Source organism: Pseudomonas sp. AC229, from assembly GCF_979254655.1.
The window spans coordinates 1-115,343 of record NZ_CEEDHK010000008.1 but is presented as its reverse complement, the minus strand read 5'-3'; the positions used below and the strand labels follow the sequence as shown (position 1 = coordinate 115,343).

Sequence of the window (115,343 nt, the reverse complement as noted above, 5' to 3'; positions counted from 1 at the left end):
TGGTCTTTACCTGACCGGGATAACGTGGCGCTGGTTGGGGTGATGTGGGTAAGCGTCCACCCACCTTCCAGCGTGACGCCTAACTTTGCTCTTATGGGCTTGCCACCGGCTGCACGTAACCATGCCCATTGGCCCTGGCTTGTGATGACCACGCCGCCTAAAGAGAAAGTCGTGGCGGGAACACCAACGGGCTCGCCCGTTGGATCAGGACGACGCTTTGGGCTGAACAACGGCTGCTCCCATGACACGGCTCGGTACTGCTCCGATAGGTCCGGCAACATTGCGATGGGTGCGCGGGAAACCGCGAGCGGAGATTTGGTCGCCATCGGTTGCCAACGAGGATGTGGGGTGGCTTGCAGTTGCCAAATCAAATTTGCAAGCAGCAAGGCAGCGAGTGCCGAGGGTGCTAATACACTGAGTCGCAAGGTCATGGTGTTGTCACCTCGCCAGCGCCGTTGTGCAGATAAGCCCGGAGCAGCAGCTGGACCTTGAGCCGGCCGGGCCCTGGCCCAGACGAATTGGCGTTCTCGCGACGTATGTTGAGATAGTCAACGAATACGCTCGGTTGGCCATATTCAATACTGTGGAGCAGGTTAGCCAACGGCTGCGTCCCACAGTCCAGCGTTACGCTCACGTTCACCTGTTGGTAGGGCTCGGGCGTCAGCGCCGCCGGGACAATGGGGCTGCGCTGAGCTACTTCACACCCTGGGCCCTCTGAGGAGACAGTGCTCACCTGATCGACCACGTATTGCATGAAGTCTGCGGCAACTGCGTTGGGGTCTTCTCCAGGAAACAGACTCGCGAGGCTTGACGCGTCTGCTTGCGTGGTCGAGAGGGCTGCTTGCAAATCATCTTTCTGAGCGATCGAGAGGGCGTACCTGTGCTGCTGGTCGGCCAGGGTTTCTGCTTGGTCGCTCAGCGCGCGCAGTGGTTGCAGAAACCAACTCTCTACAGCGATGTACCAGATGCCTGTGAGTACCGCTGCCAACAAGGCGAGCGCGACTATTTTGCGTTCAATACGCGTCAATGAACGACTCATGGCAGTGCACCCTGTTTCACGCGAGAAACAATGGAAAAGCGTTCATTCCCGCTTTGCGCTTCCGGCTGGATAACTCCCTGAAACTGCACTCCTTCGAGGCTCGGACACGCTTTGAGTTGGCCAATAAGACTGCTGGCTTTCTTGCTAAGCCCTGAAAAAGAAACCTGGTCGTTTTGGGCTATTTCCAGGTTCTCGATCCAGCTGTCCGAATCCAGACAGTGGGACAGCTCAGCGATCAACGCGCTACGCGTCGGACGCATCGTTTTCAACGTGCTCAAGTAACGAGCAGCGCCTTGCGTGCTGTTTAAAGCCCGTCGCAAGTCGTCAAGTTCGGCGGCCTCGGTCCGCTGTAACGCGACCTGAGATTCCATATCCGCTACAAGCCGTTCGTGCTTGTGCAAGACAGCAATCATGGTTCCCAGGAGCAACGCAAACACCGTCAGCCAAAGGGACAGATGAATTCGGGACAGCGCCGGGCGCGCGATAGCGTGATCGGCAGGGAGCAGGTCAACACCCATACGCTCGTTCTGGCGGTCGACAGCATCGATACGGCGCAGCTTGACCTTGTGCGCGGCACACGCCGCGATGATGGTGTTCAGGCGGTCGCGCTGTACGGCAACCAACAGCACCTGCGCATGGGTCGCGGTTTTACGTTGAATACGCGCCGTGAAATACACCTGATCGGCAGGAAAGGGCGTGTACTTGTCGATTTCAAAGCCCAACACGCTGTCCAGATCGCGTGTGGCCGCCAGCGGCAACGTCAGCTGTTGCGCCATCGTCTGTGACACGGGTAGCAGCAGTACGCTGGGCCGCAAAGGGTCAAAGTCATCCGGTAGCGGCCAGCTGAGCACTTGCGTACGCACCGTGGTTCGCAGCTTTGCTCTGACGTTTGCCGGTAACAGCTCTTCAAGTTCAATAAGCCACAGGAGCAGAAGGCTGCGCAGACGTCCCCTTTCCCAGGAGCGTTTGAGGCGATAAGCGTGAGCGTTGAGGCTTGCTAGGTTAAGAAATAGTTTCGCAGTCATTCTTGCCAACGCAGGACGCGGTATGGTTTGGCGCCCTCCTTAGGGGTTGATAGAACCAGCGTCACCCGCAATGTGGTGCGGTGACCGTTGAGCAGTGTCGAGCGGCTGGTAACCGTCAGGATTTCGCCCGGATTACTGGCAGCTGTTTTCACCCGGGGTAAGCCGAGTGCGTTCCGAACGGTGGGCGAAGCCAGTGCGGGATCCGGCCTCGCTTCCCCTGACCAGACGGTGAGTGAGGGCAGCAGACGTCGGTAGAGCTGATACGACATGCCGGGAAGTTCACGAAACTCTTCGAGCAGTTTTAATGGCGTGTCGTTTTTGCGTTTTTCCACCAGCGCGCCGATCAGTTGCTGCGTTTCCAAAGCGCCGGCACCACTGGCTGCGATGAGCTTTTGTATGTCCTCAAGAGACGCCGCGTTCAGGTCGACTTTTGCGCGCTCGCTACGAACACTGACCTGTACTGTCGCCGTATCGACTGTGTGAATGTGCAGGGCACCGTCAGTGGGCCATCTGGCGTTCACATTCCTGGCACTTAGTGCCTGCACAGCAATCGCGAGTCCCGCTTGTGCGGCTAGCTGTCCCGTCGCCTCATTGCGCTGCCATAAGGATTGGCGCAACTGGGTTTGTACGGTCGTGGCCAGGCCCGTAAGCAGCGTGCTCAACAAGACAATCATCCACAGCACGACCAACAGTGCGGTTCCGCGCTGGCTGCTCATAGCCCACTACCATCGGTCGAGAGATCCAGGCGCAGCGAAACCTCTTGCGTTGTCCACGGAACAGAACCGTCCAGATCCATGGTGATACGCACGGCCTGCGGAAGATGATTCGGCCATGGCCACTGCGTTAGCCATCCGGTGTTTTTGCGATCGGGAGACAAGCCACGGTAGCCAAAACTGAACTTGCGTATGTTGCTCAGGAGGGTTTGCGGCTCGCCATGGCTAGACGGCGAAGCAATGTCCGCGTTGAAAAAAGTCACCCTGAGACGATGGTTTTCCAGTTCCACGGTTTGCTTGAAAATTCCCCCTCCCAACGAGTTTGGGAGGGGAGCGACCACGCTCAGGCGCTGCGCTTCACCGAGAAATATCTGCCCTGCATTTTTAGGTTCGATCACCGCCGGCAGAGGCAGCGCTTGGCCAATGGCATGACGCAAAAATGTGTGGGTTGCTCGCACTTCGTCGAGCCTGGCGCTGAAGCGGTCAGCGCTGGCCAAGGCTCGAGTCGCGTTGGTAAGGGCACTTGCTAAAAGCGTTAAAAGAACGCCGAGCAGGCTGAGCACCACTAGCATCTCGAGCAAGGTAAAACCTTTGACTCGCCTCATTGAACGCGGCCTTGAACAGCGCGGAGCGTACTGAGCTCGACGGGTGACCCGCTATCGGAAATGGTGAGGTCAAGACGCAGGAGCGTGACCGGTTCCTGTGGGGAAACCGCGCTCACGTCCAGCGTCCAGCGAAGGCCATCCCACTCACCGTGTTGGCGGCCGATGGCCAAGCGATCGTTCTCGACGCTCTCTAAAATCGAAAGACCTGCGACGTAACTGCGGTCGCTCGTTCGCACCTGCTTCAGCGACTTCAGGCTTTGCCCGAATGCGGCCATAAAAATGCTTAGGCTTAGGGCAAGAATAACCAGGGCAGCGAGCATCTCTATCAAGGTGAAACCGCGGTGCGTCTTCATTTGAGAGGTTTCAACTCAGTGCTACCGGTTAGCCAGCCGACGTCGATTCGCCAGCTCTTCTGACCATTTTCGACCAGCACATTGCCGCCGCTAGACGCGCCGTCCGGATAAAACTCGATAGCAGAGCCAAGCCCGCGCGCTGTTGTCAACTGGATGGTCATTCCGGCAGGCCACACAACTGGTTTACGCCCAGCGGCCCGAATCGTCCGTTTCTGCAGATCGAAAACCGCCTGAACGGGGCTGCCGCTGGTAATGGCAAGCGTTCGGGCCGCACGGATTGTGGTAACCAACTGCGTTAGCGCACTGCGATCGGCGGACGCCGTCAGCACTTTGCTCAGGCCAACGCCCATGATGCCCAGAGCCAAAGCAGCCAGTGCGATCACAACGAGCAGTTCGAAGAGGGTGAATCCTCGACTATGGGCGCGGGCGTGCACGCTTAGTCCCAATTGCCCAGGTCCGCGTTGAACCCGTCGCCGCCTGGCACGCCATCGTGACCGTAAAAAGTCAAATCAAAGGGGCCGTGCTCGCCAGGGTAGCGATAACCGAAACTGTGTCCGAACGGGTCTTTGATATCAGAAGGCTTCGCATACGGACCTGCCCATTGGGGAGTGTTGGCAGGTCGGCGAACCAGCTGCTCCAGGCTCGGTGGGGGAGCGCCCATATCCAACGCGTAACTTTCAATTTTCATCCCCAAACTGGCCAGTTGCGCCTTGCCCGCACCGTATTTCCCTTTCTCGACATTGCCGCCCACTTGCCTGACCACAATAGTCGCCACGATTCCGAGAAGAACAATGACGGCGAGCATCTCCAACAGGGTGAAACCTTGTTGGCGTTTTCGCTGGGTTGAAGCTGAGTTGCACATTGGCATAGTTCCTAAATATTGCTGGTGAGGCTCATCAGCGGAAGCATGATTGCGAGCATGATCACTGCCACAAGCACGGCCATGACGACGGTAAGGGCGGGGACGAGCGCGGCAAGCATTCGATCAATGACCCGCTTGGCTTCGATGTCAAAGGTGTCCGCGACCTTGATGAGCAGCACGCCGAGCTTTCCGGACTGCTCGCCGACTTCGATCATTTGCACAGCGAGCTCGGGCACGATGGAATCTGCCGCCAACGCGTCGGCCAAGCTGCTGCCGCCTTTGACGCCTTCGGTCACTTCTTCGATATGCACCCGCACGGCCTGATTGGCGTTGATGTTTCGGGCGATTAACAAAGCGGGGAGCAACGCGACCCCGTTGCAAAGGAGTGTTCCCAGAGTTCTGGCCAGGCGTGCGGTTTCAACCCGCTGTATCAACGGTCCGAGCAGGGCCATACGTAGGAGCCAGCGGTCTCTCGAGAGTCTCCTGGCGGGGCTACGCAAGCTCAGGGCATACAGCCAGATCGAGGCGGCCACCCCCATCGCAACCAGCAAACCGGAGTCGCTTGCGAACTGTCCTAGCGCGAGGATCACCTCTGTGATCCAGGGGAGGGCGACTCCCAGATCGGAGAAAATAGGGACGAACTGAGGAATCACATAGGCCAGCAGAAGTACGACAGCCCCTACAACACCAGCAACTAAAAAGGCCGGATAGATAAGGGCGTTAAGGACCTCGTTGCGCAGCTTATCGCTGCGTTCCAGATAGTCGCTCAACTGGCCCAAGGTGACATCCAGAGCGCCACTCGACTCGCCGGCCTGCACCATGCTGGTATAGAACGGTGAAAAATTGGGCTGCTCGTCGTCCAGGGCCTGGAAGAACGTTTTGCCGCCCAGAATGCTCTTGTGCACACGCTCCAATAGAGCCCGTTTACGGCCTTCTTTGGCTTGCCGCACAAGAATGCCAAGCGACTTCTCCAACGGCTGCCCAGCACCGATCAGGGTACTTAGCTGCTGGGTGATGATCATCAGGTCAGTCTGTCTAAGCGTTTTCGGAGCCCGTACTCGTCTGGACCATCCAGAGGCTGGCGCGAGGTGAATAATCCACAGATTCCGGCTGGCCAATTGCTGCGCTGCAGCTGCGGCGTTTGCAGCTTCGAGTGTGCCGCTTTGCTTCACCCCTTCTGCATCGACGACGCGATAGGTGAAAGACGTCATCGTTGATCCTCTCCCGTAACGCGCAACACTTCTTCAAGCGAAGTGATGCCCGCGACCACTTGGCGTAGCCCGTCTTCATAAAGGGAAGTGAACCCCCGTTGTCTGGCCAGCCGCTCCAGCTCCACGGAGTCCGGCTGACGCATCAGGGCTTCACGTAGTTGATCGTCAAGGATGAGCAGTTCGGTAATCGCGCTTCGGCCTGAATAACCACCGCCGGCCTCACTGATATCGGGTCGGTAAAGACGGATAGGGCGCTGGTCGGTGTAACGGTCAAGGTGATGGCGCTCGATCAGCTCAACCGGGGCCTCAAACATGATCCGCGTAGCTGGATCCAGTTTTCGCACCAAGCGTTGCGCGAGAATTCCTTGGAGTGCTGAAGCGATCAGGTAGCCCTCAACGCCCATATCCAACAGGCGGGTAATGCTCGCCGCAGCGCTGTTTGTATGCAGGGTGGAGAGCACCAAGTGGCCGGTTAGCGAGGATTGAATGGCAATACGGCAGGTCTCAAGGTCCCGCATCTCACCAATCATGATCACGTCAGGGTCTTGGCGAACGATCGAGCGTAGCGCCGTGCTGAAATTCAAACCGATGTCTGGCTTTACCTGAATCTGATTGATGCCTGAAAGCAGGTACTCAACCGGGTCTTCGACGGTGATGATTTTGCGCTCCGCCGTATTGAGCCCTGATAGCGCCGTGTACAGCGTTGTGGTCTTGCCTGAACCGGTAGGCCCGGTTACCAGGAACATACCGTGTGGCTTAGCGATTAGCTGCTCGATTCCCCTTAGCACTTCACCGGCTATGCCCAAGCTGGAGAAATCGAAGCGTACCGTTTCGCGGTCCAGAAGACGCATTACCACGGACTCGCCAAAGCTAGTGGGCACGGTTGAGACGCGCAAATCCAGTTCACGGCCTTGGACCTTGAGCATGATCCGGCCGTCTTGAGGCAGCCGGCGCTCTGCGATATCCAGTCGCGCCATGATTTTCAGGCGTGAGATCACGGCAGGGGCATAGCCGGCTGAAGGGCCTTCGCCTTCCACCAGTTGACCGTCGATGCGATAGCGAATCTTCAGTTCGGTTTCGAACGGCTCGACGTGTATGTCCGACGCTCGGCTCTCAACGGCTTTCTGCAAGATCAGATTGACCAGCCGGATTACCGGGGCTTCGGACGCAAGGTCTTTGAGATGTTCGATGTCATCAAGCGACGAAGCTGTTTCCTCCAGGGTTTCCACCAAGGCCCCCATGGACGAGCGTCCTTCACCGTAGGTGCGCTCAATCAGCGCCTCGATTTCTCTGGGTGTGGCGATCACAAGGGAAATCGGTTTGCCCGCGACGTACGTGAGCGCATTCAGGCCAGCTTCAACCACGGGAACGCGGCTGGCGACCGTGAGCACACTGTCGTCTTCGTCCAGCTTTACCAGTCCGAAATGACGACAGAACCGCTCGGTATAGGTGGCTTGGGCATTCAAAGGCTGCTCTGCAGATAACCTGGAAGCGCCAAGCAGGTTCACATAGGCCTCTACCATCGATTCTTCGGTGACTGAACCTAACCGAAGCAATGTGTTTAGCAACTCGGGATCATTTACTCCCAGCGGTAAGTTAATTTTTTTAGCACGCGTCAATTCACCGGGCTTTAACTCTCCGGACTGTATTAGCCAGTCGCATACTTCGTTAGCCGCAATTTGAAGGCTACTCAATTTTTGCAGCACTTAAAAAACCTTCGCAGTAAAACTTCTGCGCTGAAGAAAATAACAGTCATGCATTTAGCGTGAGCAGCAGCATTAAAATAACCGGCTCAGTAATCGACACTTTAGTTGATAAACATAGTGCAACTTAAGCAGGTATGGATGAAGTCGGAGAAAGCTTACCAGCCACCTAAACAGAATACCAGTTAGGTTTTAAAGAACGATTATAGATCAGGCTTAAACGCCTTTCGGCAGTGATATTCACTGCCGAAAGGCGTACAAAGTAGCGCTTTACCCTGCTTTCAGCCTATTTAATAGATGGCAGACTCTTGGTGTGATGGCGAAATGGCAAAGCTGCACAATGCGCGGCAGTGCGCATTTTATTTTCCATTTTCTTGTTGAACTTTTTTCTGTTGAGTCCAGACTTACGTCCCGGCCGAAGTTGATTCGTGCCTTTTTCTGCCCAACTAAAACTTAACGATTCGAGACTATATCGATGAATAGACTCTTGCTGGCTGTCGCCTGCCTAACGCTCTTTAGTTCTGCAGTTATCCCGGTACACGCAGACTCTTCTGACCCTAAATTAGCTCCGGCTACTGAGTTGCAACGGGTTCAAATCGAGAAGAAGCGTGACGAAATCTCCGGTGCAGACCGGGTTGCCGAACCCGTTGTCGAGGGTGCGAGCGAACTATTGGATGTGCCCGTCGAGACAAGCGATGCGCCTGGACAGTCGCAGCAACCCTGAGGAGGAGGCTGCCGCCTCCTTGAATAGCTAATCGATAACGAAAGGAAAGTATCTGTGATACATCTCAAGCACACACTGGGCATCAGCCTCCTTGCACTGGGCGTGATGCAAGCCACCTGCGCGTTGGCCGCCGGACCGGTTTCGGGTAACGAAGTGGAAGCACGCGTCGGTGCAATCCTGGACAACATGAATCAGTCCGAGAAGATCAATTTCACTCGCGTCGACGACGGCCGGATGATTCCGCGCCTGGCGAAATGGGGGATTGAGGGCACCGTCGCGTATGATTCGGCAATGGGCATTCACGTCAATGGCGTGACATTTGGCGCTCAATTCCCGGCTCAGTCTGCGCTGGCGGCCACCTGGAGTATCAATCGGGCTAAAGAGCTTGGCTTGGCGTTGGGCTACGAAACGCGCATTTCCGGAGGTCAGCAAATGCTATCTCCCGGCATGAACTTGTATCGCACGCCACTAGGCGGTCGTTCTGCAGAATACGTGAGTGGGGAAGACCCCTTCCTTGGCGCGGTGCTCGGCCCGGCAGTCACCAACGGTATCCAGGCTCAAGGCGTTCAGGCCAACGGCAAGCATTACATTGCCAATGAGCAGGAAGCCAATCGGCACTACGTAAACATCATCGCCGACGAGCGAACCCTCCGCGAAATTTACATGCCGGGTTTCGAGTCTCTGGTCAAGAACGCGAACATCGCTTCGATCATGTGCGGCTATAACTTGATCAACGGCGACTACGCGTGCGAGAACCATCACCTGCTCACCGAGGTGTTGAAAGGGGAGTGGGGCTTCCAGGGCTTCGTAGTGAGCGATTTCAACTCGGTCCAGGACCCATTCAAAGGTGCCTGGGCAGGCACGGACATCGATATGCCGTCCGGGCTGCAATTCACTGAAGCCAAGCTGATGCCGTACGTATGGAGCGGACAGCTGCACCAAAGCGTTATTGACGACAAGGTGCGTCGTAATCTCAGAGGTGTGGTGAGCTACGGCTTCGATAAGAAAGTGAACACTGCGCAAAAGCTGGAGCATCCGGAATTTGGCGCACGCGCCGCGCTTAATGTGGCTCGCGAGTCCATCGTTCTGCTACGCAACGAAAAAGTTTCGGGAGGCAAACCGTTACTCCCGCTCGCCAAGAACGCCAAAATCGCTGTGATCGGTGACCTTGCTTTTGAGCCGCCAGCTTCGCCATTCGGCACCGCTAACTCGACGCCCAATAGCTACGTCACGGAGCTGAGTGGCTTGCAGCAACTGGCCTCGAGCAGCTCAAAAGTCACCTTCCTGAGCGAGCTTAGCCTCAATCCGAAAACGTCCGTTTGGTATCAGCCTGCGACCGGCAAGGGCGGGGTTAGCAATAGCGGCGTCAAGGCGGAGTACTTTTCCAACACCGAGCTTGCGGGCTCTCCGGTGCTGACCCGTGTTGAACCTGGCGTGAATTTGGACTGGACGGCGAAAAGCAATATTACCAATGCAGGCACGACCACAGTGGCAGGGTTCGATCCCGCAGCAGGCGCTTTTTCGGCACGCTTCACCTCGAAAATCCGACCTACCGTCGCCGGTGAGCATGTGTTCAAGGTGCGTGCCGACGGTGCGTACAAGCTTTGGGTAAACGATGAGCTCGTGGCGCAGAACGACGGTGTACAGCGTTCTTTTGACCTGATCAACGCGCTGACGACCTCAGGTAAAACTGCCAAGTTGAAAGCGGGTAAAGACTACACCGTCAGACTCGAGTACCGACGTCTGCAGGGCAACTTTACTACTGTGCTAGGCGGGTTGGCTGGCGTGCAAATGAGCTGGGCATCGCTGGCGCCTACAGACGACATGTCCAAATACGATGCGGTTGTAATCGCTGCTGGCACCAACCATGAGTACGAAGGCGAATCGGTCGATCGCAACTACGAGCTGCCGGAATTCCAGGCGGAACTCATCAAAAACGTAGCTAAGGTCAACCCGAAAACCGTGGTGGTACTACATGGTGGCGGCGCGTCGGACATGCTGCCTTGGGACAAAAAGGTAGGCGCAACATTGCACGCCTGGTTCCCTGGCCAGCAAGGTGGTCAAGCGATTGCCGAAGTCTTGTACGGTAAGGTCAACCCGTCGGGCAAGCTGCCGATCACAATCGACAAGAAGCTCGAAGACAACCCGACATACGCCTCTTACTCCAATCCGGATCTGTACATCGGCGACAATGCGCTCACCGAGATGAAGTACAGCGAAGGCATCTATGTCGGTTATCGCGGGTACGACAAGAAGGGCGCCAAACCGTTGTATCCATTCGGTTTCGGTCTCTCGTACACAAACTTCAAGTACTCCGACCTGAAGCTGTCGAGCAACGTGATGGCGCCCGGTAGTACGGTGGACGTGAAATTCACGCTGACCAATACCGGTGAGAAGGCTGGGTTTGAGGTTGCTCAGCTCTACGTGCAGCCGGTCAAGCCGAAGGTTGACCGCCCTGAGAAAGAACTGAAGGGCTTTACCAAGGTTTATCTGCAAGCTGGCGAAAGCAAGACAGTGACTATCCCGATCGACTCTCGTGCGTTGGCTTACTACGTGCAGAGTACTGATAGCTGGGATGTTGACGCTGGCAAGTTCAAGATTTTGGTCGGCACTGACTCTGAAAATCTGAGCGCCCAGCAGACACTGACCACCTTGTTGCCTCAGCAGTTGACTACCCGCGACAGCAACCCACTTCCACTGCCAGTACAGAAAGCAGTGCAGGTAAGCGCCTCGCAGGCCTACTGATAGAGAAATGCAGCAGGTTCAAGGACGAACCTGCTTCTCTGGCAGAAGATTGGCCTCGAGTCGTTGCAGGTAGCGAGCGAAAACACTGATGACATCTACAGTGTCCGGGCTACGAAGCCACTGGATCTGCAATCCGTCCATCACGGAAAAAATTTCGAAGGCCAGGGACTCGACATCGACGTCCGACCGGATCTCATTCTTTTGCACAAGCGATTGCAGGTGTGCTCGCGCATGCACATGAGTGAGCTCAAATTTCTCTTTGTACCAAGGCCATGCCGGGTGCTTTGAGGACAGACTTTCAGTCGTGATCATGATCGAGGCTTGGCAGTCGTTACGATCCTCGATGCTGAACCGCATCCCCATCATAAGAAACGCCAAAAAACCCTTCAATGTAGGCTCATCAGCCAGCGCACCAAATCGTTCGATTACACGCTGGTCTCGTCGATCAAGGACGGCGCGTAACAACGTCACTTTGTTTGGGAAGTGATGCAGAAGACCCACCGTAGTGATTCCAGCGATGTCCGCGATATCACGCATCGAGGCCCCCACGTAGCCATCGCGAGCGAACACCTCTGTTGCGGCATCAAGGAGCGCAGTTCTGCGCATTTCGCCCTTTGGCGCCCGGCGTTTTTTGACTTGTGGTGTGTCCTGCGAATCAGTTTCTTGATCTGGTGATGACATGGGTTTGCGTAATCAATGAGGAGAGGAACCGAGCCACTTAACGCAAGCTCGCTTGGATCTGCGGAGAAGCATCGCGCGGTAGCGGAATTTTTGCAAAGTCGCGGCGGGCAACCACAAACGCGGTAGTAAGCGAGGCAACACCAACCAGGGCATTCCCGGACCACATCCCGAGCAGGGCACCTGGTGCACCAAACATTTCACTGCCGATCATCACAAAAGGCCAAGTACCGGCAGTAGCGCGCAACCAAGCGTAGAACGCGACCCACCAAGGGCGGCCAATCGAGATAAACACTGAAAGCGCCACGAAATCCAGCCCCATCAGGATCCAGAGTCCAGCCCCATAGCGACAAGCACTGAGCAGAACCGATGCTCCGTTATCGCCTAAGCCAAAGAACGTCACGAGATAAGGGCTCAATAACGCCAAGACCACCCAGATTCCGAGGCCATAGATAATGACGAGCTTCGCCGCAAGCGTGATGGTGGCGCGTGCGCGCGCATCTTTTAATGCGCCTAAATTTTGCCCAATAATCGGGGCTAACGCTGCGGGCAACGCAAAGTACAGGCAATAACTAATCTGCAATACGCGATCAACCACGGACATTCCCGCTAAAGCAGAGAGTCCAAACGGAGCGAGATAGGTGTACAGAATCGCTACTGACGCAGGGGTTGCCAGACTGCCAATCGTGGTTGGCAGGGCGAGTCGTAGCACCTGCCGTGTGTGCAGGAGAAAGAGCCTTCGCTTGATAGTCCGACGGAAACCTAGATGGCGGCTCGCCAGGTAAAGGCCAACGGCCGCTGATGTAAGCGCAGCTAGCAGATAAGCTAAACCGGCGCCCATTAAGCCCAGGCGTAAATAGAGGATGAATAGGGGGTCAGCAACAGCAAGCACTGCAGCGCCAGAAAGCGCCACGCCGAGGGCTCTGCGACTGAATCCCAACGCCCTGAGCAACTGAGCGAAGAGCTGACCAAGAGTCAGGAAAACGCACGCTCCCATCGACACCACGATGAAACTGGTTATCCCAACCTGACCTAACGCATCCCCACCAGGATTCCAGCCAATAGCCGGAGCGAGCAGTGCTATCTCGACCGAGGCGACGGCCGCCGACGCCGTGACGGTTATGATCACGCAGTGTGTTGTAAGCGCGGGCAGACTGCGCAGCACGCCGTGTCCCACTCGCTGGGACATCAGCGCGCCGGACGCCAGAACGATGCCAGACGTGGCGCTGACGTTGATAAAGATCAGCAGCTTTGAAACACCGATAGCAGCTAAAAGCGCTTGATCGTGAAGCATCGACACATAGGTAAGCGTCAGAATGTCGGTCAAGAAAACCGCCATCAATCCCAGCGCACTGGTGCTCGACATTACCAACAGATGTCTGAGGATGGACCCTTGAGTAAATCGCGCTGCGCTGATGGTCATGCGTTGGGTCTGAGGATCTACATGGAGGTCGGGGAAAGTGAGGAGGGCGCATAGCATAGAGACGAAGAGCCGCAGCTTTCAAATCCCAGCGCGGTGCATGATTGGCTCGGGACCTTCACACGTTTACGTCGAGCGTTTTTGGCCTCGATGCCCTGGGGCCGCGGTGGTGAAACTATCTTAGCGCGCCAGGAGGCGGGCTCCCACAAACGTGTAAGGTTTTTGGGGATTCGCAGGAGACTAACCGTGCTTCGAAGAAAATCGGGCCTTGGGGTTAGCTCTTTGCGGCGGCGCAACCATCCTATTTGACGTTACGATTAACGAGGGCCGCATCTCAACTTAAAACACTCATTTTTATTCAATAAATTTGGCATGTCTGCCCGCAGAAGCTCTCACCGTCGGCAATCAACAGAGGCGCAAACCAGGAAAAGCAGACAATCTGCGGAAACGTTGCCAGTCGTAGGATTAGAACTAAAAAAGTGACAGGTGTGCGAATGATCTGTTTCCACCATTTACTTCTCGATTTACCTGCATGTTTAGTTCGGAGCGCTACGAGCGCGCTGGAAAAGTCTGTAGTCGCGTTCGCAGATCCGTATAGGCATATTCGCATAATGTATATTATGTTAAATCCGCTATTTACATCGAAGCTTTACCAGCCCTTCATTTTCGACGACTACTGCCGGCGCAGGCTCAGCCTAATCTGGTGGGCTCGCTCACCGTCAGGCTTAAGCACAACAGAAATGTGCCGATAGCCCAATATCGCCTGCATAAGCGGCCTCTAGCGTGAGGTCGTCACTTACCTTGGGGACACCGGCAATGAACATTAAGCAAAAGCTGACTTGGGCCTTCGGCGCCATCGCCAGTGTCCCCATTCTGTTGGTGGCCGCCGTGGTGATTTTCAATCTGCGCTCTCAGGCGCAGGCCGATTTCATCGAAGGCAGCGGGCGCGAAATTCGCCAGATAGACAACGCCATGAACATGTTTTTCCGCGGCATCAGTGAGAACGTCGAGTATGTCGCCTCGCTACCGCTGGTGGCGTCGGCTACCGAGCTGAGCAATTACACCGATAGCGATGCGAGCAACACGCCGCTGACACCTTCCAGTAAAGAACTGGAGGTCGAGTTTGGCCGCTTCGCCAAGGCGCACCCCACTACGGCGTATCTCTCTTACGGGCGTATCGACGGTGGCTATGCCACCTGGCCCGCCGATACGACACTGAGCAAGTACGATCCGCGCGTACGTCCCTGGTACAAAACGGCTGTGGCCAATCCGGGCAAAACGGTGCGCACCGCCGCTTACTACTGGGCCCCTGACGACGCGGTGCTTATTGGCACCGTGCGCACGGTGAACGATGAGCAAGGCGCTCTAGCGGGCGTCGTTGGCCTGGATGTTTCGGTCAAGCAACTGACCGACCTCATTAAGCAGATTCGCCTTGGCGAAACCGGTTACCTCATGCTCGTCGAGGAAAGCGGCAACGTGCTGGTCGATCCGAAAGATGCCAGCCATAACTTCAAGTCCTTGGCCGACCTGGGCGACGGTTATTCGAAACTGGCTGGGGTCAAGGGCTTCGTTCAGGTTGAGCTCAACGGCAAGCACTACATGGCTCATGTCTGGCCCTCCCCTACGCTTGGCTGGAACTTCATCGGGCTTATCGAGAATGACGAAGTCATGGCTAAAGCCAACGCGCTTGCCTTGCAGATCGGCATCATCGTGGCGGTGTTGGCCACCGTGTTCGCGTTGCTGGGCGCGGTGTTCGCCAACGTGATCGTCAACCCGATTCATGGGGTGGCAAGCGGGCTGCAAGATATCGCCCAAGGTGACGGCGATCTCACGCGCAACCTGGCGGTAACTGGCAACGACGAGACGGCGTCGCTGGCGAGGTGGTTCAATCAGTTCCTCGGTGCCATCCGCCAACTGGTGCAACGGATTATCGAGGCCTCCACCGCGTTGCGTCACACCTCTGACGGATCTACGCGGGTGGCGCAAGAAATGAACGATGTTGCCGAGCGCCAGCGAAGTGCTGTCGAGATGGTTTCCACCGCGTTCAATGAAATGGTCGCCACCGCCAACGAAGTCGCTCGCTCGTGCAGCGCCGCCGCCAACTCCGCCGATGACGGTCAGCGCCAAGTGCACACCGGACAAACACAGATTGAAGGCGCTACACAAAGTGTTCAGCGTCTAAGCGAAAACCTCAGGCAGTCGGCTGACTCGCTGAAAGAGCTGGAGCAGGACAGCCACAACATCAACAAAATTCTCGACACCATTCGCTCCATTGCCGAGCAAACCAATCTACTGGCGCTGAACGCTGCCATCGAGGCCGCACGCGCCGGCGAACAAGGTTGAGGCTTTGCAGTGGTTGCCGATGAAGTACGCGCTCTGGCGCAGCGCACTGCGGTGTCTACCGGCGAGATCGACACGCTGCTCGGCGGCTTGGCGCGTCGCACTCAAGAAGTGACCAAGCAAATGCAAAGCAGCTTGGAGATGTCGCGCAATAGCGTGGAAAGAATTGGCGAGGCCAGCGTCAGCTTCGAACACATTCGCGGCGCGGTGGACCACATACGTGACCAGAACACCCAAATCGCCACAGCCGCCGAAGAGCAGCACCACGTCGCCGAAGACATCAACCAACACATCGCACAAATCCAGCATGACGCGTTGCTGGTAGAGAAGCTGGCGCAGTCTGCGCACAGCGACTCGCAAGAATTGGCCGGGCTTTCAGAGCAACTACAAGGCTTGGTTGGACGGTTCAAAGCGTAACTACGGGCCTCGGCCTTAACGGTTTTCGCCACCCCCAAAAAAAATGCGTTCGGCCCGTCAACAACCCAGGCCGAACGCATTCATTGCTCAGTTACCCCAGCCAACCACGCCTTTGATTTCCAGAAAGTCGTGAATGCCCCAGCTGGCATATTCACGCCCGTTGCCGGATTGTTTGTAGCCGCCGAACGGGGCGAAGGTGTCCCAGTCCGGGTAGTTGAGGTACACGGAACCAGCGCGCATGCGCCCCGCTACCTTGCGGGCATGTTCGATGTCGCCGGATTGGATATAAGCGGCCAGCCCGTAAACGGTGTCGTTGGCCATTTCAATGGCCTGCTCTTCGGTTTCGTACGGAAGGATCGACAGCACCGGGCCGAAGATTTCTTCGCGTGAGATGGTCATCTGCGGTGTGACGTTGCCGAATACGGTTGGCCGCACGTAGTAACCACTGCTCAGGCCTTCGGGTCGGCCCAGGCCGCCGGTTACCAGGGTGGCGCCCTCCTCTATGCCTGCAGAAATCAGGCCCTGAATCTTGTTGAATTGCGCTTCGCTGATCACCGGGCCGAGGGTGGTGGTTTCCTCGTTCGGGCTGCCGGTAACCATGGCTTCAGCGGTGGCTTTGGCAATTTCCAGGGCGCGGGCGTGGTGGGCGGCGGGCACCAACATGCGGGTCGGTGCGTCGCAGCTCTGGCCTGAGTTGGAGAAGCAGCCTTGCACGCCTTTGCTCACGGCCACGTCCAGATCAGCATCGGCGAGCACGATATTGGCCGATTTGCCGCCCAGTTCTTGCGCGACGCGTTTCACCGTATCGGCGGCGGCTTTGGCCACCAGAATGCCGGCGCGGGTTGAGCCGGTGAACGACACCATGTCCACTTTCGGGTGCGCCGTCAGCGGCGCGCCAACATCCGGGCCGTTGCCGTTGACCAGGTTGAAAACGCCGGCTGGAACGCCCGCTTGGTGCAGAATTTCGGCGAAGATAATGCCGGTCAACGGCGCGATTTCACTGGGCTTGAGCACCACGGTGCAACCGGCGGCAATGGCCGGCGCCACCTTGCAGACGATCTGGTTCAGCGGCCAGTTCCACGGGGTGATCAACGCGCACACGCCAATAGCTTCGCGCACTACGCGGGTGCTGCCGTGCTGCTCGCTGAATTCAAATTTTTCCAATGCGCTGATGGTGCTTTCCAGGTGCGCGCGACCGCTCCAGATTTGCGCGTCACGGGCAAAGTGCAGCGGTGCGCCCATCTCTTGGCTGACGGCGGTGACCAAGTCTTCGTAGCGCAGGTTGTAGACGCGCAAAATCTCTTTCAGCAGTGCCAGGCGCTGTTCGACGCTGGTGTTCGAAAACGCTGGAAAGGCTTTGGCAGCGGCGTTCACGGCCTTGTCGACGTCGGCGGCGTTGCCCACGGCAATCTTGATAAAGGCCTGTTCGGTGGCCGGATTGATGACGTCGAGCGTCTGGCCGGATTCAGCGGCAACCCACTGGCCGTCGATGTAAAACTGTTGTGCGTTGTTCATGGTGCCCTCGCTTGAGAATTGGCCGACTTAGCTGTTGCTTGGGAAAGCGAACTGCGCCGCTTCGTGACTGGCACGGCGCGGCCAGCGCTGGGTGATGGCTTTCTTGCGGGTGTAGAACCTCACACCGTCAGGACCATACGCATGCAGGTCGCCGAATAGCGAGCGCTTCCAGCCGCCGAAGCTGTGGTAGCTCACGGGCACCGGCAGCGGCACGTTGACGCCGACCATGCCCACCTCGATTTCATCGCAGAACAGCCGCGCGGCTTCCCCGTCGCGGGTAAAGATGCAGGTGCCGTTGCCATACTCGTGATCGTTGATCAGTTGCATGGCCTCCTCCAGGCTGCCGACCCTCACCACGCACAGCACCGGGCCGAAGATTTCGTCGGTGTAGATGCTCATGTCGCGGGTCACGCGGTCAAACAAGGTGCCGCCGACGAAGAAGCCGTTTTCATTGCCGGCCACCTGCAAGTCGCGGCCGTCCACCACCAGTTCTGCACCCTGGGCAACGCCGGCATCGATGTAGCCTTTGACCTTGTCGCGCGCGGCGCCGGTAACCAGTGGGCCCATGTCCAGGCCGCAGCTCGTGCCGGCACCGATCTTCAAGGCACGCACTTGCGGCACCAGTTTGGCGATCAGGGCATCGGCAATCTGCTCGCCCACGCACACCGCCACCGACAACGCCATGCAGCGTTCGCCGCAGGAGCCGTAGGCCGCGCCCATCAGTGCGCCGACGGCGTTATCCAGGTCGGCGTCGGGCATCAGCACGGCGTGGTTTTTCGCCCCGCCAAGGGCCTGCACGCGTTTGCCGCGCTTGGTGCCTTCGCTGTAGATGTATTCGGCAATTGGCGTAGAGCCGACAAAGCTCAGGGCTTTCACATCCGGCGACTCAATCAGGCCGTCAACGGCTTCCTTGTCGCCGTGCACCACGCTCATTACGCCTTTGGGCAGCCCGGCTTCGATAAGCAGTTCGGCGATATACAGGGTCGAGCTGGGGTCGCGTTCCGACGGTTTGAGAATGAAGCAATTGCCGCAAACAATGGCGATCGGGTACATCCACAGCGGCACCATGGCCGGGAAGTTGAACGGTGTGATGCCGGCCACCACGCCTACCGGTTGCAGGTCGGTCCAGGCGTCGATATGCGGACCGACATTGCGGCTGTAGTCACCCTTGAGCAACTGCGGCGCGCCACAGGCGAATTCGACGTTTTCGATGCCGCGTTTCAGTTCGCCCGCCGCGTCTTCCAGGGTTTTGCCGTGCTCTTCGCTGATCATCTGGGCGATGGTCGCTTCGTGCTGTTCCAGCAATTGTTTGAAGCGAAACATCACCTGCGCGCGTTTGGCAGGTGGCGTGTTGCGCCAGGCCGGGAAGGCCGCTTTGGCGACGTCGATGGCCTGTTGCAAGATGGCGCGGTCGGCCAGCGCCACCTGGCGAATCACTGCGCCGGTAGACGGGTTGTAAACGTCCGCGGTGCGGCCGGTGCCGGGCACAAGCGCGCCGTTGATAAGGTGTGGAACAGTGCTGCTCATAACGCTCTCCAGGGCCGCAGCGCTGAGTGCGCCGGGCCTGTCATAAAGGGGTCAGGCCTTGACGGCAGCCTGCAGGGCGATTTCCACCAGAATGTTGTCGGCGGCCATATTGGCTTCCACGGTGGCACGCGCGGGCAGCGCGTCCTGCGGCACCCACTGGCGCCAGACCGCGTTCATCGCGGCGAAGTCCTGCACGGCATGCTTGAGCCAGATTTGTGCGAACAGAATGTGCGACTTGTCAGAGCCGGCCTCGGCCAGCAGCGCATCGATTCGCGCCAGCACCTGGGCGGTTTGCCCGGCCACATCCTGGGTGCGGTCGGCGGGCACCTGGCCGGTGATGTAAACGATGCCGTTGTGCACCAGTGCGTGACTGAGAAGACCGGGGTTGGGTTGCAGACGGGTAATGGTCATGGACGAGGCTCCGTAGTGGATGGGTCAGGAAATTTTCAGCACGGTGCGGCCAACCAGTTGGCCTTTGCGCATGCGGTCGAAGATGTCGTTGATGTCGTCGAGGCGTTCCAGGCTGATCTGCGCTTTCACTTGCCCACGGGCGGCAAACGCGACGGCTTCGTGCAGGTCCTGGCGGGTGCCGATGTTGGAGCCGGTGATGGTCAGCTCCCAGCCGCTGATGCTGGAGATCGAGGCGCGCACGGCGTCGGCGTCGCCGCCGGGCAAGCCGATAAACACCGCTGTGCCGCCTGGGCGCAGCATTTTTACCGACTGTTCGAAGGCTGCATTGGCGGTGGCCGTTACCAGCACTGCATGCACGCCGCCGGGAATTTTGTCCTTGAGGGTTTGCACCGGGTTATCGAGGGCGTTGACCAGCACCTCGGCGCCATAGCTGCGCGCCAGTTCCAGCTTGTCGGCGCCGACGTCGATGGCCGCAACCCGCAGGCCCATGGCGATGGCGTATTGCACGGCCACATGGCCAAGCCCGCCGATGCCCATCACCGCCACCCACTGCCCGGGCCGTGCGCCAGAGCGCATCAGGCCACGGTAGGTGGTCACGCCGGCGCACAGTATCGGCGCCAGCGCATACAGGTCGGTGCCTGCCGGAATGCTGGCGACAAAGGCCGCCGGCGCGATCATGTATTCGGCATAGCCGCCCTGCTTGCTGTAGCCGGTCGACTCGCGCCGCGCACAGATGGTTTCCATGCCGCCCAGGCAGAATTCGCAGGTGCCGCAGGCGCTGTACATCCACGGCATGCCGACGGCGGTGCCGATGGCCGGCTCGGTTACCCCAGCGCCGAGGGCGGCAACGTGGCCGGTAATTTCATGGCCAGGAATCAGCGGCAGCGTGGGCAGGTCGGACCAGTCACCGTCCATGGCGTGCAAGTCGCTGTGGCACACGCCGCACGCGACGATGCGGATCAGAATCTCGCCGGGGCCGGGTTGCGGAATCGGCACCTGCTCGATGCGCAGCGGCTCGCCAACGGCATGCAAAACGGCGGCTTTCATGGTTTGGCTCATTGCGTTGTCCTCAATGTTCCGCCCGCAGATTCGGGCAATTCGGCGCCTATACCGCGGGCCGGAGCCCGCAGCAGGAGTAGCTGTGAAAGGGAGCCTGCGCGTTAGCCCACGGGACGCAAACTGCGCGATGCGCTGGCGATGGTGCGCGCGGCGTTGATCACTTTTGGCGCCAGTTGCTTGCGCGCATCGTCGAGGGTCCAGCGGCTGAACGGCACGGAAATACCCACGGCGCCCAGGGGATAACCATCGGCGTTGACCACCGCAGCCGCCACGCTGATGTCACCGGCGAAATACTCTTCCTGCGCGAAGGCGTAACCCTCGCTGCGCGATTCGGCAACGATGGCGCGCAGTTGCTCCAGGTCGGTCACGGTGGTGGCCGTGTAGCTCTGGCGGTCCGAGGCCTGAAGAATGGCGTCGGCTTCGGCGGCCGGCAGCGCGGCCAGGTAGGCGCGCCCCGCTGCCGTGCAGTACATCGGCAAATGCCGGCCCAGCGGCATATGAATGGAAATCTGCTTGTGGCTGGGAAAGCGCGCCACGTAGAGCATGTCCAGCCCGCACGGTTCGAGCAGGTTGCAGCTTTCTTCCACGTCGCGGTTGAGCTCATGCAGGTAGGGATTGGCGCGCTCGATCAGCTCGCTGGTTTGCAAATATCCGGTGCCCAGATCGAGGGATTTCGGCGCCAGGCGAAAGCGCTTGGTCACCGGTTCCTTGTACAGATACCCCAGTGCTTCGAGGGTAAATGCCGAACGCTGCACGGTGCTCTTGTTCAGCCCGGTGGCTTCGGCCAGCTCGACCAGGCTCATGCTCGGGCGCCCGGCGCGAAAGGCAGTCAGCAGTGCCAAGCCTTTCGACAAGGCAGTGATGAACAGTGGCGAGTCTTCCAGAGAGCTCATGGGTTTTATCCTTGTTTTGCCGATAACGGCACATCAATCACGGTGCGTTTCAATTATTCAAAATGGCTCAACACAATGCCCGGCTCCACCACCGGCTGATTGCGTTCAAAGCGGTCGACGGCAAACGGCCGCATGCGCTCGTCCACCTCGCCGCTGACGATCGCTTTGGCCAGCAATTCACCCGCAGCCGGGGCGCCGGCATGGCCGTAGCACCAGCCAGCGCTGATAAACAGGCCCGGCAACTCCTGATGCGCGCCCAGCAGCGGGCCAAAATCTTTGGAGATATGCACCAAGCCGGCCCATTGGCGCAAGATCCGCGCGTGGCCCAGTTGCGGAAACATCTCCAGATACGCCTTGGCAGTGGCCGCCATCACCGGCACATCGGCATTCAGCGTGTGCTGCGCACGCTCCGCCACTTCGGCCCCGCCCACCACTTCGCCGCGCGCAGTCTGGTGCATGTAGCAGAGCCGATCCAGCAGTGCCACGGCCGGGCCAATCAGCGGGCGCATCGGTTCCAGCGCCATGGCTTCCAGGCGCATCGGATAACCATCCAGCGGCACGCCGGCCAGTTGCGCCAAGCGGTTGCTTTCAGCGCCGCCGGCCAGCACCAGGGTGTCGGTGGCGATGCGCTGCTCGCCCACCCTCACCCCGCTAATGCGCCCGGCGCTCTGGTCGATGGCGGTGACTTCAGTGCGGTAAAGAATCTTCACGCCGCGCGCTTCGCAGGCCTGACGATAGGCATACATGGCCGCGTGATGGGGCGCCACGCCGCTGTCCGGCAGGTGCACGGCCGCACTCACACGCTCATGGGCCAAGGCCGGCAACACCTCGCGCAGCCCGGTGGCAGTCAGCAGGCTGGAATTGATGCCGCACTCGCGGTGCACCTGCAGCGTGCGGTCGAGCATGGCGGCCGTGCTGCTGCGCTCGCCGACCATGGTGTAGCCGCGCCGCGAGTACATGACGTTCTCGCCAAGGCGCTTCGAAAGGCCCTGCCACAGGTGGCACGAATGGGCGAAAAAGCGCGTCCACTCCGGCGAGCTGAAGGCGCCGCGAATCAGCGTGCCGTTGCGCCCTGACGCCCCGCCCTGCCAGTAACCGGCATCCAGCACGAGAATGTCGCGCACGCCCAGTTCAGTGAGGTTGAAGGCCAGCGACAAGCCTTGAATGCCGGCACCGACGATGATGATCGAGGCCTGGCTTGGCAGTGCGTGAGCGGCCGTCATTGCAGCGGCTCCACACAATCGACCAGCCCCGCCGCCTGCGCCACGCTCAGCGCCCGACGCGGCGGACGCAGCGTCGGCCTTGGCAATGCCGACAACGCCAGGCCACTGCGGGCGCTGACCAGTGCGCGCAGCGAATCCCAGCACGGCTGGCCCTGACAGGGGCCCATACCGCACGAGGTCAGGCGCTTGATCACTTCCAGGTCAGTAATGCCCTGCTCCACCAGCGCCTGCACCTCATGGCACGACACGTCGAAACACGGGCACAGCAACGCGGCATGGCGCGAGGCGGTGGCTACTGGCAATGGCTCATCCGCCAACGCGGCCGAGCCGACGGTACGCAGGCGGCTGTCGCGCACTTCGCGCAGTTGCAGCAAGCCATCGGCGCGACTTTGGAAACTCAGGCTCGCGTCAGCCAACCACGGCCCCGCGTGCACAAGCGCATCACAGGCCACACGGTCAGCGAACCGCGCAGCCTTTACGCGATGGCGTCCTTCCACGCGGTGCAGCTGCGCTACCGGGCGCGCGGCGACCACGTTGACGCCCAGTTCGGTCAGGCGCGCGGCGACGGCGTGTTCATCCCCCGTACCAACCACCACCACGCGCGCACCAGTTGCCACGGCCTGTTCGTGGGCCATAAGCAATGCGGTTCGCGCATCCATTACCCCGGGCAGCCAGATGCCCGGCACCACCGGCGGGCAGGCGCGGCGGCCAGTGGCCAGAATGATCTCGTCGGCTTCCAACGCCACGGCACCGAGTGTTGCGTCATGCGGGGCGCCAAGCAGCAGTTCGCCCTCGCGGTAGGCGCCAAACACCTCGACGCCAGTCACCAGTTGTACGCGTTCATCCAGTTGCGGACCCGGCGTACCGAAACTTTGCGCATAGCGCGCCACGCCATGGCCTCGGGTTACCAGCACCACGCTGCGCCCCGCCGCTGCGGCTCTGTTGGCAGCGCCGCAGCCGGATGGGCCCGCGCCGATTACCAGCACATCGGCACTCAGGCGCCGGGCCATCGGCACCGCTATCTGCCCGATACGCTCAGGCGGTTTCGCCGAACCGGCGAGAAACGCCAGCAGCGCTTCCCAGCGCTGAAACAAGGCGCTGCCGCTGGGCACCAGGTTGGTGTGTTCGAAGCCGCCCTGGATCCAGCTGGCCGGAATCAGGCGCGACAAACGCAGCACATCGAGGGCCGGCGTCGGCCAGCAGTTCTGCATGTCCACCTTGGCCCCGGCCGTGACCGGCAGCAGGTCCAGGCGCACGTTCGGCACGCCATTCACACGCGCCAGAACGCCGGCCACGTAGCTGCCGGAGTAGCCCAGCGGCCGGTGTGATTTGCGCGTCCAGGCCAGGGTGCGAATGCCATTGGCCAGCAGCGCGGTTGCCAGGCTTTCGCCCTGGCGGCCTTGCACGCGGCGGCCGTTCCAGAAGAACTCGAGCACCTGCGGGTTGGCGTGGGCCAGCCGGATCATGCCGCGGCCCTTTTGGCTTTGCGCTGGGCCATGATGCTGATGCACAGCATGATGATCGACAGCAGGGTCATCAGCGTGGCGACCACGGCAATCAGCGGATCGATTTCCGAGCGCAGCGAGCTGAACATTTTCTTGGTCAGGGTGGAGCTGTCGCCGCCGCTGATAAACAGCGACACCACCGCTTCATCCAGGGAAATGGCGAAGGCAAACATGGCCGCTGCAATGACTGAAAAACGAATCTGCGGCAGCGTCACGTCGAAGAACGCGCGCAGTCGCGTGGCGCCCAGAATGCAGGCCGCCTGCTCCTGGGTCATGTCGTAACTGCGCAGGCCGGCGCTGACGTTGATCACCACATACGGCAAGGCCAGCAGCGTATGCGCCAGCACCAGACCGGGAATCGTGTTGTTCAGGTCAAAGCGGGCGTAGACGAAGAACAGGCCGATGGCGATAAAAATGGTCGGCACGATCATCGGCGCCATCATCAGACCACGCAGCACGCCGGTTACCCGCGACTGGGTAACATGCAGCGAATACGCCGCCGCCGTGCCCAGCGTGGTCGCCAGCAACATGGTCAGCGTTGCGGTCAGCAGCGACACACCGGTAGCGCTGCGCCATTCCAGCGAGGCGAAATAGCTAAAGAACGGCTCCAGGCTGAACGATTTTGGTGGAAAGCTCAGGTAGCGCGCATCCGACAGCGACATGGGAATCACGATCAGCGTCGGCAACACCAGAAACGCCATGGTCGCCAGTACCAACACGTAGAGCCATGCGCCGGTCACCGCCGCCAGCAGGTTTTGTTTGAGTCGGGCCATGATTTACTCGCTGCGCCGGCTGAGGCCGACGCTCTTCTTGACGATAAACAACATAAGCAAGGTGGCCACCAGCAACACCACGCCCAGCGAAGAGGCGGCGCCCCAGTTGGCGTACATCGACACATCGCTTTCGATGCGCATCGAGATCATCTGCACCTTGCCACCGCCCAACAGCGCCGGCGTCACGTAGAAGCCCAGGGTAATCACGAACACCAGCGTGGCGCCGGCCGCCAGGCCCGGCAGTGACAGCGGCAGAAACACATCACGAAAGGCCCGCGACGGCGACGCGCCAAAGGTGGCGGCTGCCTGGTTGTAAATTGGGTCAATGCTTTTCATCGCCGCAAACAGCGGCAGAATCATGAACGGCAACATGATGTGCACCATGCCGATCACCGTGCCGGTGAGATTATGCACCAGCGACAGCGGCGCATCGGTCAGGCCCAGGCTCATCAACAGATCGTTGGCGATGCCACGGCGCTGCAGAATGATCAGCCAGGCATAGGTGCGCACCAGCAGCGACGTCCATAGCGACACCAGCAGCAGCGCCATGGCCAGATTGGCCAGCCAGCGCGAGCCTTTGATCATGAAATAGGCGTAGGGGTAGCCGATCAGCACGCAAACCAGCGTGACGATGATGCTGATCTTGAAGGTCTGCACAAAGGTCAGAACGTAAATCGGCTCCAGCAAGCGCGTGTAGTTTTCGATGGTCAACTGGCCTTCGGCGTCGAACAGTGACAGCCAGAACAGCCAGCCAATCGGCAGCACAAACGTCAGCAACACCAGCAGCAGTGCAGGCAGCCCGGTGCCGAACAGAAACCAGCGCTCACGCCGGCCGGCGCCGCGCAGTTCGCGCGCGTTCAGCGCGTTGGCGCCGGCGCTCATTGGTCGTCTCCCACCACCAGCGTGTCTTGCAGGTGCAGGCCGAGCACCACGGCTTCGCCACGCTCAGGCAAACGGTTGCTTTCCGAGCTGCGGGTAGGCCGGCGAATGGCCACGGCCATGCCCTCGCCCAGGTCGATCTGCACCAACTGGCTTTCGCCCTGGAAAATCACATCGGTCACGCGGCCATGCAGCAGGTTGTAGTCGCTGGCATCGGCCGTGACGAATTGCAGCTTCTCGGGGCGCACCACCAGGCTCGGATTCTTCACGCTGGCGGCCACGCTGGCACCGCGCACCGGGCGGCCCTGAAACAGCGGCTGGCCGTCTTGCAGGGTAATCGGCAGGCAGGACGATTCGCCGACGAACTCGGCGATAAAGCGGTTGGCCGGACGCTCGTACAGGTTCACCGGCGTATCGATCTGGCGAATGCGGCCCTGGCTCATCACAGCAATGCGGTCGGACATGGTCAGCGCTTCGCGCTGGTCGTGGGTGACGTAAACCACCGTCATGCCCAGGCGTTCATGCAACCGGCGCAACTCCAGTTGCATGGTTTCGCGCAGACGTTTGTCGAGGGCCGAAAGCGGTTCGTCCATCAACAGAATTTTCGGTTCAAAGACAATGGCGCGGGCCAGGGCGATACGCTGGCGCTGCCCGCCCGACATTTCGGTAATGCCGCGTTCGATCAAGTGATCCAGCTCCACGGTCGCCAGCGCCGCTTCCACGCGCTTGCGAATGTCAGCGCGCTTGAAACCGCGCAGCTTCAGCGGATAGGCCACGTTCTGGAACACGTTCATATGGGGGAACAGCGCGTAGCTCTGGAACATCATGCCCACGTCGCGCTTGTGCGGCGGCTCGAACACCATCTCGCGGCCAGCAAAGCGAATGCTGCCGGCATCCGGGCGCACAAACCCGGCCAGTGCCATCAGCAGCGTGGTTTTGCCGGAACCGGAGGAACCGAGCAAAGACAGGAATTCGCCGCTTTTGATATTCAGCGAAACATCATCCAACGCAGCAAAGCTGTCGTAGGTCTTGGTCAGGTTCTCGATGTCGATGGACATCGAAAGTTTATGTTCTTGGGACATGCTCACACTCGGCACAGTGGACGTCTTGCGCCCTTTTTCGTAGAGGAGGCGCCTGGGCGCCCCACCCCGTTCAACAGATCAATGCACAGCTTACTTGGCCACAAACAGGGCGAACCGTTGACGCACCGCCTCCTGGTTTTTCACCCACCACTCAGGCGAAACGGCGACCACTTTGTCGATGTTCTGCGGTGAAGTGGGCAGGCGCGCCGCCAGCTCTTCGGTGATGATCGGCAGCTCATACGCCTTGGCGTTCACTGGTGAGTACGGAATCAACGTCGCCAGTTTGGCCTGGCTTTGCGGCAGCATGATCTGGGCGATCAGTTTCATCGCCAGTTCCTTGTTGGCCGCGCCCTTGGGCACGATCAGGCAGTCATGGCTCAACAAAGCGCCGTCGAAGCTGTAGTCCACCGGTTCGCCGCTGGCTTTCACATCGCTGACGCGACCATTCCAGATCGCCAGGAAATCCACTTCACGGCTGCGCAGCAGTTGCGCCGAATCGGCACCGGCGCTCCACCAGTTCACCACCTGCGGCTTGATGCGCTCCAGCACCTTGATCGCTCGTTCCACGTCCAGCGGATACAGGTCTTTGGGCGCCACACCATCACCCAGCAGCGCCGCTTCCATGGTCAGCCATGGCTGGCGATACAAGGCACGGGCGCCCTTCACGTTCGGGTCGAAAAACTGCTGCCAGTTCTTCGCCACCGGCGCGCCGGTGTCATCGGCCCAGGCCACCACGGTGGCGTAAGCGTGGCTGGCAATCCAGTGGCTGGAGACCACGCTCTTATCGACATCCTTGGCATCGATCACCGAGTAATCCAGCGGCTCGGCCAGGCCTTCCTGCTGGGCCTGGGCGCATTCGGTGCTACCCAGTTCCACCACATCCCACTTCGGTTTGCCCGACATAACCTGGGCACGCACGGCGGCCAGGCCGTCCATGTTGTCTTCCTTGATGGTCACGCCCAGGGCTTTGGCTGCCGGCTCCAGATAGGCTTTGCGCTCGGCGTCTTGCAAGGCGCCGCCCCAGCCGGAGAACGTCAGGCTGTCGGCCACGGCCGAGAAACTTGCGCCCACGGCCAAGGCCGCAACGATGGCCGTGTGCATCATGGTTTTGTGTATGCGTTTCATGCCAGCGCCCTTTTAGTTTTGGATAAACAGGTCGAAACGACGCTGCACTTCAGCCTGGTTGGCTTGCCACCAGACCGGATCGAAGAACACCACCTTGTCGAGGTTGGCCGGCGCGGTTGGCAAGGTCGCTGCCATGTCCGCCGGAATGATGCCGGTGTCGTACGCCTTGGTATTGATTGGCGGGTTGGGGATCAACGTCACCAGCGTCGCCTGGCTGTGGGGCTTCATGATTTCGGCCACCAGCTTCATCGCCAGTTCTTTGTTCGGCGCGCCTTTGGGCACCACGACGCAGTCGTAATCCACCAGCGCGTGCTGGTAGGTGAAGTCGACGTCGTCGCCGGATTTTTTCAGGTCTTCAACCCGCGAGGCCCAGATCGACAGCGCATCCACTTCACGGCTGCGCAGCAGTTGCGCCGAATCGGTGCCGCTGCGCCACCAGTTGACCACCTGCGGTTTGATGCGCTCGAGCACTTTGAAAGCGCGGTCAACATCCAGCGGATACAGCGCTTTTGGCGACACGCCGTCGGCGATCAGCGCCAGTTCCAGCGTGGTGTACGGCTGGCGGTACATCGAGCGCGACGCTTTTACGTCGGGGTCGAAAAACGCTTTCCAGGTTTTCGGTGTATTCGGCCCGGCGTCATTGGCCCAGGCCAGCACTGTGGAATAGGCGTTACTGGCGATCCAGTTCTTGCCGTAGAAATTCTCGGCAACGCCGTCAGTGCTGATTACCGAGTAATCCAGCGGCTCGGTCAGCCCTTGTTCCTGCGCCATGACACAGTCGTTGGAGGCCAGCTCGACAACGTCCCACTTCGGCTTGCCGGACATCACCTGCGCGCGCACAGCGGCCAGGCCGTCCATGTTGTCTTCTTTGATGGTGATGCCCAGCGCCTTCTCTGCCGGCTTCAGATAAGCCGTGCGCTCAGCGTCTTGCAGCGCGCCGCCCCAGCCTGCAAATGTGACGGTTCCAGCAGCCTGCACCTGGGCCATGGAACACAGGGAAATGGCCGCAGCCAAGCCCGCCATACGTGTATTGATTGATCGCATTTTCAACTCCTGAGTTTGTTGTAATTAGACAGTTGAATCGAACGCCCCGGGCGACAGTGCCCACATCACTCTTGTTGTAGTCGCGGGGTGGCAAGCACCCTTCGCGTGCTGCTGCGCTTATTGCGCGTCTTTGAATCGGTACCACGCGTACGCCAGCCGCTGCCCGACGCGCAGGAACGGCTGAAAGGGAAAACGCTTTGGAATCTGGTGCAGAAAATCGACCCGCGTCGGGTGCTGTTCGCCGCTGACCATTTGCGCCAGGCGCTTGCCAGCCTGCACCGAGAACGACACGCCGCTGCCCGCGTAGCCACCGGCGGAAAACACAGTGTCGGTGCCTGGCACACGGCAAATAAAAGGCAGCGAGTTTTCGCTGACGGCCACCCAGCCGCCCCAGTTGTAATCCACCTCGATGCCGGCCAGCACCGGGAACTTGCGGCACAGCGCATCGTGCAGATTCTGCCGGTGTTGGGGGTTTTCGGCGTCTTTGCCGGTGATGGCGCTGCGTCCGCCGAACAGAATGCGGTCGTCCGGCAGGCGGCGGTAATACGAGAGCAGATTGCGCGTGTCGAACATGCATTCGCTGCCCGGCAAGCTGTGGCTTTTTTCGGCGGCGGTCAGCGGCCGGGTCACGATGATTTGCGAGTGCACCGGCAAAACGCGCCCAGCAGTTGCCGGGTTCAGGCTCGGCGAGGTGTAGCCATTGGTGGCCACCACCACCTTGCGCGCCGTCACTACGCCGCCGGGTGTCTGCAAACGGTGCACGCCGTTGGCGCTGGTCCAGCCCACCACGGGCGAGCCCACATGCACCGTGGCGCCAGCTTGGCGCGCCATGCGGTGCAGCCCCCACGCCAGCTTCAGCGGCTGCATGGAAAAGCCGTCGGGCATATACAGCGCACCAAACGACTCGGCGCCGGTGTGCACGCGTTGAACCTCGGCCGCACTGACCAGCCTGGCGCCGTATTTCAGCACGTCGTTGTACAACCCCACTTCACGCTTCAGCGCCTCGACATGCTGGGCATGGCTGGCCACCTTGAACACGCCATCGGGCTGCGCGTCGCAGCTGATCTGGCCGTCGCGAATCAGGCCGCGCACGGTGTTCAATCCCTCAGACATCTCATCGAAATAGGCTTTTGCCGTGGTCGCGCCGTAACGTTGAATCAGCTCCGACAGCGCCACTCGCCCACCGGAGATACGGGCGAAACTGCCGTTGCGGCCGCTGCAGCCCCAGGCCACCTGATTGGCTTCGAGCACCAGTGCACGAATGCCATGCTCGCGTGCCAGGTGCAAGGCGCAGCTGAGGCCGGTGTAGCCGGCGCCAATAATCGCCACGTCAACGTCTACAGCGCCGCTCAGCGGGCCGTCGTCCTGCGGCGCGGCACCGGCCGTGTCCACCCAATAAGAGGGTGTATGCGGCGCGCCAACGCCAGGATGAGCATGGACAAGTGGATCGTACAATTTATGCTCCGTATCGCTGTGCGATTTATGAATATCACTTAAACGATATACTTGAGCAGATATTGACGTATGTCAATCGAGAATTGTGTTTCGGTGGCACGTGCGATTAAGGCGTGGCATAGCGCAAAAGCAGCGCCGACCCCAGATACACGGCAGGCGCAGGCGGCGTGTCACCTGCCGTCGCGTCCCGCGCGCAGCAAAACTTGCCGCTGCGCTCCGCGCCATCTATACCCACTACAGCCGATCAGCCGAAGGAATCGATGATGCTGGGTATGGTATTCACCGAGTTCCTGGAAATGGTCGAGCAGCGCTATTCGCCCGCGCTGGCTGACCAGATGCTGAACGAAACTTCCCTGCCCAACGACGGCGCCTATACGGCTGTCGGCTATTACTCCCATGAAGAAATGCAGGCACTGGTCGCCACGCTGGCGAGGTTGACCGGCAGCAGCGTGTCGATGCTGATCAAGGTCTACGGCGAGTTCCTGTTCGAGCGCTTCGTTGAAACCTACCCGCAGATGCTCGCGCACTGCCATGACGCGTTCAGCCTGCTCGCCAGCGTGGATGGCCATGTGCATCAGGAGGTGCACAAGCTCTACCCACAGGCGCAATTACCGTCGTTCGAAACCGCCGAGCACACGCCGCAGCATCTGGTGCTTATCTACCGGTCCAGCCGCGGGCTGGCTGACCTGGCCGAAGGCCTCATTCGTGGCTGCATTTATCACTACGGCGAAACCATTCGCGTGCGCCGCCAAGACTTACCCAGCGCGGCCGGCAGCAGCGCCACTCGCTTCGACATGATCCGCCAGTGAACGAAGAACTCTGGCAGCGCCGTCTGAATCGCGAGCGTCAGGCGCGCAAGACCGCCGAGCAGTTGCTCACTGAAAAATCCCGCGAGTTGTACCTGAGCACGGTCGAGCTCAAACGCGCGCTCAGTGCGTCGGAAGCGCAGCGCCGTTTGCAGTTGGCGCTGTGGGGAAGCGGCGAGCTGATCTGGGAATGGCAGGCGCAGGACAATCAGATGCGCCTGCATTATTTCTCCAGCAATCCCGACGAAACCCTGGGTGAAACGCTGCCCTGGGCCGACTGGGTGCAGCGCCTGCACCCGGACGACCAAGGCCCCGCGCTGCTGGCCTGGAACGAGCACCTGTGCGGCACCTGCGATTACTACGATCTGGAATTCAGGGTGCGCAATACGCCGGCCGAAGCCTGGCTTTGGTTACGCACGCAGGGTCGCGCCATTGAGCGCGGCAGCGATGGCCTGGCGCAGCGCATCACCGGCACTTGCAAGGACATCACCCGCCAGCGCGAAGCCGAAGAACATCTGCGCCTGCTGGCCGCCGCGTTTGCCAATAACCGCGACGCCAATGCGGTGCTGACCGCAGACCGGCGCGTGCTGCAAGCCAACGCCGCGTTTCTCGAACTGATCGGCATCAGCGCCGCGCAACTGCCCGACCTTCAGCTCGACACCTTGTTGCTTGACGCCGATGAAAACTCGCCATGGCTGGCCCTGTGCAGTGCCGATCACTGGCAAGGCGAACTCATCTGTTTGCGCCAGAGCGGCCAACGCACGCCAGTGGAGCTGACCAGCACGCTGGTGCGCAGCCGCGACCAGCATGCCGGGCATCTGGTGTTGTCGTTGCGCGACATCAGCGAACGGCGCCGGGCAGCCGATCACTTGCAGCACCTGGCTCGCCTCGACGTGCTGACCCAACTGCCCAACCGTTTGCAGTTTCAGGAGCATTTGCAGCGCGCCTTGCAGCATCCCCACAGCGACCGCCGCCTGGCGTTGCTATTTGTCGATCTGGATGACTTTAAACAGGTGAACGACGCGTTCGGCCATGACATCGGCGACAGCCTGTTGCAACAGGTCGCCAAGCGCCTTCAGCAGGCCCTGCGCCAGGGCGACCTGGTGGCGCGCTGGGGCGGCGACGAGTTTGTGGTGCTGCTGGAACTGCGCAGCCACACCGAAGTGCTGGTGGTGGCCGATAAGTTGGTTCGTGTGCTCAACGAGCCCATGGACCTGGCCGGCCATGTGCTTACCGCCACCCCGAGCATCGGCATCGCTTTGGCCCCAGAGCATGGCAACGAAGCCGGTGATCTGCTGCGCCACGCTGACGCCGCCATGTATGTGGCCAAGCGCCAGGGGCGTAACCAGTACGCCTTGTATCGCCCGGAGCTGAACGAGCAATTGGTGCACCGGATCAAACTGGCCAACCTGCTGCGTCGGGCGCAAGCGCAAAACGAACTGAGCCTGGCATTGCAGCCGAAAATCCGCCTGAGCGATCAGCGCATCGTTGGCGCCGAAGCCTTGCTGCGCTGGGACACCGCCGACTACGGACGCGTGGCGCCGGATACCTTTATTCCGCTGGCCGAAGAACTTGGCCTGATCGTGCCGATTGGCCACTGGATCGTGCGCCAGGCCTGCGAATTGCTCACCGACTGGAAGGCGCGCGGCTGGTCGTTGTCGCTGGCCATCAACCTGTCGGCGCGGCAACTGCGCGACGAACAATTACTGCCAGTATTGCTCGACAGCATGGCGCACTGTGCGGCCCCGCCAGACGCGCTGGAATTGGAAGTCACTGAATCGATTCTACTGGAAGATTCCGCGTTCGCCCGGCAGCGCCTGCAAGCCTTGCGCGACGCCGGCTTTCGCATCGCCCTGGATGATTTCGGCACCGGTTATTCATCCCTCAGTTACCTGAAAGAACTGCCCCTGGACCGGGTAAAAATAGACCGCAGCTTTATCTCCGACCTGGAGCAGTCGCCGCGTGGCCGTGCCTTGTTGTCATCGATCGCCGGCCTGTGTCGCGGGCTGTCATTGCAAACCACCGCCGAAGGCGTCGAAACCGCGGAACAACTGCAGTTGGTGCAAGCCGAAGGCATCGATGAGGTGCAGGGTTATTACTACTACCCGCCGCTGACCATTGACGCCTTCAACCGCCTGCTTGAAACGCTGAACAGCACCGACGCGCACCGAGGCGATACGCCGCCAGCTTCTTGCTAGAAGCGAGCGTTTTATTGCCGTTGGCTCAACAGCATCGCGGCTGAAGCCGCGCCTACGGATGCGCCGTGGCTTTTGCGTTGCGGTAATACCCCACCGCCACCACGTACTTGCCCACCTTGCGCAACAACGCATGTTTGTCTTCGACCTTGCCGGTCACCGGGTTTTTCCAGCGGTAGTCGTAACCGGCTTCGTTGCTGGATTTCATCAGGGCCAGGATCGGCGCGCCGACGGGTTTGCCTTGTGGGTCTTTGATGCTGGCGAAGTCGACGCCCAGTAACCGTAAGTTGTAGCCATGGGCGACGTAACGGTGGGTGTTGAGGTCGACGACAAACACGTACAGGTCATCTTCACGAAACGCCGCCGACAGCTCGTTGATGGCTTTGAAGCTGGCCGTCGGGTTCTGTTCGATGGCGGCCGCGCTTTTGGCCAGTAGTTGCGCCGCTTGTTCCGGGGTGGCGCGCGGCAGGTAGTGGCCGACCGCGATGATGCGCTCGCCCACGCGCCGGAAATACACGCGCTTGCGCTCGACTCGGCCATCGGTCCAATTTTTCCAGCGGTATTCGGCGTTCTGCACGCCCTCTTCTTCCGTGGTGTTCAGCGCCCGTTCGAAGGCGCTGCGCAGTTCCGGCGCCAGCACGCTGGAGACGTTGCGGCCGATCAGCACCGCCGACGGCCCGCCGCTGGCGAGCATGGTGCCGTGGGTGTCGACAACGAACACGTAGCGCTCGCTGTCGGTGAACTCACCTTGGCGGCTGAAGGCCGCCAACGCCGAGTCGCCCTGAACCTGGTAATAGTCCACGGCACGGGTCAGCAGCGCCTGGGCTATCTCGCCCTCCTCCTGCCCGGCGGCCGCGTTCAAGGCCAACACGGCCAGGCACATACCGAGCCAGCGTTTTGCGCGGTTCATGCCGGGCCTCACGCTTCGAAAATCGCCACGGCGCGCACGAAACCGGCCGAGGCGTGTTTGATTTTGTAGGGGAAGCACGACACCACAAAACCAGTGGCGGGCAGGCTGTCGAGGTTGGCGAGTTTTTCCATCTGGCCGTAGCCGATGTCACGGCCGGCTTTGTGCCCTTCCCAGATGATTGAGGCATCGCCGCTGGCGGCAAAGCGTTCGCGGGTGTATTTGAACGGCGCGTCCCAACTCCAGGCGTCGGTGCCCACTACGCGCACGCCGCGTTCGAGTAAATACAGGGTGGCTTCACGACCGATGCCGACACCGGCGTCGAGGTAGCCCGGCTGGCCAAACAAGGCGCCGGCACGGGTATTGATCAGCACGATATCCAATGGCTGCAGCTCATGGCCGATGCGCGCCAGTTCGGCGGCGATCTCTTCGGCAGTCACAACATGGCCATCGGGAAGCTGGCGGAAATCCAGTTTCACGCCGGGCTGCAAGCACCATTCCAGCGGCAATTCATCGATACCAAACGCCGGTTTGCCGCCGTCCGTGGTTGAGGCGTAGTGCCAGGGCGCGTCCATGTGCGTGCCGCTGTGGGTGGTGATGTTCAGGCGCTCGGCGGCCCAGCTTTCGTTGCCCGGCATTTGCTCCAGTTGCAGGCCGGGAAACATGGCGGCCATCTCCGGCCAGCCTTGCTGGTGGTCCATGTAGTCGATTGTCGGCAGCAAGGGTGGCGGATCGGTGTACGGGTTGTTGTCGAGCGTGACGGACAAGTCGACCAGGCGACGTTTCGGTTTGTGCGAATCAGTGGCGTGCGGCATGGGCAAGCGCTCCAGGTAAAGGCTGAGCCCGAGGGGCTGAAGGGTTCAAGGCGTTGCGAATCAGCGCGGCGGCGTTGCCGTCATGGGCAAACCCGGCGGCGCGCGCCAGCGGCGTTTTCAGCGGCGGCAAGGCGCCGAACAGCGCTTCGAGCTGAGCATCGGCGGCGTAGCTGATCAGGCTCCGGCGCGCTTGCCCGTAGGTTTTGGCCAAGGCGTCGACCACCTGCTCGATGGCCAAATGCAGCACGGGCAATTGCCAGACGCGCTGCTGGTCGACAACGGCGCGTGGCAGCTCGGCGCACTGGATGAGGTTGTTGACGCAGCAGCGCGCCGACATCCACCACGCCGTTGCCTGAGGCGACACCGGGCACTGGTACGGTTCGCCTTCGGCGAAGGCGCGCAGCAGGTCGCTCATAAATGCCGAGCGCAGCCCGTTGGGTTGTCGCGGCCGGGCGACGATGCCCGGCAGGCGCAGCGCGCGGCCGTCCACTTCGCCGCGCCGGGCCAGGTCGACAATCACCCGCTCGACCATGGCTTTGTGCGTGGCGTACGACAACGCCGGGTTGAGTTCGGCGGTCTCGTTCATCCGCGCCGGCAACGCCGCGCCGTAAACCGCCACGCTGCTGGCGTACACCACCACAGGCGGATGGGCGCTAGTGCGCAGTTGGTTGAGCAGCTCAAGGCTGGCGAGCAGGTTGACCTGATAGCCGAGGTCGTACTGCTCCTCCGCCGCGCCGCCAGGGATGCTGACCAGATGAAACACCACATCAATGCCGTCGGCCAGAACCCGGCGCAGCAAGGCGGCGTCGGTGATGCTGCCCGTTTGCAGTTTCACCCGTGAATCGTCGGGCAGGCCGTGCAGGTCTTTGTCGAGCAACACAAGCGAACCAATGGCTTTGTCGCACAGGCTGCCCCGGGCCAGCAGGCAGCGCACCAGTTCACGGCCGACGAAGCCGTTGGCGCCGGTTATCAACACACGCATGGGCGAGTCCTCAGCCTTTGGCCTGAACGACGTACTGGTCGATACCGCCGAACAGGGAATGGCCGTCGGCGCCGCGAACGTCCATGTGCACCCGGTCGCCAAAGCGCATAAAGCCGGTGCGCGGCGTGCCGTGCTCGATCATCTCGATGGCGCGCTGTTCGGCGATGCACGCCGAGCCAACGCTGCGGTCGCTGTTGGACACGGTGCCCGAGCCGATCACAGTGCCGGCGCGCAGGCGGCGGGTCAGCGCGGCGTGAGCGATCAGTTGGCCGAAATGGAAGTTCATCGCACCGCCGTGGGGGTGGCCAAACCAGCGGCCGTTCCACTGCACGTTCAACGGCAAGTGCACGCGGCCATCGGCCCAGGCGCTGCCCAATTCATCGGGCGTCAGGGCCAGCGGCGCAAAGCTGGACGACGGTTTGGCCTGCAAAAAACCAAAGCCGGTGGTCATTTCCCGAGGCGCCAAGGCGCGCAGGCTGACGTCGTTGATTTGCACGATCAGCTTGATGTGCGCCAGCGCCTGGTCGGCGCTGCAACCCATTGGCACGTCGTCCACCAGCACGCCGAATTCGCCCTCGAAATCGATGCCCTGGCTTTCGCTGGGCAGCGCAATGTCGTCGCGCCCGCCGAGGAAATCATCGCCGCTGCCCTGGTACATCAGGGGCGTGGTATCGGCGCCATCGATTGGGTCGAGGTTGAAGGCTTTTTGCATCAGCTTGCCGTGGCTGAGAAAGGCCGAGCCGTCGCACCACTGATAGGCGCGTGGCAGCGGCGCCATGGCCTGCTGCGGGTCGAAGCTGAAGGCGCCGGGCGCCTGGCCGGCATCCAGTTCGCGGGATAACAGCTGCAACTGCGGTTTTACTCTGGCCCAGTTTTCCAGCGCCTGTTGCAAGGTGTCGGCGATGGCCGCGACGTGCACAGCCCGCGCGTTGTCGCGCGAAACCAGCACCAATTGGCCGTCGCGGCCGCCGTTTTTCAGTGTGGCGAGCTTCATTGTGCGGCCCCTTTCAATTCAGCAGAAAATTGTCCGTCCAGCAGGATGAACACCATGCGCGCCATGGCGTCGGTGCGATTGCTCCACGCGTGATTGGTGCCGCGTTGCACCACCACATCGCCGCGTTTGAGCTGCACTTCGTCCTCGTCGAGGATCAGCCACACCTCGCCCTCGGTGACGATGCCGTAGTCGAGCGTCTCGGTGCGGTGCATCAGCTTGTGTTTGGAGTTGGCGGTGCCCGTGCCGGCGTGAGATTCGCCAATTTCCGCGAACGCGGCGGCAGCCGCTTCGGCGCTGACCTGGTTCTGTACGCTGTCGGGCGGAATATCCACCACGCGGATCACGCTGCCCATTGGCCCTGGGCTTAGCTGCAACGGTTTGGCGGTTGGGTCGCTGGCGTTGTCGAGCACGGCCGGGCTGGCGGCGCTGTTCCAGATCTCATAAAAAACCGTGCCCGGCACCGAGGCCAGCGGGAACACAGTGGGCGTGGCGCCACTGCTGGCGACCACGGCGGCGCCGCTGGCGTTGTGGCCGGTGACTACGCGTTTGAACGATGGCAATGGGTGCATGTTGAGCTCCTTGTGCAGGCCCACAGAATCAGTGGCCAACCGCTGGGCTGGACGCATTCAGGGCGGCGCTTTTCAGGCCGGCCAAACGCGGCAAGCCCAGGCATGCCAAGGCGATCACCAACTGCCCCACGCCCAGTACGCCGAGCGCGGTGGGCAAGTGATCGAGGGCGCCACCGGTGATGGCCAACACCACCAAGGGGCTGACAAATTCACCGGCAAAAATCGCCGCGGTGAAACCGCCTGCTGCCCTTCCCCGCTGCTGAAAATCGACCTGCGCCATGATCCAGGTGATGAGCGTGGGCAGCATCAAACCGATGCCCAGGCCATTGACCAGCACCGCCACCACCACCAACGCATGGTTGCCGGCCGTGGCCATAAGCAAGCCGCCGAGCCCGGCGAGGAAAAACGCCAAGAGCATTTGCCGGTGCGCCGACATACCGCTGAGCACGCGAAAGCCGATGGCGCCAGCCAGCACGCCGAGCTGATTGGCGCCCATGGTCATGCCGATCTGTTGCGGCGCATCCACATGCATCAGGCTCAGCAAGTAACCGGCTTGCACCGGCACCACAAACAGGCTGACGCCGGCCAATACCGTGAGCAGGTACAACGGAATCAGACTGGCCCAGGGAAATGCACCGACCGCAACGGGCTGCGCCGGTGCGTCGGCATCCGCCGAGGGTTCCCAGAGCAACGTGGCCATCAACGGCAGGAACAGCAAGCCGACGGCATACAAGGCGAACGGCGTGCGCCAGCCGTTCTCGCCCAGCGCACCGCCAACGGCCATAAATACAGCGGCCGACAGCGAGGTGGCGACCATCTGCAAAGCGAACAAACGCTCGCGCCGCGCGCCGCTGTAGTAGTCGCCCATCAACGTGGTGCAACCGGTCATGATCGCCGCTTCGGCCAGGCCAATGCCGGCGCGGCTGGCGACGATGGCGGTCAGTGAGTCCAGCCACAACGGCAACAGGCCGCACACGCTGTACAGCAACATGGCCCACAGCAGCAGTGGCTTGCGCCCTACCCGGTCGGCAATCACGCCGGCAAACGGCGCCACCAAGGCGATGATCAGCGCCGGCAGCGTCAAGGCGATGGGCACCAACACCGTGGCGCCGGGCGTGTTGGCGAAATGTTCCTGCATACGTGGCAGCACCGGCGCCAACAGCACCGCGCCGAGCACGGGTAGGCAGCTGCCCAACAGCAGCAACAGCGACTGCGGCAGCCCGGCTTGGCGGTTAGTGGACATGGCGTGCTCCTGCTTGAACCCATGTGTGCAGGAATCGCGGCTGAAGCCGCTCCCACAATGAACACTCGATCCCTGTAGGAGAGGCTTTAGCCTCGATGCTTTTATGGTCAGCACTCATGACGATTCACTCTCTTATTGTTCTGAAATCAATGAATGGCAGCGCGTGCCGGCCGATTCGCAGCCGGTTTCGCAGGTTCCTGCGAGGCGGCCACGGGCAGCGCGTCGGGCTGCCGGACCAGGCGGGTTTGCGGCAATAAAAAGTAAGCCAGCGCCGGCAGCAGCATCAGCGCGCCGACCATGTTCCAGACGAACATAAAGGCCAGCAGCACGCCCATGTCAGCCTGGAATTTGATCGGTGAGAACATCCAGGTGCCCACGCCAATGGCAAGCGTCACGCCGGTGAGCATCACCACTTTTCCGGTGAACAGCAGCGCGCGGTAATAGGCTTCAGACAGACTCGCGCCCTGGCGCAGCTGGGCCAGCACAATGCTCATCACATACAGCGCGTAGTCCACGCCAATGCCGACGCCCAGGGCGATCACCGGCAAGGTGGCAACCTTCACGCCGATGCCCAACCACACCATCAGCGCCTCACACAAAATGGAGGTGAGCACCAACGGCAGCACCGCGCAAAGCACCGCGCGCCAGGAACGGAACGTCACCATGCACAGCACAATCACGGCGCCGTAAACCCACCAAAGCATCTCGTGGCTGGCTTGCTTGACCACAATATTGGTCGCCGCCTCAATGCCCGCGCTGCCGGCGGCCAGCAGAAATTGCGCCTGGTCGCTGTCGTTGGTTTTGGCGAACGCCTGCACGCTGTCGACCACCCGCCCGAGGGTGTCGGCTTTGTGGTCGGTGAGGTAGGCGTAGAGCGTCAGCAGGCTGCAATCTTCGTTGTACAAACCGCGCGGCGCGCCGGCCGTGACCATGTTCAAGGTGGCCTGGTTGTTCACCAGTTCGTACCACTTGGGGTTGCCTTCAGAGAGGCCCACCAGCACGCGACGATTGAGCAACGCCAGCGAGTTGGTCGAGTCCACGCCCGGCAAGCCGCGCAGTTGCCAGTCGAGGTTGTCCACCCGTTGCAGCGTGTCGTAACTGGAGCAGGCACCGGCCGGGGTTTTCACCATGACCGCGAATACATCGCTGCTGGCGCCGTAGTGTTGGGTCAGGTAGGCGTTATCGCGGTTGTAGCGCGAGTCGGCGCGCAGTTCCGGCGCGCCGGCATCCAGGTCGCCAATCTTCAGGTGCAGGCTCACCCAATAGCCGCCCGCCGCCAGCAGCGCTGCCGCCAGCACGCACACCGTGGCCCAGCGCTTTTGCGTGAACAGGTCAAGAAAACGCCAGATGGCCTGCTTGCCGGCGCCGTCGATTTCCGCCTGTTCACTGCGCAAACTGCGCACCGCAGCGGCCGGCGTAACGCCGATGTACGAAAGCAACACCGGCAGCAAAATCAGGTTGGTGAAAATCAGCACCGCGACGCCAATGCTGGCGATCACGGCCAGGTCCTGAATCACCTGAATCTTGATAATCATCAGCACGGCAAAGCCGACCGCGTCACACAGCAGGGCGGTGAGTCCGGCCAGAAACAGGCGGCGAAAGGTGAAGCGCGCCGCCACCAGGCGATGCATGCCGCGCCCGATGTCTTGCATGATGCCGTTCATTTTTTGCGCGCCGTGGCTCATGCCAATGGCGAACACCAGAAACGGCACCAACACCGAATACGGGTCCAGCTCGTAGCCGAGCAAGGGCAGCAAACCGAGTTGCCAAACCACCGCTACCAACGAGCACGCCATCACCAGCGCGGTGCTGCGCAGGCAGCGCGTGTACCAATAAAGCACCACGGCGGTGATCACGATGGCGGCGGCGAAGAACAGCAAAATCTGCCGCAGGCCATCGATCAAATCACCCACGACCTTGGCAAACCCGGTGATGCGAATGTCGATGCCTTGCTGCTGATATTTGCCGCGCAGTTGCTCCAGCTCGGCGGCCAGGGCGCTGTAGTCGAGCGCTTTGCCATCAGCATCTTTGGCCAGCAGCGGCAGGTAAATGATGCTCGACTGTTGATCGAACGCCACCAGTTGGCCGATTTCGTTGGAGCGCTCGACGTTACGCTTCAGCGCCTCCAGGCTCGCGGCCGAACCGTCGTAGCCATCGGGAATCACCGGCCCGCCTTCCAGCCCCTCCTCCGTCACGCCGACCCAGCGGGTGGACGGCGTCCACAGCGATTTCATAAAGGCGCGGTCGACGCCTGGCAGCAGGTACACCTCGTCGTTGAGTTGCTGCAGGGTTTGCAGGTAGGTGGCGTCGTAGATGCTGCCGGTTTTGTTGATTACCGCAATGCGCACGGCATTGCCCAGGCCGCTGAGTTCCTGGCGGTGATCGAGGTAATTGGCAATGAACGGATGGTCGGTGGGGATCATCTTTTCAAAGCTGGCGTTGAGTTCCAGGCGCGTGGCCTGCCAGCCCAGCAAGGCGGTGACCAGCAGGCAAATCAGCAACACCAGGCGTCGATGGTTGAACAGGGCGCGCTCCAGCAGCGAGCCGGAAGCGCTGTCGAAATCCGCCAGGGTGCTGTGGATAGGCGTCGCGCCGGATGAACTCGGGACGTGCATGGGGTTACTCCGCAATTCGTGAAAGTGGCGCAGACGCGCCCGGTGCCAGGCGCTGCGGCCCGGCAAAACCAACGCCCACCAGTTCGCCATCGGCGGCTTTGGTCACCGCCAACAGCGGCGCACCCGGTGGCAGCGCGAGCGGACGCAGGCCGTTGGCATTGGCGTCGCCTTGCAGCACGCCGCCGGCCTGGTTGATCAGCAGCACCTGGTCAGTACTGACCAGCACCGTGTTGATGGAAATGGGCAGCGGATTGGCGACCGGATCAAAGCTCGCCCCGCCGTCGCTGGAGCGAAACAACTTGCCGCGCAGGCCGGCCACCAACAGGTCGCCGCTGGCGGTCAGGCTGGCGCTGAAAAAGCTGCCTTCATAAGGACTGGTCAAGGTGTCGAACTGTGCGCCGCTGGAGTGCGAGCCGAGCAGCAGGCCTTGTTCGCCCGCCAGGTACAGCTGCTCGCCGCGCCCGGCGATGGCATACAGGTGCAAACCGCGTGGGTTGGGCACGCGGTCCATCCACGATGTCCAGGTGGCGCCGCCGTCATCGGTGTGCAACGCCAGGCCATAGGCGCCGACCACCAAGCCTTCGCGGGCGTTGGCGAAGCGCAGGGCCAGCAAGGGTTTGTCGGGCCCGTCTGCTACCAGGCGCTCGGCATTGGCCACGCGGGGCGCGTCGCCCGCTGTTTGCGCGGCTTGCAGTTCCACGGCGGCGGCGCGTTTGCCATCTAGTTGCAGGGCCCAGCTTTCGCCGCCATCGGCGCTGTGCAGCACCACGCCGGCATGGCCTACGGCCCAGCCCTGTTGGGCGTCGACAAACTGCACCGCGGTCAGCGTACTGCTCACCGGCACGGCGGCTTGCCGCCAGGTGGCGCCGTTGTCGTCGGAGAGCAGCACAATGCCGCGCTCGCCCACGCTCACCAGGCGCTCGCCGGCGCGGGTGATGCCGAGCAGCACGGCATGTTGCGCTTGCTGGCCCTGCACCGCTGGCACGCTGAGCACGTCTTGCGCGGGCAGAGCACTGGCGGTCGCGCTGGCCAGGCTCAGGCACAACAAGGCCAGCACGTTGCGTGTGTGATTCATGGTTACTGCCTCTTTCTCGACATGCAGCGGCGCATACGCCGCTGCACTCAACCCATACGGCAGCGCCTAACGGGCCGCTGCCTTGCGCGCTTAGCGAATGCCTTCACCGGCCAACGAGTCCGGGGTGAACACCGACTCGGCGTACGGCTTGACGATGCGGTACTGCTCGTTCTTGCCGGCGAGAATGTCGCCAGCAAACCAGGCACCGGAGAGCAAGTCGTAGAAGCCGTTGGTGATGGTGACCACGCCTGGCAGATCAGGCACCACGATGGGCGTGGTCCACAGCGCCTTGGCCAGCTGGTTTTTGCTGTCGTAGCGCTCGCCGAGCACGGCGGCCCAGGTGTCTTCGTCGAGGTAGTACGTGCTTTTCGGCATCACGTGGCGCTTGCCGCTTTTCAGCGTGGCTTCCACCACCCACACGCGGTGCAGTTCCCAACGCACCACATCCGGGTTGAGGTGATGCTCGGCCAGTACGTCTTCAGCACCTTTGGCGGTCATCACGCGGTTGGAGTTGTAGGGGATATACAGCTCTTTCTTACCCACCAGCTTCCAGTCGAAGCGGTCGATGCGGCCGTTGAACACATACAGTTCGTCGAAGCTCATCACCCCGGCAGTGGCCGGTGTCGGTGTGTCGCAACAGGCGTTGGGCAGACGACGCACGCGGCGTTGGCCAGGCAGATAGGTCCAGGCGCCGGCTTTGTCGGCGTCGAGGTTTTCACGGCCCAGAATCGCTTCGCCGGCGCGCAGGGGCGGCCCGTCGTTGATCAGGCGCAAGGCCCAGAACACGCCGTCTTTTTCCGCGCCACCGGGCAAGTACCAGGGCATTTGCAGGTCGCCACGGGAATCGTTGGTGAGCACGTGTTTGCCATCGGTGGTGGTCAGGTACTGGCTGAACGTCATGTGCCAGGAAGCCCCGCGCCAGCGCAGCAAGTGGTTCCAGATCGCCTCGGCGCCGTTCTGCGGCAGCGGGAATGGGATGCCGCCCTGAGCGTTTTGCGGCGCGGGACCGGACGCGCCGTCCACCAGTTTGGCGCTGCCGGCGTTGGCCGCCGTGGCGTCGTACACGCCTTGCGGCGCGGCGGCGGTGCGGTGCGTGGGGTACACGTCGAGGCGATAGCTGTCCGGGTATTTTTTCAACATGGCCAGGGTGCCGGCGCTCAGTTTGTCGGCGTACTGCGCGGCGTTCTGGGCGTTGATGCTGAACAGCGGTTTTTCGCTGGCGAACGGGTCGCTGCGCTTGCCGCCGTCTTTGTAATTCGGGTCGGCTTGGGTCATGCCGCCATCCCAGGCTGGAATGCTGCCGTCGGCGTTGCCGGCGCGCTCGGCGCCCAGCGGCGTGAGGGTAGTTTTCAGGCTGCCGGGATCGGCGGCCATGGCGCCATGGACGAACAGCAACGAGGCGGCCAAAGCGGTGAACAAGGCGGTGAAATGACTACGGGTGTGCATAGAAATCCCCTGGCTTAGAACGTGCGGCTAACGCTGACGGCAACGAAGTCGCGGTCTTTGAGCGATTGCTCGAACGTGTAGTTGTTGTTGGCATCGAGGAACGTGTCTTCCGGGCCGTAGAAGTGCGTGTAGGTCAGGCCCAGGCTCCAGGCATTGAGGTAGTTGCCCTTGATGCCGATGTTGATGTCGCCGCCGCGATCCGAACCAAAGCCGGTGCCCAGGGACATCGACTTGCCATGGGTGAAACTCACGCCCATGGGAATGCTGATGTCCATGCCGGCAAATGCCTGGCGGTACATCGGCTCGTACACCGTGCGCACGCTCCAGGCGTCGCGGTCGGCGTTGGGGTCTACGGCGTCGGCGTGACGGGTCACGCTGAGGGTGCGGTTCCAGGCGATTTCGCCAATAAAACTGGCTTCCTGGGCAATGAATGACGGCTCCAGGCTGGCCAGCCACGACAGGTTGGCGTGCAACGTGCGGCCGGTGGCGTACAGCGCGTCGTCCGGCTCATTGCTGATGCTTTCGCCCACCGCCAGCGCGTGCTGGTTGGTTGAGGCCAGCGGCTGGTTCCAACGCGTGGACAGTTCACCGGCAATGTTGAATTGCTCAACCGTGGTGGAAAAACTGGCGCCCACCGACTCGATGCCTTCGGGGTACACCCAGTAGTACTCGCCGGCTTTGCCGCTCAACGGATCGAGCGCGGCGAAGTTGGGGCGCACGTTCAGCTGCGGCGATTTGTCGTGGAAGCGAATGGCATAAAAGCCCCAGTCCACGGTTTCGGTGCGCCAGCGCAATTGCACCCCGCCCTGCCCCGAGTCTTTCGCCTCTTTGTCGTCGCCGTGGTAGAACGCCAGCGGCTGCGCGCCGGGGAACAACGGCGGGCCGACAAACATGCGCTCGTTGCCGTCGCCGAAGAAATCGTCGGTGGAGAAATAACTGCCAGCGGCTGGCAAGCGGTTGGCTTCCCACTCGAACTGGTAGTAAGCGCCCAGGGTGACGTCGGGGGTCAGTTGCAGTTGGCCGGACACCTGCTCGACCGGGCGAATCAATTCTTTGAACTGGGTGTTGGGCACCGACAGGCCTTTAACCACGTCGATCGGCGCCATGCCACCGGCGATGCCGTTCATGCCGTAGAACAGGCTTTCGCCCCACTGCATGGCGTACTGGCCGATACGCCCGGACACCGGCATGTCGCCGATTTCGGTCCGCCCAAACAGAAACGCATCAAGCAGCTCGCCTTTGCGCCCGTGCAGCTTGCGGGTGTCGTCGGTGAAGTGATCGGGGTCGACCGAGTAGCTGTTCACCTGGCCGTCGGCGTCGTTGTCGTTGGGCTTGTTATAGACATCGTCGTACCACGCCGCGCCGCTGATGCGGGCACCGACATTCTTGTAAGTGATGTCCAGTTCGGAGAGCAGGTCGAGGCGATTGGAGATCAAGCCTTTGTCGAGATTGTTGTCGCCGTCGTTGAGGTTTTGCGCCTCGCTGAGCTTGTCCGACTTGCCCTCGGTGCGCCAGGCGGCGCTGTACTTCAAGGTGTTGTCCCAGCGGGTGCGCAGGTCCGGATTACCGGTGTCGAACTCGAACGCCTGGGCATTGCTGGAGAGCACGCCAACCAGAAGCCCGGCCAAACTCAGGGCAAAGGGAGGGCGTCCGCCGCGCGATGCGGCAGTGTAAAAACGAGCCATGGAGAAACCTCGCTATTGTTGTTCTTTTAGTTTCGCCAGCTCCGCAAAAGGGAGCCGGTCGCACGCAGGTCTTACGGTTTACGACTGAGGTTCACCGAGGCGCTCGGCCAGCGCCCGGTGCGGTTTGAATTAAATGGGTTCGGCCGTCAGGGCGAGCATCTGCTTGACCAGGCCGATGCGGTCGAACGCGCGGTCGTGCTGCATTTCTTTGTCGCCGGCCAGCACCGACTTCTCGCTGATGTATTTGCAGCGCTCGAAGCGGCGCTTCATGAAGCGCTGCAACTGCTCCTCCACGCTGCCGCCAGCGGTGAGTTCTTCACCGAGCACCACGGCATCTTCAATCGCCATGCCGGCGCCTTGGCCCAGGTGCGGCGTGGTGGCGTGGGCGGCGTCGCCAATAATCAGCACGCGGCCGCGGTACCAGGGCTCGTCGACGAACACCACTTCCATAGGCTTGTAAACGACCTGGCTGCTGTCGGTGATTTGCTCACGCAGCTCACCCACCAGCCCGGTAAAACCTTGCATCCGCTCGCGCATTTTTTCGGCGAGGGTGGCGGTGTCCATCCACGGGTTGTTCGGTTCGTGGGACGTCAGGAACAGGTACATCAGATCGCCCGCCAGCGGCACCAATCCGGCATTGCCGTCGGCGCTCTGGAAGTTGGCCAGGTGGTCGATTTGCTCAGCGCGGGGGAAGTTGTAGCGCCACACCGACTGGCCGGTGAAACGCGGCGTGTAGGTGTCGCCAAACAGCAGGCTGCGCACTTTTGAATAGAGGCCATCGGCGCCGACCACCAAGTCGTAGTCGCCGCTGCTGCCGTCGGTGAACAGCACGTTGACGCTGTCGGCGTGTTCGGTAAGGGTTTCAACGCTCAGGCCCAAGCGCACGGCAGCGCCCAGTTCCATCGCGGTTTCGCTCAGCACCTTGTGCAGCGCCAGACGCGAGATGCCGACGTTGGCGGGATACTCCGGCCCGGCCAGACGCTGGCCTGGAATGCGTGCGAGCAGTTGTCCGGCTGGGCCGTAAATGGCGACGTCTTCAAAGGCGTACGCCGCGTCGAGGTAGCCGTCGAGTACGCCCAGTTTGGCCATCTCGCGCACCACGTTGCTTTGCTGAATGATGCCGACGCCGTACACGGTCCATTCGGCTTTCAGCTCGATCAGGTCAACCGCAATGCCCTTGCGCCGCAGTGCGATGGCGGCGCACAAACCACCAATACCACCGCCCACCACCAAGACTTTCTTAACCGCGTTGACTGCATTCATGGCATGTCTCACTTCTTATTTTTGTTCGCCGAACGACGCACGCGCCGCTTCGTTGTGGGCCACTTTCCCGGCAAAGCAGGAAGATGACTAATCGCTTATAGGGATGGGATGTATCGCGTGGGGAGATACGTCCCAAACAAACTCAACGGCTCTGCACCCCTCTCCCGCGCGCGGGAGAGGGGCCGGGGGAGAGGGCCACTGCGCGCACGATCAAACGCACAACCCGCACACATTTAGCGTCCTGCCCAACACCGCTCCCCTCTCCCTAACCCTCTCCCCAAAGGGGCGAGGGGACTGGATTTGTGTATCGCCTGTTAGCAGCGGCGATCCACCACCAACCACCCTTCCTCTTCCCGCCACGCCACCGCCTGCAACCGCTCACCCAAACACGGCCCGTACACACACTCCCCCGTCGCCGGCAGAAACTGCGCGCCGTGGGCGTAGCACATGATCAGTTGGCCATCGGCCGACATGAATCGGTCCTTGCGGTATTCCAGGCGCACGTCGAGGTGTGGGCAGCTGTTGCGGTACATGCGAATTTCACCGTTGTGGCGCAACACGAAAACGCTGTCTTTGCCGCGTTGCTCAGGATCGAAACCCCGGGCGTGGCCTTCGGCAATTTCCTCGCTGCGGCACAGGGCGATTTCACCTGCAGCCACCGCTTAACCCTGCTTCGGTGGCGGACCACCCGGTGCCCATTTCTCTTTCGAGGTGAACAGGAACAGCTGCGAGTTATCAGCGGTCAGCGGCGCAACGCGCGCTTCCCAGGCGTCATCGTGCTTGTCCATGTCGGCGTCGTATTCAATGTGGCAACCCAGCGGGCTGTTGAAGTACCAGAACCAGTTGGAGCCAAACAAGTGACGGCCCGGGCCCCAGAAACTGGTCCAGCCCTTCTGCTCAAAACGTCGGCCGGCCAACAGCACTTCGGTGCCGCTGCCCATGTGGAAGGTGAAGTGCTCGCAGCCTTTCATGTGCGGCGGGGTCTGGATCATGAACAGGCAGTGGTGATCGTCCGAGCCTGCCGGGCGCATGAACGGGCCGGCGCCGACAAAGGTGTCGGTGGTTTTAAAGCCCAGGCGGTTGGCATAGAACGCCTCGCCTTTGGCGGCGTCCGGCACGAAATAGACCACGTGCGACAACGTGCGCGGCACGGCGGCCATGTCGAGGGTGATGCCCGGTTGGTTCAGCGGGCGCTGCGGCTCATGGCCGGGAGCGTTGCTGAGATCTGCCGGTGCGGTGAAGGGTTTGCGCACGGTGAGCTGGAAGCCGATGGCGAAACCGAGGTCATCCACGCTGTGCACCACGCCTTGCTCGTCGCGGGTTACCAGACGATCGCGGCCCAGTTCGTCTTCGATGGCATCGAGGTCGGCGGCGCTTGCGACGCCATAAATGGTTTCGCGAATCGACGGGGCCGGGCCGATAGCGGCTGGCAGGGTCGGGTCGTCGGCGCGGCGGATAATGACGGCGGTGCCGTCCAGCGCCTCGAAGCGCCCGCCGTTGGCGTCTACGCCCACAGGGTGCAGGCCGTAGTCACGCAGGCAATCGGTACAGGCTTGGATGTCATCGACACCAAAGATCAGGGCGTCAAGGCCAATGATGTTCATGGCTACCACTCCATTGAAATTATGATCCGGCGCGAGGAGAACGACGCCGGTGGTGGTGTCGGTCACGGCCGACTGCGGCGAACTGTGCCGTCGGCGTGGGCAGCTGACTAATCGCGAGTTGGGATGTGACCTATCGGCAATCGCGATACCAGCGCGCACACCCATAGCGCCTGGCGGATAGCCGAAAACGAGGTAGGAGAATTCGGAGGCAGGGTTGACGAAGCGATGCTTTGTCTCGAATGTATCGCGAAAATAAATACAAGAACGAGATTGACCGCCATGCGTTTCAACCACCTGGACCTCAACCTCCTGGTGGCGCTGGATGTACTGCTGGAAGAGCAGAACATCACCCGCGCCGCTGAACGTCTGCACATGACTCAGTCCGCCACCAGCGGCGTGCTGGGCCGCCTGCGTACCTATTTCGAAGACGACTTGCTGGTGCAAGTCGGCCGCCGAATGCAGCCCACGCCCTACGCGCTGGAGCTGACCAAACCGGTGCGCGAAGTGCTGCTGACCATTCAATCGTCGATCACCGCCAAGCCGGTGTTCGACCCCAGTACCAGCAAGCGCCACTTCCGCCTGGTGACCTCCGACTACCTGATCAGCGTGCTGTTTGCGCAGGTGATCGAACGCATCCACCAAGAAGCGCCGCACATCACATTTGAAATGATCGGCCCCAGCGACAACTCCGGCGAACTGCTGATTCGCGGCGAAGTCGACCTGATGATCGTGCCCGACCGCTACACCCTTGAAGGCCATCCTTCGCAATTGCTGTTCGAGGAAGAACACGTGTGCGTGGTGTGGAACGGCAACACCCAAGTGGGCGAGCAGCTGACCCTGGAGAAGTACATGGAAATGGGCCATGTCTCGGTGGGTTTCGGCCGCTCGCGGCACATGAGCATCGAGGAATGGTTTATCACCCAATACGGCTTTAACCGGCGCCTGGAAGTGATCACCAACGACTTCAACACCCTGCCGCAATTGGTGGTCGGCACGCAGCGCATCGCGACCATGCACCAGCGCTTGGCGCGTTTGTATGCTGCGCATTTGCCGCTACGGATTTTGCCACCGCCGGTGAAAATTCCGCTGATGCGTGAGGTGATGTTGTGGCACCGCAGCGTGGACGGCGACCCGATGCACCGGTGGCTGCGCGAACGTATCAGTGCGTTTATTCAGAGCGTGGATCAGGCTAAGGCGGCGTGATGAATACCTTTGCCGAGCTAGCGTGTACGGCTTGAAATACTGGATCCCGAATCGTCGGATCGCCGCGTGCGCGAGGATGACGGAGGTTTTGATCACGGGCTTGGTATAGAAACTCACGCGTAAGGCGCGAAACCAAAGCGTTCGGTGCGTTCGCGAGGGTGACAGTGGTTTTATTCAAGACACCCGTCATCCTCGCGCACGCGGGGATCCAGAATCTCGGATGTGTCGACTCTTATGGGTACGACGCAACAGCCTTAATCCAATGAATACCTTCGCCGACCCACCGTGTACGACTTGAAATACTGGATCCCGAATCGTCGGACCGCCGCGTGCGCGAGGATGACGGAGGTTTTATTCAAGACACTCGGCTGGGGCGCCATTCCGCTTCAGCCACTATGCCTTCGACCCAAATCCAACCCCACCCAGGTATCGCCCCACCCGATACCTCACATCCCCACTCACGATTGGCCAACTACCTCCCCGCTCCTTACCGTGCCCACTAGCACGGGCCTGCCTGGCCCGCCTCCGCCCTGGCACGAATAAGGACAACAACAACCATGTTCCGCTACTTCCCCACCAACTACGTCTGGAACCTCTCCGTCGACCTGGCTATTGAGATGGGCGCCCGCCTCGGCGAAATCGAGGAAATGTGCGCGCCGTTGCAGGAGGCCGCCAAGCAACCCGACGCCGCTGGCACCAAGGCCTTCCGCGAAACCTGGCAGAAGATGGCCGACAAACTCTGCGGCCTCGCCGAGGAAGATGAACAGCACGGCCGCTTGCTGTCGGCTGGCGAAAAGTACAACCGCGCCGCCACCTACTACCTCACCTGCGAACGCCTGCAAGCGCACGGCGCCGAAGGCCGCACAGCGCTGTATCAAACCTTTCTGCACACCTTCGCCCGAGGCATCGAGCTGTCGCAGGAGAACTGCGAGCGGGTCGAAATTCCATACGAAGGCGCTCACATTTCCGGCTTGCTGGTGCGTGCCGAAGGCGTGAGCGGCCCGCAGCCGATTCTGGTGCAGGTCAATGGCCTGGATTCCACAAAGGAAATGAAATACCGCGTCGGCCTGCCCGCCTGGCTGGCTAAACGCGGCATCGCCTCGTTGATCATCGACCAACCGGGCACCGGCGAAGCGCTGCGTTTGCACAACCTCACGGCGCGTTACGACAGCGAGCATTGGGCCAGCCGCGTGGTGGATTGGCTGGAAACCCGCAGCGAGTTCGATGCCAAGCGCATCGGGTTGGAAGGCGTCTCACTCGGCGGCTATTACTGCCCGCGCGCGGTGGCGTTTGAGCCGCGTTTTGCCTGCGGCGTGGTTTGGGGTGCCAACCACGATTGGCGCGATGTGCAGAAACGCCGTCTGGAAAAAGAAGGCAGCTTCCCGGTACCGCATTATTGGGCGCACGTGCGCTGGGTGTGGGGCGCGAAGGATCAGGACGACTTCATGGCCATCGCCGAAAACGTCCACTTGGACGGCGTGCTCGACCGCATCAAGGTGCCGTTCCTGGTGACCCACGGCGAAAAGGATTCACAGATTCCGCTGAAATGGGCGCACCGCACCTACGAGCAATTGGTGAACAGCCCGAAACGCGAGCTGAAAATTTTCACCGAGCGTGAAGGCGGTGTGCAGCATTCGAGTTTCGATAACAGCATCAACGCCGGTCATTACATCGCCGACTGGGTGGCCGAAACCCTAGGTGGACGTACCGCCTGATTGTTCCGCTGCCTACAAAAAAACGCCGGTGTGTCCGGCGTTTTTTTATGGGCGAAACAGGCGGGATCTTAAGAATCCTGGCGCAACCGTTCGATGATTTTGCGCGCACGGTTGGCGCCGACGTCGACGTGAATGTCGATCATCGACGGCGTACCGAAGCGGCACATGTTTTGGTACTGGGCTTCGATCACCACTTTGTCTTCTTCAAAGGTCAGCGCGGTTTGTTCGACGACCTTGGCTTTCACCGCTTCCTGGTCGGTTTGCGGGTTGGTGGCGATGGTCCAGAAGTAGTGGCTGGTGGTCTCCGTTTCCGGCGTTACGCCGTGAAAACCACGCATGTGGAAGCCGCCGCGCTCAGGGTTGTGCAGCGATTCGGTACCGGCATCGACGGCGCCGGTCCAGATGCGCAGGTGGCTGACGTGAAATTCAATCTCCTGCCAGCGGTCGACCTTGTCTTTGAACGGATACGCGGCCACATAGGTGGGCGGTGGCACCGAGCCCGGCATATAGCGGGTGACCCGCACGCTGTGTTCGTCGCTCTCGACATTCATATGCGCGTTCATGTGAATGCTGGCGTTGCCGCCGATGGTGCGCAGGTGCACGTAGCCGAGGTGGCTGAGGTCCATGAGGTTGTCGTGGATAAGTTGGTACGGCGCGTCGTAGTGGTACACGTCACCATCGAACAGATACAGGCCGCTGCTGTGCACCTCATACGCCGGCGGCTCGCAGGTGGGTTCGGTGTGCTCGGCGCTGCCAAACCAGATCCACACAATCTGGTCACGCTCACGCACGTGGTAAGCCGGCACCTTGGCCTTGCTGGGAATCTTTTCCTGCCCCGGCACTTCCACGCATTTGCCCGCCGCGTTGAATAGCAAGCCGTGGTAGCCACAGCGAATGCCCCGTTCGTCGAGCGTGCCGTGGGAGAGCGGCAACGCCCGGTGGCAGCAGCGGTCTTCCAGCGCCGCGACCTGGCCGTCGGCGGTGCGAAACAGCACCACCGGTTTGTTCAATAGCGTGCGGCCCACGGGTTTATCCGTCAGTTGCCAGGCCAAGGCGGCCACGTACCACTGGTTCAGTGGGAAGGTGGAAATGGCGGGGGCGGCGGCATCGTAGCCAAGCGATGTGGTTTCAGGCACGGTCATAGAAAGCTCCGGTATTCAGGCGATGGGGTTACAAATCCAGCACCAGTCGCGGCGATTTGGCGCGCGAGCATCACGGGGTGAATTGGTCGTTTTTGGCGTGTTCGGTTTCGCTCATAAACTGGTCGCGATGGTCGGGCGTGCCGCTGAGCACACGCGTTACGCAGGCGCCGCAGATGCCTTGTTCGCAGGAGGTTTCTATCTCGACGCCGGCCTCGTCGAGCACCTCGAACACGCTGCGTTGCGACGGAATCTGAAATACCCGCCCGGAGCGCGCGAGCTCGATTTCGAATGGCTGATCGCCGTGGTGATCCGTCGGCGCTGCACTAAAGAATTCGCGGTGCACGTGTGCCTCCGGCCAGCCTGCGGCGTGGGCGGCGCTGAGCACGGCGTCGATAAAGCCGGCGGGACCGCACACGTAAAGATGCCGGTCGGGTGCGGGGGCATTGAGCAGCGCGGCGGCGTCCAGGCGATCGCCGCGGCTGTCGTCGTGCAGCGTCACGTGCTGCGCCCACGGCGCATCGGCCAGCGCTGGCAAAAAGGCTCCACGCGCGGGTGAGCGGAAGCAGTAGTGCAGCGCAAAGTCGGCGCCCTGCGCGCTTAGCTCGTGGGCCATGGCCAGGATCGGTGTGATGCCGATTCCGCCTGCAATCAGCAAGTGGCAACGCGCTTCAGTGGCCAGCGCAAACAGGTTGCGCGGCTCACTGATGCGCAACGTGTGCCCCGCTTGCACATGCTCATGCATGGCCTGCGAACCCCCGCGCGACTGCGCATCGCGCAGCACGCCAATCACATAGCGATGACGCTCCCCGGGCGGATTGCACAACGAGTACTGGCGCACGACACCGGCCGGCGTGTGCACATCAATATGTGCACCGGCGCTAAAACCTGGCAGCGGCTCGCCATCGGCGGCGCACAGTTCAAAACTACAAATGCCGTCGGCCTCAATGACCTTGCGACGGACCAAAACGCTGAGCATAAAAACACCCTCCACATTGAAGTGGCTGCAAAAAAATACGGGGAAGGTTTAAGCGAAGGTTGGGCTTACGGCGCGCGAGCGGAGGCGCTTGATAGCGAGGCGAGAATCGGGCGGTTCATGGTGAGCGGCCTGTTATTTATTTTTGTGGGTTCGGCTGTCGCATATGATGCGAGCAGCACGCGCACGACGCGGCTGCCGAGTAGATTCCAATCATTTAGTTGCGGTGTCAACTAATTTGCCAGTGCCGTTTATCTGACCCAAGGGCCATCCCAACATGACCGAATCGTCCCCCCTGGACCTCAACCGCTACGTTCCCGCCTTGCTCACGTTTTTGGCGAACAAATTGGCCACGGGCGCCTCGATCAGCTACCGCAAACACTTCGGCATTGGTGTGGTGGAATGGCGCTTGATTGCACTGCTGGCTGTGGAAGACAACATCACCGCGAACCAGATGTGCCAGGCCATCGGTTTGGACAAGAGCGCGGTAAGCCGCTCGCTGCAAGCGTTGGAGGCAGCCGGCACGATCACCGGCCAGACCGACAGCAGCGACGCGCGCCGCTACACCGTCAGCCTTACCGAACAGGGCCGCGCCTTGCATGATCGCGTGTTGAAAGTGGCGCTGGAACGTGAGCGCCGTTTGTTAAGCGACTTCACCCCGGAAGAAGTCGACACCCTGGTGAATTTGCTCGGCCGTATGCAAGGCAAGGTTGCCTACGTGAACGAGTACGACCCGCCCTCCCCTTGAGCGCGCTACACGCCAAACGGATAGGTGTCGGTCTCGTGGCTGGCCTCGCCCGCAGGCGCGTCGAGCGGCGTGACTGGCGTGGTGGTTTCGAACCACAGATACGCGTCGTACTGTTCGCCCAGCACGCTTTCAAAATAGTGGCTCTGACGCTCGGTTTGTGGCCGGTAAATCACGCCAATGGCGCGCTGTAACAGCGTTTCGCTGAGTGCCTGGCGCAAGCCCTGGTTGTGCGCGCCGCGCCAGTCGGTGAGCGATTGCCCGACGCCGGCTTGCACGAACTGCTGCTCCCAACTGTCCGGCCGCGAAGGCAGCACGCGTTTGAAGCGCACGGGCGAGCCCCAATCGTCGGCGGCCGCCACTTCGCCCCGGTCAGTGCCCATGCCGATCAACACCGCATCGTCGCCCCAGGCCACACGACTGAGTTGCCCGAGGTTGAATTCCCCTTGCCAGCCCATGGCCGTGGCGGCGGCATCGCCGATGTGTGAGTTATGCGCCCACACCACCGCTTTGGCCTTCGGGCCTCGGTGTTTGAGCAGCTGCTTGAGGGTGTCGAACATGTGGTTGTCGCGCAGGTTCCACGACAGCGCCGAGCCTCGGTACATCAAGCGGTAATACTGTTCGGCCGCGCGCACCACGCGGGCGTTCTGCGCGGCGTTGAACATCGCCTCGCTGCCCTCAAGGCTTTCCAGGCGCGCCCACAGCAGCTCATGCAGTTGCTCGAGCACGGCCTGCTCGCAGGAGTCGCGACCGCCCCACTCCACCCGTTCGCCATAGGTGGCGGGGTTGTCTTGCCACGGGGTCAGGCATTCGTAGCGCTTGCGCGCTTCGGCCGCGCGGACGGGGTCGTTGGCGTCGAGGTAGCTGAGCACCGACTCGATAGACGAGCGCAAGCTGTACAAATCCAGCCCGCGAAATTCAACCCGTTGGGCGGCCGCCAGCGGTTGGTTGTGGCGATGCAGCCAGTGCACAAACTCCAACACCTCGCGGTTGCGCCACATCCACGTTGGGAAGCGTCCGAACAGCGGTTCGCTGTGTGCGGTTTGCGGAAAATGACGCACATGGGCATCGATGCGCGCGGCGTCGGGCCAGTCGCCTTCGATAGCCACAATGTTGAAACCGTGGTGCTCGATCAGGTGCCGGGTGATTGCCGCGCGCGCCCGATAAAACTCGGCGGTGCCGTGGCTGGCTTCGCCGACTAGCACCACCTTGGCGTCTGCGTAACGGCTGAACAGCGCGCCAAACGCCGCGTCATCCACAGCAGGCAACGACTCGGCATTGGCGCGCAGCAGCGCGGGTAAGTCCCTCAGGTCTGGTTCGCGCTTTTTCAGCCCCATGGCGCTGCACCTAGCCTTTGCTGTGTTCGGGCGAGCTCGGTCCGCCGCCCATGCCGCGCGGGCCGGCGATGGCCCAGTAGAGCAGGCCCAGTACGGGGAAGATGGCGATGGCTAAGGCCCACAGTGACTTAGTGGAAACGCTCTTGCTGCTACGGAACACGCTGATGATGGCCCAGATATCAAGAACCACCAGAATGGCGCACAGGCCTATCCAGATGTAGGCGTTTAACTCGGGCATGACGGTTTCCTCCGGCATTGACTGTCTTAATTTCGGCCACGGCAAACGCCGTCAGGTTCAGCCATTTTTTCCATGTTGCGCATTGTGTTTACGGTCGCGCTTACGAAAGCAGTTGCTTGGCGCTTTGCTTGATGACGCTCCAGGCTTTGGGGTCGTTGCTCAGCAAAGCGCCGCCCAGGGCCTTGGCTTTTTCGAAGCTGATATGCGGCGGCAACGGCGGCACGCTGGGGTCTGTGACCACTTCCAACAGCACCGGCCGCGTGGCCGTTAGCGCGCGTTTCCAGGCGTCGGCCAATTGCTCCGGCGCGTCCACGCGAATGCCTTCAAAGCCCAACAGCTCGGCATAGCGGGCGTACGGAAACTCCATCACGTGTTGCGCCGGACTGAACTCCGGGTCGCCGGCTTTGGTGCGCTGCTCCCAGGTCACTTGGTTGAGGTCGTGGTTGTTGAGCACCAACACGATAAACGTCGGCGTCTGCCAGCGTTGCCAGTACTGCTGCACCGTGAGCAGTTCGCTGTTGCCGTTCATTTGCATGGCGCCATCACCCACCATGGCGATGACGGGCCGCTGCGGGTGCGCCAGTTTTGCGGCGATGGCATAGGGCACGCCGCTGCCCATGGAGGCCAACTTGCCGGACAACGAGGCGAGCATGCTCGGCTGCAGCTGCACGTCGCGCGCGTACCAGTTGGTGTGCGATCCGCTGTCGCCGCACAAGATGGCATCCGCCGGCAATTGCGCGCTCAGCTCGGTAAACACGCGCTGCGGATTGACCGGCTCGGCGCTTTTCATTGCGCGGCTGTGCAGTTCTTCGCGGCTGCGCTGCACCTGTTTTTCAATGCCCTGGCGCCAGGCTTTGCTGCGTTTGGGTTTAAGCAAGGGAAGCAGGCGCTGCAGCGTTTCCTTGGCATCGCCGAGCAACGGTTGGTCGATGGGATAACGCATGCTGATGTTGCGGGCGAACAGGTCGATTTGCACCGCCTTGGCCTGGCCGGGTTTCGGTAAGAATTCGGCATAGGGAAACGTAGTGCCGATCATCAACAGCGTGTCGCAACGGCGCATCAACTCATCGCTGGCGCGGGTGCCGAGCAAACCGATGGAGCCGGTGACATACGGCAAGTCGTCGCTGAGCACCGCCTTGCCCAGCAGCGCCTTGGCTACGCCGGCGCCCAACGCGTTGGCCACCGTTTCCACTTCCAGGTGCGCACCGATGGCGCCCGCGCCGACCAGAATCGCCACGCGCCGGCCGGCGTTGAGCAGTTCAGCGGCGGCGGTTAAATCATCGTCACGGGCGTAAGGGCGCGGTGGAATAAAGCCGAAGCCCGATTGCACCACGCCGTGTTTTTGCGGCGGTGTGGCCACGGCTTTCATCTGTTGAACGTCGTTGGGCACGATCACGGTGGTCACCTGCCGCTCGGCCACGGCAATGCGCAGCGCGCGGTCAAGCACATGGCTAAGCTGCACCGGACTGGCAACCGTTTCCACATAAGCACTGACGTCTTTGAACAGCGTGTGCAGGTCGACTTCCTGCTGGTAGTCGCTGCCCAGAGAGGTTTGCGCCTGCTGGCCGACGATGGCGAGCACCGGCTGGTGGTCGAGTTTGGCGTCGTACAGGCCGTTCAACAAATGGATCGCGCCCGGCCCCGAGGTGGCCATGCACACGCCGATTTCGCCGGTGAACTTGGCATGGGCGCAGGCCATAAACGCCGCCATTTCCTCGTGGCGCACGCGGATGTAATCGAACTGTTCAGCATGGCGCCCCATCGCGCCCATGATGCCGTTGATGCCGTCACCGGGGTAACCGAAGATGCGTTTAACCCCCCACTGACTGAGGCGTTCGAGAAGGAAATCGGCGACGGTATCGCTCATGGCAAGGGCTCCGTTGTTTACCAGGACAGGTAAGGACGACTGCCCCGCTGCACCGGAGGTTCCGCCGAATCGATAGGCGCCCACCGGGCGGCTGGTGGCGCACTGATTGCGAGACGATATTTACCCGAACACGGCCGCCTAGCCTCTTTTGGTATCACCGTAATATCTCTTACATATCAATCGCTTAGCGTTGAAAAAAATCCTGAACCAAGCCTGATTTGCACCGGCCCTATTTTCTGTGGCGGGCAATTTCGCCGGTCACCAAATTGTTTAGGAGACAGATCATGACTACTAGCAATAAGAACCCAGGCAACTTCGCTAACGACCGTCAAAAAGCTTCGGAAGCCGGCAAAAAAGGCGGCCAAGCCAGCGGCGGCAACTTCGCCAACGACCGTCAAAAAGCCTCTGAAGCCGGCCGTAAAGGTGGTCAGAACAGCCACGGCGGCGGCCGCGGGTAAGTGAAAACGAGCCCATGCAAACGAGGGTCTGCGCTGTCAGACCCTCACCCCTACTTAGCCTGACGAGCAGCCCTTCCCTCGTCGGAACAGTGCAACTTTCCCGCCCCATTCTGGCTCAACGGCTAAGACGACCTGCAGCTAACGAGGCGAGCCGATGACCGAACATATCGTTCACTTTCACTGCCAAATCGATCAAGGCACCACCGAGCATTTTCGCGATTGCTGCCTGGAAGCCATGGAACAGGGCGCGACGTCCCTGCTGCTGAATCTGTCCACCACGGGCGGCAGTACCAACTTCGGTTTCAGCCTGTACACCTTTTTAAAATCGCTGCCGATTCCGGTCATGGCCATAAACGCCGGCAACATCGAGTCCATGGGCATCATCATGTACCTGGCGGCTCAGCACCGCATTACGGCGCCCCATTCGCGGTTTCTGATCCACCCCATGAATTGGTATTTCAACCAGAGCTCGGTCGATCACCAGCGTCTGCGCGAATACCTATCCAGCCTCGATAACGACCTGGCGCGTTACGTAAAAATCTTCGAGGTGGAAACCGCCAGCGCCGCCACCAAGCTGGACATTTTCAAAAGCCTTTCGGCCGAAGAGAAAGTGATCGCCGCCCATGAATCGCTGGCCTATGGCCTGGCCCACGAGATGAAGCAAACCGTGTTTGGCGACGACGTTAAACACTGGAAAGTGCGCGGTGGGCAAGGATGAACGCGGCGCGCCTGCACTCCGTCGGTGAGGCTGAATTGTGCCGCGCTTGTTCGAGTCAGCCCCTTACACCCTGACCTTAAATGTGGAGGCTGACCCTATGCATACCCGTTCATTGAAACTCGCCACGGTGGTAATCACTGGCGCATCCAGCGGCATTGGCCGCGCCGCTGCCCAGGCGTTCGCCCGTGAAGGCGCGCGCCTGGTATTGGCAGCGCGCGACGCCGAGGCGCTGGAGCAGGTGGTGGAAGAATGCAAAGCCGTGGGCGCCCAGCCCATCGCCGTGCCCACGGATGTCACCCAGAACGCCGACATGGAAAACCTGGCCAGCAGCGCGGCGGTGTTTGGCGAAGGCCGCATCGATGTGTGGATCAACAACGCCGGCGTCGGTGCTGTCGGCGGGTTCGATGACACGCCGCTGGCGGCCCATGAACAGATCGTGCAGACCGACCTGCTGGGCTACCTGCGTGGCGCCTATGTGGTGCTGCCGTACTTCAAGAAGCAGCACGCCGGCGTGTTGATCAACACCTTGTCGGTCGGCAGTTGGGTGGCGCAGCCCTACGCCGCCGCGTATTCGGCGAGCAAATACGGCTTACGTGGGTTGACCGAAGCCCTGCGCGGCGAGCTGACGCAATGGGCCGACATCCACATTTGCGATGTGTATCCCGCCGTCATCGACACCCCAGGCTTTCGCGACGGCGGCAACTTCTCCGGCAGCGCCCTGAAGCCACCGCCACCCGTTTACGACCCGCGCCTGGTGGCCGAAGCGATGGTGAAACTGGCGCTCAACCCAAAGCCCAGCAAAACCGTTGGCGCTACCGCGTTTGCGCTGCGCCTGGGGCATTTTCTGCTGCCGGGGTTTGCCCAACTGTCCGGCTTGCTGACCGGCCTGGCATTAAAGCGCGGGCGGCGCAGCGCCACCTCGTCCGGCAACCTGTTCGGCACCCCCAGCGGCGAGCGCCGCATCGACGGCGGCTGGCGCTCGGCGGGGCTTGGCCATGAAAAGCTGCTGTACTCGGCGGCGGCCGTGGTTATTGGGTCCGGGCTGTTGTGGTGCCTGGCTAAACGTAGCAATCGATAACGTGCCACATGAGGAGAACGACCATGAATGCAGGTAACGACAATGCGCCCATTGCCGATGAAATCAACGACCCGGGGAACGAAGATCCGGGCTCGGTTTGGCCGGTTCAGCAAGAACAAACACCCAAGCCGCAAATTGATGAGGCTGAGGAGGTTTATGAGCAGGATGATGCGGAGTAGAGGGTTGGGCTTTGCGGGTGGCCCGGCGTGCGCCGCCCTTCCGATTTTTATGTGCTGAAGGATTCTGGATCCCGAATCTCATGGCAAGCGCAAATGAGGGGCCAACGCAGCCGTGATGACCGGAAACGTCGGGCTTCGTTGCGCTCAACCCAACCTACGACTCCTCTAAAATCTCTATGTTCTGAACGATCCTGGATCCCGAATCGTCGGACCGCCGCCTTCGCGAGGATGACGGTGGTGGGGCTGGGAATTTGATGGTTATTACATGACCCAATAAAACACCGGCCATCCACGCCCCGCCTCGCTCACGGCGAAATCGGATCACTCGCCGGAAACGTCTCTTCCAGCGCGTTATCCAAATCCCCTTCATTCACGTCGCGGTCGTCCTCCTTGGAGCTGCTTTCACAGTGGCAATCCGCCGACGGGCATTTCTCGCCGTGTTGGTGATGGGTCGCGCACGCTTCGCTGCAGTACAGCTCGCCGTCGTGGTTGTACACGGTGCCTTCGCTGACTTCGCACACGCAGCCTGGACAGCCACATTGGTTGGGTTTCATAGCCACCTCCACATCAGTTATCGAACAGCCCGACGCCGCGGTTTTGCGCGTCGGGTGTGTCTTTTAACTGACCGTGGGACGCCGCTGTTCAACCCATGTCGGCGACCAATGGTTTCACCCTTTCAGCGCGCCCAATTCAAGCGCCGTGCGTTGCAGGGTTTCCAGTGACACCGGCTTGCTCACATGGGCGTTGAAGCCCGCTTGGTAGGCTTGTTCCACATCGGTGACGGCGCCGAATCCGGTCAGGGCAATGGCCGGTGTTTTCTCCCAGCCGCTGAGTTGCCGGATGCGCCGCATCAGTTCGTGACCGTCCATGCCAGGCATGCTGATGTCCGAGAGAATCAGGTCGTACTGATTGCCCTCCAACAGCGCCAACGCGCCATTGCCATCGCCGGCCGTATCGACCAGCGCGCCTTCGAGTTCGAGCAGCGCTTGCATCACTTCGCGGATGTCATCCGAGTCATCCACCAGCAACACCCGCACGCCGGTGAACTGGCCCTCGGCCGGCTGTTCGGAGAAGTCCAGGTCGGTAAGGCTCTGATACAACGGCAGCCACACGGTGAAGGTTGAGCCCTGCCCTAGCCCCGGTGATTGCGCTTCGATACGCCCGCCCTGGGCTTCGATCAGTTCGCGCACCAACGCCAGGCCGATGCCCAGGCCGGGTTTACGCGGGGCTCGGTGGGCTTCAGGGGCCTGACCGAACAGGTCGAAAATTTTCGGCAATGATTCAGCCGCTATGCCTTGGCCATCGTCGTGCACCGTCACTTTCAGGAAATCATCTTCCTGGCTAAGACCCACACGGATGGCGCCGCCGTCGGGGGTGAATTTCACGGCGTTGTTGAGCAGGTTCCAGAGAATCTGTTCCACGCGCACCGGGTCGGCTTCGGCCACCAGCGGATCGCATCCGGCCGGCGGCACGTCCACTTCGATGCTGATGTCTTTTTCCCAGGTTTCCGCGCTCAACACGCTGGTGATTTCTTCCAGTATGTTCTGCACGATCACCGGGCCCACGTTGAGCTTGAGCTTGCCGGTGTTGATGCGCGACAGATCGAGCAAGTCGTCGATGATGCGTGCCTGGCTGGACACGGCGTTGAGGATGGTCTCCACCGCCCGCGCCGCCACGGCCTGGGATTTCACCACCGACAATCGCGCCACCAATTCAGCGTTGAGCTGAATCAGGTTGAGCGGATGCTTGAGCTCGTGGGACATCATGGCGAAGAACTCGTCGCGCATCCGAATGTTGCGCTGGTTCTGTTCCAGCCGGTTCTCCTGCTCGGCTTCCACGCGTTTTTTGCCGGTGATGTCGCGGCCGATCATGGCGTAGCCGTTCGGGCCGCCGTTGGGCAAGGCGGTGACCACGCTATTGCAGAAAAAACGGCTGCCGTCGCGGCGCGCGTGCCAGCAGTCGTCTTCCACTCGGCCGGTTTGGGCGGCGCCTTGCAGCTGCCGATTGATCATCTGCGTGCGTTGTTCTTCGTCGCCGTAAATCAGGTCGGCGTGCTTGCCGATCACGGTCTCTTCGCTGTAGCCATAGGCTTGCTCGGCGCCTTTGTTCCAGCCGGTGATGCAGCCCTGATGGTCGAGCGTGATGATGATGTAGTCCTGCGTGCTCTCGGCCACCAGGCGCAAGCGCTCCTCGCTTTGCCGTGCCTTTTCCTCGGCTGCGCGCCGTTGGGTGATGTCGATAAAGGTCAGCACCGCGCCGTCGATCAGGTTGTCGGTGGTGCGGTACGGCAGAATCCGCGCGATGTACCAACGGCCATTAACGCCGGCCACTTCGCGTTCCATGGAGCGCAGCGATTCAAAGGTTTTGCTGGCATCAATGGCCATGTCCGGGTAGTCGAGACGGTGAGTGATGTCCAGCAGCGAACGGCCATGGTCGGTGGCGATGATGTTGAAAATTTCGGTGGCACGCGGGGTGAAGGATTTGATTCGCATCTGGTGGTCAACGAACACCGTGGCGATGTCCGTCGAGGCGATCAGGTTTTGCAGGTCGTCGTTGATCTTGCCGGTTTCTTCTACCTTGGTTTTCAGCTCCAGGTTAACGGTGATCAGCTCTTCGTTGATCGACTGCAACTCTTCCTTGCTGGTCTCCAGCTCTTCGGTGGTCGAGCGCAATTCTTCGTTAATGGCCTGCAACTCTTCGTTGGAGGCTTTGAGCTCTTCAGTCGAGGTTTCCGATTGTTCGATGGTGCTTTGCAACTGCTCTTTGGTGCGTTGCAGTTCGCGTTCTAACTGGGCCAGCACGTTGTCTTTGGCATCGGCATGGGCGGGCTTGGGGTCTTCGCTCATGGTTTCTTCGACTTCGTCGAATATCACCAGGGCAAAGTCGGTATCCAGGTCGCGGAACGGGCGCACCACCATGTTGATAAACGTGCTGACGCCTTCGCGCTCATGCTTGACCCGCCGTGCTTCCACGCTCTTGCGCGACTGGAAAGCCTGAAACAACGCCGTACGCAATTCCAGGCGCAACGAGGGATGAATCAACGACAACAGGCTGAGGGACGGCTCGCCGCCGGCGTGGCGCAGGTAGCGGCCGACCTGCTCGGACATGTGCACGATCTGCGAGTCGTGATTGACGATCACACTCGGCGGCGCGTACTGCTCCAAAACCCGCCGATGCACTTCGGCAAACGAGATTCGCGCGCTTTGCGCAATTTTCCTGCTCGGTTCCACCGTGACGCCGGGGTAAACGTTAACGGCCAATTGCGCGCTGGAGCGACTGGCGGTTGTCACCGCCTTGGTTCGGAAAATACGGTTCTTCTTATCCACGGCCACGAAGAGATCGCCACAGGCATCCGCCGACTCGGAGCTGCCCAGCATCAGGTAGCCACCGGGCATCAAGGCAAAGTGGAACATGCGCAGAATTTCAGCCTGCACGTCGCGGTCGAGGTAGATCAGCAAGTTGCGGCAGGAAATCAGGTGCACTTTGGAAAACGGCGGATCGCGTAGCAAGTTGTGCATGGCGAACAACACCCGCTCACGGATTTCCTTTTTCACTCGGTAGCGCGACTGCTCTTTGCTGAAGTACTGCCGCAGGCGCTGCGGCGGGATGTCCGGAATGATCGCCTCGGGGTACAGCCCCCCTCGGCCGATGGCGATTGAGCGCTCGTCGATGTCGGTGGCGAACACCTGGAACTTACGACCGCTTTCGCTTTGTTGCGCGTGGTCGGCCAGCAGCATGGCCATGGAATAGGCTTCTTCGCCGGAGGAGCAGCCGGCCGACCAGACCCGCACCTGGGTTTCTTCGTCGGTCGGCATTTCGAACAGGCGCGGAATCACATCGCGCTCAAGCGCTTCGAAGGCGTCGCGGTCACGGAAGAAGTTGGTCACGCCAATCAGCATGTCGCCCAACAACTGGCTGGTTTCAGCGGGCGTGCTTTGCAGGTAAGCGCGGTAGGCCGGCAGGTCGCGCAGCTGGTTGACCTGCATGCGCCGCTCGATGCGGCGTATCACGGTGGCGCGTTTGTAGTGTTTGAAATCGTGGCCCGTACGGGTGCGCAAAATGCCGAGAATTTCTCGAAACGCCGTTTCGGCGGCGCTGGCCTCTTCCTCGTCCAGTTCCTGGCGTACCGATGCCTGCAACTGCACATCCGAGGTTAGCTGGATGCTGCGCATGGTCTCCCATAACTCGAGGATTTTTTGCGGCAGGTCGGCAACCGGCAGCACGAAGTCCACCTGGCCGGTGGCGATGGCCGCACGCGGCATGCTGTCGTATTCAGCGTCGTCGGGGCTCTGACACAAGGTCACCCCGCCCTGCTCCTTCACGCGGCACATGCCGGCGGCGCCATCGCTGCCGCTGCCGCTGAGAATCAGCGAAATGGCGCGCTCGCTATGGGCGTCGGCCAGGGTGCGCAAGAACACGTCGATAGCAATATGGCGCGGCTGGTCGTTGGCCAGCGGCGTAACGCGCAGATAACCATCGTTCATGGTCAGTTGCTGGGCGGGGGAAATCAGATAGATGCAGTTCGGCTCGATGGGCACCGGCTGGGTGATCTGGCGAACCTTCATCTTGGTGACTTTCTGCAGAATGCGGTCGGCGGTGCTCTCGTGTTTCGGCGAGAGGTGCATCACCACCACGAACGCCAGCCCGGTGTTATTGGGCAGGTTCTCGAACAGCTTCAACAGCGCTTGCAACCCACCCGCCGAAGCGCCGATGCCCACCACGGGAAAGCGCAGGTGACTGGGTTGAATAGTCGACGCCTCTTTGGCGCTCTTGCTAGAGCCGGTAGCCTTGCTCATACGTTCTCCGTGGGCCACCCGCTGGAGTGCAGTTCACTCATCGCGCAGCTAAAAAATACAAAGCGTCGCTGACCAACAGACGGTTGCCGAACTGCGAACGCGTAACCGACATTTTGCCAAGCGCACAGAATATAAACGTGAAATCGACGGAAAAGGCTTAGCCAGCCGCCCCAAAAAAAGTGGCCGGTATTGAAGCAGAATCCAGGGGGCGATTCAAAAGCCGTTGAAGGCGGCGCTGGCAGTTAGCCAGCTGAGCGGCGAGGGTCCGAACTTCGCGGGTACGTGCGCTCTTCTTCCAGCGTGCCGTCTTCGCGATGAATCTTCACCGAGGCGGCCGTGGCCTTGTTGTCCAGCAGCTCGGCGGTCTTGTGCAAGATGCTGGCTTTGGTTTCGGCGGTGGTGATGGTGGTTTCGGTTTTTTCTTGCTTGAGCGCCCAGCCATTCAAAATGGGGACGATGTGATAGTTGTTCATCGCTGTATTCCTGTCGCGCCCCAGCGCTATCCGGCTGGGTGAAAGGGGTTGCCGTTTGCCCGGCTCGCGGGGCAAGACCAAACGGCGCGTAAAGCGAGTGCGAGGGTGGCTCTGTTAGGCCTGATTCGCTGACCGCTAGCGGCGGAACCTGTTGCTGCATTTGACCGATCGTTCTATTCGGAGCGCGGCATTTTCATATCAGTTCAGCATTTTTTTTGCTCGACCGAAGCGCGTAACCAAGCGAAACGCCTGGAATTTCCTCTCGTTGTCCCCGTCTGTTGCTGAAACAAAATTCCCGCTCCGGTTGCCCTAGCTTGTAACGGCCTGCACACACACAACAACGGCCGAGCACACGCAGGAGAAAACGCCTATGGAACTCGCCCAACAAGTCGTCGACTTTCTTCAATCCCACAACCGCACGCTGGCCACCGCCGAGTCGTGCACAGGCGGACGCGTCGCCGCCCTGCTCACCGAAGCACCCGGCTGTGGCAGCTGTTTGAATTGTGGTTACGTGGTGTATTCGCCCGAGGCCAAGAAACGCCTGCTCGGTGTGCGCCAGATGACCATCGACACCTTTGGCCTGACCAGCGAGGAAATTACCGTGGAAATGGCGCGCGGCGCCCTGCAGGTGAGCAGCGCCGACACGGCGGTGGCCACCACCGGAGTCTCCGGGGAGCAAGCCATGGACGGCGTATTGCCCGGTACCGTGTGGTTCGCCTGGGCGTACAAGGTGGGCAATGACGTTCATGTGGCGACCCACAAAGAGCGTTTCTTCGGTGACCGCCAAGAGGTTCAGCTCAACAGCGCGCGGTTCGCCCTGGAAGGCGTGATGCGCCATCTGCCGAAATAAACGTGGGCAGCCCTGGGCCGAGTCGCTCAGGGCTGTTTGTAGTGCGCTGGGGTTTCGCCTTTCTCATGGGTTCGGGTGATTTTGCTCACCTCGATATCGGTGATATTCATGGGCGACTCGCCCTGATGCTTGGCCTCCAACTCCGATCGTGCCTGGGCCACCGACAGGGTGTCAGCGCTTGAATGCAGCTCTTCATGCATCGGTTGGTTATTCAGCACGTAGCTGACCAGAAAAAGATGCTTACTCATGACTGCCTCCCGTGCAGTGTCAGGGCGTTCTCAGCCCATGTTCCGATTCACACCGGTATCGTTGCTTTGCGCCTCAGGAATCAGCGCGTCGCGCAACTCCAATACCAACCGGGATAAGGCCCGGCTGCTGTTCAATTCCGCCAGCGGCACGCCAGTGATGGACACCGTGCGGTGTGGCGGATCGGCAGCGGTCAGGTGCAGGTCCAGCGAGGTGCCGTCGCGGCTGGTGCAACGGCAGCGATGCGGCAACACGCCCTGCTCGATAATTTGGCTGACTTCTAAAATGGATAACGGTTGACCGGCCATGTGGACGCTCCCGTCTGCGATGCGAGCGATAAAAAAAGGGCCTGGAAACCAGACCCCTTTTCCGCGTGGCGTAGCTAATTAGCTGCGTCCACCGCCGTGGCTGTTCTGGCCACCTTTCTTGCCCGCTTCGGACGCCTTCTCACGGTCATTGGCAAAGTTGCCGCCGCTGTTGTGGCCGCCTTTTTTGCCTGCTTCAGACGCCTTTTCTCGGTCGTTGGCGAAGTTGCCCGGATTGTTGTTGCCTGAGTTGTTGGTAGTCATTTCTTCCTCCAAACATACGGTCAGTTGGTAGAGGCTGTATTGCCTCCACAGAGTATCTGTCCCGCTCACCGCGAAGATGGTTCAGAGGTTTTTTACTTTTTTAACCCATTGATAAATAAGCGATATTACGCCGATGGCGGGCAGATATCAGAGCCAGGAAAAAGTGATTGTAGAGCGACAGTTGATTGCCAGCGGCGGCCATTGCCTGCACCGCCACGGGCAAGATTGAGGTGCATAAACGCGGCTGGCGTTTACGCAAATACGGGGCGAAAGAAACTTCGTTCGTAGCTCAAGATGCACTGAGTGTCTTGGGCGTATTGAAACGCCGCCAAACACTGCGGGTCTTTCATCGAGGCTTCGCGGTATTGCTCATACGTGGCCAGGCTTGGAAAGGTGAACAGTGCCAAGGCGATGTTGTTGGCGCCCTCGGACGGTAAAAAGTAGCCGTGATGCTGGCCGCCGAAACGCTCGACCAGGGGAATCCACAACTTACCGTACTGTTCGAATTCCTTGAGCTTGTTCGGATCGAGCACGTAGCGCAGGTAGCAGGTGACCATGTCGGTTATCTCTCTGGGTTATTTAACCGGGAAATCCTTGCCCCACAGGCGCACTGCTTTTGGACCTTCTACCGGGCCTTGGAAAATAAACGCCTGGCGCACGCCGATTTTGGCCGGAACGGTCACTTCTTCCGGGTTAGCCGAATCGGGGGCCAGGTTGCTGGCGTAGTCCTCACCGTCGATGGCGAGCAGCGCACCGTTGTCCCACAGGTTGATCAGGCGTACGGGCTTGTCGGTGAGGTTCTTGAAACCGAACAACGCTTCGAGATTGCCTTCCACGGCGCTGACTTTCAGCAGCTTGACCTCGACCTTGCCGTCGAGCTGGTCGCTTTGCGAGATGATAAAAGCGCCATCCGCGCCTTGCGCTGATTCGCGCCCTTCGGTCACACCTTCAGAGGCGCCGCCGAGCAAATTCTTGCCGGCAGAGATGGCAGACGACACCGCCGCTTTGGCCGATTCCTTGAGCGTGCTGCTGTCTTGCGCGGGCTCTTCGGCGCAGGCGATACCGGCGCTCAATAGCGCGGCCAGTGCCAGGCTGATTCCTGATGATTTGCCCATGGGTGTTGCTCCTTGTCTGATGCGGCTCGGGGCGGCTGTTTTAGCACAGCCGCCCGCGGAAAGCAGCCGACCCACCCTGGGCTTAGGCAATCACCTTGGCGGCGCGCAACGAGGCGATCTGGTCGGCGTCGTAGCCCAACTGCGTCAGCACCTCGGCCGTGTGAGCGCCCATCGCCGCACCGACATGACGCGGCGCCGGCAAGCCGCCGGAGAATTTGATCGGGCAGGCAATTTGCCGCTGCGCCGACTTGCCCTCGCGGGGCACCTCCACCACCAGCTCGCGCGCTTGCAATTGCGGATGATCCACCGCCTCGGCCAAGCTCAGCATCGGCTCGACGCAGGCGTCCAGGGCGGCGAAGCGCTCGCACCACTCGGCAAAATCGCGCTGTTCGAACTCATGCTGAATCTGCGCCTTCAACGCACGCTGCTGCTCGGGCTTGGGCGACAGCCCATGTGCCGCCAATTCCGGCCGGCCAATCGCGGCGCACAGCTGCTGCATGAATTGCGGTTCCAGACTGCCGACCGAAAACCAACGCCCGTCGCGGGTGCGGTAATAGTCGTAGAAACTGCCGCCATTGAGCGCCTGACTCTCCATCGTCGGCGCCTCGCCGCAGGCCAGATAACCGGCGCCGGCCATGGCGTGCAGGCTGAAGATGCAGTCGGTCATGCTGATGTCGACGTGCTGCCCTTCTCCGCTGTGCTGGCGCTGAATCACCGCAGCCAGCAAGCCCATCACCCCGTGCAACGAGCCGCCAGCAATATCCGCCGCTTGAATGCCCAGCGGCAGCGGCCCGCTGTTCAACCGCCCGGTCTGGTCGGCGATGCCGGACAACGCCAGGTAATTGATGTCATGGCCAGCGCGGTCTTTGTACGGGCCGGTCTGGCCGTAGCCGGTAATCGAGACATAAATCAGCTTGGGATTGATCGCCTTCAGCGCCTCGTAGCCCACGCCCAGTTTGTCCATCACGCCGGGGCGAAATTGTTCGAGCACAATGTCGTACTCACGCACCAGTTGCTTCACCACCTCCACCGCTGCCGCCTGTTTCAGGTCCAGGGCGATGCCGCGTTTGTTGCGGTTCAGGTAGGCATGGCTGGCGGACACGCCACCGTCATGGGGCGGCAATACGCGCACCAGGTCCATGCGCGTCGGCGATTCCACACGCAGCACATCGGCGCCCATGTCGGCGAGCAACAACGAGGCAAATGGGCCTGGCAGCAAGGTGGAGAAATCCAGCACTTTCAATGACGACAGTGGGCCTTTCATTGGGGCTCCTTTTTTCTAATGTCCGGTGGCGTCAAAGCTTGAACACGCGCCGAGCGTTGCCGTGCAGAAACTTGGCCAATGCATCGTCGCCAAGGCCCAACTCATGCACCTGGCTCATGCATTTTTCCAACGACAGTTGGGGAAAGTTGCTGCCAAACAGCACCTTGTCTTGGCCGTACGTGCGCATGTACTGCAACAATTGCGGCGGGTAATAACGCGGCAAGTAGGCGGAAGTGTCGATGTAAACGTTGTCGTGTTTCCACGCCAGACCAACCATTTCATCGGTCCAAGGGTGACCTATATGGCCGGCGACAATGCGCAACTCGGGAAAGTCGAGCGCGACTTCATCAAGGTAAGGCACAGGGCGCCCGGTTTCCGATGGCATCAGGGGCCCGGTGTGGCCAACCTGGGTGCAGAATGGAATATCCAGCTCGATACATTTCACGTAAAGCGGATAGTAAAGCCGGTGGTTCGGCGGTAATTTCCACAACCAGGGCACGATGCGCAGCGCCTTGCAGCCCAATTCGGTTACGGCCCGTTCCAGCTCCTGAACGGCAGCCATCGGCTTACTCAAATCGACGGTCGCCACGCCAACGAAGCGCTCGGGATAGGCCCGCGTAAACGCCGCCACTTCGTCGTTTGTACACAGCCAGCGCTCGGGCCGGCACCAGGCGGCGAGCATTAACTTTTCGACCCCACCCTGATCCATCAAGGCCACGGTTTGCTCGGGCGTCAGCGCGCGGTCTAGCAACTGCGCCGAGCCCGACTTCTCGAACAGCCGGGCCACCTCCGGCAGTTCCTGATGAGTGCGGCCAGTGGCAACCTGCGCCCAGGCGTCAATTGCGTTCATAGCCAATGCCTCCTTACTCACAACTTCATGCCACGGCTGATGATCTCTTTCATGATTTCCGAGGTGCCGGCGAATATCCGTTGAATGCGGGCGTTCGCGTACATCTTGCAGATCGGGTATTCCCACATGTAGCCCCAGCCGCCGTGCAGTTGTACGCCTTCATCGACCACCTTGCCGAGCAATTCGGTGGTGAACAGTTTGGCTTCGGCGGCGACTTCCGGGGTGAGTTTTTTCTGGTTGTGGTCCATCACGCAGCGGTCGACGAACACCTGGGCGACGTCCACCTGGGTGCGCATTTCGGCGAGTTTGAAGCGGGTGTTTTGGAAGTGCGAAATCGGCCGGTCGAAGGCTTTACGTTCTTTGACGTAATCGATGGTCACTTGCAGCGCCGCTTCTGCTCCGCCGACGGCGCCACAGGCGTTGGTCAGGCGTTCCTGGGCGAGCATGTTCATCAGATAGAAGAAGCCGCCTTTAGCATCGCCGAGCAGGTTTTCTTTCGGCACTTTGACGTTGTTGAAAAACAGTTCGGCGGTGTCCTGGCTTTTCATGCCGAGCTTTTTCAGGTTGCGCCCGCGCTCGAAGCCTTCCATGCCGCGCTCGACCAAGAACAGGCCCATGGCGTGTTTGTTGGCCGGATCGGTTTTGGCCGCGACGATCACCACGTCCGCGAGCAGGCCGTTGGAGATAAACACTTTCGAGCCGTTGAGCTCAAAGTGATCGCCCTTGTCCACGGCGGTGGTGCGCATACCGGCCAGGTCGGAGCCGGCACTGGGTTCGGTCATGGCCACGGCCAGGATGCTTTCGCCGCGAATGATCGCCGGCAGAAAACGCGCTTTTTGTTCGGCATTGCCGTAATCGGCGATGTAGGGGCCGCACAGTGCCGAGTGCAGCGGCAGCATGAAACCGGCCTCGTTAATGTTGGCCAGCTCCTCGCACATGATTTGCTCGTAGCGGAAATCTTTCAGCCCGCTGCCGCCGTATTCCTCATCGGCCCAGGGCAGCAGAAAACCCATCTCGCCCGCCTTTAGCCACACCTCGCGGCTGACCACGCCGGCCTCTTCCCAGGCGTCCTGATGGGGCACCACTTCTTTTTGCAAGAATGCCCGGAAAGCGTCGCGGAACAGATTGTGTTCGGTTTCGAAATGGATGCGTTGCATGACGGTTCCCTGTGCAATTGGTCGTAGCGCAGGGTAGGCGCCGCGTGACGGCTGCCTCAATGACGCAAGTGCTCAGGGGCGGTTGACGGAATCGTTCAGCGCCGGGTGATTAACCCTTGCCGAGCCACACGCACCAACTCGCGCACACAGTGTTCAAGGTTGGCCGCATTCGGCGCCTGCACCACGGCCAGGTCAAAGCTGTCGCGGGCAAAGCGTTGCAACGACTCATCGTCGCCAACGAACTGAATCAAAAACGTGCGAGGCGCGCCCCAGCGTTTCGGCCAGCCTTCGAGGTAGCGCAGCAAGGTAGGCTGGTGGCTGCCGCCGAGCAGGATTTTTGGGTTGCGCAAAGCCAAGCCGCTGGTGATGGGCGCCAGGCGTAGCAATGGGCGAAGCGTAAGCGAGGCAGCAACGGGCGACGGCGCAGGGGCCAGGGAATCGGGGGAAGTCAGGACGGTGTGGGCGTTCATGTACGGGTCTCTCGCCTCAGAAGCTCCGCAGGCAGCGGTGAGAGGCAACACCGAACCAGCGCTTTAGCGGTATTTCGAAGCCGGACGGTTAGGCCTGGTCTTCGGGGAGCGCCCCGCAAGTAGCTGTTTAAATCGGCGCTGGCGGCAATCCTAGGGAAGCCACAGCGCGGCTGTCAACCCTGGAGTGGCGGGCGCTGCCAACCCATCCTTTGGTTAGGTGAGGCGCTTTAGTGCCCCGTCCGTTTGGCGCATTCGGACCGCTGGCGGGGGAACGCGTGGCGTTAAAAGTGGCCAAACACCGCGCCCGCCGTTTCAGGCAGTAACAGGGGAAACAGCGCAAATTGTCGGACAAAACGCGGAAATAAGCGGCAAAACGCTGAAATAGAGCGACTTCACCCGTTTCGCCTGTAGTGGCATGAATCCTGTACTACCGCTCCGGCTGCTGTACGCGCCCCGGATGGGCGTGGGGCCTGCCCTGGATGGCGACACTTGCCTATTTTCATCCCTTGCGAGAGCGCATATGAACAACAATAAAACTCTGCTCGCCCTCTGCCTTGCTTCTGGTTTGCTGATTTCGAACCAGGCCGATGCAGCGTCATCCGGTTACACCCAGACCAAGTACCCGGTGGTGTTGGCCCACGGCATGTTGGGCTTCGACAGCATTCTTGGCGTGGATTATTGGTACGGCATTCCTTCGGCGCTACGCAGCGACGGCGCCAAGGTTTACATCACTGAAGTGAGCCAGCTCGACACCTCGGAGAAACGCGGTGAACAGTTGCTCGACCAAGTGGAAGAAATTGTCGCCATCAGCGGCAAGCCGAAAGTCAACCTGATCGGCCACAGCCACGGCGGCCCGACCATCCGCTACGTTGCTGCCGTTCGCCCGGATCTGGTGGCCTCGGCAACCAGCGTCGGCGCCCCGCACAAAGGCTCGGCTACGGCCGATTTCCTGCGTCAGATTCCGCCAGGCTCGGCCGGTGAAGCCGTGGTTGCCGGCATCGTCAACGGCCTTGGCGCGCTGATCAACTTCCTCTCGGCCAGTTCCAGCACCACGCCGCAAAACGCTCTGGGCAGCCTGGAATCGCTGAACTCGGCCGGCGCGGCGCGTTTCAACGCCAAATACCCGCAAGGTATTCCCACCAGCGCCTGTGGTGAAGGCGCGTACAGCGTCAACGGCGTGCGCTACTACTCGTGGGGCGGTACCAGCCCGCTGACCAACGTGCTCGACCCCAGCGACCTGCTGCTCGGCGCCTCGTCGGTGACCTTTGGCACCACCGCCAACGACGGCTTGGTCGGCCGTTGCAGCTCGCACCTGGGCCAGGTGATTCGCGACAACTACCGCATGAACCACCTCGACGAGGTCAACCAGACCTTCGGCCTGACCAGCCTGTTCGAGACCGACCCGGTGACCGTGTATCGCCAGCAAGCCAACCGCTTGAAAAACGTCGGCCTGTAACTGCGTAAACGGCCGGACCCGCTCAGGGTTCGGCTTATGGCCCTGCGTGGAGCGAACATGATGAAAAAACTGCTGCTGTTACTGCCCATTTCTTTCGCCATTTGTGTGGCGGTGATGCTTTACCTGCAACCGCTGGACGCCCCGGCTGAAAGCCCGGTGGCAGCCACCGTGAAAGCGCCCACCACCACGCCCAAAACCCCTGGCAACGCGCCAGCCGAACAGCTGACCACCCAGGTCGCCACCCTGCCCGCCACGCTCGCCCCGCTGCCGCCTTCCTTCAAAGGCACGCAAGTGGACGGCAGTTTTCAAGTGGATGGCGTCGGCAACCTGCTGATTACCGCGGACATCCGCCGCATATTCGATTACTTCCTCAGCGCCTACGGCGAGGAATCGCTGCAAGACAGCGTCAAGCGCCTGCGCGCCTACATCGCCAGCCAACTGCCGCAACCGGCGCAGGAACAGGCGCAAGCCCTGCTCAGCCAATACATCGACTACAAACGCGAGCTGGTGCTGCTCGAACGCGACCTGCCGCAAATGGCCAACCTCGACGCCTTGCGCAACCGTGAAAGTGCGGTGCAAGCCTTGCGCGCCCGGTTGTTCACCGCCGAAGCCCACCAGGCCTTTTTCGGCAACGAAGAAGCCTACAACCAGTTCACCTTGCAACGTTTGGCCATTCAGCACGACGACACACTGGACGCCGCCGCCAAAGGCGCCGCCATGGACCAACTGCGCGCCGGCCTGCCCGAAGAGTTGCAAGAAAGCGTGCTGCCGCAGCTGCAAAGCGAGCTGCACGCACAAACCGAACAACTGCGCGCGCAAGGCGCCAGTGCCGAGCAGGTGCGCGCGTTGCGTCAGCAACTGGTTGGCGCCGAAGCCACCACGCGGCTGGAAGCGCTGGATCAGCAGCGGGCGGGATGGAAGCAACGCATCGCCGCGTTTGCCGCCAGCAAGGCGCAAATTGAAAGCCAGAATGGCTTGAGTGATGGCGACAAACAGACGGCGATTCAGCGGTTGGCGGATGAGCAATTTAATGAGAATGAGCGGTTGAGGTTGGATGCAGCGTTGGAGTTGGCGGCGGATAAGTCTTGAAATGACGAAGGTATTTTGATTGTGGCGGCAACGGCTAATCCGGCGAGTTACCTCATCACATAAACCACCGTCATCCCCGCGCAGGCAGGGATCCAGAGTTTCGCGTCGAGCACGGTTTTTCACCGTTCTTGGTTCCGTACTGGCGGTTAGGTGTTCCGCCTGCCGCGTTAAATCCGAAATTCTGGATCCCGAATCGTCGGACCGCCGCTTTCGCGAGGATGACGGATGTTTGATAGCGATTAGCGCGAAATTGCGAGATCAGCGTTAACTCAGGACAGTAAAAAACCACCGTCATCCTCGCGCACGCGGGGATCCAGAGTCTCCCGTCGAGCAGGGTTTTTCGCCGTTCTTGATTTCGTACTGGCGGTGAGGTGTTCCGCCTGCTGTGTTAAGTCCGAAATTCTGCATCCCGAATCGTCGGACCGCCGCTTTCGCGAGGATGACGGATGTTTGATAGCGATTAGTGCGAAATTGCGAGATCAGCGTTAACTCAGAACGTTAAAAAACCACTGTCATCCTCGCGCAGGCGGCGGTCCGACGATTCGGGATCCAGAGTCTTCAGTCGAACACCGCATCCGCGTTCCCCCGGTGCCCTAAAAATCTCACAACATAGACCCCTCCCAAATCAGAGACTCACCCTCCTCCCCCTAAACCCCGCAGCAAACCCACCCTGTCCCGTCTCCCTTCTGAGACACCCTTCCCCGCAAACCCCCACCGAAAAATCATCTTTCCCTTACATATCAATCCCTTAACAACCCTGGCACACATCTCGCTACAGCACCCTCCGCGGCAATGACCGCGCCGAAAAACAACAACAAAAACGTCGCACGCTATGTGAGCAGTTTCCCCAGGACGCCCCGGCATCGTCCTTGTTCATACAGGTGCAGCCAGGAGATTTGCCATGAGCTATCCGCTCAGCCCCGCCTTTGCGCTCGCCGCCCTCGGCACCGGTTTAGGTCTTGCAGGCCAGGCACACGCCGACTTCGTCAAAGACAGCAAAGCCACCCTCGAACTGCGCAATTTCTATTTCAACCGTGATTTCCGCCAAGACAATGCTGCCCAATCCAAGCAAGACGAATGGGCGCAGGGTTTTCTGCTGCGCTATGAGTCGGGCTATACCGACGGCACCGTCGGCGTGGGCGTCGATGCCATCGGCCTGTTGGGGTTGAAGCTCGATTCCAGCCCCGACCGTGCCGGTTCCGGCTTGCTGCCGCGTGGTCGCAGCGCGCCCCGTGAGGCGGCGGATGATTACAGCGAGCTGGGCCTGACTGCCAAATTGAAGGTGTCCAAGAGCGTGCTGAAAGTCGGCACCTTGGTGCCCAAACTGCCGACCACCCTGGCCAACGACTCACGCCTGCTGCCGCAGACGTTCCAGGGCGCGCACCTCAATTCCACTGAATTCGCCGGTTTGACCGTCGATGCTGGGCGTTTCACACAGGTCAGCCTGCGCGACTCCGCCAACAGCGAGGACATGACCGTCACCACCGGCAGCGCGCGCGGCATCGTTGCCAGTACCACCAGCGATGAGTTCGACTTCGCCGGCCTCAGCTACAAGTGGAACGACCAACTCACCACCGGCTACAACTACGGCAAGCTCGACAACCTCTACGACCAGCACCTGGTCAACCTCACCCACGTACTCGCCATCACAGCCAACCAGGCGCTGAAAACCGATTTGCGCTACGGCCGCTCGGACGATGACGGGCGCAGTAACGTCGACAACCGGGCGCTCGGTGCCCTGTTCACTTACAGCCTGGGCGGGCACGCGTTTGGCGTGGGTTATCAAAAAATGAGCGGCGACACCGGCTTCGCCTACATCGGCGGCACCGATGCGTTTTTGGTCAACTTCGTGCAGATCGGCGACTTTGCCAACGCCGATGAGCGCTCGTGGCAAGCCCGCTACGATTACAACTTTGCCGCCCTCGGCGTGCCCGGCCTGACGTTTATGACGCGCTATCTGCGTGGCGACAACATCACCCTGGCCAGCGGCAACGAAGGCAAGGAATGGGAGCGCAACACCGATATCGGCTACGTGGTTCAGGACGGCCCGCTGAAAAACCTCGGGGTGAAATGGCGCAACGCAACCGTGCGCTCAACCAATTTTGGCAACGACCTGGACGAAAACCGCCTGATCCTCAGCTACAGCTTGGCGCTGTGGTGATGGTGATGGGGATGGTGGTAATGAGCGTGGTTGAAAATGCGGCGAATCAATCGCCGCTTCGCTACTCCTTACAGCAAGGCTTCAATCAATAACAACAATGACCCACGGGCGGCGACCCCGCCCGATTTCAGGAGATCGCTACATGAGTGTGATCATCGCCCTCGCCGCTTTAGCCTTGCTGATGCTCGCGGCTTATCGCGGCTACAGCGTCATTCTGTTTGCGCCCATCGCGGCCTTGGGCGCGGTGTTGCTCACCGACCCGTCGGCCGTGGCGCCCGCCTTTACCGGCGTGTTCATGGAGAAAATGGTCGGCTTCGTCAAACTGTACTTCCCGGTGTTTCTGCTCGGTGCGGTGTTCGGCAAGCTGATTGAGCTGTCGGGCTTCTCGCGCTCCATCGTCGCGGCGGCCATTCGCCTGCTCGGCACGCGTCAGGCCATGTTGGTGATCGTGCTGGTGTGCGCCTTGCTCACTTACGGCGGCGTGTCGCTGTTTGTGGTGGTGTTTGCGGTGTATCCGTTTGCGGCGGAAATGTTCCGCCAAAGCGACATTCCCAAACGCCTGATTCCGGCCACCATCGCCCTTGGCGCCTTCAGTTTCACCATGGACGCCCTGCCCGGAACGCCGCAAATCCAGAACATCATCCCCACCACGTTTTTCGGCACCACCTCGTGGGCCGCGCCGTGGCTGGGCCTGACCGGCACGGTGTTCGTGTTTGTCGTCGGCATGCTGTACCTGCGCCGCCAACTGCGCAAAGCCAAGGCCAACGGCGAAGGCTACGGCACCGAGCTGCGCAATGAGCCGGAAACCGCCGAGGACATCGCCTTGCCCAACCCTTGGCTGGCCCTCTCGCCGCTGATTCTGGTGGGCGTCGCCAACTTGCTGTTCACCCGCTGGATTCCCGAGCTGTACGGCAAAACCCATACCCTGCAATTGGCCGGCATGGCGCAGCCGGTGACCAGCGAGGTGGCCAAGCTCACCGGCATCTGGGCCGTTCAGGCTGCGTTGCTGTTGGGCATATTGCTGGTACTGGTCTGTGGTTTCCGCGCCATTCGCAGCAAGCTGGCCGAGGGCACCAAAACGGCGGTCGGCGGTGCGTTGCTGGCGTCGATGAACACCGCATCCGAATATGGCTTCGGCGCGGTAATCGCCTCGCTGCCGGGCTTTCTGGTTTTGGCCGATGCGCTGAAAACCATCCCTAATCCGTTGGTAAACGAAGCGGTCACGGTGACCTTGCTGGCCGGTATTACCGGGTCGGCGTCGGGCGGCATGAGCATCGCCTTGGCGGCCATGTCGCAGAGCTTTATCGAAGCCGCCAACGCCGCAAACATTCCGTTGGAAGTGCTGCACCGCGTCGCGGCCATGGCCAGCGGCGGCATGGACACGCTGCCGCACAACGGCGCCGTGATCACCTTGCTGGCGGTTACCGGGCTGACGCACCGCGAGGCCTACAAAGATATTTTCGGCATCACCATTATCAAGACCCTCGCTGTGTTCGTGGTCATCGGCACCTTCTACGCCACGGGCATCGTTTAACCGTTTGAACCCACCTGGCGGGCCCCGCTCGCCAGACAAGGAGAGATGTATGAGTCTGCACGGCAAAACTGCGTTGGTTACCGGCTCCACCAGCGGCATCGGCCTGGGTATCGCCCTGGTGCTGGCCAAGGCCGGGGCCAACCTGGTGCTCAATGGCTTTGGCGACGCCCAGGCGGCCATTGATGAAGTGGCGGCCTTTGGTGGCAAGGTCGGGCATCACCCGGCCGATGTCTCGAAGGTGGCCGACATCGAAGACCTCATTGCCTATGCCGAGCGGGAATTCGGTGGCATCGACATTCTGGTCAACAACGCCGGCATCCAGCACGTGGCGCCGGTTGAAGAATTCCCGGTGGAACGCTGGGACGCGATCATTGCCATCAACCTCACCTCGGCGTTTCACACCACTCGCCTGACCTTGCCGGGCATGCGCGCGCGCAATTGGGGCCGCATCATCAACATCGCCTCGGCCCACGGCCTGGCTGCCTCTGCCGGCAAAAGCGCCTACGTGGCGGCCAAACACGGTCTGGTCGGCCTGACCAAAAGCGTGGCGCTGGAAACCGCCACCACGGGCGTGACGTGCAATGCCATCTGCCCCGGCTGGGTGCTGACGCCGCTGGTGCAAAAACAGATCGATGACCGCGCCCAAGCCACGGGCGATGCGCAACAGGCGCGCCACGATTTACTCGCCGAAAAACAGCCGTCGCTGGATTTCGTAACCCCCGAGCAATTGGGTGAATTGGCCTTGTTCCTGTGCAGCGATGCTGCCGTGCAGGTGCGTGGCGCCGCATGGAATATGGATGGCGGTTGGCTGGCTCGCTAAGCGCAAACCGATGGAACCGCAGCGGCGTCACGGCGTCCACGGTTCTGGTGGGAGACGCTTTGGCATCACGCTTTGGCAACTTCCATCGGCATAATGATCCACCGCTCAGCCAAGGACCTCGCCATGACCCAGCCGCTCTGGACGCCCTCGCCCGACCGCATTGCCGCGACACGAATGGATGCGTTCCGCCGCTTTATCAATCAGCGCCACGGGCTGTCGTTAACCGACTACCCGCAGCTGCACGCTTGGAGCGTGGAAGACCGCGAAGGCTTTTGGCAGGCCATCGTCGACTTCTTCGAGGTGCAGTTCAGCACGGCGCCCACGGCTGTATTGGAAGAAGGGCCGCACATGCCGGACGCTCGCTGGTTCCCCGGCTCAACCCTGAATTTTGCCGAGCACCTGCTGCGCCGCCGCGACGCGCACCCGGCGCTGGTGGCCGTTAGCGAAAATGGCACGCGCGAGGAACTGAGTTACCGCGAGCTGGCGGCTCAAGTGGCGGGCCTGCAACAAGCGCTGGCCAAGGTTGGCGTGGGCCAGGGCGACCGCGTGGCGGCAATGCTGCCCAACACCTGGCAAACCGTGGTCGGCATGTTGGCCACTACCAGTTTGGGCGCGACATGGTCGTGCTGCTCGCCAGACTTCGGCACCCAAGGCGTCATCGATCGTTTCGGCCAGATTGAGCCGAAAGTGCTGATCGCCGCAGGCGGTTACCAGTACGCCGGCAAAGACAACGACCAGACCGCCAAGCTCAACGAAATTCTGGCACAGATGCCCACGTTGCAGCAGTTGGTCGTGGTGCCTTACACCCGTGCGCAAACTCGCCCTGAGGACTACCAAAGCAGCGCCAACGTGGCGCTTTGGAGCGAGTTCTTCACCCCGGGCGGCGAACCGCAGTTCACGCCCGTGCCGTTCGATCACCCGCTGTACATTCTGTATTCGAGCGGCACCACCGGCGTGCCCAAATGCATCGTCCATGGCACCGGCGGCGTGCTGCTGCAGCACCTCAAAGAACATGGCTTGCACACCGACCTCAGCCGCGACGACACGCTGTTCTACTACACCACTTGCGGCTGGATGATGTGGAACTGGCTGGTGTCCGGCCTGGCCATTGGCGCGATGGTGGTGCTGTATGACGGCTCGCCTTTCCAGCCGGGGCCGGAGCGCTTGATGGACTTGATAGACGCCGAACGCATCAGCGTATTCGGCACCAGTGCCAAGTATCTGGCGGCGCTGGAAAAGGCTGGCGTCGAGCCCATCAACAGCCACCAACTCAGCGCGCTCAAGGGCCTGCTCTCGACCGGCTCGCCGCTGTCCCACGAAAGCTTTGAATACGTGTACCGCGCCATCAAGCCGGACGTGTGTTTGTCTTCGATTTCCGGCGGCACCGACATCGTCTCCTGCTTTGTGCTGGGTAACCCGGTGCTGCCGGTGTATCGCGGCGAGCTGCAATGCAAAGGCCTGGGCATGGCTGTCGAGGTGTGGAACGACGACGGCCAGGCGGTGATCGGCGAAAAAGGCGAGTTGGTGTGCAGCCGGCACTTCCCGAGCATGCCCGTGGGTTTCTGGAATGACCCGGACGACGAAAAATTCAAAGCGGCTTACTTCGACACCTTTCCTGGCGTCTGGGCCCACGGCGACTACGCCGAAGAAACGCCCCACGGCAGCCTGATTATTCACGGCCGCTCCGACGCCGTGCTTAACCCGGGCGGCGTGCGCATCGGCACGGCGGAAATTTACCGGCAGGTGGAAAAGATTGAGGACGTCTTGGAGTCCATCGCCATCGGCCAGCAGTGGCAAGGCGACGTGCGCGTGGTGCTGTTTGTGCGGTTACGCGACGGGGTGACGCTGGACGAGGATTTAAAACAGCGCATCTGCCAGGTGATTCGTGACAACACCACCAACCGCCACGTGCCTGCCAAAGTCACCGCCGTGGCGGATATTCCGCGCACCATCAGCGGCAAGATCGTTGAATTGGCCGTGCGCAACGTGGTGCATGGCCAGCCGGTGAAAAACACCGATGCGCTGGCCAATCCCGAGGCATTGAAGCTGTTTGAAGGGTTGGACGAATTGCAGAACTGATCACAGGTCGGGTTGGCCCATTTAGCTTGGGTTGAGCCAAAGGCGAAGCCCAACAATCCCAACCCCTCCAACAACCCGATCACCCCACCCGCTGCTCACCGCGCCAGAAAATCCCCAATGCCAGCAACGGCAACACGCTGCCCACGATGACAATCCACAGCCAGCCGCCATGGTCAAACAAGGCGCTGGCCAGGGACGAACCAATCGCGCCGCCGATAAAGATGGCGGTCATGTACAAGGCATTCAGGCGGCCGCGACTGGCCGCATCCAAGGCGTAAACCGCGCGTTGGCCGAGCACCATGTTCATCTGCACGCAGAAATCCAACACCACACCCGTTACCGCCAGGGCGATCACGGTATTGCTGGGCGGCAGGAACGCCGGCAGAAAACACAGCATCGCCAGCAGCAAGGCCAGGCGCGTGGTCACCCGCGTATGGCCGGCATCGGCCAGGCGTCCGGCAATCGGCGCGGCGATGGCACCAATGGCACCCACCAGCGCAAACAAGGCGATCTGCGTTTGCGACAGGCCATGGTTACGCGCCAATTCCAGCGGCACGGCCGTCCAGAACAGGCTGAACGCGGCGAACATGCAGCCTTGCATCAAGGCGCGCTGGCGCAGCACCGGTTCGCGCTTGAACAGCGCGCCCAACGACAGCAGCAATTGGCCGTAAGTGGCGCGATGTTCGGGCTGACGGGCCGGCATGGTGGTCGCCAGAATCACCACAATTACCGTCATGACCGCAGCAGCGACGAGAAACACCGCGCGCCAGCCAAAGTGGTCGGCGATCAAGCTGGAAATCGGCCGAGCCAACAAAATGCCCAGCAACAAGCCGCCCATGATGCCGCCCACCACCCGGCCGCGAGATTCCTCTGCCGCTAAATGCGCCGCCAGCGGAATAAGGATTTGCACCGACACGGAGCTCAGGCCAATCAGCAGCGACACCAGCAAAAACGCGTGGGGCTGGGTGGTAAACGCCGCCGCCAACAGGCTGCCCACCGAAACCAGCGCGGTGACGATCATCAGCCGGCGGTTTTCCAGCAAATCGCCCAGCGGCACCAGAAACAACATGCCCAGTGCGTAGCCGACCTGAGTCAGCGACACGATCAGGCTGGCGGCGGTGGTGGAAATGCCAATGTCCGGCGCGATCAGTTCGATGATCGGCTGGGAGTAATAGATGTTCGCCACGATCACGCCGCAGCAAAAGGCAAACAGCAGCACCATGCCACGGGTCATGGTCAGGTTGGTGGGGGTCATGAAAGGCTCAATTAGAACAGCGGAAAAGGTGCGTTAGCGTACGGGAAATTGCCCAAGCGGAAAATCTGCTTAGGAAGCTATTTATCGATGGGTTTGACAGCCCCGCCCGACTCACTGAAGCTGCATGCCACTGTGATACGCGCGCGTTAAAACAACGGAAGTTTGCATGCCGAAGTACCCGAACAAACGTCCTCCCACTACCCTGCCTTCAGGCCCCGCTGCCCCTGCCCGTCCGCTCGCGCTGATCATTTTTGCCGTCGTTTTGCTGGTCACACTGCCCATCTGGCTGTATCGCCAACACGCCACCGCCCCCGTCGCGCCGGACACGGTATCGCCCGCCACGCTGAGCAGCGAAAAGGCATTACCGCCCGCCTCGTTTGTCGATGAAGGGCAATGCCAGAGCTGCCACGGCGAACAAAGCAACGCCTGGAGCGGTTCCCATCATCAGATGGCCATGCTGCCGGCCAGCGCCGAACATGTTCGCGGCAATTTCAACAACGCCACCTTTACCGGGGAAGCGGAAACCAGCCGCTTTACCCAGCGCGACGGCGCATTCTGGATCAACACGCCAGGCCCCGATGGCAAGCCCGCCGACTTCAAAGTGGCCTACACCTTTGGCGTCGAGCCGTTGCAGCAATACCTGCTGGAAATGCCCGGCGGCCGACTTCAGGCCTCCGGCGTGGCGTGGGATACGCAGAAGCAGCGGTGGTTCGAGTTGTACCCCGGCGAGAAGATGAATTTCCGCGATGATCTGCACTGGAGCAAAGCGGCGCAGAACGCCAACTTCATGTGCGTGGACTGCCACACCACCGGTTTCAAACGCAACTTCAACCCCACCACGGACACCTTCGCCAGTACCTGGAACAACCTCGGTGTCGGCTGCCAGAGCTGCCACGGGCCGGCGTCGCGCCACCTGGAATGGAGCGCGGGGAAAAACCTCAACAAGCAGCAACCCGATAAAGGCTTTGGTTTAGCGTTGGGCAACCGCGACGCCATTGCCCAGGTGGAAACCTGCGGCCGCTGTCATTCCCGTCGGGCGCCCTTGGGCGATGGCGACACCGCCAGCACACGGCTCATGGATGACTACGTACCGGCCAATCTGACGGCCGAGCTGTATCAGGTCGACGGCAAGATCAAAGACGAAGTGTTCGAGTACGGCTCCTTTGCCCAGAGCAAAATGTTCAGCAAAGGCGTGACCTGCACCGATTGCCACAACCCCCACAGTAACCAGCTCAAAGCGCCTGGCAACGGTGTGTGCCTGCAATGCCACAACACCGCCGGCAAGGCCTCGCGGGCCGGCATCGACGCGGCGGGTTTGAAAGCGAAGAACTACGAAGCGCCGGAGCACACCGAACACAAAACCGGGCAGCCAGGCTCCAACTGCGTGGATTGCCATATGCCCGGCAAGCTCTACATGGTCAACGACTACCGCCACGACCACAGCCTGAGCATTCCCGACCCGGCGCAATCGGCCAGGCTCGGCAGCACCGATGCCTGTGCCGCCTGCCACACCACCGCGAGCAGCAAGATCGCCGAGCAATTCAAGGTTTGGTATGGCAGCACGCCGGTCAAAGACGGCGGCTATGGCGACGCCATTTTCGCCGCGCGGCATGGCTCGCCGGGAGCGGCGCGCATGCTGATGCAGCAACTGGCACGTACCGACCTCCCGGCCATTCGCCGCGCCACCGTGCTGACGCAATTGCCCACCTATCCAAGTCAGCGGGCCCTGGACCAGGCGGTTATCGCCCTCAACCACGCGGACCCGCAAGTGCGCGCGGCGGCGGTTGAAGCGGTGGCGCGAATGGGCTCGGTCGAACAGCAAGTGCGCCTGCTGAACCCTCGTTTGAGCGACCCGGTGCGCGCCGTGCGCTTCGCTGCCGCGTCGCAACTGGCCAACGTGCCGGCCGCACAACGCGCCGCCATCGATAGCGTCTGGCAGCCGGTCATCAAGCACTATGAAGCGTCTCAGCAGACGCTGCGCGACCGTGCCGAAGCCAATTTCAACCTGGCGCTGCTTTATCAGAACACGGGCCGTGGCGGGCAATCCGAAGCGGCCTTGCGCGAGGCCCTGCGACGTAACCCGGACTTCCTGCCCGCCGTGGTCAGTCTGGCGCAATTGCTCGATGCTCAAGGGCAGCATGCCGCCGCATTGCAACTGCTGAACGAAGCCATAACCCGGCACCCCGAAGCCGGGTTGCTGCAACACAGCCTTGGCCTGGCGCTCATACGCGCAGGCGACCGTGAGAACGCCATGGCGGCCTTGGCCAAAGCCGCCGAGCTGAACCCACAAGACCCGCAATTCAGCTACGTGTACGCCATCGCCCTGCACGACACCGGCAAACCGGAGCAGGCGCGCAACCAACTCGAAGCCTTGCTAAAACGCCAGCCCGAGAACCGCAACGCCCGCCTAGCGTTGATCAGTTATTGGCACGAAGCCGGGCAGCCGCAGAAAGTACAAGTGCTGCAAGCGGAGCTTGAACAGCAGAATCCGGATGATCCGGAACTGCAGACGGCGCCCAATCGGTGAACGTGGGGGTTCGTAAGGTCTTGGGTTTGGGTCGTGGGTTTGCCTGCGGATTAACGCGGGTGTTTGCGCCGGTCCATCAGTTGGAAACGCGGTAGCGCCAAACCCCAGTAGATAGCGGCCACGCGCGTCACCAACACCACCAACATCGCCACGCCCGTTGCCGCCCAATGCCCGGCGCCCAGGTTCAGCAGCGCGATAAACACCAGCGAACCGGCGATGCACGCGGTGGCGTACACCTCTTTTTGGAAGATCAGCGGAATTTGGTTGCACAGCACGTCGCGCAGCACGCCGCCGGCCACGCCGGTCATCACGCCCATGATCACCGCCGAACTGGTCGGCACGCCGTGGCGCATGGCCACTTCGGTGCCAATCACGGTAAACACCGCCAAGCCAAAGGCATCGGCAATCAACAGGGCTTTCTCCGGCAGCGGCTTGATAAAGCGCGCCCACAGCACCGTGCCGAGGGCGCCCAGCGAGGCGACGAGCAAGTACAGCTCGTTACCGATCCAGCTCACCGGGTGGTTGTCCAGAATCAGATCGCGCAGCGTGCCGCCACCTAACGACGTCACCAACGCAATCACCAGCACGCCGAACAGGTCCATGGCATTGCGCCCGGCCATCAACGCGCCGGTGACGGCGAACACGGCAACCCCGAACAGGTCACTGAGGTAGAACAGCGTTTCGATACTCACGCCGGCGTACGCATGGTCACGAATTCTTCCGCGGCGGTCGGATGCACGCCCATGGTGTCGTCAAAGTTGCGCTTGGTAACGCCCGCTTTCAACGCCACGGCCAAGCCCTGGATGATTTCGCCGGCGTCCGGGCCGACCATGTGGCAGCCCAGCACCTTGTCGCTGTCGGCATCGACCACCAGCTTCATGAACGTGCGTTCCTGGTTGGAGGTCAGCACCAGTTTCATCGGGCGGAAGTCGCTTTGGAAAATCACCACCTTGTGGCCGGCATCGCGCGCCTGTTCCTCGGTCATGCCCACTGTTCCGATATTGGGCAGGCTGAACACCGCCGTGGCGATCTGCTGATAATCCACAGGGCGGTACTGGTCCGGCTTGAACAGCCGACGCGCCACGGCCATGCCTTCGGCCAACGCGACCGGTGTGAGCTGCACGCGGCCGATCACATCACCGAGGGCGAGAATCGACGGCTCGGCGGTTTCATATTCGTCGTTAACGCTGATGAACCCGCGCTCATCGAGCTGCACGTTGGTGTTTTCCAGACCGAGGTTGTCGAGCATCGGTCGCCGGCCAGTGGCGTAAAACACGCAGTCGGTTTCCAGCACGCGGCCATCTTTGAGCGTGGCGTGCAGGCTGCCGTCGGCTTGCTTGTCGATGCGGTCGATGTCGGCGTTGAACTGCAAATTCACGCCGTGCTTGGTCATTTCCTCTTTCAGGTGCTTGCGCACCGCGCCGTCGAAGCCGCGCAGGAACAGGTCACCGCGATACAGCAACGAGGTGTCGGCGCCGAGGCCGTGGAAGATCGAGGCGAATTCAACGGCGATATAACCACCGCCTACCACCAGCACGCGCTTTGGCAGCTCTTTGAGGAAAAACGCCTGGTTGGAATTGATCGCATGTTCGTGGCCGGGAATCGGCGGAACCACCGGCCAGCCGCCGGTGGCGACCAGAATATGTTTGGCGCTGAAGGTTTTGCCGTCGACCTCGACGTGGTGCGGGTCGGTGATTTTCGCGTGGGCTTCCAGCACCGTAACGCCGCTGTTCACCAGCAGGTTGCGGTAGATGCCATTGAGGCGCTGGATTTCAGCGTTCTTGTTGCGGATCAGCGTGGGCCAATCGAAGGTCGGCGTGCCATTGAGCGTCCAGCCGTAACCATCAGCTTGTTCGAACTCATCGGAAAAGTGCGCGCCGTAAACCAGCAGTTTCTTGGGCACGCAGCCGACGTTGACACAGGTGCCGCCCAGATAACGGCTTTCGGCAACGGCAACCCGCGCGCCAAAGCCTGCAGCGAAGCGCGCCGCACGCACGCCACCAGAACCGGCGCCAATCACGAAGAGGTCGAAATCGTAAGTCATGCAAATCTCCTTAGCTGGCGGGCAGCATAGCGCAAAGCGCCCGCCGAGCGCCTGTAGGAGCGGCTTTAGCCGCGATGCTTTTGGGGTTCACAAGCATCGCGGCTAAAGCCGCTCCTACAAAAAACCGGGCTGGATTTTCGAGTACAAAAAAAGGCCACCTCACGGTGGCCTTTTTTACAAAACAGAGGTGGCTTAGTAAGCCTTGCCCGTCTTGTAGAAGTTTTCGAAGCAGAAGTTGGTGGCGTCGATGTAACCCTCGGCGCCGCCGCAGTCGAAACGCTGGCCTTTGAATTTGTAAGCCAGAACGCAACCGTCCTGGGCTTGCTTCATCAGCGCGTCGGTAATCTGAATTTCGCCGCCTTTGCCTGGCTCGGTTTCTTCGATCAATTTGAAGATGTCCGGGGTCAGGATGTAGCGGCCGATGATCGCCAGGTTCGACGGAGCGTCTTCTGGTTTCGGCTTCTCCACCATGCTGTTAACACGGTAGATGTCGTCACGAATCATCTCGCCGGAAATGACGCCGTACTTCGACACTTCGTCCTGCGGCACTTCCTGAATCGCTACGATCGAGCAGCGGAACTGGTTGTACAGCTTGACCATCTGGGTCAGTACGCCGTCGCCATCGACGTTTACGCACAGGTCGTCCGCCAGTACCACGGCGAACGGTTCATCACCGATCAGTGGGCGGCCAGACAGAATCGCGTGGCCCAGGCCTTTCATTTCAACCTGACGGGTGTAAGAGAAGCTGCAGTTGTCGATCAGGCGGCGGATGCCGACCAGGTATTTCTCTTTGTCGGTGCCTTTGATCTGGTGTTCCAGCTCGTAGCTGATGTCGAAGTGGTCTTCCAGAGCGCGCTTACCACGGCCAGTAACGATGGAGATCTCCGAAAGCCCGGCTTCCAGCGCTTCTTCAACGCCGTACTGAATCAGCGGCTTGTTCACCACCGGCAGCATTTCCTTGGGCATGGCCTTTGTTGCTGGCAGGAAACGGGTACCGTAACCAGCAGCCGGGAACAAGCATTTCTTGATCATGTGAGTCCTTGAAAGAAGGGTCATACCGTTAGTGCCGCGCAGTCTAATCAGGCGGCACTCGCCTTACAATGGCCGGCCACAGGGCGGCCAATGCCACGATAGAGAAACCCTAGCGCAGATAGTTCCAACGATTCGTAAATATTGCGTCCATCGAACACTGCGGGCATGCGCATCAAACCGCGAATACGGCGGAAATCAGGCTGGCGGAACTGCTTCCATTCGGTCACCAAGACCAATGCGTCCGCGCCTTCCACGGCGCTATAGGGCGATTCGCTGAGCTGCAACTGGCCGCTGGCGAGCGCCTGCGGGTAGCGCGCGGCCACCGCTTTGCAGGCCACCGGGTCGCAGGCTTGTACGCGCGCACCGGCCGCGAGCAAGGCGTCGAGCAACACCAGGCTCGGCGCTTCGCGTAAATCGTCGGTGCCCGGTTTAAACGCCAAGCCCCACAGCGCCACCACCCGCCCCTGCAAATAGCCGTTGAAGTGGTCGTACAACGCTTCGAACAACAAGGTTTTCTGCACCGCGTTGCGCGCCTCCACCGCGCGCAAAATTGCGGGCTCGAAGCCATTCTGCTCAGCCGTGTGTATCAGCGCCTTTACGTCTTTGGGAAAACACGAACCGCCGTAGCCGCACCCAGCGTAGATAAAGTGCGTGCCAATGCGCTTGTCACTGCCGATGCCACGGCGCACCTGTTCGATGTCGACATCCAACAGGCCGCAGAGTCCGGCCATCTCGTTGATAAAGGAAATTTTCGTCGCCAGAAAGGCATTGGCCGCGTACTTGCTGAACTCGGCGGCGCGCACCGGCATGCTCAGCACGCGCTCGCTGTTGCGCACGAAGGGCGCGTACAAACGCCGCAGCAGCGCTTCGCTGGCGGCATCGCTGCAACCCAGCAGCACGCGGTCCGGGCGCATGAAATCGTCAATGGCCGAGCCTTCTTTCAAAAATTCCGGATTGCTCCCCACGCTGACGTGAAAGCCCAACTGGCGCTGCTGCAACCGCTGGTTAATGAGGTGCTGCACCCGTTCTGCCGTGCCGACCGGCGCTGTCGATTTGTTCACCACCAGGCAGGCCTGCCGCAGCGTGGTTCCCAGCTGTTCGGCCACGGCCAGCACATGGCTGAGGTCTGCCGAACCGTCCTCGCCACTGGGCGTGCCGACGGCAATAAACACCACGGCCGCCCGCGCCACGCCTTCAGCCAGACGGCGGGTGAAACTCAATTGGCCGCTGGCCAAATGTGCGGATAACAGCGCTGACAAACCGGGCTCATGAATCGGCACTTCGCCGGCCTGCAACTGCGCCAGGCGCGTGGGATCGGTTTCCACACACACCACGTGATTGCCCATTTCGGCAAAACACGCCGCCGTCACCAACCCCACATACCCCGCGCCGATCACACATAGCTGCATCGCTGCTTCTCCGAATGAGTTACAGCGATTGCAACCAAAAGCAGTGGCAAGCGTGTGACGGTCAGGCGACAAGCCGGTGACAGCGAAACCTCAGCGCCGCTCGCGCTGCACCGAACCGTTGCCGGGCTGGCGCTGGAACTCCCCTACTCCCGGATATTCGATGCTTTGCTGCACATTGCCGCGAATCTGCGTCGAACCAGAGCCTTGATAGGTGCTGTTGTTGTAGCGGTTATCCGGCACCTGATACCTGCCATAGCCGCTGCTGCCCTCTTGCCGGCTCGACTCGCTGATACTGCCGCTGGCGCCGGGGCTGACGTAGGTGCGGGTGATGGTGCGCTGTTGGCCGACGATCTCGGCGGCCAGCGCAGCCTGAGCAAACACGCCCGTCACCAAGAACACACTGAGCATTAAACGATGCATGACGAAACCTCCACGCAGGGGTTGAGTGTCCATCCTACGCAAAAACAGCGAATCAGTAGGGTTCTACGTTCGCGCCAGTCACCTGATCCAGCATGTCGCTCAACCGGTCCATGGTGAACGGTTTGCGCAACACGGTGGCGCTGCTGCCCACGGCCGCTTGCAATTGCGCGCTGTCGGAGAAGCCGCTGATAAAGATGATCGGCAGGTTCGGGTACTTTTCCAGCAGCAGTTTCGCCACTTCCGCGCCGTTGAGGTGTGGCATGGCGAAGTCCAGCAGCACCAGGTCAGGCATCTGCACGTCGATCAGTTTCAGGCCCGCCAAGCCGCTGCTGGCTTCGCGTACCTGATGACCGAGCGCTTCGAGCATGTCGATCACAACGCGACGCACGTCGTCGTCATCGTCGATCAGCATCACCTGCTTACCGCCGTGTCGCAGGGGCTCATTGGCGGTAGCCGCCGGCACTTCGACCAACACGCCTTCGCTGGCATACGGCAGGGTGAGAAACACTTGCGTGCCGCAACCCGGCGCCGACACCAGGCGCACCCAGCCGTTGGACTGTTCGACGATGCTCTGCACTTGCGCCAAGCCCAGCCCGGTGCCGGCGCCGATGCCCTTGGTGGAGAAGAACGCGTTGAACGCTTTGAGACGCACGTCTTCGCTCATGCCGACGCCGGTATCGGCCACGCAAATCTGCATGACGCCGTACGGCGCGCCTTCCACCGGTTCGGGATGATGCTGGGTGGTGATGTTCAGCGAACCGCCGCTGGGCATGGCGTCGCGGGCGTTGAGCGCCAGGTTGAGGATGGCCAGTTCAAGCTGCGTGGGGTCGCTAAGCACGTAGTGCTCGCACGGTTCCAGGTTCAAGCGGATGCGCACCGTGGTGCCGATGGTGCGCACCAGCAGGTCGGTCATGTCGCGAATCACCGAATTGATGCGCAGCGGTTGCAGTTCGAGTTTTTGCGAGCGCGAGAACGCCAACAACTGGGCGGTGAGCTTGGCGCCACGGTCGGCGGCTTTCAGTCCAGCTTCGGTCCAGCGCACGACTTTTTCCGACGTCGGCCGGCGCGCGATCAGGTCCAGACTGCCTTTGATGCCTTGCAGCAGGTTGTTGAAGTCGTGGGCCAGGCCGCCAGTGAGTTGCCCCACTGCTTCCATTTTCTGCGCCTGGCTCAAACGCGCTTCCAGCAAGCGACGTTCGGTGAGGTCGGTGACCACGCCGCAAATAATTGGCTCTTCACTGCTGTCCAGCGCCAGGGCGCGGAACGACAGGTAAGCGGGCGTCACCTGATCGTCGGCGGCGAGCAGGTTGAACTCGCTGCGCACGGCTTCTTCGGCACTGTTGGCGATAAAGCGGCGGAAGCGCTCGCGCTCGGCGGGCGCGACGAAATCAGCGAAATCATGGGCCACTACTTTTTCCAGCGGCCGGTGCACCATCTCGCCGAGGCGCTCGTTGCCGTAGAGCACAAAGCCGTCACGCGACAAGGTCACTGCGCCTTCCTGCATCTGCTCGACCAGGGTGCGATACGGCCGGTCGGCGCTTTCCAGGGTGTACACGCTTACCGCTTCGCCGGTGTCGATAAACAGCGCGTCCACCGCCCCGGTGCGAATGGCTTCGAGGGTGTCTTCGGCTTCGCGCAGTTTGTCGCTCAGCTGTTTGATGTATTGCTCGTCGGTCAGCCCTATGGCGCGTTCGATCATCGGCAATTCCTCACTCAATACCGAGCGCGCTACGCAAGGTAGCGGTGTCGGACAGGTCGCCGATAAGCAAGCGTACCGGCAGCGGCTTGAGTTTCATCAGCGTGGGCACCGCGATGATTTGCGCTTCGCGCGCCGCACTCGGGTTCTGGTAGATATCGACGACCTCCAATAAATAAGCGCCAGGCAAGTAGGCGTCGCACAGCGCTCTGAGGTTGGTGATGGCTCGCGTGGAACGGGCGGTGCTGCCAGACACATACAAACGCAGCTCCAGGCGCTCACCCGCTGGCGTCGAGCCTTCAGGCAGTTGCGCAGTCGCCGAGGCAACCGGCGGTTGTTCAGGTGGCGGTGTAAGGCTCAATTGGCTGGCTCGGGGCGGATATCCAGGCCGACAAGCACTTTGTCAGTGTTGGACAGGTCCCCAATAATTTTCACCAAGGGCGTCGGCAGGTGCCGTACCAGCGTCGGCAAGGCGAGAATCTGATCCCCCGCTGCCAACTGCGGCGTGACACGCAAATCGATCACTTCGATGGAATACACGCCCGACAGGTACTCCTCGCAAATGCGTTGCAGGTTGCGCAACGCGGTCACCGACTTGGGCGTTTGCCCGGCAATGTACAAGCGCAGGGCGTAATGCCCAGGTTGCCCGACGGCGCTGGGGTCGATGGCCGGCGTGGTGGCGGTGCCCGATACGGTATGCGTGTCGGGATCGTGCACATCGGTGGTGGTCATTCAAGAACTCCTCGGGCCCGGGCCAACTGCCGACGACTGTCGTCGTCGCTTTGCAACTGGCTGATTTCATCGTGATCCAGCAGCGAATCCTCCTGCTCCTGGGCCTCCAATGCGGCGCGCATCTCGGCGATCTTGCGTTCCAATTCGTCGCGACTTTTTTGTTTACCGCGTTGGCGCTGCTCGCTGATGCGCTGACGCAATTCGCCAGCACGGCGTTCGCGCGCTTCTTCGTTCAAGCGGGCGGAACCGGTCAACACGCCGTTAGGGCCGATGTACGGCGTCACCAACCGGATGCCGCTATGGTCGATGTGGTATTCGCGCACCTGGTTCGAATGGCCCATGCCACGCGCCTTGAGCACATACAGCAGGCGGTTGTACTCACCGTCGGCTTCAACGCTGGACAGGGAAATCCAGGTGTCCATCAGCGAAGAGATGGCGCGGTCCAACCCGGCGCGGGTGGTTTTCGCGTCGCTCAGGCTGGTGAACACGGTGGTGATGTTGCGCTGCTTGAGCAGATCGACCAGGCGCAACAGCGTGGCGTGCACCTCCGATTGCGGGCCGTGGAACGCGGAAATCGGATCAACCACCACGGTCTGCGGTTTGAACTCAATGATTTCCCGGTACATGCGCGCCAAGTGAACTTCCAGGCCGAACAGACTTGGCCGGGTCGACTCCACGCGCAGCAGGCCTTCATCGATGTAGCTTTTCAGCTGCAAGTTCACCGAGCTGAGGTTGCGCAGCAGTTGGCTTTCCGCTTCTTCAAAGGAGAACAGCAAGCAGCGTTCACCGCGCAGGCAACTGGCGTGAATAAAGCTCGCGGCAAAGGTGGTTTTGCCGGTACCGGCCAAGCCTGTCACCAGCACGCTGGAGCCACGGTAATAACCGCCGCGATCAAGCATCTGGTTCAAGCCTTCGATGCCGGTCGGCACGATGTCTTCGGGTGCGTCGTGATCAAGGCCGGCGGCGGTAATGGGCATCACCGTCAGGCCGTGCTCGTCGATAAAGAACGGGTATTCATTGGTGCCGTGGGAAGAACCACGGTACTTGATGACCCGCAGACGGCGCGTGGTGATCTGATCGGCCACGCGGTTATCGAGCAGAATTACGCAATCGGACACGTATTCCTCGATGCCATAACGGGTCAGCAGACCATCACCGCGTTCGCCGGTCACCACCGCCGTCACGCCGCGCTCTTTGAGCCAATAAAACAACCGGCGCAGCTCGGCGCGCAGCACCGCGGTGTCTTTGAAACTGCTAAACAACGCCTCGATGGTGTCGAGCACCACGCGCTTGGCGCCGATGCTGTCGATGGCATAGCCCAGGCGCACAAACAGGCCTTCGAGGTCGTATTCGCCGGTTTCCTCGATCTCGCTGCTGTCGACGTACACGTGATCGATGACCATCAACTTCTGGTCCACCAACCCTTGCAGGTCGTAGTCCAGCGAGCCGACGTTTTCCATCAGGTCTTGCGTGCGTTCTTCAAAACTCATGAACACACCGGGCTCGCCGAACTGCAGCGCGCCGTTCACCAGAAAGCTCATGGCGAACAGCGTCTTGCCGCAGCCGGCAAAACCGCACACCAGGCTCGGCCGGCCCTGCGGCAGACCGCCCAGGGTAATTTCATCGAAACCGGCAATGCCGGTGGCGGATTTTTTCAGTGCGGCAATGTGCGAAGAGGCATGGGGCTTCTCGGCCAATTGAGGTCACCTTTTAAAGTCATGAGTGAGTGCTGGATGCCCGTCACGGCATCAAGCGGCTTAACAACTCAGACTACGGTGTGGCGAAAAAGATCGATATTTCATAGCAGTTTGATGGCAAACAGCGGAGCGTCGGCGGCCGGTTAAACGCCGTAAAAGCCCCGCCGCTTGGGCGTGCCCGTGCAATCAGGCGAGCGTTCTCCGCCACTGCTGAATCTGCTCGAGTGTGGCCGTTGCCCCGCCACAAACGACCACCAATGGCCGCTGAAAATCAGCCAACGCGTCGTGCCCTGGCACGTTGTACAACGTAGCCAAGGCGGCACCGCAAGCCGGTTCGACCAACACGCGATGATCATGCAGAAACTGCTCGCAGGCGCTCAACGCTTGCGCGTCGGTCACCGTGGCGCAGCGAATGTCGTGGCGGCCGGTAATGGCAAACGCGTTTTCACACACCGCTTTGGCGCCCAGCGACGTGGCGATGCTAGTGATGGCCGGCAATTCAACGCGCCGGCCAGCGGCGACCGACTGCGCCAGGGAATCCGCGCCGAGGGTTTCCACCGCCACCACCGGCACATGACTGCGCCCGTTGCGCTGCAAACCCGCCACCACCCCCGAGAGCAAACCACCGCCGCCCACGGCGACGACAACGGCGTCGAAGTCGACTCCGGCTGCCACCACTTCATCGATCAAACTGCCATGGCCTGCCCACATTTCAGCGTTGTCGAACGGGTGAATAAACGCGCTGTGCTCATCCAGCAGCGACTGCGCCAGGGCGTTGGCCTCCATCCATGAGGCGCCATGCACGATGACCTCGGCGCCTTCTTGCTCGATCAACGCCTTGGCGCGGGCGGTGGTGGTTTCGGGGACCACCACGGTGACGGGAATATTCAGCTGACGCCCGGCATAGGCCGCCGCGATGCCGGCGTTGCCGCCCGATGACGAAACAAAGCGGCGCTTGCCTTGTTTTGCGTAGGTTTCACACACCGCACCAATGCCGCGAATTTTGAACGAGCCCACCGGCTGCGCGGCCTCCAGCTTGAGCCACACGGTTTTATCGGAGAGCACGCTCAGTGGGCGCGATTGCAACAAAGGCGTTTGGATGTGCAGCGGCATAGCGGACCTCAAGCGGCGTCAAATCAGAGCGCGTCATGCTACTCGACTCGTCGGCCCTCAGTCTTCAGCCCGCAATTGGCACAAACGCCCTACAGATAGCGCGTGCACACTAGTGGCGCTATGCCATATTCTTGCCGCCATCTCATACGGGCAAGCAAGGACGGCGAAGTGAAACGAATCAAGGAATGGCTCAGTCACGCCGTACGCTTTACTGCTCGACCGCTTCCCGCGTACCGAGACGAAACAGAACGTCAGCACTTTGACCAAGACTGCATCAATACCCTGGGCTACAAGGGCGACGAACTGGTGATGCTCACCGAGCATGACCTGTTCAAAATCTGGCGAGCCGGCGCGCAACGCGCCCAGCTAGAAGCGCAGCAGGCACTCGCCGACTCGCCAATGCCTGCCCCAATCCGCTGCGCCAGTTAACCCAAGCTTCCCAAACGCGGTGCCGAAGGCGCGATCTCGCCGATTTTCTCCAACCGGGCGCGCACGATATTGCGGCTGATGTTCAGCAGCCGCCCGGTTTGTAGCTGGTTGCCATGGCAAAAGCGGTAGGCGGTGCGGAACACAGTTTCTTCGATGTGCTCGTACAAGTCCGGCAGGTTTTGCTCAAACAGTTCGATCAATGCGGCTTCCAGATCCGCCGGTCCAGCGGCCAGCGGCGCCGGGCTTTGGTTGAGCGCAGCCGCGGGCGCTGCCTCGTGGCGAATGCCAGCAGAGCGCATGTCCACCAAGTGCAAATCATTGGGCTGCACGCGCTCGTTGCGGCATACCAGCAACGCGTGGTGAATGGCGTTTTCCAACTCACGGATATTGCCCGGCCAGCTGTGATTGAGCAGCTTGCGTTCAGCCTCTTCGCTCAGGCTGGCGCGCTTGTAGCCCAGGCGCTGGCAGTGTTCTTCCATGAAAAATTCGGCCAACGGCATGATGTCGCCGGGGCGTTCGCGCAGCGGCGGCAGGCGGATGGTGGCGACGTGAAGGCGGTAGAACAAATCTTCCCGGAAATGCCCGGCCACCACCGCATCGGCGAGGTTGACGTTGGTGGCCGCCACCAGCCGCACGTTGATGGGAATCGGGGTGCGCGAGCCCAAGCGCACCACTTCACGCTCCTGCAATACGCGCAGTAATTTCACCTGCATATTCAGTGGCAGGTCGCCGATCTCATCGAGAAACAGCGTGCCGCCCTTCGCCGCTTCGAACCAGCCAGCCTTGCTGCTGGTGGCGCCGGTGAACGCGCCTTTCTCATGGCCGAACAGTTCGCTTTCCACCAGGGTTTCAGCGAAGGCACCGCAGTTCACCGCCACAAAAGGTTCCTTGCTGCGGTTGCTGAGGTTATGGATATGCCGCGCCACCAGTTCTTTGCCGGTGCCGGTCTCGCCAATGATCAAGGCATTGGCTTCACTCGGCGCCAGACGTTCGATGCGGCTGAGCAGTTCTTGCGAGCGCGGGTCTTTGAACACCAGCACGGTGGCACGGACCGATTTGGTCAGTTCGCGGGCATTGGGATGGGTGAGCAAGGACATAGGACATACCTGTCAGGCAAAGGGCGCTGGCGGCAATCATGCACGAAGGCGGCATAGATAAAAAAATTATTAATTCATATTTATATATTCTTTTTGCATCTATGCGTTCGCCCTGCTGCTCCAGCAGCAACGGGGCAGCAATCGTTGCGGGCGCATCAGCATCAAACGCCGCTGCAACCCTCGCTCTTGCGCTCTAGGCCAGGTATTGCGGGGCTTGCAGCGCCTGGCATGCAAACTGCTCTCTGCCAATAAAGCGCGGATGTTCCGCCCACAGGAGAGCGACATGAACAGACTTTGGCGTAACGGCCTCGCGGCGCTGGCCACCCTGGCGTTTAGCCTGGGCGCCGTGGCGGCGGACACACCCAGCTCGGTAAAAATCGCCATCGTGGCGTTTACCCAAGGCGGCAAGCCGACCTTCGGCGGCATCGCCGGCCGGGTGATCGAAGACGGTTGGCTGGAACAGGAACTGGCCAAGCAGGGCATCAAACTCGACTGGATCGCCCTGCCCCACGCCGGCGCCGGTCCGCAAATCAACGAAGGTTTCACCAACAACAGCATCGACTTCGCGGTACGCGGCGATCTGCCCTCGGTCATCGGCGGCGCAGGCGGTGTGCCGGGCAAACTGATCGTGCCCGGCGGCAGCGGCAATAACGTGTACCTGGTGGTGCCGGCCAACTCCACCGCAACGAGCATCGAAGACCTCAAAGGCAAACGCGTTGCCCTGCACCGTGGCCGGCCCTGGGAGTTTGCCTTCACCAACTTTCTGGCCAGCAAACACCTCGGCCTGAACGACTTCAAAATCGCCAACCTCAACCCGCAAGTAGGTGCCGCCGCCGTGTCGGCCGGCAAGGTCGATGCAGCGGTTCTGCTCAGCGAGGCCTACGCGCTGGAGGACAAAGGCGTCGGCAAAATCATTTGGTCGACCAAGCAGGGCGACAATTCGTGGCGCCTGGTCTCGGACCTGTGGGGCACCGACGATTTTATCCAGCGCTACCCCGACGTCACCCAACTGCTGGCCACCGCCTGGATCAAAGCCGCCTGGTGGATTTCCCAGGAGCAAAACCGCGACGCCTACTACGCACTGTCATCGCGTGCCGGCACCGCCGAAAGCGTGCTGCGCCGCGACGATCAAGGCGACCCGGTGCCGTGGAAGGAACGCTGGGCACCGCGCAGCAACGCGCAACTCAGCGCCCATTACCAAGCGCTGGCGCACTACGCCTACGAGAACAAACTGATCCGCGAGGAAGTGGACCTGAGCAAATCGTTCGACACCCACTTCACCAACCAGGCCCTTATCGACCTGCACCTGGAAGACTACTGGCCGAGCCTGAAAGCCCAAGTCAGCAGCAACCCGTAACCCGGCTGGCCACGGCGGGCACTACCTGTGCCTGGCGTGGTGTGCTGCGCTTTTCCCCTTCGAAAACAGGAAACTCTTATGAAACTGCCACGCCCACTCGCGCGCGCAGGGGCCCCGTTCGCCCTTGCACTTAGCGCATTGTCGTTCACCGTCCTGGCTGAAACCCATGCCCCGACCCCCAACCCACTGCAAGGCGATGGCCGTGTGTCGCCGTTCTACACCTGGGAAAAAGCCATTCCGGCCACGCCTGGCAAACTGCTGCGCAGCGAACCGTTGGACGCCACCTTGAGCCTCGCTGGCGCCGCCAGCCAGCAACGCGTGCTGTACACCTCCACCGACGGCATCGACGGCAAAACGCCGATCGTGGTCTCGGGTGCGCTATTCCTGCCCAAAGGCAAAGCTCCGGCTGGCGGTTGGCCGGTGGTGTCGTGGGGCCACGGCACCGTGGGTGTAGCGGATGTTTGCGCGCCCTCCTGGCAAGGCCGCTCGATCCGCGACGTCAACTACCTCAACGCCTGGCTGAAAGAAGGCTACGCCGTGGTGGCCACCGACTACCAAGGCTTGGGCGTGCCGGGCGGCCATCCGCTGCTCAACAGCCGCGCCGCTGCCTACGGCATTCTCGACGCCGCCAAAGCGGTGGTGAACGGCACGCAAGGCCTGGCCAACAAAGTGCTGATCGTCGGCCAATCCCAAGGCGGGGCTGGCGCGTTCGCCGCCGCCACCTACGCCCCGGCGTACACCCCCGACCTCGGCGTAAAAGGCACGGTTGCCACCGGCGTGATCTACAAAATCACCGACAGTAAAAACCGCCCCGCCAAAGACCCCAACAAAGTCGACGAAACCATCGCCTACAGCTTCTACACCCAGCTGGCACAGCAGCAATACGACCCCAGCATCAGCCCGGCCGACTACTTCACCGACGACGCACTGCCGCTGGTGGAACAAGCGCGCACCAGTTGCCTGTTCGCCCTGGAAGGCGACACCGTGTTCACCGGCCGCACGCCGGCCAACACGCAGAAAAAACCAAGCCCACAAGCGGCAGCGAAACTCAAACCCTGGGTGCAAGCCATCGACTTCCCCACGTTGAAAGCACCGCAACCGATCTTCATCGGCGCCGGCCAAACCGACCCCAGCACCACGGCCGCGAGCCAAAGCGCATTGTCCAAAGACGCGTGCGCGGCGGGTAGCATCATCGAAGCCCACGTATATGCCGGGCTTGAACACAGCGGCACGGTAAACGCCTCGCTTAAAGACTCCATACCGTTTGCTCGCAAAGTGCTCAATGGCGAGAAAATCACACCGATCTGTGATCCGACGCCGCAATAAAAACTCGGCATTGAAGAAATCGCTCGTAGGAGCCAGCTTGCTGGCGAACCCTGCAAACCCCAATGCCGGGATCGTCGTTTCCACGGTTCGCCAGCAAGCTGGCTCCTACAAGAACGACAGCGGCTTTAGCCGCAATGTTTTTCAGCCAAAGGTGAATCACCGTGTTCGATTCCAGATTCTGGATCCCGAATTGTCGGACCACCGCCTGCACGGGGATGACAGATGTTGTAGCTAAAGCCGCTCCCACAGCTTGCGCGACCTTGTAGGAGCTTTAGCCGCGATGCTCTTGATCTCACGCACCCCCTGCTGCCCCACTGCTTCCCCAGCAACACCCCCCTGTCCGCCGTCCAGCACCCCGCCACGCCAAAACCCGCGCAACCCCCGCCGCACGGGCATTTCAGGCACCTGGCGCGAAACCTGCTCAACCGCCTTACGCCATCGACACTCCAGGTCGATGCCCACCCCATGAGGCCCACCCATGAGCATCGAATTTTTCACCCGCCTGCCGTTACACGGCGAAACCCAGTTCCTGCCCGGTGACCCACGCAACCGTGGCGACTGGTCCAACAACCCAGCCAGCACCGGCGCGGTATCAGCCTTCGATGTCGAAGACGACTTCACCTACATCGACTACCTCGCGCAAATCGCCAAAGCGGCGGAAATCAATCGCTTCGGCGGCGTGCTGATGGTCAATGCGCCCGGCGGCGAAGAGCCGTGGACCGTGTGCTCGTTGCTGGTCCGTGAAACCCGCAAGCTCAAGTTCGTCACCGCCTTCCAGCCGTACCACTTCTCGCCCTTTGCCGCCGCGCAAATGGCTGCCACGTACCAGCGCGCATCGCGCAACCGCCTGGTGTGGAACATCATCAACGGCGGTTCGGAAGTGATTCAGCGCCAGGTCGGCGACTTCACCGAACACGACGACCGTTACCTGCGCGCCAGCGAATTTCTCGATGTGGTCAAAGGCTATTGGCACAACGAAAACTTTCACTACCAGGGCAAGTACTACCAAGCCGAAGGCGGTGGCATGCGCGGCCCGCAGAAGAAGGCCGAGCTGCCGTTGATTTGCACCGCAGGCTCCTCCGAAGCCGCTCGCGAGTTGGCAGCCAAACACGCCGATTACTACCTGATGCGCGCCGAGCGCCCGGAAGACATTCGTGCGCTGATCGAAGACGTGCGCGCCCGCGCCAAGCAGTACGGCAACGACGCCATTCGCTTCGGCCTGTCTATCGACGTGATCACCCGCCCCACCGAAGACGAAGCCCGCGCCGAGGCCAAACGCTTCTTCGACGAAGGCTTGGCCAAAGGCGTGGTGAAGGCCATAGCCGCCCACTCCGGCCTGCGCTCTGCGCGCAAGTTGAGCTTTGAGCACGAGTACGCCGAGAAAGGCGAAACCCAGGCCTACGACGACTTTTTCATCTACCCCAACGTCTGGTCTGGCTTTGGCTACATCGGCTTGCCGCCCGGCGTGGCGCTGGTGGGCAGTTACGAAAACGTGGTGGCGCGCATCCGCGAGTACAACGCCGTTGGCATCGACTTGTTCTTCCTCGCCGGCTACCCGCACCTGGAAGAAACCTACCGGTTGGGCGAGCACATCCTGCCGCACTTTCGCAACGAGCGTGCCGCGCTCAGCCGTGGCGCCAACGAGCCGGTGACACTGCATTCGGTCAATGGCGCCTGAGCCTGTAACCCACAAGGAGTGTTTGTAATGTCCATTGAATTCGTCGGCATGGTGTTCCCCAGCCAATGGTCCGAAACCAAAGGCGTACGCAGCGCCGGCTTTGACCTCAACTACCTGCGCCACCACGCCCGCGCCCACGAAAACGCGGGGTTTGATCGGGTGCTGATCGCCAGCGGCCCCGGCGGCGCCGACAGCTTGCAAATCGCCGCCTTCGCTGCCGCGCAAACCGAGCGCCTGGGCTTTATGGTCGCCCATCGTCCGGCCCTCACCTCACCCACCGTGGCGGCCCGAGCATTCGCCACCCTCGACCACACCACTGGCGGGGGGCGCATTCGTTTGCACGCCATTACCGGCATTACTGCCGAGCCGGGTGAAGGCGATTTTCTGCTGGATAAAACCGAGCGCTACAAGCGCACCGACGAGTATCTGGAGATCGTGCGGCGCACCTGGGCCAGCGAGGAGCCGTTCGATTTCGACGGCCAATACTTCCAGATCAAGGGCGCGTTTTCCCCGGTGAAACCGGCCGGCGTCATTCCGATTTCGTTTGGCGGCTCGTCCGATATCGCCTACCAGATCGCAGTGAAACACGCCGATTTGTACGCCTTGTGGGGCGAGCCGCTGACCGGCGTGGCCGAACAAATCGCCAAGCTGCGTGCCGCCGCCCAGAACACCGGCGTGGCCTCGCCTCGGGTGAGTTTGTCGGTACGGTTGATTCTGGGGGCCACCGAAGAACTGGCCTGGGAGCGCGCCAACCAGATTTTGGCGCAGATCAAACAGAACCCGCAGTTCGCCGAATCCAGCCCGTGGACCAAACGCCTGAAAGGCACCGGCTCCGAGCGCCTATTGGCCGCCGCCGCTGCGGGCGATCGCCACGACCGCGCGCTGTGGATGCCGACCGCCACCGCCGTCGGCGCCTATGGCGATACCACGGCCCTGGTCGGCACTCCGGAAACCGTGGCCGAGGCGCTGCTCGACTATGTGGATCTGGGCGTGACCACCTTTCTCAATCGTGGCTACGACCCGCTTTACGACACCGTGGATTACGGCCGCTGGATTATTCCGGTCGTGCGTGAAGAAGCGCAGCGGCGGGCGTTGGCGCGGGTTAAGCGGGCTTGAGGGGACTAAAGGCAGACCGCGTTTAAACTCCCCTCTCCCCACCGGGGAGAGGGGCTGGGGGTGAGGGCCAGCCCCAACGACGATCTACACCCGTGAACTCAACAACTCGCGCGCCGCCAACAGCGGCCGCTCATCCACCCACTGGGCAATATCAAAATCCCCTTCCAGAAATCCATGCAGGTTCAGAAAGGTTTTCTGAATGCGCAGAAACTCCACCCGCTCAGCCGACAGACTCGGCGCCAGCGAGCGATGGAAATCGCCACGATAGGCCTGCGCCACGCCTTCGCGCCCGGCCTTGGTTTCCGCCTGCAAAATGTCCAACAGCGCCTCGCGGTTATCGCGGGCCCAATCGGCGGCGCGCAGGGTTTGCGCGAGAAAGCGCACCACGACATCAAAGTGCGAGTCGAGCAGGTCCTGGTGCACGGTGATCGGCCGCGGCGTGCCGTTGTTGATGCGTTGGCGCGGCTGCGCGATCACGTCCAGATCAATGCCCACCACCAGCCCCAGGCGCCGTGCGGCATCGGCCGCCGAGGCGCCCTTCACATACACGGCGTCGACATTGCCCTGTACCAAATGATCGAGCCCCGACCACAGCCGTTGCAGGTTTTCATTCGACGTGGGCGCACCTTCCTGCGGGGTTAGCGCCACGTCCACCAGCGTCACGTCATCAAAGCCCAGGCCGGCCAATGCCAAGGCGCCTTTGTAACCGTGCAGGCTCATGGCCCGGGCGATGCTGCCGGCGCGGCTGTCGGCCCAGGCGGGCAATGCCAGGCGCTTGCCCTTGAGGTCGGCGGGGCTGCGAATGCCCGAGTCGGGGCGGACCAGAATGGTTTGCCATTCCTCGATCCAGGTCAGGCCGATCAGCCGACTCGGCGCCCCGGCGGCGCGTGCTGCCAAGGCCGGTACGTTGCCGCCTTCGCGAAACAGGCCGGGCAGGTCGTGATCGTAATGATGACGGCCCAGCTGGCGAGCCTCCTGCAAGGTATCGACGGCCAAGCCGTCAGCGGCAAATTCCTCGCTGAGCCAGCCCAGCTTGTAGGCGATGCCCGATGCGGTCGGCACCGGGCAACGGGTGAACCAGATTTTCTCAAGCGCCGGTGTGGCGGCCAGTGCGGCAATGGACATGGGTAGCTCCTGACATGGGGTGTGCAGGCTTCAGTGCAGCGCCCATGCCAACGCTGTGCGCCGCGCACCACGGGCCATGCGCGGTTGGCGCTGCTGCATCGACAACAGCGCCTGCTGCTGCACAGACAACCGCCCGCGCCGGCCTGCTGCGTGGGCAGCACCAGGCGCTGCTCACAACCACCGCCGCCTGCATCGGCGGGCCATGGCATAGAACCTGCTCTAGCCCTGCCAACAGCGGTGCCGCATTCGGCATCGACCAACCATGAGGTGAGTTATGAGCGAGGCCGAGCGCGCGTTCGCGTCCCCCGAGGCGAGTGCAGTGTTGATCAGTGAGGAGCAGGCCATTGCCGTGGCCAAGGAAATCGCCAAGGAAATCGCCGCCATCGCCGCGGACAGCAGCCAGAACGGCCAGTTACCGCGTCGTCAGGCCGACTTGTTGTCCAGCAGCGGCCTGACCGCTATCGGCGTGCCCAAGCAATTTGGCGGCCTGGGCGCGTCGGTCCAAACCATCGTCGAAACCGTGCGCATCATCTCGGTCGCCGACGGCGGCGTCGGGCAGTTGCTGCAAATTCATAACGTCATGCTGCGCGGCATCTTCAGCGGCTACAGCGACGCGGTGCGTGACCGTCTGATCGCCGACGTGCTGGCCGGCAAACGCTTCGGCAACGCCCTGGCAGAAGTCGGCGGCAAGAATAAATTCGCCCTGAAAACCCGCGTGGAACGGCGCGCCGACGGCACGCTGGTGCTCAACGGCAGCAAGTTCTACTCCACCGGCTCATACCTGGCCGAATGGATTTCCCTCACCGCCGCTTCCGACGACGGCGGCGTGGGCGTGCTGCTGAACCGCAACACACCGGGCCTGACGCTGGTGGACGACTGGGACGCCTACGGACAGAAAAACTCAGTCAGCGGCACGGTGATTTTCGACAACATCGAGCTCGACGAAGCCTACCTCGTCTACCGCCAAGGCCCGATGAAACGCACCGGCCTGACTTTCCCGCAAATTCTCCACGCCGCCATCGACACCGGCATCGCCGCTGGCGCCCTGGACGCGGCCGTGCACTACCTCAACCACCACGCCCGCCCGTGGGTGGAGAGCGGCGTTGAACGCGCCAACGAAGAGCCGCACATCATCAAACAGATCGGCGAATTTGCCGTGGCGCTGCGGGCAGCCGAGTCGCTACTGCGCGACGCCGCGCGGGTGTTCGACCTGCACGAGCAGGACCCGGAGAATAAAGAACTGCAAGACGAACTGATTCTGTCGGTGGCCACCGCACGGGCGCATTCGGACAGCGCTTCGTTGCGTATTTCCAGCGATATCTTTTCCTTGCTCGGGGCCAGTTCATCGCTAAGCAAATGGAACCTCGACCGGTTCTGGCGCAATGCACGTGTGCACACGACGCACGACCCGATTCGCTGGCGTTTGCACCATGTGGGGAATTACTACCTGAACGGGGTTGATCCGGGTGAGTACACGGCGATTTTGAATGCCAAGCAGGTGGAGGGGGCGAAATAAGGTTTTGCCGCGACTCCCTGGAAACGATGAGGGGCAGGCCCAGCATGACGCGAGCCTGCCAAAAACATCCGTCATCCTCGCGCAGGCGGTGGTCCGACAATTCGGGATCCAGAATCTCAAGCCGTACACGATGTGCGGTGCGACGGCATCCAGCGGCTTCAGCCGCAATGCTTTTGATCTTGCTCTACCGCTTGTGATCTACCGCTTGTGATCTGGCTTGTGATCTACCCGCCCCATTCATCGCAGGCCGAGTGGAGTCGACGCGCAGGGGGTTGAGCGGCCGGGAGCCGCGAAAGGCGTGTCGGGCCAAGGATGGCCCGTCTCGCCGGCCCCCGGAGCGGCGACGGAGGGAGGGGACCTGGAGCGCAGCGGAAGGCCAAGGTAGGGGCAAGACTTTTTGGTTTCTTTTGTGTCGACTGACAAAAGAAACTCGCGCGTAAGGCGCGAAACAAAACGTTCAGCGCACGCGGTAATGAATACCGCCGCCCGAGCCATATGCATACGGCTCAAAACTCTGGATCCCCGCGTGCGCGAGGATGACAGAGGTTTTTAGCGCGACCGCGTTACGTATGGCCTTGTCCCAAAATCAAAAGCGCGATTTCCTGCAATCACACCTCCCCCTCAAGCCACCTGTTCCAGCAGCTTTTTCCCTTGCGGCCACAGCCCGGTCATTTTCCATTGTTGTTCGAGCACGCCCGGCCCGAATTCTTGCGAGCCGCCGAGGTTTTCGGCCAGGGCCTGGAAGTAGGCGCCCTCTTCGATCAGCAGAATCAGCTTGGCGACCTGAATAACGCTTTCACCCCAGAACGTGGCCCCGCCGTTGGCTTCCAGCAATGCCGGAATGTTGGGGTCGCGATTCAGGGTTTCGACGATAAAGTCCGATTCAATCTGCGTGCGGTCCAGGTACAGCGGCAGTTCACGCGCCAGGGTGACGCGCTGCGAGGCGGCGTAGCGCAGGGGTAATACGCGGTGCGCACCGGCCCAGCCGCCGAGGTACGGCGTGTGCACATGCGCCACCACATTTACGTCGGCGCGCTCGCGCAGTACCTGGCCGTAGCGCTTGCCGCTGCCGGCTTCTTTGCTGTCGCTCAGGGGCGCGCCGGCGGGTAGCGATTCGTCGAGATAGACCACACCGTCGTAGCTGACGACCGACACGCCGATTTTCTGTTCGTCCGCCCACGGGCTCGGCGCGCGCAAGGCGACGACGAGGTCGGTGTCGGGCAAGCGCACGTAGGCTTGCAAGGTGTTGGTGGCGGTCAGCGTGCGGGTTTCCTGGAGCACGCGAAAAGCTTTGGAAAAGTCGCGTTTGGCCTGGGCAACGAAGTCCAGCTGCCCGGCATTGAGTGAAGGTTGGCTCATGGTCGATTCCTGTCGATAACGCCACGCAAACTGTGGCCGTACCACCCACAGAGCAGAACTTGTGCCAGCGGCCAAAACCCTGGTTTTACAGGCCTGCCAGCCCATCGCCCCGCTGCGCTGTTGCCTGTCAGACACGCCAGTGCTGCTCGACTGCTGCTCCACCAGCAACCACCGCCCTCGCCTCACCTTGGATTGCCCCTAGCGCCTGAGCGCACGGGGCCTGCCGGCTGTTCGACGGGCGTGGCATGGGCGTTGCAATCGTGCTGGCACGACGTCCTTGCGAACATTCTTGGAGCAGCACATGAGCACTGAATTCTTCTGGCGCTTGCCACTGGGCACCGATGGCCCGCAGCTGAGCACCGATAACCACAACCGCGGCGCCCACAGCCATCGCCCCGGCAATATCGCGCCCGGCCGTTTGCCTAACGGCGAGCCGGATGATTTCACCTATATCGATTACATCGCCCAGGTGGCCAAAGCCGCCGAGCTGGCCGGCTTTGAGGGCGCGCTACTGCCCACCGGCCCCGAGCCATGGATCGTGGCCGCCGCGTTGGCCCGCGAGACGCGCCGGATCAAGTTTCTGATCGCCTTCCAGGCCACCTGGACGCTGCCCGCCTACGCCGCTCAACAGGCCGCGATTCTGCAAAACCTCAGCCGTGGCCGCCTGGACTGGAACATCATCACCGGCGGCAACCCGGCCAGCCAACGCGCCAATGGCGACTTCCTCGAACATGACCTGCGCTACAAGCGCACGGGCGAGTTCCTGGACATCATTCAAGGCCTCTGGGAGAACGACAAATTCTCCTACGACGGCGACATCTACAAACTCGACAACGGCTCGCTGCCGCCCGGCCTGCATAACGAGCGCAAGCCGGGCGTGTACTTTTCCGGCTTCTCCGACGCGGCGCTGGATGTGGCAGCCAAACACGCTGACGTGTACCTGAACTGGGCCGAGCCGGTAGACAAACTCAAACCGCATATCGAGCGTGTGCGCGAGCTGGCGGATAAACAAGGGCGCACCGTGCGCTTCGGCCTGCGCGTTGACCTGTTTGCCCGCGAAACCGAAGAAGCCGCCTGGCGTGATCTCAAGGCCCAGTACGAGCGCCTGTCGAGCAAAACCAGCGCGCTGATCAAGAACTTCACCAGCGGCTCCGACTCGGTGGGCGCAGCGCGCCAGACCGCCTACCACCAGAACGTCGACCGCTTCGAAGACCTGATTCTGGGGCCGAACCTGTGGGCCGGTTTTGCCAAGGCCAAGCCCGGCCCGACCGTGGGGTTGGTCGGCAGCCACGAGAACATTGCCGAGCGTTTGGTGGAGTACCGCGACGCCGGTTTCTCCACCTTCATTCTCGCCGGCAACCCGCATTTGGAAGAGGCGCTGCGCATTGGTCAGGAGGTGCTGCCGCTGGTGCATCAGCGTCCGGCCGCCGCCAGCCGCACAGATGAAAATGTGCAGGTGCGCGCCTGATGGCCCTCCATGAGGAACGCCCCGTGAGCCAACCGCTCGACACGCTCTGGTACACGCGCTGCCCGGTGCCCACTGGGCTGGGCATTGCCGTGCAAAAAGGCTGGCTGGACGAAACCGTTGGCGCCCTGGGCACTCGCGTGCAGTCGCTGCGGGAGTCGGCCAACCAGGCGGTGCGCGAGTCGCACTTCGACCACACGCTGCAAAACTCGGTGCGCCACGGCGGCAATATTCCGGCCATTTGGGCCCGCGCCCAGGGTCGGCAAACGCGGGTGATCGGGCTGTCGTGGGCCGATGAAGTGCAGTTGATTCTGACGCGCCCCGACAGCGGCATCAAAACCGTCAAAGACCTCAAGGGCCGCACCTTCGGCCTGCCGGACTGGCGCAACGCGCAGATCGACTTCACCCGCGCCCAAGCCCTGCGCGGCCTGGAAAACGCGTTGAAGCTTGAAGGCTTGGACGTGCGCGACGTGCAGTTGGTGGACTACCGCTACGGCGGCACCTTTAGCGACAACCCGGTTCAGGAAATTGCCGGCACGCCCTTCTCCGCCTCAGCCAACAGCCACCGCGCCGACGGCCGCAATGCCGAGCTGCTGGGGTTGCTGCGCGGTGAGGTAGACGCCATTTTCCTCAAAGGTTCCAGCGCCGCCCAGCTCGCCCACGACCTCAACCTGTACACCGTGATCGACACCGGCTCACACCCCGAGCCGCTGATTCGTTGCAACAACGGCACGCCGCGCACCTTGAGCGTTGACCAGCATTTGCTCGACCAGCACTACGACGTGGCCGTGGGCATTCTCGACTCGGTGCTGCGTGCCGAGCAGTGGGCCGCGCAACACCCGGACGACACCCGCCGCTACCTGGCCCGCGAAACCAACAGCAGCGAATACTGGGTGCGCGTGGCCTACGGCGAAGACGCCCATTTACGCCTGGCCACGGCCCTCGATGAAAGCGCCATTACCGCCTTGCAAGACTTCACCGCGTTCCTGCACCGCTGGAATTTCATCCCCCAGCCGTTCGACGTTCGCGACTGGATCGATACCCGACCGCTAGCCACCCTGCGCAGCGCCAACGCGGCCCTTGCAGGCTGATCGGTCGGGCTCAACTGGAGTGGCCATGAGCTCACTAGAAACCCTGTGGTACACCCACAGCCCCGTGCCCACCGGCTTGGGCATTGCCGTGCAATCGGGTCGGCTGGCCGAAGCCTTCCGCCCGTTCGGCACCAACATTCAATCGCTGCGTGAATCCAGCGAGCGTGAAGTTCGCGAAGCGCACTACGACCACCACTTGCAAAACTCGGTGCGCCACGGCGGCAATATTCCCGCCATCTGGGCCTACGCCGCCGGGGTCGAAACCCGCGTGCTGGGCTTGTCGTGGAGCGATGAAGTGCAGCTGATTCTGACCACCGAAGACAGCGGCGTGCGCACCGTGCGCGACCTGAAAAACCGCCGCTTCGGGCTGCCGAAATGGGCCAACGTGCAAATCGACTTCACCCGCGCCCAAGCCCTGCGTGGTCTGGAAAACGCACTGAAGCTCGAAGGCCTGGAAGTACGCGATGTCGAGCTGGTCGACTACCCCTACGGCGGCACCTACAGCGACGAACAGAAGCACCACCTGTACGGCTCGGAAGTCACGCTGAACAACGGCCGCCACAGCCGCCGCAACAACGAACTGATCGGCCTGCTGCGCGGCGACATCGACGCCATTTTCCTCAAAGGCGCCCATGCCGTTCAGCTCGCCAACGAGTTTGGCTTGCGCGTGGTGGTCGACACCGGCTCGCACCCCGACCCGCTGATTCGCGCCAACAACGGCACGCCGCGCACCCTTACCGTGGACGTCAACCTGCTGGAAGAACACTTCGATGCCTCGGTGCGCATCGTCGACACCGTGCTGCGCACCGAACAATGGGCCTGGGCCAACCCCGAAGAAACCCGGCGTTTTCTCGCCCGTGAATTGAACACCAGCGAATACTGGGTGGCGGCCGCTTACGGCGAAGACGCCCATCGACGCCTGCGCACCAACTTCGATGAACGCTCGATTCATTGCCTGCAAGACTTCACCGACTTTCTGCACCGCTGGGACTTCATTCCGCGCCGTTTCGACGTACGTGACTGGATCGATACGCGGGTGCTGGAACATGTCATTGGCGCGACAACTCGCAGGGCTATTTAAGCGCTGCTGCTGAGGCAGCACCGGCGATTTATTGCTTCTCCAGAAGCACCCCGGCAGCAGGTTGTGCTGCCGGGTTTACAGGCAACTGTTGGCCCCCGGCTTAAATGTTCGTCGAGCATTTAACCGGGGGCTTTTTTTGTTTAAAACTCCTACTCAATCTATTCAGAAAAAACGTTATTTATCAAAATGTTAGGAAATTAACGCGCCTATAAAAATATCCACAAAGGGAACTGGCACAGTCCCTGCTATCACCCTTCCACACCTTATTTATGGGTTCAGGCAAAGCACCACTCAACAACAGCAGAGTGCAACGCCTTACTTCATTCGACCGGGAGGGAATATGTTAGCGATCAACCCAATTACCAAAGGCATATGGCTGGCGTTTGTGCTTAGTAGCGCTACTGCCAGTGGCCAATTATTGGCCGCCGAGCCAACGCCAAGCACCGCTGGAACCGACACCACGCCGACACTAAAAACCGTGACCGTGACCGCTCAGCACAAAGAGGAAACCCTGCAAGAAGTGCCCGTGGCCGTGTCGGCCATCAATGGCACCAGCATCACCGCCGATGGCGTACGGTCCATGGGCGACATCACCACTTTTGTACCTAACGCTGCCGCGAAAAATCCCGATGGTGATGGGCGGCCACGTTGGTATATCCGGGGCTTGGGCACTGGTGATACCGGGGCGGCAACGGTGTACCCGGTCGGCATCTATGCCGACGACGTGTACCTGAACGCCCCCATCGCTGGTGGCGGACCGTTGTTCGACCTGGAACGCATCGAAATTCTGCGCGGCCCGCAAGGCACGCTGTATGGCAAAAACACCACGGCGGGTGCCGTGAATGTGATCTCGAAAAAACCCACCTTTGAAACCGACGGCTACGGCACCGTTGGCGTCGGCACCAAGAGCGAACGCATCGTCAACGGCGCCATCGGCGGCGCGCTGGTCGACGACAAGCTGGCCGGCCGGGTGTCGATCTATTCGGAAGAACGTGACGGTTACACCCGCAATGAAACCGCCAACCAAAGTTACGGCGACGTCAACAAGAAGGCGTTCCGCGCTCAATTGCTGGGGCAGTTCGGCGACAACTTCGAAGCGCTGTGGAAAGTGCATGGCCGCCAGTTTAAAGGCGATGGCAGCAGCGGCTCGCTGCCGGTCGGCACCTACTACCCGCCGACGAATTACCAGCGCCCCGACGGCCGCAAGATTGAGTTGAACGTCAACGAAGACTACAAACTCGACCACGACGGCACCTCGTTGACCCTGAACTGGGACATCGGTGACTACAAACTGACCTCCATCACCGCCTACGACTACCTGCGCAACCAGTCGCTGATCGACGCCGACTACACCCCTTACGAAGTCACCGGCCGCACCGACACCGACAACGAATACAAGCAATACAGCCAGGAAATCCGCCTCGCCTCGCCACAGCAAGAAACCCTGCGCTGGCTGGCCGGCGCCCACGTCTTCCATGAAGACCTGGACAGCTCGGCCGTGCGTAACGTCGAGCCCGGCCGTGCTGCCAACGGCGGTGCCAGCAACCAGACCGGCACGGTTTACCGCGACCTCAACTACGACCACACCAACGACAGCTACGCGCTGTTCGGCAACCTGACCTACGACTTCACCGACAATTTCACCGTTACCGGCGGCCTGCGCTGGACCAAGGAATACAAAGACATCGACCTCAACCTGACCCAACTGCGCAGCGTGTCTGGCGTGCGCGTACCGGTGTTGGGTGCCGACAACAACGGCAATCTTAAAAAAGGCGAAGACTGGGAAGCCTGGACCTACGACGTAACGCCGGAATACCGCATCAACGACAACGTGCGCGTGTTCTTCCGCTACGCCCACGGCTTCCGCTCGGGTGGCTTCAACACCGGGCTGTCGGGCGGCTTGTCGGGGTTGACCACGGTTGATCCGGAGGAACTGGATTCCTATGAGCTGGGCCTGAAATCCGAATGGCTTGGCGGACGGATCATCGCCAACGCCACGGCGTTCTACTACGACTACACCGACATTCAGGTGAACCTGCTGACCGTGAGTAACAACGTACTCACCACCGCCCTTACCAACGGCGCGGAAGGCACGGTGAAAGGTGCAGAACTGGAACTGGAAGCCCAAGCCACCGACTACCTGCACCTGCGCGCAGCGCTGTCGCACCTGGACACCGAGTACACCGACTTCAAAAACGTAAACCCCACCACCGGCGCGGTGACCGGCGACTACAGCGGCAACCGCTTCGTGCGCTCGCCCGAGCAGGTGATCTCGCTGGGCGCCGACTACACCATTCCCTTGGGTGGCGCCGGCAAGTTGGTCGCCGGGGCGGATGCCAGCTACCGCGGCAAAGAGTATTTCCTCGCGGACCGCCAGGATGAAGACACCCTCAGCCAGGACCATTACACCCTGGCCAACGCGCGCCTGAGCTGGTTCAACCACGACGAGAAACTCAGCGTCACCGGCTTTGTAAACAACCTCACCGACCGTCGCTACCAAGTGCATGGTCGCCCCAACGGTGCGGTTGGCAGCGGGCAGTACGTGATCACCTACGGCGACCCACGCACCGTCGGCGTCAGCGTGACCAGCCGATTCTGATGAGGGGTTCAGGCAATGAAAACGGAGCACCTCGGTGCTCCGTTTTTTTTGGCGCGGGTTTAGCGGATACGGCTGCTTTTTGTAGGAGCCAGCAAGCTGGCTCCTACACAAGCAACGTGATGCGTATCGCCTGCTGCTTCACCAACACATTGATCTAAACCACCTTAACTACCGCCATCAACCCATTGATATAAAACGCATAAAAACCCTGGCACAACCATTGCTCTGCCCACCCCACGCACAAGCAAAGGGACAACCCATGAGCGTTCACCCCCCACGTATTACTCATAGGGATCACCAGGATGTTTCGTCTAAATCTACTCACCACGGCCATCATCGCCGCGCTGTCCGCAACCGCTCAATCGACCTTCGCAGCCCCGCAAAAAACCACTGCCGATAGCGCACCGCAGCTCGACACGGTGGTGGTGGTTGGCACCCGTCGCAGCGATGTCACGGCGTTGGAAAGCGCGGCGCCGGTTGATGTGATCAGCGCGGAAAAACTGCAGGAAACCGGCGCGCAAGATTTGTCTGGCGCGCTCACGGCACTGTCGCCCTCGTTCAGCTTTCCGCAAGCGCCCCAGGGCGCGTTTGCCGGGTCTATTGCCCAAGGCGCGTCGCTGCGCGGGTTGGCCTCGGATCAGGTGTTGGTATTGGTCAACGGCAAGCGCCGCCACAGCAGCGCCAATATCACCCGCCAAGGCTTGGTCAACGGCCGTGGCGCAGCGGCGGTGGATTTGAGCTTGATTCCCCTGGCCGCCATTGCGCGTGTGGAAATTCTGCGCGACGGCGCCGCTGCCCAGTACGGTTCGGATGCCATCGCCGGGGTGATCAATATCGTGCTCAAAGAGAAGGATGAAGGCGGCAGCGCCGGTTACCGTTTCGGCGGCTATGACAAAGGCGACGGCCTTCAACGCAAGCTCAGCGGCTGGAAAGGCTTCGCCCTGCCCAACGATGGTTTTGTCACGGCCAGCTTCGATGCTGGCAGCCAAGACCCCGCCAGCGACACCAATCCCGACAACCGCAAGTTCTACACCAGCTCACCGAGCGTCAATACGCCGCGCGAGCAAAACGACGCCAACCGCACCTGGCGCTGGGGCTCGGGCAATGTGTCGGATCAGTACAACTTTTTACTCAACAGTGAGCTAGGCCTGGGCGAGGGGCTGAGCGCCTATGGCTTCGCCACCTACGCCCACAAAAACACCGACGCCGAGGGCTTTTTCGATCCGCAGAGCGTGCTGTTCAGCAACTACGGCAGCGTGGCCTCGCAGCGTTACCCCACCGGCCGCGTGCCGATTACCCGCTACACCCTGGAGGATTACGCGCTCACGGGCGGCCTACGCTATGAATCGTCGCTGCTCGGCAAGTTCGACCTGGCGGCCAACTACGGCAACAACACGGTGGACTCTACCGACCGCAACGCCATCAACCCGAGCTGGGGCGCGGCCAGCCCGTCGAAGATTTACACCGGCGAGCGCCAGGCCGACCAAACCAACCTGACCCTCGACTGGGTGCGTGAATTCCCCACCGACCTGCTGTTCAAACCCCTGACCTTGTCGGCGGGGCTGGCCTGGCGCAAAGAAAGCTACGAGCTTAACGAAGGCGACCCGGCTGGCTGGCGGTCCGGCCCGCTGCTGAACACCATCGACCCCATCACCAGTCGTCGCCTGCCCGGCTACTTTTCCGGCATCACCCAGGTGGACGCCGTGTCGCTCGACCGCCGCGTGCTTGGCGCGTATATCGACGCCGAAGCGCAGTTGAGCGAGAAATTCCAAGCCGGGTTGGCTGCACGCACCGAGCACTACGACGACTTTGGCGACACCACCAACGGCAAGCTGTCGTTGCGCTACGACTTCACCCCCGAGTTGGCTGCACGGGCCACCGCCAGCACTGGCTACCGCGCGCCGTCGTTGGTGCAGAGCGGTTATTCGTCGTTCAGCGTGCAGGTGGTCGAGCAGCCGAGCGGCAGCGGCAACTGGGTGGAAGTGCAGCAACGCACCCTGCGCGCCGACAGCCCGGAAGCGGCAGCACTGGGCGGCGCGGCGTTGAAGCCGGAAGAGTCGACCAACTATTCCCTGGGCTTGGTGTGGCGCCCGTTGCCCAATGCGTCGGTGACGCTAGACGCCTATCGCATCGACATCGAAAACCGCATCACCTTGTCGGACCAGTTGCCGGCCAGCGTGGTCGGGCCGATTTTTGCCGGCACGCCGTACGCCAACATTCAAAGCGCCGCGTTCTTCACCAACGTGGCCGACACGCGCACACGCGGTGTGGAGCTGACGGGTAATTACCGCTGGGACTTGCAACAGTTCGGCAACCTGGATTTGAGCCTGGGCTTCAGTAAAAACCACACCGACATCACCCAACTGCGCGACGTCGGGCGGATTCGTGGCGAGCAGATCGTCGGCCGCACCACCCAGGGCTTGATCGAAGAAGGCACGCCGGAAACCAAGCTGACCCTGGGTGCCAACTGGCAATACGACGGCTGGGGCATCAGCCTGGCCGAGCGCCGGTATGGCGAGTGGAAGGCGCTGAACGCCAGCAACCCGGCGCTGGACCAAACCTTCAGCGCGCAATGGGTGACCGACCTGGATGTGTCGTACCGCTTCCAGCAGGGTCTGAAGGTGTCGGTGGGCGCCATCAACCTGTTCGACAGTCACCCGGACAAGCTCGAAGGGCCGCAATTGTACGGCGTGGCCAAATACAGCATCACCTCGCCGGAAGGCGGTCAGGGGGCGTTCTATTACACCAGTGTGAGTTATGACTTCTGACACCGGTCGCGACCGCAGCCCCCTCACCCTAGCCCTCTCCTCGAGGGGAGAGGGGACTAAAAGCAGACCGCGTTTTGGCTCCCCTCTCCCTAACCCTCTCCCCGCTGGGGCGAGGGGACTAAAAGCAGACCGCGTTTTAGCTCCCCTCTCCCTAACCGTCTCCCCGCTGGGGAGAGGGGACTAAAGCACACCGCGTTCTGGCTCCCCTCTCCCGCTCGCGGGAGAGGGGCTGGGGGTGAGGGCTGCTTTTTGCCGCATCAACCCGCTGCTGCTCCAGCAACACCCCACCAGCACCCACCCTGCC

97 protein-coding genes and 2 pseudogenes are annotated in these 115,343 nt (G+C 61.2%); 31 read left to right on the top strand and 68 right to left on the bottom strand.

Annotated features, from left to right (window positions below; translation table 11 throughout):
- Window positions 1–427 precede the first annotated feature (427 nt).
- The 9 genes from gspM to AC0IW7_RS13025 are packed head-to-tail and all read right to left on the bottom strand — an operon-like array spanning window position 428 to window position 7,514.
- Entirely contained in the window at window positions 428–1,039 is a 612-nt protein-coding gene (gspM, locus tag AC0IW7_RS13065) for a type II secretion system protein GspM (RefSeq protein WP_471818504.1), read from the bottom strand.
- On the bottom strand, window positions 1,036–2,064 hold the full coding sequence (locus AC0IW7_RS13060; RefSeq protein ID WP_471818502.1) for a PilN domain-containing protein: 1,029 nt from the start codon (window positions 2,062–2,064) through the stop codon (window positions 1,036–1,038). Before AC0IW7_RS13060 ends, gspM begins: the two co-directional genes overlap by 4 nt.
- Complete coding sequence (locus AC0IW7_RS13055; protein ID WP_471818500.1) at window positions 2,061–2,780, bottom strand: type II secretion system minor pseudopilin; 720 nt, start codon at window positions 2,778–2,780, stop codon at window positions 2,061–2,063. Before AC0IW7_RS13055 ends, AC0IW7_RS13060 begins: the two co-directional genes overlap by 4 nt.
- A complete protein-coding gene (locus AC0IW7_RS13050; protein WP_122496156.1) occupies window positions 2,777–3,382 on the bottom strand; it encodes a prepilin-type N-terminal cleavage/methylation domain-containing protein in 606 nt (201 codons plus the stop codon). Before AC0IW7_RS13050 ends, AC0IW7_RS13055 begins: the two co-directional genes overlap by 4 nt.
- Window positions 3,379–3,735: a type II secretion system protein gene (locus tag AC0IW7_RS13045; protein WP_471818498.1), complete on the bottom strand. Its 357-nt coding sequence runs from the start codon at window positions 3,733–3,735 to the stop codon at window positions 3,379–3,381. Before AC0IW7_RS13045 ends, AC0IW7_RS13050 begins: the two co-directional genes overlap by 4 nt.
- Window positions 3,732–4,169, bottom strand: a complete 438-nt coding sequence (locus AC0IW7_RS13040) for a GspH/FimT family pseudopilin (RefSeq protein WP_471818496.1) — start codon at window positions 4,167–4,169, stop codon at window positions 3,732–3,734. The genes AC0IW7_RS13045 and AC0IW7_RS13040 overlap by 4 nt, the downstream gene beginning before the upstream one ends.
- A gap of 2 nt (window positions 4,170–4,171) precedes the next feature.
- Window positions 4,172–4,597 carry a type II secretion system major pseudopilin GspG gene (gspG, locus tag AC0IW7_RS13035; RefSeq protein ID WP_471818494.1) on the bottom strand — a complete coding sequence of 142 codons (426 nt, stop codon included), beginning with the start codon at window positions 4,595–4,597 and terminating at the stop codon, window positions 4,172–4,174.
- A gap of 11 nt (window positions 4,598–4,608) precedes the next feature.
- The gene (locus tag AC0IW7_RS13030; protein WP_471818492.1) at window positions 4,609–5,808 is read right to left on the bottom strand and encodes a type II secretion system F family protein; all 1,200 of its coding nucleotides are present in this window, start codon (window positions 5,806–5,808) and stop codon (window positions 4,609–4,611) included.
- Entirely contained in the window at window positions 5,805–7,514 is a 1,710-nt protein-coding gene (locus AC0IW7_RS13025) for a GspE/PulE family protein (protein WP_471818491.1), read from the bottom strand. Before AC0IW7_RS13025 ends, AC0IW7_RS13030 begins: the two co-directional genes overlap by 4 nt.
- A gap of 826 nt (window positions 7,515–8,340) precedes the next feature.
- Between AC0IW7_RS13025 and AC0IW7_RS13020 the strand changes: the two genes are divergently transcribed.
- The gene (locus tag AC0IW7_RS13020) at window positions 8,341–10,980 is read left to right on the top strand and encodes a beta-glucosidase (protein WP_471818689.1); all 2,640 of its coding nucleotides are present in this window, start codon (window positions 8,341–8,343) and stop codon (window positions 10,978–10,980) included.
- A gap of 18 nt (window positions 10,981–10,998) precedes the next feature.
- Here AC0IW7_RS13020 and AC0IW7_RS13015 read toward each other — a convergent pair whose 3' ends face one another.
- Both AC0IW7_RS13015 and AC0IW7_RS13010 read right to left on the bottom strand, forming a co-directional pair.
- Window positions 10,999–11,661, bottom strand: a complete 663-nt coding sequence (locus tag AC0IW7_RS13015) for a TetR/AcrR family transcriptional regulator (protein ID WP_471818489.1) — start codon at window positions 11,659–11,661, stop codon at window positions 10,999–11,001.
- A gap of 37 nt (window positions 11,662–11,698) precedes the next feature.
- Window positions 11,699–13,081: an MATE family efflux transporter gene (locus tag AC0IW7_RS13010; protein ID WP_471818488.1), complete on the bottom strand. Its 1,383-nt coding sequence runs from the start codon at window positions 13,079–13,081 to the stop codon at window positions 11,699–11,701.
- A gap of 813 nt (window positions 13,082–13,894) precedes the next feature.
- Between AC0IW7_RS13010 and AC0IW7_RS13005 the strand changes: the two are divergent.
- Both AC0IW7_RS13005 and AC0IW7_RS13000 read left to right on the top strand, forming a co-directional pair.
- Window positions 13,895–14,980: pseudogene (locus AC0IW7_RS13005) on the top strand (cache domain-containing protein); the annotation flags it as partial.
- Window positions 14,981–15,067: 87 nt separating this feature from the next.
- Window positions 15,068–15,835, top strand: a pseudogene (locus AC0IW7_RS13000) (methyl-accepting chemotaxis protein).
- Between the two features lie 87 nt (window positions 15,836–15,922).
- Here AC0IW7_RS13000 and AC0IW7_RS12995 read toward each other — a convergent pair.
- From AC0IW7_RS12995 to AC0IW7_RS12935, 13 genes are all read right to left on the bottom strand, one after another.
- Window positions 15,923–17,350, bottom strand: coding sequence for an aldehyde dehydrogenase family protein (locus AC0IW7_RS12995; RefSeq protein ID WP_471818486.1), 1,428 nt, complete (start codon window positions 17,348–17,350; stop codon window positions 15,923–15,925).
- 27 nt (window positions 17,351–17,377) lie between these two features.
- Window positions 17,378–18,877, bottom strand: a complete 1,500-nt coding sequence (locus AC0IW7_RS12990; RefSeq protein ID WP_471818484.1) for a CoA-acylating methylmalonate-semialdehyde dehydrogenase — start codon at window positions 18,875–18,877, stop codon at window positions 17,378–17,380.
- A gap of 51 nt (window positions 18,878–18,928) precedes the next feature.
- Window positions 18,929–19,288, bottom strand: coding sequence for a RidA family protein (locus AC0IW7_RS12985; RefSeq protein WP_463549667.1), 360 nt, complete (start codon window positions 19,286–19,288; stop codon window positions 18,929–18,931).
- A 24-nt stretch (window positions 19,289–19,312) separates the two neighbouring features.
- Window positions 19,313–20,347: a zinc-dependent alcohol dehydrogenase gene (locus AC0IW7_RS12980; RefSeq protein WP_122496255.1), complete on the bottom strand. Its 1,035-nt coding sequence runs from the start codon at window positions 20,345–20,347 to the stop codon at window positions 19,313–19,315.
- 101 nt (window positions 20,348–20,448) lie between these two features.
- A complete protein-coding gene (locus tag AC0IW7_RS12975; protein ID WP_463549666.1) occupies window positions 20,449–21,240 on the bottom strand; it encodes an IclR family transcriptional regulator in 792 nt (263 codons plus the stop codon).
- Window positions 21,241–21,293: 53 nt separating this feature from the next.
- Window positions 21,294–22,463, bottom strand: coding sequence for an NAD(P)/FAD-dependent oxidoreductase (locus AC0IW7_RS12970; RefSeq protein ID WP_471818481.1), 1,170 nt, complete (start codon window positions 22,461–22,463; stop codon window positions 21,294–21,296).
- Window positions 22,460–23,929, bottom strand: coding sequence for a 2Fe-2S iron-sulfur cluster-binding protein (locus AC0IW7_RS12965; protein WP_471818480.1), 1,470 nt, complete (start codon window positions 23,927–23,929; stop codon window positions 22,460–22,462). Before AC0IW7_RS12965 ends, AC0IW7_RS12970 begins: the two co-directional genes overlap by 4 nt.
- A complete protein-coding gene (locus AC0IW7_RS12960) occupies window positions 23,926–24,741 on the bottom strand; it encodes an ABC transporter permease (protein ID WP_122496264.1) in 816 nt (271 codons plus the stop codon). The genes AC0IW7_RS12965 and AC0IW7_RS12960 overlap by 4 nt, the downstream gene beginning before the upstream one ends.
- A 3-nt stretch (window positions 24,742–24,744) precedes the next feature.
- On the bottom strand, window positions 24,745–25,623 hold the full coding sequence (locus AC0IW7_RS12955; protein WP_122496266.1) for an ABC transporter permease: 879 nt from the start codon (window positions 25,621–25,623) through the stop codon (window positions 24,745–24,747).
- Window positions 25,620–26,702, bottom strand: coding sequence for an ABC transporter ATP-binding protein (locus tag AC0IW7_RS12950; protein WP_471818477.1), 1,083 nt, complete (start codon window positions 26,700–26,702; stop codon window positions 25,620–25,622). Before AC0IW7_RS12950 ends, AC0IW7_RS12955 begins: the two co-directional genes overlap by 4 nt.
- 90 nt (window positions 26,703–26,792) lie before the next feature.
- Window positions 26,793–27,827, bottom strand: coding sequence for an ABC transporter substrate-binding protein (locus tag AC0IW7_RS12945; protein ID WP_471818476.1), 1,035 nt, complete (start codon window positions 27,825–27,827; stop codon window positions 26,793–26,795).
- 12 nt (window positions 27,828–27,839) lie between these two features.
- On the bottom strand, window positions 27,840–28,871 hold the full coding sequence (locus tag AC0IW7_RS12940) for an ABC transporter substrate-binding protein (RefSeq protein ID WP_471818474.1): 1,032 nt from the start codon (window positions 28,869–28,871) through the stop codon (window positions 27,840–27,842).
- Between the two features lie 117 nt (window positions 28,872–28,988).
- Window positions 28,989–30,326: an NAD(P)/FAD-dependent oxidoreductase gene (locus AC0IW7_RS12935; RefSeq protein WP_471818472.1), complete on the bottom strand. Its 1,338-nt coding sequence runs from the start codon at window positions 30,324–30,326 to the stop codon at window positions 28,989–28,991.
- Between the two features lie 263 nt (window positions 30,327–30,589).
- On the opposite strand from AC0IW7_RS12935, the gene AC0IW7_RS12930 reads away from it, so the two are divergent.
- On the top strand, window positions 30,590–31,135 hold the full coding sequence (locus AC0IW7_RS12930; protein ID WP_471818470.1) for a heme NO-binding domain-containing protein: 546 nt from the start codon (window positions 30,590–30,592) through the stop codon (window positions 31,133–31,135).
- Window positions 31,132–33,330, top strand: a complete 2,199-nt coding sequence (locus AC0IW7_RS12925; protein ID WP_471818468.1) for a putative bifunctional diguanylate cyclase/phosphodiesterase — start codon at window positions 31,132–31,134, stop codon at window positions 33,328–33,330. Before AC0IW7_RS12930 ends, AC0IW7_RS12925 begins: the two co-directional genes overlap by 4 nt.
- A gap of 52 nt (window positions 33,331–33,382) precedes the next feature.
- Here AC0IW7_RS12925 and AC0IW7_RS12920 read toward each other — a convergent pair whose 3' ends face one another.
- From AC0IW7_RS12920 to AC0IW7_RS12860, 13 genes are all read right to left on the bottom strand, one after another.
- Window positions 33,383–34,237: a cache domain-containing protein gene (locus tag AC0IW7_RS12920; RefSeq protein WP_471818466.1), complete on the bottom strand. Its 855-nt coding sequence runs from the start codon at window positions 34,235–34,237 to the stop codon at window positions 33,383–33,385.
- 8 nt (window positions 34,238–34,245) lie between these two features.
- A complete protein-coding gene (locus AC0IW7_RS12915; protein WP_471818464.1) occupies window positions 34,246–35,049 on the bottom strand; it encodes a cyclase family protein in 804 nt (267 codons plus the stop codon).
- Complete coding sequence (locus AC0IW7_RS12910) at window positions 35,033–36,031, bottom strand: NAD-dependent epimerase/dehydratase family protein (RefSeq protein ID WP_471818462.1); 999 nt, start codon at window positions 36,029–36,031, stop codon at window positions 35,033–35,035. The genes AC0IW7_RS12915 and AC0IW7_RS12910 overlap by 17 nt, the downstream gene beginning before the upstream one ends.
- A 10-nt stretch (window positions 36,032–36,041) precedes the next feature.
- Window positions 36,042–37,025: a fumarylacetoacetate hydrolase family protein gene (locus AC0IW7_RS12905; protein ID WP_471818460.1), complete on the bottom strand. Its 984-nt coding sequence runs from the start codon at window positions 37,023–37,025 to the stop codon at window positions 36,042–36,044.
- Window positions 37,022–37,594: a cupin domain-containing protein gene (locus AC0IW7_RS12900; protein ID WP_471818458.1), complete on the bottom strand. Its 573-nt coding sequence runs from the start codon at window positions 37,592–37,594 to the stop codon at window positions 37,022–37,024. The genes AC0IW7_RS12905 and AC0IW7_RS12900 overlap by 4 nt, the downstream gene beginning before the upstream one ends.
- Before the next feature lie 28 nt (window positions 37,595–37,622).
- Window positions 37,623–38,837 (bottom strand): MFS transporter, encoded by a 1,215-nt coding sequence (locus AC0IW7_RS12895; RefSeq protein ID WP_471818456.1) that lies wholly within the window; start codon window positions 38,835–38,837, stop codon window positions 37,623–37,625.
- Window positions 38,838–38,983: 146 nt separating this feature from the next.
- Window positions 38,984–41,452 carry an efflux RND transporter permease subunit gene (locus tag AC0IW7_RS12890; protein WP_471818454.1) on the bottom strand — a complete coding sequence of 823 codons (2,469 nt, stop codon included), beginning with the start codon at window positions 41,450–41,452 and terminating at the stop codon, window positions 38,984–38,986.
- A 4-nt stretch (window positions 41,453–41,456) separates the two neighbouring features.
- Window positions 41,457–42,527 (bottom strand): WD40/YVTN/BNR-like repeat-containing protein, encoded by a 1,071-nt coding sequence (locus tag AC0IW7_RS12885; RefSeq protein ID WP_471818452.1) that lies wholly within the window; start codon window positions 42,525–42,527, stop codon window positions 41,457–41,459.
- Window positions 42,528–42,617: 90 nt separating this feature from the next.
- The gene (locus AC0IW7_RS12880; protein WP_471818451.1) at window positions 42,618–43,973 is read right to left on the bottom strand and encodes a DUF1329 domain-containing protein; all 1,356 of its coding nucleotides are present in this window, start codon (window positions 43,971–43,973) and stop codon (window positions 42,618–42,620) included.
- Window positions 43,974–43,987: 14 nt separating this feature from the next.
- Complete coding sequence (locus AC0IW7_RS12875) at window positions 43,988–45,658, bottom strand: DUF1302 domain-containing protein (protein ID WP_471818449.1); 1,671 nt, start codon at window positions 45,656–45,658, stop codon at window positions 43,988–43,990.
- A gap of 129 nt (window positions 45,659–45,787) precedes the next feature.
- The gene (locus tag AC0IW7_RS12870; protein ID WP_471818447.1) at window positions 45,788–46,921 is read right to left on the bottom strand and encodes an FAD-dependent oxidoreductase; all 1,134 of its coding nucleotides are present in this window, start codon (window positions 46,919–46,921) and stop codon (window positions 45,788–45,790) included.
- 314 nt (window positions 46,922–47,235) lie between these two features.
- Window positions 47,236–47,580, bottom strand: a complete 345-nt coding sequence (locus AC0IW7_RS12865) for a Rieske (2Fe-2S) protein (protein ID WP_471818445.1) — start codon at window positions 47,578–47,580, stop codon at window positions 47,236–47,238.
- 3 nt (window positions 47,581–47,583) lie between these two features.
- Window positions 47,584–48,525, bottom strand: a complete 942-nt coding sequence (locus tag AC0IW7_RS12860) for a VOC family protein (RefSeq protein WP_471818443.1) — start codon at window positions 48,523–48,525, stop codon at window positions 47,584–47,586.
- Between the two features lie 279 nt (window positions 48,526–48,804).
- On the opposite strand from AC0IW7_RS12860, the gene AC0IW7_RS12855 reads away from it, so the two are divergent.
- Together AC0IW7_RS12855 and AC0IW7_RS12850 are read left to right on the top strand one after the other, a co-directional pair.
- Window positions 48,805–49,728, top strand: a complete 924-nt coding sequence (locus AC0IW7_RS12855; protein WP_122496297.1) for a LysR family transcriptional regulator — start codon at window positions 48,805–48,807, stop codon at window positions 49,726–49,728.
- Window positions 49,729–50,285: 557 nt separating this feature from the next.
- Window positions 50,286–51,443, top strand: coding sequence for an alpha/beta hydrolase family protein (locus AC0IW7_RS12850; RefSeq protein ID WP_471818440.1), 1,158 nt, complete (start codon window positions 50,286–50,288; stop codon window positions 51,441–51,443).
- A 68-nt stretch (window positions 51,444–51,511) separates the two neighbouring features.
- Here the strand turns inward: AC0IW7_RS12850 and AC0IW7_RS12845 are convergent, their stop codons facing one another.
- Together AC0IW7_RS12845 and AC0IW7_RS12840 are read right to left on the bottom strand one after the other, a co-directional pair.
- Window positions 51,512–52,585, bottom strand: coding sequence for a Rieske 2Fe-2S domain-containing protein (locus tag AC0IW7_RS12845; RefSeq protein ID WP_471818438.1), 1,074 nt, complete (start codon window positions 52,583–52,585; stop codon window positions 51,512–51,514).
- A gap of 70 nt (window positions 52,586–52,655) precedes the next feature.
- Complete coding sequence (locus tag AC0IW7_RS12840; RefSeq protein ID WP_471818436.1) at window positions 52,656–53,561, bottom strand: PDR/VanB family oxidoreductase; 906 nt, start codon at window positions 53,559–53,561, stop codon at window positions 52,656–52,658.
- A 274-nt stretch (window positions 53,562–53,835) separates the two neighbouring features.
- On the opposite strand from AC0IW7_RS12840, the gene AC0IW7_RS12835 reads away from it, so the two are divergent.
- Entirely contained in the window at window positions 53,836–54,306 is a 471-nt protein-coding gene (locus AC0IW7_RS12835) for a MarR family winged helix-turn-helix transcriptional regulator (RefSeq protein WP_471818435.1), read from the top strand.
- 5 nt (window positions 54,307–54,311) lie between these two features.
- On the opposite strand, the gene AC0IW7_RS12830 is transcribed toward AC0IW7_RS12835, so the two are convergent.
- The 3 genes from AC0IW7_RS12830 to AC0IW7_RS12820 all read right to left on the bottom strand — a co-directional run bounded on the left by AC0IW7_RS12830 (window position 54,312) and on the right by AC0IW7_RS12820 (window position 57,745).
- A complete protein-coding gene (locus AC0IW7_RS12830) occupies window positions 54,312–55,640 on the bottom strand; it encodes an erythromycin esterase family protein (RefSeq protein ID WP_471818434.1) in 1,329 nt (442 codons plus the stop codon).
- 10 nt (window positions 55,641–55,650) lie between these two features.
- Entirely contained in the window at window positions 55,651–55,878 is a 228-nt protein-coding gene (locus AC0IW7_RS12825; protein WP_471818432.1) for a PLD nuclease N-terminal domain-containing protein, read from the bottom strand.
- A 100-nt stretch (window positions 55,879–55,978) separates the two neighbouring features.
- Complete coding sequence (locus AC0IW7_RS12820) at window positions 55,979–57,745, bottom strand: thiamine pyrophosphate-requiring protein (protein ID WP_471818430.1); 1,767 nt, start codon at window positions 57,743–57,745, stop codon at window positions 55,979–55,981.
- Window positions 57,746–58,029: 284 nt separating this feature from the next.
- Here AC0IW7_RS12820 and AC0IW7_RS12815 point away from each other — a divergent pair, with 284 nt between their 5' ends.
- The 4 genes from AC0IW7_RS12815 (at window position 58,030) to AC0IW7_RS12800 (ending at window position 60,178) form a co-directional block, all read left to right on the top strand.
- Complete coding sequence (locus tag AC0IW7_RS12815) at window positions 58,030–58,203, top strand: con-10 family general stress protein (protein ID WP_122496313.1); 174 nt, start codon at window positions 58,030–58,032, stop codon at window positions 58,201–58,203.
- A 154-nt stretch (window positions 58,204–58,357) separates the two neighbouring features.
- Window positions 58,358–58,921 (top strand): ATP-dependent Clp protease proteolytic subunit, encoded by a 564-nt coding sequence (locus AC0IW7_RS12810; RefSeq protein WP_471818429.1) that lies wholly within the window; start codon window positions 58,358–58,360, stop codon window positions 58,919–58,921.
- 97 nt (window positions 58,922–59,018) lie between these two features.
- Complete coding sequence (locus AC0IW7_RS12805; protein ID WP_471818427.1) at window positions 59,019–59,999, top strand: SDR family oxidoreductase; 981 nt, start codon at window positions 59,019–59,021, stop codon at window positions 59,997–59,999.
- 23 nt (window positions 60,000–60,022) lie between these two features.
- Window positions 60,023–60,178: a hypothetical protein gene (locus AC0IW7_RS12800; protein ID WP_471818425.1), complete on the top strand. Its 156-nt coding sequence runs from the start codon at window positions 60,023–60,025 to the stop codon at window positions 60,176–60,178.
- A 305-nt stretch (window positions 60,179–60,483) separates the two neighbouring features.
- On the opposite strand, the gene AC0IW7_RS12795 is transcribed toward AC0IW7_RS12800, so the two are convergent.
- The 3 genes from AC0IW7_RS12795 to AC0IW7_RS12785 form a co-directional block, all read right to left on the bottom strand.
- Window positions 60,484–60,732, bottom strand: coding sequence for a metallothionein (locus tag AC0IW7_RS12795; protein WP_471818423.1), 249 nt, complete (start codon window positions 60,730–60,732; stop codon window positions 60,484–60,486).
- Between the two features lie 114 nt (window positions 60,733–60,846).
- Complete coding sequence (locus AC0IW7_RS12790) at window positions 60,847–64,974, bottom strand: CheR family methyltransferase (RefSeq protein WP_471818422.1); 4,128 nt, start codon at window positions 64,972–64,974, stop codon at window positions 60,847–60,849.
- A 242-nt stretch (window positions 64,975–65,216) separates the two neighbouring features.
- Entirely contained in the window at window positions 65,217–65,447 is a 231-nt protein-coding gene (locus AC0IW7_RS12785; protein ID WP_471818420.1) for a DUF2188 domain-containing protein, read from the bottom strand.
- A 370-nt stretch (window positions 65,448–65,817) separates the two neighbouring features.
- Between AC0IW7_RS12785 and AC0IW7_RS12780 the strand changes: the two genes are divergently transcribed.
- Entirely contained in the window at window positions 65,818–66,297 is a 480-nt protein-coding gene (locus AC0IW7_RS12780) for a CinA family protein (RefSeq protein ID WP_122496325.1), read from the top strand.
- 26 nt (window positions 66,298–66,323) lie between these two features.
- On the opposite strand, the gene AC0IW7_RS12775 is transcribed toward AC0IW7_RS12780, so the two are convergent.
- The 9 genes from AC0IW7_RS12775 to AC0IW7_RS12735 all read right to left on the bottom strand — a co-directional run bounded on the left by AC0IW7_RS12775 (window position 66,324) and on the right by AC0IW7_RS12735 (window position 71,968).
- Entirely contained in the window at window positions 66,324–66,545 is a 222-nt protein-coding gene (locus tag AC0IW7_RS12775; protein ID WP_471818419.1) for a hypothetical protein, read from the bottom strand.
- 30 nt (window positions 66,546–66,575) lie between these two features.
- The gene (locus AC0IW7_RS12770; protein ID WP_471818417.1) at window positions 66,576–66,851 is read right to left on the bottom strand and encodes a DUF1652 domain-containing protein; all 276 of its coding nucleotides are present in this window, start codon (window positions 66,849–66,851) and stop codon (window positions 66,576–66,578) included.
- A gap of 78 nt (window positions 66,852–66,929) precedes the next feature.
- Complete coding sequence (locus AC0IW7_RS12765; RefSeq protein WP_122496331.1) at window positions 66,930–67,112, bottom strand: con-10 family general stress protein; 183 nt, start codon at window positions 67,110–67,112, stop codon at window positions 66,930–66,932.
- Window positions 67,113–67,363: 251 nt separating this feature from the next.
- On the bottom strand, window positions 67,364–67,669 hold the full coding sequence (locus AC0IW7_RS12760; protein WP_471818415.1) for an NIPSNAP family protein: 306 nt from the start codon (window positions 67,667–67,669) through the stop codon (window positions 67,364–67,366).
- 18 nt (window positions 67,670–67,687) lie between these two features.
- The gene (locus AC0IW7_RS12755) at window positions 67,688–68,227 is read right to left on the bottom strand and encodes a hypothetical protein (RefSeq protein ID WP_471818413.1); all 540 of its coding nucleotides are present in this window, start codon (window positions 68,225–68,227) and stop codon (window positions 67,688–67,690) included.
- A gap of 82 nt (window positions 68,228–68,309) precedes the next feature.
- A complete protein-coding gene (locus AC0IW7_RS12750) occupies window positions 68,310–69,491 on the bottom strand; it encodes a CaiB/BaiF CoA transferase family protein (protein ID WP_471818412.1) in 1,182 nt (393 codons plus the stop codon).
- Between the two features lie 31 nt (window positions 69,492–69,522).
- On the bottom strand, window positions 69,523–70,341 hold the full coding sequence (locus tag AC0IW7_RS12745; protein ID WP_471818410.1) for an amidohydrolase family protein: 819 nt from the start codon (window positions 70,339–70,341) through the stop codon (window positions 69,523–69,525).
- Between the two features lie 17 nt (window positions 70,342–70,358).
- Complete coding sequence (locus AC0IW7_RS12740; protein WP_122496339.1) at window positions 70,359–71,498, bottom strand: acyl-CoA dehydrogenase family protein; 1,140 nt, start codon at window positions 71,496–71,498, stop codon at window positions 70,359–70,361.
- A 95-nt stretch (window positions 71,499–71,593) separates the two neighbouring features.
- Window positions 71,594–71,968: a class I SAM-dependent methyltransferase gene (locus tag AC0IW7_RS12735; protein WP_471818408.1), complete on the bottom strand. Its 375-nt coding sequence runs from the start codon at window positions 71,966–71,968 to the stop codon at window positions 71,594–71,596.
- Between the two features lie 520 nt (window positions 71,969–72,488).
- Between AC0IW7_RS12735 and lipA the strand changes: the two genes are divergently transcribed.
- The 6 genes from lipA (at window position 72,489) to AC0IW7_RS12705 (ending at window position 81,107) form a co-directional block, all read left to right on the top strand.
- A complete protein-coding gene (gene lipA, locus AC0IW7_RS12730) occupies window positions 72,489–73,424 on the top strand; it encodes a triacylglycerol lipase (protein ID WP_122496341.1) in 936 nt (311 codons plus the stop codon).
- A gap of 60 nt (window positions 73,425–73,484) precedes the next feature.
- A complete protein-coding gene (locus tag AC0IW7_RS12725) occupies window positions 73,485–74,513 on the top strand; it encodes a lipase secretion chaperone (protein WP_471818687.1) in 1,029 nt (342 codons plus the stop codon).
- A 901-nt stretch (window positions 74,514–75,414) separates the two neighbouring features.
- Window positions 75,415–76,674, top strand: a complete 1,260-nt coding sequence (locus tag AC0IW7_RS12720) for an OprD family porin (protein WP_471818406.1) — start codon at window positions 75,415–75,417, stop codon at window positions 76,672–76,674.
- A 142-nt stretch (window positions 76,675–76,816) separates the two neighbouring features.
- Window positions 76,817–78,208 carry a GntP family permease gene (locus AC0IW7_RS12715; RefSeq protein ID WP_471818404.1) on the top strand — a complete coding sequence of 464 codons (1,392 nt, stop codon included), beginning with the start codon at window positions 76,817–76,819 and terminating at the stop codon, window positions 78,206–78,208.
- 49 nt (window positions 78,209–78,257) lie between these two features.
- Window positions 78,258–79,028, top strand: a complete 771-nt coding sequence (locus tag AC0IW7_RS12710) for a 3-hydroxybutyrate dehydrogenase (RefSeq protein WP_471818402.1) — start codon at window positions 78,258–78,260, stop codon at window positions 79,026–79,028.
- A 123-nt stretch (window positions 79,029–79,151) separates the two neighbouring features.
- Window positions 79,152–81,107 (top strand): acetoacetate--CoA ligase, encoded by a 1,956-nt coding sequence (locus AC0IW7_RS12705; protein WP_471818400.1) that lies wholly within the window; start codon window positions 79,152–79,154, stop codon window positions 81,105–81,107.
- Window positions 81,108–81,186: 79 nt separating this feature from the next.
- Here the strand turns inward: AC0IW7_RS12705 and AC0IW7_RS12700 are convergent, their stop codons facing one another.
- The gene (locus tag AC0IW7_RS12700; RefSeq protein WP_471818398.1) at window positions 81,187–82,362 is read right to left on the bottom strand and encodes an MFS transporter; all 1,176 of its coding nucleotides are present in this window, start codon (window positions 82,360–82,362) and stop codon (window positions 81,187–81,189) included.
- A gap of 166 nt (window positions 82,363–82,528) precedes the next feature.
- On the opposite strand from AC0IW7_RS12700, the gene AC0IW7_RS12695 reads away from it, so the two are divergent.
- Window positions 82,529–84,889 carry a tetratricopeptide repeat protein gene (locus tag AC0IW7_RS12695; protein WP_471818396.1) on the top strand — a complete coding sequence of 787 codons (2,361 nt, stop codon included), beginning with the start codon at window positions 82,529–82,531 and terminating at the stop codon, window positions 84,887–84,889.
- 50 nt (window positions 84,890–84,939) lie between these two features.
- On the opposite strand, the gene AC0IW7_RS12690 is transcribed toward AC0IW7_RS12695, so the two are convergent.
- The 10 genes from AC0IW7_RS12690 to AC0IW7_RS12645 all read right to left on the bottom strand — a co-directional run bounded on the left by AC0IW7_RS12690 (window position 84,940) and on the right by AC0IW7_RS12645 (window position 95,032).
- Window positions 84,940–85,575, bottom strand: coding sequence for a trimeric intracellular cation channel family protein (locus AC0IW7_RS12690; protein WP_122496574.1), 636 nt, complete (start codon window positions 85,573–85,575; stop codon window positions 84,940–84,942).
- Between the two features lie 2 nt (window positions 85,576–85,577).
- A complete protein-coding gene (gene gorA, locus AC0IW7_RS12685; RefSeq protein WP_471818394.1) occupies window positions 85,578–86,933 on the bottom strand; it encodes a glutathione-disulfide reductase in 1,356 nt (451 codons plus the stop codon).
- Between the two features lie 192 nt (window positions 86,934–87,125).
- A complete protein-coding gene (gene galU, locus AC0IW7_RS12680; RefSeq protein ID WP_122496359.1) occupies window positions 87,126–87,965 on the bottom strand; it encodes a UTP--glucose-1-phosphate uridylyltransferase GalU in 840 nt (279 codons plus the stop codon).
- A 47-nt stretch (window positions 87,966–88,012) separates the two neighbouring features.
- Entirely contained in the window at window positions 88,013–89,374 is a 1,362-nt protein-coding gene (locus AC0IW7_RS12675; protein WP_471818392.1) for a UDP-glucose dehydrogenase family protein, read from the bottom strand.
- Between the two features lie 90 nt (window positions 89,375–89,464).
- The gene (locus AC0IW7_RS12670) at window positions 89,465–89,794 is read right to left on the bottom strand and encodes a hypothetical protein (protein WP_471818390.1); all 330 of its coding nucleotides are present in this window, start codon (window positions 89,792–89,794) and stop codon (window positions 89,465–89,467) included.
- Window positions 89,795–89,846: 52 nt separating this feature from the next.
- A complete protein-coding gene (locus AC0IW7_RS12665; protein ID WP_471818388.1) occupies window positions 89,847–91,493 on the bottom strand; it encodes a response regulator in 1,647 nt (548 codons plus the stop codon).
- A gap of 10 nt (window positions 91,494–91,503) precedes the next feature.
- Window positions 91,504–91,851 carry a circadian clock KaiB family protein gene (locus tag AC0IW7_RS12660; protein WP_471818386.1) on the bottom strand — a complete coding sequence of 116 codons (348 nt, stop codon included), beginning with the start codon at window positions 91,849–91,851 and terminating at the stop codon, window positions 91,504–91,506.
- Window positions 91,848–92,222, bottom strand: a complete 375-nt coding sequence (locus AC0IW7_RS12655; protein ID WP_471818385.1) for a circadian clock KaiB family protein — start codon at window positions 92,220–92,222, stop codon at window positions 91,848–91,850. Before AC0IW7_RS12655 ends, AC0IW7_RS12660 begins: the two co-directional genes overlap by 4 nt.
- Window positions 92,219–93,919 carry a circadian clock protein KaiC gene (gene kaiC / locus AC0IW7_RS12650; RefSeq protein WP_471818384.1) on the bottom strand — a complete coding sequence of 567 codons (1,701 nt, stop codon included), beginning with the start codon at window positions 93,917–93,919 and terminating at the stop codon, window positions 92,219–92,221. The genes AC0IW7_RS12655 and kaiC overlap by 4 nt, the downstream gene beginning before the upstream one ends.
- A 186-nt stretch (window positions 93,920–94,105) precedes the next feature.
- Entirely contained in the window at window positions 94,106–95,032 is a 927-nt protein-coding gene (locus AC0IW7_RS12645; protein WP_471818382.1) for a pyridoxal-phosphate dependent enzyme, read from the bottom strand.
- A gap of 168 nt (window positions 95,033–95,200) precedes the next feature.
- On the opposite strand from AC0IW7_RS12645, the gene AC0IW7_RS12640 reads away from it, so the two are divergent.
- Window positions 95,201–95,461 (top strand): hypothetical protein, encoded by a 261-nt coding sequence (locus AC0IW7_RS12640; RefSeq protein WP_471818380.1) that lies wholly within the window; start codon window positions 95,201–95,203, stop codon window positions 95,459–95,461.
- Here the strand turns inward: AC0IW7_RS12640 and AC0IW7_RS12635 are convergent.
- Window positions 95,458–96,558: a sigma-54 interaction domain-containing protein gene (locus tag AC0IW7_RS12635; RefSeq protein WP_463382680.1), complete on the bottom strand. Its 1,101-nt coding sequence runs from the start codon at window positions 96,556–96,558 to the stop codon at window positions 95,458–95,460. The two genes, AC0IW7_RS12640 and AC0IW7_RS12635, sit on opposite strands and share 4 nt — an antisense overlap.
- Before the next feature lie 283 nt (window positions 96,559–96,841).
- Here AC0IW7_RS12635 and AC0IW7_RS12630 point away from each other — a divergent pair, with 283 nt between their 5' ends.
- The 4 genes from AC0IW7_RS12630 (at window position 96,842) to AC0IW7_RS12615 (ending at window position 102,035) form a co-directional block, all read left to right on the top strand.
- Window positions 96,842–97,915: an ABC transporter substrate-binding protein gene (locus tag AC0IW7_RS12630; protein ID WP_471818378.1), complete on the top strand. Its 1,074-nt coding sequence runs from the start codon at window positions 96,842–96,844 to the stop codon at window positions 97,913–97,915.
- A gap of 78 nt (window positions 97,916–97,993) precedes the next feature.
- On the top strand, window positions 97,994–99,241 hold the full coding sequence (locus AC0IW7_RS12625) for an alpha/beta hydrolase family protein (RefSeq protein ID WP_471818376.1): 1,248 nt from the start codon (window positions 97,994–97,996) through the stop codon (window positions 99,239–99,241).
- A 478-nt stretch (window positions 99,242–99,719) separates the two neighbouring features.
- Window positions 99,720–100,919 carry an LLM class flavin-dependent oxidoreductase gene (locus AC0IW7_RS12620; RefSeq protein ID WP_471818375.1) on the top strand — a complete coding sequence of 400 codons (1,200 nt, stop codon included), beginning with the start codon at window positions 99,720–99,722 and terminating at the stop codon, window positions 100,917–100,919.
- 27 nt (window positions 100,920–100,946) lie between these two features.
- The gene (locus AC0IW7_RS12615) at window positions 100,947–102,035 is read left to right on the top strand and encodes an LLM class flavin-dependent oxidoreductase (RefSeq protein ID WP_471818374.1); all 1,089 of its coding nucleotides are present in this window, start codon (window positions 100,947–100,949) and stop codon (window positions 102,033–102,035) included.
- An 84-nt stretch (window positions 102,036–102,119) separates the two neighbouring features.
- Here the strand turns inward: AC0IW7_RS12615 and AC0IW7_RS12610 are convergent, their stop codons facing one another.
- Window positions 102,120–103,160 (bottom strand): ABC transporter substrate-binding protein, encoded by a 1,041-nt coding sequence (locus AC0IW7_RS12610; RefSeq protein WP_471818372.1) that lies wholly within the window; start codon window positions 103,158–103,160, stop codon window positions 102,120–102,122.
- A gap of 274 nt (window positions 103,161–103,434) precedes the next feature.
- Between AC0IW7_RS12610 and AC0IW7_RS12605 the strand changes: the two genes are divergently transcribed.
- A complete protein-coding gene (locus AC0IW7_RS12605) occupies window positions 103,435–104,676 on the top strand; it encodes an acyl-CoA dehydrogenase family protein (protein WP_471818370.1) in 1,242 nt (413 codons plus the stop codon).
- A gap of 621 nt (window positions 104,677–105,297) precedes the next feature.
- Here AC0IW7_RS12605 and AC0IW7_RS12600 read toward each other — a convergent pair.
- The gene (locus AC0IW7_RS12600) at window positions 105,298–106,035 is read right to left on the bottom strand and encodes a class II aldolase/adducin family protein (protein ID WP_471818369.1); all 738 of its coding nucleotides are present in this window, start codon (window positions 106,033–106,035) and stop codon (window positions 105,298–105,300) included.
- 301 nt (window positions 106,036–106,336) lie between these two features.
- Between AC0IW7_RS12600 and AC0IW7_RS12595 the strand changes: the two genes are divergently transcribed.
- From AC0IW7_RS12595 to AC0IW7_RS12575, 5 genes are all read left to right on the top strand, one after another.
- Window positions 106,337–107,503 (top strand): LLM class flavin-dependent oxidoreductase, encoded by a 1,167-nt coding sequence (locus AC0IW7_RS12595; RefSeq protein WP_471818367.1) that lies wholly within the window; start codon window positions 106,337–106,339, stop codon window positions 107,501–107,503.
- A 23-nt stretch (window positions 107,504–107,526) separates the two neighbouring features.
- Window positions 107,527–108,591: an ABC transporter substrate-binding protein gene (locus tag AC0IW7_RS12590; protein ID WP_471818365.1), complete on the top strand. Its 1,065-nt coding sequence runs from the start codon at window positions 107,527–107,529 to the stop codon at window positions 108,589–108,591.
- A 25-nt stretch (window positions 108,592–108,616) separates the two neighbouring features.
- Window positions 108,617–109,672, top strand: a complete 1,056-nt coding sequence (locus tag AC0IW7_RS12585) for an ABC transporter substrate-binding protein (RefSeq protein ID WP_471818363.1) — start codon at window positions 108,617–108,619, stop codon at window positions 109,670–109,672.
- 340 nt (window positions 109,673–110,012) lie between these two features.
- The gene (locus AC0IW7_RS12580; RefSeq protein WP_471818361.1) at window positions 110,013–112,271 is read left to right on the top strand and encodes a TonB-dependent receptor; all 2,259 of its coding nucleotides are present in this window, start codon (window positions 110,013–110,015) and stop codon (window positions 112,269–112,271) included.
- Between the two features lie 302 nt (window positions 112,272–112,573).
- Window positions 112,574–115,039 (top strand): TonB-dependent receptor plug domain-containing protein, encoded by a 2,466-nt coding sequence (locus AC0IW7_RS12575; protein ID WP_471818359.1) that lies wholly within the window; start codon window positions 112,574–112,576, stop codon window positions 115,037–115,039.
- Window positions 115,040–115,343 lie beyond the last annotated feature (304 nt).

What these genes read in the sequence shown, in the direction of transcription:
- AC0IW7_RS12950 (WP_471818477.1), bottom strand. Translation starts at nt 26,702, where the DNA reads ATGTCCCAAGAACATAAACTTTCGATGTCCATCGACATCGAGAACCTG.
- AC0IW7_RS12890 (WP_471818454.1), bottom strand. Translation starts at nt 41,452, where the DNA reads ATGCACGTCCCGAGTTCATCCGGCGCGACGCCTATCCACAGCACCCTG.
- AC0IW7_RS13060 (WP_471818502.1), bottom strand. Translation starts at nt 2,064, where the DNA reads ATGACTGCGAAACTATTTCTTAACCTAGCAAGCCTCAACGCTCACGCT.
- AC0IW7_RS12820 (WP_471818430.1), bottom strand. Translation starts at nt 57,745, where the DNA reads ATGAGCGATACCGTCGCCGATTTCCTTCTCGAACGCCTCAGTCAGTGG.
- gspG (WP_471818494.1), bottom strand. Translation starts at nt 4,597, where the DNA reads ATGTGCAACTCAGCTTCAACCCAGCGAAAACGCCAACAAGGTTTCACC.
- AC0IW7_RS12845 (WP_471818438.1), bottom strand. Translation starts at nt 52,585, where the DNA reads ATGACCGTGCCTGAAACCACATCGCTTGGCTACGATGCCGCCGCCCCC.
- AC0IW7_RS12775 (WP_471818419.1), bottom strand. Translation starts at nt 66,545, where the DNA reads ATGAGTAAGCATCTTTTTCTGGTCAGCTACGTGCTGAATAACCAACCG.
- AC0IW7_RS12825 (WP_471818432.1), bottom strand. Translation starts at nt 55,878, where the DNA reads ATGCCCGAGTTAAACGCCTACATCTGGATAGGCCTGTGCGCCATTCTG.
- AC0IW7_RS12900 (WP_471818458.1), bottom strand. Translation starts at nt 37,594, where the DNA reads ATGCACCCATTGCCATCGTTCAAACGCGTAGTCACCGGCCACAACGCC.
- AC0IW7_RS12830 (WP_471818434.1), bottom strand. Translation starts at nt 55,640, where the DNA reads ATGGGGCTGAAAAAGCGCGAACCAGACCTGAGGGACTTACCCGCGCTG.
- AC0IW7_RS12700 (WP_471818398.1), bottom strand. Translation starts at nt 82,362, where the DNA reads ATGACCCCCACCAACCTGACCATGACCCGTGGCATGGTGCTGCTGTTT.
- AC0IW7_RS12600 (WP_471818369.1), bottom strand. Translation starts at nt 106,035, where the DNA reads ATGAGCCAACCTTCACTCAATGCCGGGCAGCTGGACTTCGTTGCCCAG.
- AC0IW7_RS12740 (WP_122496339.1), bottom strand. Translation starts at nt 71,498, where the DNA reads ATGCAACGCATCCATTTCGAAACCGAACACAATCTGTTCCGCGACGCT.
- AC0IW7_RS12960 (WP_122496264.1), bottom strand. Translation starts at nt 24,741, where the DNA reads ATGGCCCGACTCAAACAAAACCTGCTGGCGGCGGTGACCGGCGCATGG.
- gspM (WP_471818504.1), bottom strand. Translation starts at nt 1,039, where the DNA reads ATGAGTCGTTCATTGACGCGTATTGAACGCAAAATAGTCGCGCTCGCC.
- AC0IW7_RS12805 (WP_471818427.1), top strand. Translation starts at nt 59,019, where the DNA reads ATGCATACCCGTTCATTGAAACTCGCCACGGTGGTAATCACTGGCGCA.
- AC0IW7_RS13050 (WP_122496156.1), bottom strand. Translation starts at nt 3,382, where the DNA reads ATGAGGCGAGTCAAAGGTTTTACCTTGCTCGAGATGCTAGTGGTGCTC.
- AC0IW7_RS12980 (WP_122496255.1), bottom strand. Translation starts at nt 20,347, where the DNA reads ATGAGCCAAACCATGAAAGCCGCCGTTTTGCATGCCGTTGGCGAGCCG.
- AC0IW7_RS12710 (WP_471818402.1), top strand. Translation starts at nt 78,258, where the DNA reads ATGAGTCTGCACGGCAAAACTGCGTTGGTTACCGGCTCCACCAGCGGC.
- AC0IW7_RS12985 (WP_463549667.1), bottom strand. Translation starts at nt 19,288, where the DNA reads ATGACCATTACCCGTCTGCAACCCAACCCCGGTCTTCTCAGTCACGCA.
- AC0IW7_RS12810 (WP_471818429.1), top strand. Translation starts at nt 58,358, where the DNA reads ATGACCGAACATATCGTTCACTTTCACTGCCAAATCGATCAAGGCACC.
- AC0IW7_RS12930 (WP_471818470.1), top strand. Translation starts at nt 30,590, where the DNA reads ATGCTGGGTATGGTATTCACCGAGTTCCTGGAAATGGTCGAGCAGCGC.
- AC0IW7_RS12800 (WP_471818425.1), top strand. Translation starts at nt 60,023, where the DNA reads ATGAATGCAGGTAACGACAATGCGCCCATTGCCGATGAAATCAACGAC.
- AC0IW7_RS12575 (WP_471818359.1), top strand. Translation starts at nt 112,574, where the DNA reads ATGTTTCGTCTAAATCTACTCACCACGGCCATCATCGCCGCGCTGTCC.
- AC0IW7_RS12990 (WP_471818484.1), bottom strand. Translation starts at nt 18,877, where the DNA reads ATGAGCAGCACTGTTCCACACCTTATCAACGGCGCGCTTGTGCCCGGC.
- AC0IW7_RS12970 (WP_471818481.1), bottom strand. Translation starts at nt 22,463, where the DNA reads ATGACGGCCGCTCACGCACTGCCAAGCCAGGCCTCGATCATCATCGTC.
- AC0IW7_RS12735 (WP_471818408.1), bottom strand. Translation starts at nt 71,968, where the DNA reads ATGAACGCCCACACCGTCCTGACTTCCCCCGATTCCCTGGCCCCTGCG.
- AC0IW7_RS12850 (WP_471818440.1), top strand. Translation starts at nt 50,286, where the DNA reads ATGTTCCGCTACTTCCCCACCAACTACGTCTGGAACCTCTCCGTCGAC.
- AC0IW7_RS12795 (WP_471818423.1), bottom strand. Translation starts at nt 60,732, where the DNA reads ATGAAACCCAACCAATGTGGCTGTCCAGGCTGCGTGTGCGAAGTCAGC.
- AC0IW7_RS12995 (WP_471818486.1), bottom strand. Translation starts at nt 17,350, where the DNA reads ATGAACAACGCACAACAGTTTTACATCGACGGCCAGTGGGTTGCCGCT.
- AC0IW7_RS12695 (WP_471818396.1), top strand. Translation starts at nt 82,529, where the DNA reads ATGCCGAAGTACCCGAACAAACGTCCTCCCACTACCCTGCCTTCAGGC.
- AC0IW7_RS12655 (WP_471818385.1), bottom strand. Translation starts at nt 92,222, where the DNA reads ATGACCACCACCGATGTGCACGATCCCGACACGCATACCGTATCGGGC.
- AC0IW7_RS12915 (WP_471818464.1), bottom strand. Translation starts at nt 35,049, where the DNA reads ATGCCGCACGCCACTGATTCGCACAAACCGAAACGTCGCCTGGTCGAC.
- AC0IW7_RS13020 (WP_471818689.1), top strand. Translation starts at nt 8,341, where the DNA reads ATGCAAGCCACCTGCGCGTTGGCCGCCGGACCGGTTTCGGGTAACGAA.
- AC0IW7_RS12605 (WP_471818370.1), top strand. Translation starts at nt 103,435, where the DNA reads ATGAGCGAGGCCGAGCGCGCGTTCGCGTCCCCCGAGGCGAGTGCAGTG.
- AC0IW7_RS12945 (WP_471818476.1), bottom strand. Translation starts at nt 27,827, where the DNA reads ATGAAACGCATACACAAAACCATGATGCACACGGCCATCGTTGCGGCC.
- AC0IW7_RS12770 (WP_471818417.1), bottom strand. Translation starts at nt 66,851, where the DNA reads ATGGCCGGTCAACCGTTATCCATTTTAGAAGTCAGCCAAATTATCGAG.
- AC0IW7_RS12665 (WP_471818388.1), bottom strand. Translation starts at nt 91,493, where the DNA reads ATGATCGAACGCGCCATAGGGCTGACCGACGAGCAATACATCAAACAG.
- AC0IW7_RS13030 (WP_471818492.1), bottom strand. Translation starts at nt 5,808, where the DNA reads ATGACGTCTTTCACCTATCGCGTCGTCGATGCAGAAGGGGTGAAGCAA.
- AC0IW7_RS12630 (WP_471818378.1), top strand. Translation starts at nt 96,842, where the DNA reads ATGAACAGACTTTGGCGTAACGGCCTCGCGGCGCTGGCCACCCTGGCG.
- AC0IW7_RS12785 (WP_471818420.1), bottom strand. Translation starts at nt 65,447, where the DNA reads ATGAACAACTATCACATCGTCCCCATTTTGAATGGCTGGGCGCTCAAG.
- AC0IW7_RS13010 (WP_471818488.1), bottom strand. Translation starts at nt 13,081, where the DNA reads ATGACCATCAGCGCAGCGCGATTTACTCAAGGGTCCATCCTCAGACAT.
- AC0IW7_RS12705 (WP_471818400.1), top strand. Translation starts at nt 79,152, where the DNA reads ATGACCCAGCCGCTCTGGACGCCCTCGCCCGACCGCATTGCCGCGACA.
- AC0IW7_RS12745 (WP_471818410.1), bottom strand. Translation starts at nt 70,341, where the DNA reads ATGAACGCAATTGACGCCTGGGCGCAGGTTGCCACTGGCCGCACTCAT.
- AC0IW7_RS12885 (WP_471818452.1), bottom strand. Translation starts at nt 42,527, where the DNA reads ATGAATCACACACGCAACGTGCTGGCCTTGTTGTGCCTGAGCCTGGCC.
- AC0IW7_RS12615 (WP_471818374.1), top strand. Translation starts at nt 100,947, where the DNA reads ATGTCCATTGAATTCGTCGGCATGGTGTTCCCCAGCCAATGGTCCGAA.
- AC0IW7_RS12580 (WP_471818361.1), top strand. Translation starts at nt 110,013, where the DNA reads ATGTTAGCGATCAACCCAATTACCAAAGGCATATGGCTGGCGTTTGTG.
- AC0IW7_RS12675 (WP_471818392.1), bottom strand. Translation starts at nt 89,374, where the DNA reads ATGCAGCTATGTGTGATCGGCGCGGGGTATGTGGGGTTGGTGACGGCG.
- AC0IW7_RS12870 (WP_471818447.1), bottom strand. Translation starts at nt 46,921, where the DNA reads ATGAATGCAGTCAACGCGGTTAAGAAAGTCTTGGTGGTGGGCGGTGGT.
- AC0IW7_RS12720 (WP_471818406.1), top strand. Translation starts at nt 75,415, where the DNA reads ATGAGCTATCCGCTCAGCCCCGCCTTTGCGCTCGCCGCCCTCGGCACC.
- AC0IW7_RS12760 (WP_471818415.1), bottom strand. Translation starts at nt 67,669, where the DNA reads ATGGTCACCTGCTACCTGCGCTACGTGCTCGATCCGAACAAGCTCAAG.
- AC0IW7_RS13015 (WP_471818489.1), bottom strand. Translation starts at nt 11,661, where the DNA reads ATGTCATCACCAGATCAAGAAACTGATTCGCAGGACACACCACAAGTC.
- AC0IW7_RS12815 (WP_122496313.1), top strand. Translation starts at nt 58,030, where the DNA reads ATGACTACTAGCAATAAGAACCCAGGCAACTTCGCTAACGACCGTCAA.
- AC0IW7_RS12905 (WP_471818460.1), bottom strand. Translation starts at nt 37,025, where the DNA reads ATGAAGCTCGCCACACTGAAAAACGGCGGCCGCGACGGCCAATTGGTG.
- AC0IW7_RS13045 (WP_471818498.1), bottom strand. Translation starts at nt 3,735, where the DNA reads ATGAAGACGCACCGCGGTTTCACCTTGATAGAGATGCTCGCTGCCCTG.
- AC0IW7_RS12620 (WP_471818375.1), top strand. Translation starts at nt 99,720, where the DNA reads ATGAGCATCGAATTTTTCACCCGCCTGCCGTTACACGGCGAAACCCAG.
- AC0IW7_RS12780 (WP_122496325.1), top strand. Translation starts at nt 65,818, where the DNA reads ATGGAACTCGCCCAACAAGTCGTCGACTTTCTTCAATCCCACAACCGC.
- lipA (WP_122496341.1), top strand. Translation starts at nt 72,489, where the DNA reads ATGAACAACAATAAAACTCTGCTCGCCCTCTGCCTTGCTTCTGGTTTG.
- AC0IW7_RS12975 (WP_463549666.1), bottom strand. Translation starts at nt 21,240, where the DNA reads ATGAGCTCTCTGGAAGACTCGCCACTGTTCATCACTGCCTTGTCGAAA.
- AC0IW7_RS12895 (WP_471818456.1), bottom strand. Translation starts at nt 38,837, where the DNA reads ATGTCCACTAACCGCCAAGCCGGGCTGCCGCAGTCGCTGTTGCTGCTG.
- AC0IW7_RS12635 (WP_463382680.1), bottom strand. Translation starts at nt 96,558, where the DNA reads ATGTCCTTGCTCACCCATCCCAATGCCCGCGAACTGACCAAATCGGTC.
- AC0IW7_RS12860 (WP_471818443.1), bottom strand. Translation starts at nt 48,525, where the DNA reads ATGAACATCATTGGCCTTGACGCCCTGATCTTTGGTGTCGATGACATC.
- AC0IW7_RS12715 (WP_471818404.1), top strand. Translation starts at nt 76,817, where the DNA reads ATGAGTGTGATCATCGCCCTCGCCGCTTTAGCCTTGCTGATGCTCGCG.
- AC0IW7_RS13055 (WP_471818500.1), bottom strand. Translation starts at nt 2,780, where the DNA reads ATGAGCAGCCAGCGCGGAACCGCACTGTTGGTCGTGCTGTGGATGATT.
- AC0IW7_RS12955 (WP_122496266.1), bottom strand. Translation starts at nt 25,623, where the DNA reads ATGAGCGCCGGCGCCAACGCGCTGAACGCGCGCGAACTGCGCGGCGCC.
- AC0IW7_RS12755 (WP_471818413.1), bottom strand. Translation starts at nt 68,227, where the DNA reads ATGGGCAAATCATCAGGAATCAGCCTGGCACTGGCCGCGCTATTGAGC.
- AC0IW7_RS12835 (WP_471818435.1), top strand. Translation starts at nt 53,836, where the DNA reads ATGACCGAATCGTCCCCCCTGGACCTCAACCGCTACGTTCCCGCCTTG.
- AC0IW7_RS12840 (WP_471818436.1), bottom strand. Translation starts at nt 53,561, where the DNA reads ATGCTCAGCGTTTTGGTCCGTCGCAAGGTCATTGAGGCCGACGGCATT.
- AC0IW7_RS12880 (WP_471818451.1), bottom strand. Translation starts at nt 43,973, where the DNA reads ATGCACACCCGTAGTCATTTCACCGCCTTGTTCACCGCTTTGGCCGCC.
- AC0IW7_RS12610 (WP_471818372.1), bottom strand. Translation starts at nt 103,160, where the DNA reads ATGTCCATTGCCGCACTGGCCGCCACACCGGCGCTTGAGAAAATCTGG.
- AC0IW7_RS12725 (WP_471818687.1), top strand. Translation starts at nt 73,485, where the DNA reads ATGAAAAAACTGCTGCTGTTACTGCCCATTTCTTTCGCCATTTGTGTG.
- AC0IW7_RS12585 (WP_471818363.1), top strand. Translation starts at nt 108,617, where the DNA reads ATGAGCTCACTAGAAACCCTGTGGTACACCCACAGCCCCGTGCCCACC.
- AC0IW7_RS12920 (WP_471818466.1), bottom strand. Translation starts at nt 34,237, where the DNA reads ATGAACCGCGCAAAACGCTGGCTCGGTATGTGCCTGGCCGTGTTGGCC.
- AC0IW7_RS12875 (WP_471818449.1), bottom strand. Translation starts at nt 45,658, where the DNA reads ATGGCTCGTTTTTACACTGCCGCATCGCGCGGCGGACGCCCTCCCTTT.
- AC0IW7_RS12670 (WP_471818390.1), bottom strand. Translation starts at nt 89,794, where the DNA reads ATGCATCGTTTAATGCTCAGTGTGTTCTTGGTGACGGGCGTGTTTGCT.
- AC0IW7_RS12910 (WP_471818462.1), bottom strand. Translation starts at nt 36,031, where the DNA reads ATGCGTGTGTTGATAACCGGCGCCAACGGCTTCGTCGGCCGTGAACTG.
- AC0IW7_RS12855 (WP_122496297.1), top strand. Translation starts at nt 48,805, where the DNA reads ATGCGTTTCAACCACCTGGACCTCAACCTCCTGGTGGCGCTGGATGTA.
- galU (WP_122496359.1), bottom strand. Translation starts at nt 87,965, where the DNA reads ATGATCAAGAAATGCTTGTTCCCGGCTGCTGGTTACGGTACCCGTTTC.
- AC0IW7_RS12625 (WP_471818376.1), top strand. Translation starts at nt 97,994, where the DNA reads ATGAAACTGCCACGCCCACTCGCGCGCGCAGGGGCCCCGTTCGCCCTT.
- AC0IW7_RS12940 (WP_471818474.1), bottom strand. Translation starts at nt 28,871, where the DNA reads ATGCGATCAATCAATACACGTATGGCGGGCTTGGCTGCGGCCATTTCC.
- gorA (WP_471818394.1), bottom strand. Translation starts at nt 86,933, where the DNA reads ATGACTTACGATTTCGACCTCTTCGTGATTGGCGCCGGTTCTGGTGGC.
- AC0IW7_RS12750 (WP_471818412.1), bottom strand. Translation starts at nt 69,491, where the DNA reads ATGAAAGGCCCACTGTCGTCATTGAAAGTGCTGGATTTCTCCACCTTG.
- AC0IW7_RS12645 (WP_471818382.1), bottom strand. Translation starts at nt 95,032, where the DNA reads ATGCCGCTGCACATCCAAACGCCTTTGTTGCAATCGCGCCCACTGAGC.
- AC0IW7_RS12790 (WP_471818422.1), bottom strand. Translation starts at nt 64,974, where the DNA reads ATGAGCAAGGCTACCGGCTCTAGCAAGAGCGCCAAAGAGGCGTCGACT.
- AC0IW7_RS12765 (WP_122496331.1), bottom strand. Translation starts at nt 67,112, where the DNA reads ATGACTACCAACAACTCAGGCAACAACAATCCGGGCAACTTCGCCAAC.
- AC0IW7_RS12965 (WP_471818480.1), bottom strand. Translation starts at nt 23,929, where the DNA reads ATGATCCGGCTGGCCCACGCCAACCCGCAGGTGCTCGAGTTCTTCTGG.
- AC0IW7_RS12595 (WP_471818367.1), top strand. Translation starts at nt 106,337, where the DNA reads ATGAGCACTGAATTCTTCTGGCGCTTGCCACTGGGCACCGATGGCCCG.